The 115,343-nt window shown below is 73.4% G+C and carries 96 protein-coding genes, 2 pseudogenes and 1 riboswitch (2 of these 99 only partly in view); of the genes and pseudogenes, 44 read left to right on the forward strand and 54 right to left on the reverse strand.

All coding sequences use genetic code 11. The features are described 5' to 3' along the window. Window positions 1-691, forward strand: the 3' portion of a protein-coding gene (locus tag J7W19_RS04305; protein WP_004955462.1) for a 5-oxoprolinase subunit C family protein. Its footprint begins 173 nt before the window's first position; 691 of the gene's 864 nt are visible here — the last part of the coding sequence; its start codon lies beyond the left edge, outside the window; its stop codon occupies window positions 689-691. Between the two features lie 189 nt (window positions 692-880). Here J7W19_RS04305 and J7W19_RS04310 read toward each other — a convergent pair whose 3' ends face one another. Both J7W19_RS04310 and J7W19_RS04315 read right to left on the reverse strand, forming a co-directional pair. Then, window positions 881-2,035, reverse strand: coding sequence for a glycosyltransferase (locus J7W19_RS04310; protein ID WP_004955460.1), 1,155 nt, complete (start codon window positions 2,033-2,035; stop codon window positions 881-883). A 196-nt stretch (window positions 2,036-2,231) separates the two neighbouring features. After that, window positions 2,232-2,408 carry a hypothetical protein gene (locus J7W19_RS04315; protein WP_158688837.1) on the reverse strand — a complete coding sequence of 59 codons (177 nt, stop codon included), beginning with the start codon at window positions 2,406-2,408 and terminating at the stop codon, window positions 2,232-2,234. A gap of 233 nt (window positions 2,409-2,641) precedes the next feature. Between J7W19_RS04315 and J7W19_RS04320 the strand changes: the two genes are divergently transcribed. Beyond that, entirely contained in the window at window positions 2,642-3,079 is a 438-nt protein-coding gene (locus J7W19_RS04320; RefSeq protein WP_004955458.1) for an SPW repeat protein, read from the forward strand. 205 nt (window positions 3,080-3,284) lie between these two features. Here J7W19_RS04320 and J7W19_RS04325 read toward each other — a convergent pair whose 3' ends face one another. Further along, a complete protein-coding gene (locus J7W19_RS04325; protein ID WP_004955456.1) occupies window positions 3,285-3,506 on the reverse strand; it encodes a hypothetical protein in 222 nt (73 codons plus the stop codon). Window positions 3,507-3,609: 103 nt separating this feature from the next. Further along, entirely contained in the window at window positions 3,610-4,227 is a 618-nt protein-coding gene (locus tag J7W19_RS04330) for a hypothetical protein (RefSeq protein WP_004955454.1), read from the reverse strand. Window positions 4,228-4,568: 341 nt separating this feature from the next. On the opposite strand from J7W19_RS04330, the gene J7W19_RS04335 reads away from it, so the two are divergent. The 4 genes from J7W19_RS04335 to J7W19_RS04350 all read left to right on the forward strand — a co-directional run bounded on the left by J7W19_RS04335 (window position 4,569) and on the right by J7W19_RS04350 (window position 10,463). Then, on the forward strand, window positions 4,569-5,981 hold the full coding sequence (locus J7W19_RS04335; protein ID WP_040890981.1) for an FtsW/RodA/SpoVE family cell cycle protein: 1,413 nt from the start codon (window positions 4,569-4,571) through the stop codon (window positions 5,979-5,981). A gap of 140 nt (window positions 5,982-6,121) precedes the next feature. Then, the gene (locus tag J7W19_RS04340) at window positions 6,122-7,792 is read left to right on the forward strand and encodes a carboxylesterase/lipase family protein (protein ID WP_004948827.1); all 1,671 of its coding nucleotides are present in this window, start codon (window positions 6,122-6,124) and stop codon (window positions 7,790-7,792) included. Window positions 7,793-7,834: 42 nt separating this feature from the next. Continuing rightward, window positions 7,835-9,538, forward strand: a complete 1,704-nt coding sequence (locus J7W19_RS04345; RefSeq protein ID WP_004948830.1) for an ATP-dependent DNA ligase — start codon at window positions 7,835-7,837, stop codon at window positions 9,536-9,538. Window positions 9,539-9,587: 49 nt separating this feature from the next. Continuing rightward, the gene (locus tag J7W19_RS04350) at window positions 9,588-10,463 is read left to right on the forward strand and encodes an alpha/beta fold hydrolase (protein WP_201768237.1); all 876 of its coding nucleotides are present in this window, start codon (window positions 9,588-9,590) and stop codon (window positions 10,461-10,463) included. Window positions 10,464-10,504: 41 nt separating this feature from the next. Here the strand turns inward: J7W19_RS04350 and J7W19_RS04355 are convergent, their stop codons facing one another. Continuing rightward, window positions 10,505-12,514, reverse strand: coding sequence for a glycoside hydrolase (locus J7W19_RS04355; protein WP_051072661.1), 2,010 nt, complete (start codon window positions 12,512-12,514; stop codon window positions 10,505-10,507). Window positions 12,515-12,624: 110 nt separating this feature from the next. Between J7W19_RS04355 and J7W19_RS04360 the strand changes: the two genes are divergently transcribed. Then, a complete protein-coding gene (locus J7W19_RS04360) occupies window positions 12,625-13,794 on the forward strand; it encodes an FUSC family protein (RefSeq protein ID WP_210455275.1) in 1,170 nt (389 codons plus the stop codon). 151 nt (window positions 13,795-13,945) lie between these two features. On the opposite strand, the gene proP is transcribed toward J7W19_RS04360, so the two are convergent. Beyond that, window positions 13,946-15,496, reverse strand: a complete 1,551-nt coding sequence (gene proP / locus J7W19_RS04365) for a glycine betaine/L-proline transporter ProP (protein WP_201768240.1) — start codon at window positions 15,494-15,496, stop codon at window positions 13,946-13,948. Window positions 15,497-15,749: 253 nt separating this feature from the next. After that, on the reverse strand, window positions 15,750-16,193 hold the full coding sequence (locus tag J7W19_RS04370; protein WP_004948845.1) for an ankyrin repeat domain-containing protein: 444 nt from the start codon (window positions 16,191-16,193) through the stop codon (window positions 15,750-15,752). A gap of 313 nt (window positions 16,194-16,506) precedes the next feature. Here J7W19_RS04370 and J7W19_RS04375 point away from each other — a divergent pair, with 313 nt between their 5' ends. Both J7W19_RS04375 and J7W19_RS32710 read left to right on the forward strand, forming a co-directional pair. Further along, window positions 16,507-16,701 carry a hypothetical protein gene (locus J7W19_RS04375; RefSeq protein ID WP_004948848.1) on the forward strand — a complete coding sequence of 65 codons (195 nt, stop codon included), beginning with the start codon at window positions 16,507-16,509 and terminating at the stop codon, window positions 16,699-16,701. A gap of 91 nt (window positions 16,702-16,792) precedes the next feature. Continuing rightward, window positions 16,793-18,550, forward strand: a pseudogene (locus tag J7W19_RS32710) (hypothetical protein); the annotation flags it as partial. Between the two features lie 1,218 nt (window positions 18,551-19,768). On the opposite strand, the gene J7W19_RS04385 reads toward J7W19_RS32710, so the two are convergent. Then, a complete protein-coding gene (locus tag J7W19_RS04385; RefSeq protein ID WP_078588125.1) occupies window positions 19,769-21,286 on the reverse strand; it encodes an SCO1417 family PLP biosynthesis transcription factor in 1,518 nt (505 codons plus the stop codon). Between the two features lie 121 nt (window positions 21,287-21,407). On the opposite strand from J7W19_RS04385, the gene yczE reads away from it, so the two are divergent. Continuing rightward, a complete protein-coding gene (gene yczE / locus J7W19_RS04390) occupies window positions 21,408-22,103 on the forward strand; it encodes a membrane protein YczE (RefSeq protein WP_004948857.1) in 696 nt (231 codons plus the stop codon). A gap of 300 nt (window positions 22,104-22,403) precedes the next feature. Continuing rightward, entirely contained in the window at window positions 22,404-22,778 is a 375-nt protein-coding gene (locus J7W19_RS04395; protein ID WP_004948858.1) for an RNA polymerase-binding protein RbpA, read from the forward strand. 77 nt (window positions 22,779-22,855) lie between these two features. Here the strand turns inward: J7W19_RS04395 and fxsA are convergent, their stop codons facing one another. The 5 genes from fxsA to J7W19_RS04420 form a co-directional block, all read right to left on the reverse strand. Next, window positions 22,856-23,446, reverse strand: coding sequence for an FxsA family membrane protein (fxsA, locus tag J7W19_RS04400; protein ID WP_411848823.1), 591 nt, complete (start codon window positions 23,444-23,446; stop codon window positions 22,856-22,858). Between the two features lie 188 nt (window positions 23,447-23,634). Further along, window positions 23,635-24,396 carry a polyprenol monophosphomannose synthase gene (locus J7W19_RS04405; protein ID WP_004948865.1) on the reverse strand — a complete coding sequence of 254 codons (762 nt, stop codon included), beginning with the start codon at window positions 24,394-24,396 and terminating at the stop codon, window positions 23,635-23,637. After that, on the reverse strand, window positions 24,393-26,108 hold the full coding sequence (lnt, locus tag J7W19_RS04410; RefSeq protein ID WP_004948867.1) for an apolipoprotein N-acyltransferase: 1,716 nt from the start codon (window positions 26,106-26,108) through the stop codon (window positions 24,393-24,395). Before lnt ends, J7W19_RS04405 begins: the two co-directional genes overlap by 4 nt. Window positions 26,109-26,633: 525 nt before the next feature. Then, window positions 26,634-28,250, reverse strand: a complete 1,617-nt coding sequence (locus tag J7W19_RS04415) for an amidohydrolase (RefSeq protein WP_004948872.1) — start codon at window positions 28,248-28,250, stop codon at window positions 26,634-26,636. A 149-nt stretch (window positions 28,251-28,399) separates the two neighbouring features. After that, window positions 28,400-28,843 (reverse strand): Lrp/AsnC family transcriptional regulator, encoded by a 444-nt coding sequence (locus J7W19_RS04420; RefSeq protein ID WP_004948875.1) that lies wholly within the window; start codon window positions 28,841-28,843, stop codon window positions 28,400-28,402. Window positions 28,844-29,044: 201 nt separating this feature from the next. Between J7W19_RS04420 and J7W19_RS04425 the strand changes: the two genes are divergently transcribed. Then, window positions 29,045-29,428 (forward strand): hypothetical protein, encoded by a 384-nt coding sequence (locus J7W19_RS04425; protein ID WP_004948878.1) that lies wholly within the window; start codon window positions 29,045-29,047, stop codon window positions 29,426-29,428. 100 nt (window positions 29,429-29,528) lie between these two features. On the opposite strand, the gene J7W19_RS04430 is transcribed toward J7W19_RS04425, so the two are convergent. Both J7W19_RS04430 and J7W19_RS04435 read right to left on the reverse strand, forming a co-directional pair. After that, on the reverse strand, window positions 29,529-30,701 hold the full coding sequence (locus tag J7W19_RS04430) for an acyl-CoA dehydrogenase family protein (protein ID WP_004948879.1): 1,173 nt from the start codon (window positions 30,699-30,701) through the stop codon (window positions 29,529-29,531). Window positions 30,702-31,041: 340 nt separating this feature from the next. Beyond that, on the reverse strand, window positions 31,042-31,671 hold the full coding sequence (locus tag J7W19_RS04435) for a TetR/AcrR family transcriptional regulator (protein WP_004948881.1): 630 nt from the start codon (window positions 31,669-31,671) through the stop codon (window positions 31,042-31,044). Between the two features lie 89 nt (window positions 31,672-31,760). Here J7W19_RS04435 and J7W19_RS04440 point away from each other — a divergent pair, with 89 nt between their 5' ends. The 6 genes and pseudogenes from J7W19_RS04440 (at window position 31,761) to J7W19_RS32720 (ending at window position 35,883) form a co-directional block, all read left to right on the forward strand. Then, entirely contained in the window at window positions 31,761-32,375 is a 615-nt protein-coding gene (locus J7W19_RS04440) for a DUF6230 family protein (protein ID WP_004948883.1), read from the forward strand. Further along, window positions 32,366-33,283: a DUF6114 domain-containing protein gene (locus tag J7W19_RS04445; protein WP_004948886.1), complete on the forward strand. Its 918-nt coding sequence runs from the start codon at window positions 32,366-32,368 to the stop codon at window positions 33,281-33,283. Before J7W19_RS04440 ends, J7W19_RS04445 begins: the two co-directional genes overlap by 10 nt. Before the next feature lie 106 nt (window positions 33,284-33,389). Then, window positions 33,390-33,989, forward strand: coding sequence for a DUF3995 domain-containing protein (locus J7W19_RS04450; RefSeq protein ID WP_004948888.1), 600 nt, complete (start codon window positions 33,390-33,392; stop codon window positions 33,987-33,989). 130 nt (window positions 33,990-34,119) lie between these two features. Next, complete coding sequence (locus J7W19_RS04455; protein WP_004948891.1) at window positions 34,120-34,692, forward strand: dihydrofolate reductase family protein; 573 nt, start codon at window positions 34,120-34,122, stop codon at window positions 34,690-34,692. Window positions 34,693-34,758: 66 nt separating this feature from the next. Continuing rightward, window positions 34,759-35,388: pseudogene (gene dhaL / locus J7W19_RS32715) on the forward strand (dihydroxyacetone kinase subunit DhaL); the annotation flags it as partial. A gap of 123 nt (window positions 35,389-35,511) precedes the next feature. Next, entirely contained in the window at window positions 35,512-35,883 is a 372-nt protein-coding gene (locus J7W19_RS32720; protein WP_233478226.1) for a PTS-dependent dihydroxyacetone kinase phosphotransferase subunit DhaM, read from the forward strand. A gap of 10 nt (window positions 35,884-35,893) precedes the next feature. On the opposite strand, the gene J7W19_RS04465 is transcribed toward J7W19_RS32720, so the two are convergent. Next, window positions 35,894-36,640 (reverse strand): PIG-L deacetylase family protein, encoded by a 747-nt coding sequence (locus J7W19_RS04465; RefSeq protein ID WP_004948896.1) that lies wholly within the window; start codon window positions 36,638-36,640, stop codon window positions 35,894-35,896. Between the two features lie 145 nt (window positions 36,641-36,785). Here J7W19_RS04465 and J7W19_RS04470 point away from each other — a divergent pair, with 145 nt between their 5' ends. The 3 genes from J7W19_RS04470 to J7W19_RS04480 are packed head-to-tail and all read left to right on the forward strand — an operon-like array spanning window position 36,786 to window position 39,754. Beyond that, a complete protein-coding gene (locus J7W19_RS04470; protein ID WP_051072663.1) occupies window positions 36,786-37,856 on the forward strand; it encodes an ABC transporter substrate-binding protein in 1,071 nt (356 codons plus the stop codon). Further along, complete coding sequence (locus tag J7W19_RS04475; protein ID WP_004948900.1) at window positions 37,857-38,927, forward strand: FecCD family ABC transporter permease; 1,071 nt, start codon at window positions 37,857-37,859, stop codon at window positions 38,925-38,927. 5 nt (window positions 38,928-38,932) lie between these two features. Continuing rightward, entirely contained in the window at window positions 38,933-39,754 is an 822-nt protein-coding gene (locus tag J7W19_RS04480; protein WP_004948902.1) for an ABC transporter ATP-binding protein, read from the forward strand. Between the two features lie 207 nt (window positions 39,755-39,961). Here J7W19_RS04480 and J7W19_RS04485 read toward each other — a convergent pair whose 3' ends face one another. Next, window positions 39,962-40,882 carry an L-tyrosine/L-tryptophan isonitrile synthase family protein gene (locus tag J7W19_RS04485; RefSeq protein ID WP_004952205.1) on the reverse strand — a complete coding sequence of 307 codons (921 nt, stop codon included), beginning with the start codon at window positions 40,880-40,882 and terminating at the stop codon, window positions 39,962-39,964. Next, entirely contained in the window at window positions 40,879-42,147 is a 1,269-nt protein-coding gene (locus tag J7W19_RS04490; RefSeq protein WP_004952203.1) for a cytochrome P450 family protein, read from the reverse strand. Before J7W19_RS04490 ends, J7W19_RS04485 begins: the two co-directional genes overlap by 4 nt. A 231-nt stretch (window positions 42,148-42,378) precedes the next feature. Here J7W19_RS04490 and J7W19_RS04495 point away from each other — a divergent pair, with 231 nt between their 5' ends. The 3 genes from J7W19_RS04495 to J7W19_RS04505 are packed head-to-tail and all read left to right on the forward strand — an operon-like array spanning window position 42,379 to window position 45,424. After that, the gene (locus tag J7W19_RS04495; protein ID WP_004952201.1) at window positions 42,379-42,612 is read left to right on the forward strand and encodes a hypothetical protein; all 234 of its coding nucleotides are present in this window, start codon (window positions 42,379-42,381) and stop codon (window positions 42,610-42,612) included. Next, window positions 42,612-44,933 carry a heavy metal translocating P-type ATPase gene (locus tag J7W19_RS04500; RefSeq protein WP_004952198.1) on the forward strand — a complete coding sequence of 774 codons (2,322 nt, stop codon included), beginning with the start codon at window positions 42,612-42,614 and terminating at the stop codon, window positions 44,931-44,933. The genes J7W19_RS04495 and J7W19_RS04500 overlap by 1 nt, the downstream gene beginning before the upstream one ends. Then, a complete protein-coding gene (locus J7W19_RS04505) occupies window positions 44,930-45,424 on the forward strand; it encodes a copper chaperone PCu(A)C (RefSeq protein ID WP_004952196.1) in 495 nt (164 codons plus the stop codon). The genes J7W19_RS04500 and J7W19_RS04505 overlap by 4 nt, the downstream gene beginning before the upstream one ends. A gap of 96 nt (window positions 45,425-45,520) precedes the next feature. On the opposite strand, the gene J7W19_RS04510 is transcribed toward J7W19_RS04505, so the two are convergent. Next, the gene (locus J7W19_RS04510; RefSeq protein WP_004952195.1) at window positions 45,521-46,114 is read right to left on the reverse strand and encodes a sigma-70 family RNA polymerase sigma factor; all 594 of its coding nucleotides are present in this window, start codon (window positions 46,112-46,114) and stop codon (window positions 45,521-45,523) included. Window positions 46,115-46,175: 61 nt separating this feature from the next. On the opposite strand from J7W19_RS04510, the gene J7W19_RS04515 reads away from it, so the two are divergent. Then, a complete protein-coding gene (locus J7W19_RS04515) occupies window positions 46,176-46,352 on the forward strand; it encodes a zf-HC2 domain-containing protein (protein ID WP_004952194.1) in 177 nt (58 codons plus the stop codon). 234 nt (window positions 46,353-46,586) lie between these two features. On the opposite strand, the gene J7W19_RS04520 is transcribed toward J7W19_RS04515, so the two are convergent. Further along, window positions 46,587-47,447, reverse strand: a complete 861-nt coding sequence (locus J7W19_RS04520; protein WP_233478067.1) for a hypothetical protein — start codon at window positions 47,445-47,447, stop codon at window positions 46,587-46,589. A gap of 549 nt (window positions 47,448-47,996) precedes the next feature. Here J7W19_RS04520 and aceE point away from each other — a divergent pair. Then, entirely contained in the window at window positions 47,997-50,651 is a 2,655-nt protein-coding gene (gene aceE, locus J7W19_RS04525) for a pyruvate dehydrogenase (acetyl-transferring), homodimeric type (RefSeq protein ID WP_004952191.1), read from the forward strand. 30 nt (window positions 50,652-50,681) lie between these two features. Here aceE and J7W19_RS04530 read toward each other — a convergent pair whose 3' ends face one another. Further along, on the reverse strand, window positions 50,682-51,086 hold the full coding sequence (locus tag J7W19_RS04530) for an N-acetylmuramoyl-L-alanine amidase (protein ID WP_004952189.1): 405 nt from the start codon (window positions 51,084-51,086) through the stop codon (window positions 50,682-50,684). A gap of 150 nt (window positions 51,087-51,236) precedes the next feature. On the opposite strand from J7W19_RS04530, the gene exaC reads away from it, so the two are divergent. After that, the gene (gene exaC / locus J7W19_RS04535; protein ID WP_004952188.1) at window positions 51,237-52,760 is read left to right on the forward strand and encodes an acetaldehyde dehydrogenase ExaC; all 1,524 of its coding nucleotides are present in this window, start codon (window positions 51,237-51,239) and stop codon (window positions 52,758-52,760) included. A 164-nt stretch (window positions 52,761-52,924) separates the two neighbouring features. Here exaC and J7W19_RS04540 read toward each other — a convergent pair whose 3' ends face one another. Beyond that, complete coding sequence (locus J7W19_RS04540; protein ID WP_004952186.1) at window positions 52,925-54,313, reverse strand: tyrosine-type recombinase/integrase; 1,389 nt, start codon at window positions 54,311-54,313, stop codon at window positions 52,925-52,927. Then, entirely contained in the window at window positions 54,310-54,507 is a 198-nt protein-coding gene (locus J7W19_RS32725) for a helix-turn-helix transcriptional regulator (protein ID WP_004952185.1), read from the reverse strand. Before J7W19_RS32725 ends, J7W19_RS04540 begins: the two co-directional genes overlap by 4 nt. Window positions 54,508-55,683: 1,176 nt before the next feature. Here J7W19_RS32725 and J7W19_RS04545 point away from each other — a divergent pair. Further along, entirely contained in the window at window positions 55,684-56,961 is a 1,278-nt protein-coding gene (locus J7W19_RS04545) for an IS256 family transposase (protein ID WP_411848855.1), read from the forward strand. Window positions 56,962-57,056: 95 nt separating this feature from the next. On the opposite strand, the gene J7W19_RS04550 is transcribed toward J7W19_RS04545, so the two are convergent. Together J7W19_RS04550 and J7W19_RS04555 are read right to left on the reverse strand one after the other, a co-directional pair. Further along, the gene (locus J7W19_RS04550; RefSeq protein ID WP_158688826.1) at window positions 57,057-58,316 is read right to left on the reverse strand and encodes a prenyltransferase/squalene oxidase repeat-containing protein; all 1,260 of its coding nucleotides are present in this window, start codon (window positions 58,314-58,316) and stop codon (window positions 57,057-57,059) included. Window positions 58,317-58,892: 576 nt separating this feature from the next. Then, a complete protein-coding gene (locus tag J7W19_RS04555) occupies window positions 58,893-59,978 on the reverse strand; it encodes a terpene synthase family protein (protein ID WP_004952180.1) in 1,086 nt (361 codons plus the stop codon). Between the two features lie 261 nt (window positions 59,979-60,239). Here J7W19_RS04555 and J7W19_RS33380 point away from each other — a divergent pair, with 261 nt between their 5' ends. Together J7W19_RS33380 and J7W19_RS04560 are read left to right on the forward strand one after the other, a co-directional pair. After that, window positions 60,240-60,371 carry a hypothetical protein gene (locus J7W19_RS33380; RefSeq protein WP_267939117.1) on the forward strand — a complete coding sequence of 44 codons (132 nt, stop codon included), beginning with the start codon at window positions 60,240-60,242 and terminating at the stop codon, window positions 60,369-60,371. Between the two features lie 383 nt (window positions 60,372-60,754). Continuing rightward, window positions 60,755-61,969 (forward strand): IS110 family RNA-guided transposase, encoded by a 1,215-nt coding sequence (locus tag J7W19_RS04560; protein ID WP_004956465.1) that lies wholly within the window; start codon window positions 60,755-60,757, stop codon window positions 61,967-61,969. A gap of 950 nt (window positions 61,970-62,919) precedes the next feature. Here the strand turns inward: J7W19_RS04560 and J7W19_RS04565 are convergent. Continuing rightward, window positions 62,920-63,066 (reverse strand): hypothetical protein, encoded by a 147-nt coding sequence (locus tag J7W19_RS04565; RefSeq protein WP_158688805.1) that lies wholly within the window; start codon window positions 63,064-63,066, stop codon window positions 62,920-62,922. A gap of 2,577 nt (window positions 63,067-65,643) precedes the next feature. Here J7W19_RS04565 and J7W19_RS04570 point away from each other — a divergent pair. Then, window positions 65,644-66,345, forward strand: a complete 702-nt coding sequence (locus tag J7W19_RS04570; protein WP_152265501.1) for a hypothetical protein — start codon at window positions 65,644-65,646, stop codon at window positions 66,343-66,345. Window positions 66,346-66,372: 27 nt separating this feature from the next. Continuing rightward, on the forward strand, window positions 66,373-67,008 hold the full coding sequence (locus J7W19_RS04575; protein ID WP_004949678.1) for a hypothetical protein: 636 nt from the start codon (window positions 66,373-66,375) through the stop codon (window positions 67,006-67,008). A 339-nt stretch (window positions 67,009-67,347) separates the two neighbouring features. Here the strand turns inward: J7W19_RS04575 and J7W19_RS04580 are convergent, their stop codons facing one another. The 4 genes from J7W19_RS04580 to J7W19_RS04595 all read right to left on the reverse strand — a co-directional run bounded on the left by J7W19_RS04580 (window position 67,348) and on the right by J7W19_RS04595 (window position 72,703). Beyond that, window positions 67,348-68,727: a DEAD/DEAH box helicase gene (locus J7W19_RS04580; RefSeq protein ID WP_051072677.1), complete on the reverse strand. Its 1,380-nt coding sequence runs from the start codon at window positions 68,725-68,727 to the stop codon at window positions 67,348-67,350. A 252-nt stretch (window positions 68,728-68,979) separates the two neighbouring features. Continuing rightward, the gene (locus J7W19_RS04585) at window positions 68,980-70,035 is read right to left on the reverse strand and encodes a beta family protein (RefSeq protein WP_004949674.1); all 1,056 of its coding nucleotides are present in this window, start codon (window positions 70,033-70,035) and stop codon (window positions 68,980-68,982) included. A 386-nt stretch (window positions 70,036-70,421) separates the two neighbouring features. Further along, entirely contained in the window at window positions 70,422-70,892 is a 471-nt protein-coding gene (locus J7W19_RS04590; RefSeq protein ID WP_004949670.1) for an MSMEG_6728 family protein, read from the reverse strand. Window positions 70,893-71,398: 506 nt separating this feature from the next. After that, window positions 71,399-72,703, reverse strand: coding sequence for a PAS domain S-box protein (locus J7W19_RS04595; protein ID WP_004949668.1), 1,305 nt, complete (start codon window positions 72,701-72,703; stop codon window positions 71,399-71,401). A 339-nt stretch (window positions 72,704-73,042) separates the two neighbouring features. Between J7W19_RS04595 and J7W19_RS04600 the strand changes: the two genes are divergently transcribed. Genes J7W19_RS04600 through J7W19_RS04610 form a run of 3 tightly spaced genes read left to right on the forward strand, consistent with a single transcriptional unit; the run spans window position 73,043 to window position 77,762 of the window. After that, a complete protein-coding gene (locus tag J7W19_RS04600) occupies window positions 73,043-74,407 on the forward strand; it encodes an ATP-grasp domain-containing protein (RefSeq protein ID WP_411848824.1) in 1,365 nt (454 codons plus the stop codon). Then, the gene (locus tag J7W19_RS04605) at window positions 74,404-76,416 is read left to right on the forward strand and encodes a PEP/pyruvate-binding domain-containing protein (RefSeq protein WP_004949661.1); all 2,013 of its coding nucleotides are present in this window, start codon (window positions 74,404-74,406) and stop codon (window positions 76,414-76,416) included. Before J7W19_RS04600 ends, J7W19_RS04605 begins: the two co-directional genes overlap by 4 nt. Next, window positions 76,413-77,762, forward strand: a complete 1,350-nt coding sequence (locus J7W19_RS04610) for an MFS transporter (RefSeq protein WP_004949657.1) — start codon at window positions 76,413-76,415, stop codon at window positions 77,760-77,762. The genes J7W19_RS04605 and J7W19_RS04610 overlap by 4 nt, the downstream gene beginning before the upstream one ends. On the opposite strand, the gene J7W19_RS04615 is transcribed toward J7W19_RS04610, so the two are convergent. From J7W19_RS04615 to rph, 5 genes are all read right to left on the reverse strand, one after another. Beyond that, a complete protein-coding gene (locus tag J7W19_RS04615; protein ID WP_004949654.1) occupies window positions 77,650-78,282 on the reverse strand; it encodes an HAD family hydrolase in 633 nt (210 codons plus the stop codon). The two genes, J7W19_RS04610 and J7W19_RS04615, sit on opposite strands and share 113 nt — an antisense overlap. 61 nt (window positions 78,283-78,343) lie before the next feature. Continuing rightward, window positions 78,344-78,817, reverse strand: coding sequence for an SDR family NAD(P)-dependent oxidoreductase (locus tag J7W19_RS04620; RefSeq protein ID WP_004949651.1), 474 nt, complete (start codon window positions 78,815-78,817; stop codon window positions 78,344-78,346). Window positions 78,818-78,844: 27 nt separating this feature from the next. After that, window positions 78,845-81,196, reverse strand: a complete 2,352-nt coding sequence (locus J7W19_RS04625) for an MMPL family transporter (protein ID WP_004949648.1) — start codon at window positions 81,194-81,196, stop codon at window positions 78,845-78,847. A 220-nt stretch (window positions 81,197-81,416) separates the two neighbouring features. After that, window positions 81,417-82,700 (reverse strand): glycosyltransferase, encoded by a 1,284-nt coding sequence (locus tag J7W19_RS04630; protein ID WP_004949646.1) that lies wholly within the window; start codon window positions 82,698-82,700, stop codon window positions 81,417-81,419. Window positions 82,701-82,807: 107 nt separating this feature from the next. Beyond that, on the reverse strand, window positions 82,808-85,429 hold the full coding sequence (rph, locus tag J7W19_RS04635) for a rifamycin-inactivating phosphotransferase (RefSeq protein ID WP_004949643.1): 2,622 nt from the start codon (window positions 85,427-85,429) through the stop codon (window positions 82,808-82,810). A gap of 563 nt (window positions 85,430-85,992) precedes the next feature. Between rph and J7W19_RS04640 the strand changes: the two genes are divergently transcribed. The 5 genes from J7W19_RS04640 to J7W19_RS04660 all read left to right on the forward strand — a co-directional run bounded on the left by J7W19_RS04640 (window position 85,993) and on the right by J7W19_RS04660 (window position 89,726). Beyond that, window positions 85,993-86,433, forward strand: coding sequence for a hypothetical protein (locus J7W19_RS04640; protein WP_210455277.1), 441 nt, complete (start codon window positions 85,993-85,995; stop codon window positions 86,431-86,433). Window positions 86,434-86,626: 193 nt separating this feature from the next. Then, window positions 86,627-87,028 carry a hypothetical protein gene (locus J7W19_RS04645; RefSeq protein WP_004949637.1) on the forward strand — a complete coding sequence of 134 codons (402 nt, stop codon included), beginning with the start codon at window positions 86,627-86,629 and terminating at the stop codon, window positions 87,026-87,028. A 146-nt stretch (window positions 87,029-87,174) separates the two neighbouring features. Continuing rightward, on the forward strand, window positions 87,175-88,071 hold the full coding sequence (locus J7W19_RS04650; protein ID WP_004949635.1) for an aminoglycoside phosphotransferase family protein: 897 nt from the start codon (window positions 87,175-87,177) through the stop codon (window positions 88,069-88,071). Between the two features lie 235 nt (window positions 88,072-88,306). Then, window positions 88,307-88,945, forward strand: a complete 639-nt coding sequence (locus J7W19_RS04655; protein WP_004949632.1) for a hypothetical protein — start codon at window positions 88,307-88,309, stop codon at window positions 88,943-88,945. Between the two features lie 19 nt (window positions 88,946-88,964). Further along, window positions 88,965-89,726, forward strand: a complete 762-nt coding sequence (locus J7W19_RS04660) for a class F sortase (protein ID WP_106429692.1) — start codon at window positions 88,965-88,967, stop codon at window positions 89,724-89,726. Between the two features lie 30 nt (window positions 89,727-89,756). On the opposite strand, the gene J7W19_RS04665 is transcribed toward J7W19_RS04660, so the two are convergent. From J7W19_RS04665 to J7W19_RS04675, 3 genes are read right to left on the reverse strand one after another with little or no spacing between them, the layout of a single operon-like run. Further along, window positions 89,757-90,629 carry a class I SAM-dependent methyltransferase gene (locus J7W19_RS04665; RefSeq protein ID WP_004949627.1) on the reverse strand — a complete coding sequence of 291 codons (873 nt, stop codon included), beginning with the start codon at window positions 90,627-90,629 and terminating at the stop codon, window positions 89,757-89,759. Between the two features lie 32 nt (window positions 90,630-90,661). Then, window positions 90,662-91,507, reverse strand: coding sequence for a polyphosphate polymerase domain-containing protein (locus J7W19_RS04670; RefSeq protein WP_004949624.1), 846 nt, complete (start codon window positions 91,505-91,507; stop codon window positions 90,662-90,664). After that, entirely contained in the window at window positions 91,504-92,133 is a 630-nt protein-coding gene (locus J7W19_RS04675; RefSeq protein ID WP_004949622.1) for a DUF4956 domain-containing protein, read from the reverse strand. Before J7W19_RS04675 ends, J7W19_RS04670 begins: the two co-directional genes overlap by 4 nt. A 329-nt stretch (window positions 92,134-92,462) precedes the next feature. Here J7W19_RS04675 and J7W19_RS04680 point away from each other — a divergent pair, with 329 nt between their 5' ends. Continuing rightward, complete coding sequence (locus tag J7W19_RS04680) at window positions 92,463-92,921, forward strand: DUF779 domain-containing protein (RefSeq protein ID WP_004949620.1); 459 nt, start codon at window positions 92,463-92,465, stop codon at window positions 92,919-92,921. A 9-nt stretch (window positions 92,922-92,930) separates the two neighbouring features. On the opposite strand, the gene J7W19_RS04685 is transcribed toward J7W19_RS04680, so the two are convergent. The 5 genes from J7W19_RS04685 to J7W19_RS04705 all read right to left on the reverse strand — a co-directional run bounded on the left by J7W19_RS04685 (window position 92,931) and on the right by J7W19_RS04705 (window position 100,900). Beyond that, window positions 92,931-95,153 (reverse strand): putative bifunctional diguanylate cyclase/phosphodiesterase, encoded by a 2,223-nt coding sequence (locus J7W19_RS04685; protein WP_004949617.1) that lies wholly within the window; start codon window positions 95,151-95,153, stop codon window positions 92,931-92,933. Continuing rightward, the gene (locus J7W19_RS04690; RefSeq protein ID WP_004953593.1) at window positions 95,150-96,034 is read right to left on the reverse strand and encodes an SAM-dependent methyltransferase; all 885 of its coding nucleotides are present in this window, start codon (window positions 96,032-96,034) and stop codon (window positions 95,150-95,152) included. Before J7W19_RS04690 ends, J7W19_RS04685 begins: the two co-directional genes overlap by 4 nt. A 493-nt stretch (window positions 96,035-96,527) precedes the next feature. Then, window positions 96,528-98,093: an amino acid permease gene (locus J7W19_RS04695; protein ID WP_004953596.1), complete on the reverse strand. Its 1,566-nt coding sequence runs from the start codon at window positions 98,091-98,093 to the stop codon at window positions 96,528-96,530. Between the two features lie 94 nt (window positions 98,094-98,187). Then, complete coding sequence (locus J7W19_RS04700) at window positions 98,188-99,183, reverse strand: hypothetical protein (protein ID WP_004953598.1); 996 nt, start codon at window positions 99,181-99,183, stop codon at window positions 98,188-98,190. A 319-nt stretch (window positions 99,184-99,502) separates the two neighbouring features. Beyond that, a complete protein-coding gene (locus J7W19_RS04705) occupies window positions 99,503-100,900 on the reverse strand; it encodes a C39 family peptidase (protein WP_004953600.1) in 1,398 nt (465 codons plus the stop codon). Between the two features lie 196 nt (window positions 100,901-101,096). Between J7W19_RS04705 and J7W19_RS04710 the strand changes: the two genes are divergently transcribed. Together J7W19_RS04710 and J7W19_RS04715 are read left to right on the forward strand one after the other, a co-directional pair. Then, window positions 101,097-101,705 carry a uridine kinase family protein gene (locus tag J7W19_RS04710; protein ID WP_004953602.1) on the forward strand — a complete coding sequence of 203 codons (609 nt, stop codon included), beginning with the start codon at window positions 101,097-101,099 and terminating at the stop codon, window positions 101,703-101,705. Between the two features lie 497 nt (window positions 101,706-102,202). Then, on the forward strand, window positions 102,203-104,044 hold the full coding sequence (locus J7W19_RS04715) for an AAA family ATPase (RefSeq protein WP_004953604.1): 1,842 nt from the start codon (window positions 102,203-102,205) through the stop codon (window positions 104,042-104,044). Window positions 104,045-104,219: 175 nt separating this feature from the next. Here J7W19_RS04715 and J7W19_RS04720 read toward each other — a convergent pair whose 3' ends face one another. The 10 genes from J7W19_RS04720 to ribD all read right to left on the reverse strand — a co-directional run bounded on the left by J7W19_RS04720 (window position 104,220) and on the right by ribD (window position 112,807). Then, window positions 104,220-105,305: a hemolysin family protein gene (locus tag J7W19_RS04720; protein WP_004952242.1), complete on the reverse strand. Its 1,086-nt coding sequence runs from the start codon at window positions 105,303-105,305 to the stop codon at window positions 104,220-104,222. Continuing rightward, complete coding sequence (locus J7W19_RS04725) at window positions 105,302-106,636, reverse strand: hemolysin family protein (RefSeq protein ID WP_040892032.1); 1,335 nt, start codon at window positions 106,634-106,636, stop codon at window positions 105,302-105,304. Before J7W19_RS04725 ends, J7W19_RS04720 begins: the two co-directional genes overlap by 4 nt. 196 nt (window positions 106,637-106,832) lie before the next feature. Then, entirely contained in the window at window positions 106,833-107,300 is a 468-nt protein-coding gene (locus tag J7W19_RS04730; protein ID WP_004952245.1) for a PH domain-containing protein, read from the reverse strand. A 59-nt stretch (window positions 107,301-107,359) separates the two neighbouring features. Further along, window positions 107,360-108,208, reverse strand: coding sequence for an ATP phosphoribosyltransferase (gene hisG, locus J7W19_RS04735; protein WP_004952247.1), 849 nt, complete (start codon window positions 108,206-108,208; stop codon window positions 107,360-107,362). Window positions 108,209-108,257: 49 nt separating this feature from the next. Beyond that, entirely contained in the window at window positions 108,258-108,527 is a 270-nt protein-coding gene (locus J7W19_RS04740) for a phosphoribosyl-ATP diphosphatase (protein WP_004952249.1), read from the reverse strand. A gap of 34 nt (window positions 108,528-108,561) precedes the next feature. Next, on the reverse strand, window positions 108,562-109,047 hold the full coding sequence (gene ribH, locus J7W19_RS04745; RefSeq protein WP_004952252.1) for a 6,7-dimethyl-8-ribityllumazine synthase: 486 nt from the start codon (window positions 109,045-109,047) through the stop codon (window positions 108,562-108,564). 46 nt (window positions 109,048-109,093) lie between these two features. Then, window positions 109,094-110,368 (reverse strand): bifunctional 3,4-dihydroxy-2-butanone-4-phosphate synthase/GTP cyclohydrolase II, encoded by a 1,275-nt coding sequence (locus J7W19_RS04750; RefSeq protein WP_004952254.1) that lies wholly within the window; start codon window positions 110,366-110,368, stop codon window positions 109,094-109,096. Between the two features lie 49 nt (window positions 110,369-110,417). Beyond that, entirely contained in the window at window positions 110,418-111,083 is a 666-nt protein-coding gene (locus J7W19_RS04755) for a nicotinamide mononucleotide transporter family protein (RefSeq protein WP_004952256.1), read from the reverse strand. Beyond that, window positions 111,080-111,691 carry a riboflavin synthase gene (locus J7W19_RS04760; protein ID WP_004952257.1) on the reverse strand — a complete coding sequence of 204 codons (612 nt, stop codon included), beginning with the start codon at window positions 111,689-111,691 and terminating at the stop codon, window positions 111,080-111,082. The genes J7W19_RS04755 and J7W19_RS04760 overlap by 4 nt, the downstream gene beginning before the upstream one ends. Window positions 111,692-111,694: 3 nt before the next feature. Further along, on the reverse strand, window positions 111,695-112,807 hold the full coding sequence (gene ribD, locus J7W19_RS04765; protein ID WP_004952259.1) for a bifunctional diaminohydroxyphosphoribosylaminopyrimidine deaminase/5-amino-6-(5-phosphoribosylamino)uracil reductase RibD: 1,113 nt from the start codon (window positions 112,805-112,807) through the stop codon (window positions 111,695-111,697). A 155-nt stretch (window positions 112,808-112,962) separates the two neighbouring features. Then, window positions 112,963-113,093: riboswitch (FMN riboswitch) on the reverse strand. 191 nt (window positions 113,094-113,284) lie between these two features. On the opposite strand from ribD, the gene J7W19_RS04770 reads away from it, so the two are divergent. Then, complete coding sequence (locus tag J7W19_RS04770; protein ID WP_004952261.1) at window positions 113,285-114,538, forward strand: MFS transporter; 1,254 nt, start codon at window positions 113,285-113,287, stop codon at window positions 114,536-114,538. Window positions 114,539-114,686: 148 nt separating this feature from the next. Here the strand turns inward: J7W19_RS04770 and J7W19_RS04775 are convergent, their stop codons facing one another. Next, window positions 114,687-115,343: the 3' portion of a hypothetical protein gene (locus tag J7W19_RS04775; RefSeq protein WP_004952262.1), read on the reverse strand. 111 nt of this gene lie beyond the right edge of the window; the window shows 657 of its 768 coding nt (coding positions 112-768); its start codon lies beyond the right edge, outside the window; the stop codon is at window positions 114,687-114,689.

Genomic DNA, 115,343 nt, shown 5'->3' on the forward strand with positions numbered 1-115,343 from the left:
GGTCGACGGCTGTGCCGTGCGCGTCGACGCGGCCGTCACGTTCGCGGTCACCGGGGCGCCCTGCGCGGTACGGGCGGACGGCCGGCCGGTCGCCTGGGGCGCGCCCGTACGCGTCCCGGCGGGCACGGTCGTCGACGTGGGCCGGGCCCGCGCCGGCCTGCGCTCGTACGTCGCCTTCGCCGGCGGCGTGGCCGTCGCCCCGGTCCTCGGCAGCCGCTCCCGTGACCTGCTCTCCGGCCTCGGCCCGGATCCGCTGACCGCCGGCGCGGTCCTCCCGCTGGGCGCCCCCTGCGGCCCGCCCGCCGCCGTGGACGCGGCCCCCTGCCCGGCGCCCCCGTCGGACGCGCTGGTGCTGCCCCTCGTCCCCGGCCCGCGCGCCGACTGGTTCGCCCCGACGGCCCTGGACGCCCTGGACCGCGGCGCCTACCGGGTGTCGTCCGCGAGCAACCGCATCGGCCTGCGCACCGAGGGCCCCGCCCTGGAACGCGCGCGCCCCGGCGAACTCCCCTCCGAGGGCATGGTCCTGGGCGCCGTCCAGGTTCCCCCGGACGGCCGCCCGGTCGTCTTCCTCGCCGATCATCCGACGACGGGCGGCTACCCGGTCATCGGCGTCGTCCCCGAACCCGCCCTGCCGGCGGCGGCCCAGGCGGCACCGGGCACACCGGTCCGCTTCGCGGTGACGCGAGCGTGACCGGGTCTTGCGCGGGCATGATCCAGCCCGTCCGGCGTTTGAGGACCTCGCGGCGCAACCGCGATGCGGGGTCGGGGGCGCGGCCCCGGAGGAAACGGTGAGAGGGAAACGGTGAGAGGGAGGGACCGGGGCACGACACCCACCACCCACGGCCGGCCGCCGCCCACCGAACCGGATCCCGACGGCCCCTCACCCACCCGCCCGCACCCGCGGCCCCCGCACCACCACCTCCCCGTAATGCCCGAGGAGTTCGTCGACGGCCGCCGCCCACGTGCGGGTGAGCGCGGAGGCACGGGCCGCGAGACCGTAGTCGGCGCGTTGCCGCCGACGGGTCTGCAGCGTGACCACCGCTTCGGCGAGGGCGCGCGCGTCGTCGGGACGGACGAGGAGGCCGGTACGGGCGTGCCGGACGAGGTCCGCCGGACCGCCGACGGCGGGGGCGATGACGGGAACTCCGCTGGCCAGCGCCTCCTGGACGGTGTGGCAGAAGGACTCCCGGCGGCCGGGGTGGACGAAGACGTCCAGGGAGGCCAGGATCCGGGCCAGGTCGCCGCCCCGGCGGCAGCCGAGGAAGCGGGCGCCGGGCAGGGCCGTCCGCAGGGCGGCGGCGGACGGCCCGTCACCGGCCAGCACCAGCCGCACGCCGGGCAGCGCGCACACCGGGGCCAGTAGATCCAGCCGCTTGGCGGGCACCAGCCGCCCGGCGTAGCCGACGAGCAACTCCCCGCCGGGCGCCAGCGCGTGGCGCAGTTCCAGGTCGCGGCGGTCGGGATGGAAGCGCTCGGTGTCGACGCCGGGCGGCCAGAGGAGGGCGCCGGGCACCCCGTGGTCGGCCAGGGCGCGGACGGCCTCCGTGGAGGGCGCGAGGGTGCGGGCGGCGGCGCGGTGCAGGGCGCGGGCGCGCCGCCAGGCGGCGGCCTCGGCGGCGGCAGGCCGGAGCGCGTTCCGGTCGGGGGCGCCGGCCAGGTGGAGGGCGACCGCGGGAACGCCGAGCCGGGCGGCGGCGGCGAGGCCGCGCGCGCCCAGCCGGCCGGACGCGGCCAGGTGGACGACGTGCGGCCGGTGGGCGGCGAGCGCCCGGGCCAGCCGTCCGCCGGGCAGCGGCGGGCGCCGGGCGGGGTGTCCCGGCAGCGGCGACGGCAGGGTGGGCAGCCGGATCACGGGCGCGCGGCATCCGTCGAACGCCTCGGGGGCCTCCCCGGCGCACCGGGCGGGCGGCCGGGCGGGGGCGACGACCAGCGGCTCGTGGCCGCTGAGCGCCAGCTGCCGGGCGGTCTCCCAGGTCTGGTGGGCGATGCCGTTGACGTCCGGGGGAAACGACGCGGTGACGATGGCGACGCGCATACCGCTGTTGTCGGTGGCCGGGGCGTGCCGCGGGTCACGGGGACCTTTCCTGCCGGGGAACGTCCCGTGAGCGTTGTCCTCGCGCGGGCCCCGCGGGTTCCTCGCGGTCCTCGGGCGGTCCCGGGGGCTCGCGGGGTGGCGGGGTGCGGGCGGTGCGCCCGCGCCGGCGGGCCCGTGGCCGGGTCCGCCGGTGGTGTCAGTCCGTGCCGCGGATGATGTGCGGCTCGGGATCCTCCTCTTCGCCCGCCGCGTCGTACTCGCCGCGCGGTGCGGCGCGCCGGGCGGGCGGGCCGGTGGGCTTGGGGCCCGTCGGCGTGTCGAGGACCGGTATGCGCGGCTGGACCCGCTCTTCCTGCCCTGTGGGGTTGTCCATGGGTGGTACCTCCCCCTGAGGTGCCGTGCGGTGGGCCGGGGGCACCGGCCCCGGAAGGCAATGCCTTCCCCGCACATCCGTCCGGTACGCGCCGCCGGGATCCCGTCACCGGAACGGACCATTCACCGCTTTTCGACAAACATCCCCAAACAATCTTTTCGGGTGAACTTCCCCACAATCCGGTTAAACTACTAGCAGGTCCGAATCCTCGTTTGGGAAGGAAGGTGGCTGACGTGACCGCCCCTACGTCACCCCGGATCGACCAGCACCCGGACATCTTGGCGCTCCGCGCCCACTCCGAGGAGACGACGGCGATGCCCGCCGCCCAGGCCGTGGAGGCCCTCGCCCTGCTGTGCGGCGTCTACCTGGCCGCCTCACCCTGGATCGTCGGCTTCAACGGCTTCTCCACCCTCACCGCCAACAACCTGATCACTGGTGTCGCCTTCGCCCTCCTGGTCGGCGGCTTCGGATCCGCCTACGAACGCACCCACGGCATGAGCTGGGCCGCCCTGGCCATCGGCGCCTGGACGATCATCTCGCCCTGGGTCGTGTCCGGACACGCGTTCACCACCGGTGCCAACATCAGCAACGTCATCGTGGGCGCCGTCTGCTGCGTGGTCGCCCTCGCCCTGGCGGGCATGGGCGTGAGCAAGGCCCGCGCCCGGCGCTGACCGGCCGGCGGGCAGGCACGCCGCGACGCTTCTCACCATGGCGCCCGCCCGGCACCGACGGCCCCCCACCCGCCCGCGGCGGCACGGACGGGACGACCGGGCCCGCGCGACCGTCACCTCGACGGCCGCGCGGGCCCGTACGACATGCGCACGACGCCCGGGCGACGTCCGTCTACGGACAGCTCCGTCGGACGCCGCCCGGGGGTCAGTGCGTCAACACCTCCGCCGGGCCCGCGCCCTCGCCGGAGACCCGCCCTTCCGCGCCCCCGGCCGCCGGGGGCGCCGCCACGTGCCGCGAGGGCGGGTCGGCCGCCGCGGACCACCCGGCCCGGTCCACCCCCTCGCCGAGCGCCCAGCGCGCACGCTTCCGCAGTTGTGTGTCCATGTCACGGCGGATCCGTCCCATGATCTCATCCATGTCGGGCATGCGGGCGACAGTAGATCATCAGACCTCAACACCGCATGGGTTCACGGGTATTCACCCGGGCGGATGAACGAATCCCCCGGTCGGCGACCACCGGCGGCCGCGTTCAACCGCCCTGCGCGCCCGCCAGGGCGTCCTCGGCGGCCACGGCGTCTCCGCCGGTCAGCGCGTACCAGCGGTCCCCGCGCCGCTCCGCCAGTCCCTGGCCGGCCAGCCCGGCGACATGTTTGAGGATGGTGCGCGGCTGATAGCCGACGGCCGCGCAGAGGTCCTCGACGGACGCGCCGTCCGCGCCGCGCGAGCGCAGCCCGTCCCAGGTGCGCGCCTCGTGCCGCCCCAGCCCGGGGACGACCGCCGGGCCCGCCGCCGGACGGGCCGACGGGCCGGCGGGCGAGGGGACGTCCGCCCCGGCTTCGGCACGGACTCCGGAGGGGGCGACGACGCGACCCCGCGCAGGGGCCCCGTCCGGAACCTCCGCCCGGCCTCCGGACGCGGCCTCCGTCCGGCCCCCGGGCACCGCCTCCGTCCGGACCCGGGACCGGGGCTCCACCACGGCCTCCACCCGAGCGTCCGCCCGCACCTCCGCCCGACTTTCCGCCCGCACCTCCGCCCGGCCCTCCTGCCGAGCCCCCCAGCGGGCCTCCGGGCGCGACGAGCCGCCGCCGACCGGCCTCGGGGTCCGGTTGACCCGGCGGTGCCTGCGGCCCTTCTGGCGCTTGCTCATGAACCACTCTCCGTCCTGTCACGAGGGGCCCGCCGCGCGGGCCCGGGGGTGGGGCGGCGGCCCGCGGGGCCGCGTGCCGCCGAGGGGTCAACCAGTGCCGCACCGGGCCGGTTACGCCACCGGAGCGAAGCCCGTCCGGGGGCGGACCCCCGGGCCGGAGCCACGCCGAGCGACCCGATCATGACGCAGGGCTACCACGGAGCGCCGGAGAGCAGTCCTCCTTGTCGGATATGTGACGCTGGTGGCGTGCACATAACGAATGTCGAGGATGGGACGGGAGTCACCGGATTGCGAAGGAACCGTGAGCCCCTCGGGGTTTCCCGCGACCGGGGCCGATCATCATGACGGGTGTGAGCGTGGAACCGGTACGCGTGGCGGACGGCGGCGACGAGGTTCCCGCCACGGCGCCCGCCCCGCGCGGGCGGCGGCGCCGGCACGAGGCCGTCCTGCTCTCCCTCGCCGTCGCGATCAGCGTCCTCGGCTACCTCTACGCGGGGGTGGCCACCACCGGAGACGTCCCGGACGGCCTGCCGGGCTTCGCCGGCGCGATGGTCTGCCTGGCCCTGGTGCCGCACCTGGTGCTGCGCCGCTGGGCCCGCCACGCGGACCCACTGATCCTGCCGCTCGCCACGCTGCTCTCCGGCCTCGGCCTGGTGCTGCTGTTCCGGCTCGACCACGCCTACGCGGCGCGCTACCACTCCCCCGGCACGGCCCCCGGCCAGTTGCTCTGGACGGTCATCGGCGTCGCCGTCTGCGTCGGCGTCCTCGTGGTGCTGCGCGACCACCGGTGGCTCCAGCGGTACATCTACCTGACCATGGTCGTGGCGCTGGTGCTGCTGATGGCGCCGGCCGCGTTCCCCGGCGACACCTACGGCGCCAAGCGGTGGATCTTCCTGGGGCCGCTGTCGTTCCAGCCCGGCGAGTTCGTGAAGACCATGATCGCGATCTTCTTCGCGGGCTATCTGGTCGCCCACCGCGACGCCCTGGCGCTCACCGGCCGCAAGGTCCTCGGCTTCCGCCTGCCGCCCGGCCGGCAGCTCGCCCCCATCCTCGCCGTGTGGGTGCTGAGCCTGCTGGTCCTGGTGCTCGAACGGGACCTCGGCACCTCCCTGATCTTCTTCGGGCTGTTCGTGGTGATGCTCTACGCGGCCACCGAGCGCACCAGCTGGGTGCTGTGCGGGCTGCTGATGGCCGTGGTCGGGGCCGCCGCCGTCGGCTCCACCGAGCAGCACGTCAAGGGCCGCATCGTCGCCTGGCTGCACCCCTTCGACATCTACCTGCCCAAGGCGCAGCGGCCCCCGGGGCTGATCTCGGACCAGGCCGCGCAGGCCCTGTTCTCGTTCGGCAGCGGCGGCCTCTCCGGGACCGGGCTGGGCCGGGGCCACCCGGAGCTCATCGGGTTCGCCGGCCGGAGCGACTTCATCCTCACCACGGTCGGGGAGGAGCTGGGCCTGGCCGGGCTGATGGCGGTGCTGCTCGTCTACGCGCTGCTGGTGGAGCGCGGGCTGAGCACGGCGCTGCGCTCCCGCGACCCGTTCGGCAAGCTGCTGGCCGTGGGGCTGGCGGCGGCGCTGGCGCTCCAGGTGTTCGTGGTGGCCGGAGGTGTCATGGGACTGATCCCGCTGACGGGCAAGGCCCTGCCGTTCCTGGCCAAGGGAGGTTCCTCGCTGGTCGCCAACTGGCTGCTGATCGCGCTGCTGCTGCGGATCAGCGACGCGGCCGGACGGGAGCGCGAGGCGGCGCGGCCGGGGTAGCGTGCTCGGCCGTTCGCGCCGTCCGGCGGCGCGTTCGCGTGCCGTAGGGGACACGGTGGACGGGCAGTATCCCGGGGAGCACGCGCGTACCTGCCGCGACGCGCGTCACCGGGTGCCGCCTCCACCGAAGGAGCGTCAGCATGCCCCACCCTCTCCCCGTCCGCCGGTCCCTCGCCATCGGCCCCACCGGCCCTACCGGCCCCACCGGCCACCGCCGCGCCGCCGTGCGCACCGGTCTGGCCGCCGCCCTCCTCGCCTGCGCGACCGCCCTCGCCCCCGCCCTCGTCCCCGCGCCGGCCGCCGCCGCGCCCGACCGCGCCGACCCCGTCGTCCACACCGCGCAGGGGGCCCTCCGGGGGCGCGCGCACGGGGCGTACGAGACGTTCCGGGGCGTCCCGTACGCCCAGCCGCCCCTCGGCGACCTGCGCTGGCGCGCCCCCGTGCCCGTCCGCCCCTGGCACGGCGTACGGGACGCGGGGGCGTCCGGGCCGCGGTGCGCGCAGGCGGACCTGAGGACCGGCGCGCCCGTCGGCTCCGAGGACTGCCTCCGGCTCGACGTCACCCGGCCCGCCGGCCGGGCACCGGCCCGGGGCCGGCCGGTCATGGTCTGGCTGCACGGCGGCGCCTTCGTCAGCGGCTCGGCCGCCGACTACCCGGCCGGGCGGCTCGCGGCGCGCGGGGACGCGGTGGTGGTGGCCGTCGAGTACCGGCTGGGCGTCTTCGGCCTGTTCGGCCACCCGGGGCTGGGCGGAGCGCCGGACTTCACGCTCGCCGACCAGCGGGCCGCCCTGCGCTGGGTCCGGGACAACGCCCGCCGCTTCGGCGGCGACCCCGGGCGGGTGACGCTCTTCGGCGAGTCGGCGGGCGCGCTGAGCGCCTGCGCCCACCTCGTCGCGCCGGAGTCCGCCGGGCTGTTCCACCGGGCGGTGCTGCAGAGCGGGTCGTGTCTGACGAGCATGCCGAAGGGGGCCGTGATGCCGGGGGCGCCCGCGTGGTCCCCGTGGGCGCGGGAGCGCGACACCCGCGCGGCCGGCGAGGCGGCGGCGCGCCGGCTGGGCTGCGGGCGCGCGGCGGACGCGCTGCGCTGCCTGCGGGCGCTGCCGGCCGCCAGACTGGCGACGCCCGAGCTGATGCGGGCGTTCTCCTCCGTCTCCTACGGCAACCGGCCGCTGCCGGAGGAACCGGGCCGGGCCCTGCGGGCGGGCCGCTTCCGGCGGGTGCCGGTGGTCCAGGGCACCAACCGCGACGAGATGCGGTACTTCGTGGCCGACTCCTTCGCCGCGTACCCCGTCCGCGACGAGCGGGACTACAGGGCCCGGCTGCGTGACGCCTTCGGGGACGCGGCGGCCGCCGTCGAGCGGCGCTACCCGGCCCGCGGCTTCCCCACCCCCGCCCTCGCCTGGGCCGCCGTCCTCACCGACCGCTCCTGGACGTGCACCACGCTGCGGGCGGACCGGCTGCTGGCGGCGCGGGTGCCGGTGTACGGGTACGAGTTCGCCGACCGGTCGGCGCCCAATCTCTTCGGCCTGCCCACCGTCCCCGAGGTGCCGTACGGGGCGGCGCACGGCTTCGAGCTGCCGTACCTGTTCGATGCCCGGGCGCCGTTCACCGCCGGGCAGCGGGCGCTGTCGGCGCGGATGACCGACGCGTGGACGCGGTTCGCCCGGACGTCCGTCCCCGGCCCCGAGTGGCCCGGGTTCGGCGGCCCGGCGCCGCGGGTGCTGTCGCTGGCCCCCGGGGCGGGCGGGATCCGGCCGGTGGACGCGGCGGCGGTCCACCGGTGCGCGTTCTGGGAGCGGCACGGCGCCTGACCCCGGCCTGCGGCCCGGCCGGTCCCGGTGCACGATGGGGGCATGCTGCTGGCCGAGCTCGCCCGGGTGTCCGCCGAGGTGGCGGCGGTCCGCGCGCGGTCCGCGAAGGTCGCGCTGCTCGCCGGGCTGTTCCGGGACGCGGAGCCGGGCGAGGGCCCGCTCGTGGTCCCGTACCTGGCGGGCCGGCTGCCGCAGCGGAGGACCGGCCTGGGCTGGAGCACCCTGCGCGACCCGCCGGCCCCGGCGGGCACGCCCTCCCTGACCGTCGCCGAGGTGGACGCCGCGCTCACCGCCATCGCGGCCGTGGCCGGCAAGGGGGCGCAGGCCGAACGGAAGCGGCGGGTGGACGCCCTGCTGGCCCGGGCCACCGAGGAGGAACAGCGCTTCCTGCTCCGCCTGATCGGCGGCGAGCTGCGGCAGGGCGCCCTGGACGCGCTGGCCGCCGAGGGCCTGGCGGCGGCGACGGGCGCGACGCCGGACGCGGTGCGGCGGGCGGTGATGCTCGGCGGTTCGCTGGGCGCGGTGGCCCGGGCCCTGCTGGCGGACGGCCCGGCGGCGCTGGAGGCGTTCCGGCTCCACGTGGGGCGCCCGGTGCAGCCGATGCTCGCGCAGACGGCCAAGGACGTCGACGACGGGCTGGACCGGCTCGGGCCGTGCGCGGTGGAGGAGAAGCTGGACGGCATCCGCGTCCAGGTGCACCGGGACGGCGCCGAGGTGCGCGTCTGGACCCGCACCCTGGACGACATCACCGACCGGTTGCCCGAACTGACCGCCGTCGCACGTGAGTTGCCGGTGACGTCGGCGGTCCTGGACGGCGAGGTGATCGCCCTGGACGCGGCCGGCCGGCCGCACCCCTTCCAGGACGTCGCCGGGCGGGTCGGCACCCGGTCCGGCGCGCAGGGCGGCCTGCCCCTGTCACCGGTCTTCTTCGACGCGCTCGCCGTGGACGGCCGCGACCTGCTGGGGCTGTCCACCGCGGACCGGCACGCCGAACTGGCCCGGGTGGTGCCCGAGCCGCTGCGGGTCCGCCGGCTGGTGGCCGCCGACCCGGCCGACGCCGAAACCCGCGCGGCGGCCCGGGCGTTCGCGGCGGACGTGCTGCGGCGCGGCCACGAGGGCGTCGTCCTCAAGGCCCTCGACGCGCCCTACACGGCGGGCCGCCGGGGCGCCTCCTGGCTGAAGGTGAAGCCCGTGCACACCCTGGACCTGGTGGTGCTCGCCGCCGAACGCGGCCACGGCCGGCGCACCGGCAGGCTCTCCAACCTGCACCTGGGCGCGCGGCGGCCGGACGGCTCGTTCGCCATGCTGGGCAAGACGTTCAAGGGCCTGACGGACGCGATGCTGGAGTGGCAGACGCGGCGCCTGGGCGAGTTGGCGGTGCACGACGACGGGTGGGTGGTGACGGTCCGCCCCGAACTGGTCGTCGAGATCGCCTACGACGGGCTCCAGCGCTCCACCCGCTACCCGGCGGGCGTGGCCCTGCGCTTCGCCCGCGTCGTCCGCTACCGCGAGGACAAGCGGGCGGAGGACGCGGACACGGTGGAGACGGTCCTGACGTCGGCGGCGGGCGCCCGCATCCGCCCGGTTGGGGAGGGCCCGGTTGGGGAGGAGCCGGTTGGGGAGGAGCCGGTTGGGGAAGGCCCGGCGGCGGAGAACCCGACCCCGCCAGACCCGGCCGCGGAGGGTCCGACCCCGCAGAACCCGGCCGCGGGGAACCCAGCCGCGGAGAGGGAACCGCCCGCCTGAGCGGCCCCCCGCGCCCCCCGCCCCGGCCGGCCTGTGCATGATGTGGATCATGACGATCTCGGTGACGCCCCCGGCCAGGACCGGGGAGCAGCGGTTGTCCGACGGCAGGGTGCTGGGCTGGGCGGAGTGGGGTCCGCCGGACGGTACGCCGGTGCTGTTCTCCCCCGGCGCGGGCACGAGCCGGCGGCTCGGTTTCGCGGCCGGGGCGGTGGCGGGCGAGGGCGTCCGGCTGATCGCCCTGGACCGGCCCGGACTGGGCGCCTCCTCCCCCGCGCCAGGGCGGACGTTCGCGGAGTTCGCCGCGGACGTCCGCGAGTTCGCCGACCGCCGGGGCCTCGGCCGGCCCGCCATGGCCGGCCACTCCCAGGGGGCGCCCTTCGCCCTCGCCTGCGCCGCCGCCGGGGTGACGCGGGCGCTGGCCGTGGTCGCGGGGGCGGACGAGGTGGCGGAACCCCGCTTCGCGGACGCCCTGCCGCCGGAACTCCGCTCCCTGGTGGACCTCTCGGTGCGCGAACCGGACGCGGCGGAGCGGGTCTTCGCCGACTTCGGCCCGGACCGCCTGTGGGACCTGGTCATGCGGTCCAGCCCCGCCTGCGACCTGAAGGTCTATCAGGAACCGGGCTTCGCCGCCGCGTACCGCGAGGCGCTGGACGAAGGCTTCCGGCAGGGCGCCGCGGGCTACGCCCGGGACACCGTCCTCGCGATGGGGCACTGGGGGATCGACCTCTCGTCCGTCACCGTCCCCGTGGACGTCTGGTACGGGGCGGAGGACACCGGCCACTCCCCCGACCTCGGACGCGGCCTGGCCGCGCGGATCCCCGGGGCCGTCCGGCACGTCGTACCGGGCACCGGCGGCGCCGTCCTGTGGACGGCGGCCCGGGAGATCCTCCGGACCCTGACGGCACACGCGGACCGGCCGGCCTGACGGGCGGGGGTGCCGGGCGCCCGGCGCCCCCGCGCGCTCCGCTACCGGTTGACGTCCGCCGGGCAGAGCCGCCGCGGCTTCGCGTCGCCCTTCAGCTTCGCGTCCACGCAGCCGCCCGGCAGGCCCTGGTACGCCTTCGTGCCGAAGTTGGCCGTCACGGTGAGGACGCCGTCGCCGAAGACCGTCCGCTGGACCGCGCGGTCGCCGGTGAGCGTGCGGAAGTCGGTCATCGCCTCCGTCCCCGCCGCCTGGTGCAGGGGCGAGAAGTACCGCTGGAGGGCGGCGAGTTCCGGTCCCCGCTCCTTGATGGACGGGCCGTCGAGGACGAAGTTGAGCGGGGTGTTGTAGAGCATGGCGAGCAGGGCCCGCGTCGTCTTCTGCTTCGGGAGCTTGTCGTACGGGAGTTCCCAGCGCTCGGTGTTGACGAGCGAGTCGTGCAGCGCGGTCTCGTACAGGGGGACGCGGTAGGCGGGGTCGTACATCGCCTTGGCGACGTCGGCGGGGAGTTCGGCGGGCTTGAAGAAGATCCCGGGGGCCTTGGCGGGGGTGTAGCCGCCCCACTTCTCCTTGTCGCGTTCGGCCTTCCACAGCCCGTCGGCCACCGGGGTGCCGGAGCCGTGGTCGAAGGCGAGGACGCCGTTGGCCCAGGCGCCGGCGGACTCGGAGCCGAGGACGAGGCGGTCCTTCTTCGTCAGCCGTTCCATCCGGGCCAGCCGGTTGGCGCGGTCGCGGTCCTTGGTCATCGGGTGGGCCGGGCTGTGGTCGCGGAACAGCTCGCCGGCCGCGTCCACGTCGAGGAAGTAGCTGTCGGCGCCGTTCCGCGTCATGGCGCGGGTGCGGTCGGCGAGGTAGTGCTTGCCCGCCTCGGCCTTCTCGAACGCCTCGGAGCTGAGGTAGCAGCCGCGGTCGTGGAAGCCCGGCTCCGGCTTGCCGTCCGCGCGCCGGACGCAGAAGTCGGGGTAGACCGTGCCGGGCCAGACGGAGGTGGGGGCGTCGGAGGTCTTCGGGTCCTGGCCGTTGGCGAACGAGTCGTAGGGGCCGACGAGGTAGCCCGCCTCCTTCGCCGCGGCGACCGCCTTGGCGTCCATCGGCGTGTCGTCGGCGTCGTAGCCGAGCCACATCCGGTCCACGCCGAGCGCGCGCAGCGCGCGGACGCCGTCCGCGGTGCGGGCCTGCCCCCAGGTGTAGGCGTGGAAGGCGCCCAGCAGCTTCTTGGTGGCGGGCAGGGCCTCGGCCTTGCGGCGGAGGCTGCCGAGCCGACCGTGTTCGGCGAGCCAGGCGCGGTACTCGCGGGCGGGGGCGACCGGGGATCCGTCGGTGAGGGCGAAGGCGACGGTGTACTCGGTGGTGCCCTCGCCGCGCGAGAAGCGGTGGGCGGCGGCGGTCCGCAGCCGGCCGCCCTCGGAGGTGACGCGCAGGGTGGTGCCGATGTCGGTGGGCACCAGGTAGCCGACGCCGCGGCCCGGGCCCAGCCCGTACCCCCACAGCGGCAGCGACAGGCCGGAGTCCACGGGCGTCTCGCCGTCCACGAGGCCGGCGCGCGGGGAGTTCCAGAAGGGGTCGGCGACGGGCAGCGAGAGCCCCTCGCCGCGGGCCAGCTGGAGGCTGGACGCGGCCCGGTCGGCGCCGGTGACCGGCCAGTTCAGCGTGGTGTCGGCGGTGCCGCCGGCCTTGACCGAGACGAGCAGCCGGCCGTGGTCGGCGCGGGCGGTGACGGACAGTCCGGCACGCGGGTAGTCCCAGCGCGCTCCGTCGGCGGTGGCGCTGACGCGGCCGGGGGCCCCGAGCGCGCCCGCGGCGGGGGCGGAGAGCTCGGCGGTGCCGCCGCCGGCGGCGCGGGCGGTCACCCGCAGGGTGGCGGTGTCGACGGTCGCGGTGCCGCCGCGTACGGGGATGTCGACGAGGCCGCCGTGGATCCGGGGCCCGGCCGTCGCGGCCCGGGAGGGCGCGGGGGCGGCGTCGGCGGAGCCGGCGAGGGAGACGCACGGGAGGGTCGCCGCGAGGGCGACCGCCACGGCGCGGGCAGCGTGACGTGAGGTCGTGATGCGCATGGGGAGTTGATAGTGAACGGACCTAAGAAAGCGTTCTCACAATTCCGCCCGCCGCCTCGCCGGACCGATGGCCCGGACATGGATCCGGCCGGACGTGGCACACACAAGAGGTGTGGCGAGAGAGAACGATGTGGCGCAGGACGGTGGAAGAGGTCGCGGCGGCGGGGCGGGCGCTGCGGGGGGCCTGGCAGGGGCCGGGCCGGGAACGGGAGCTGGTGGTCCTGGCCTTCAAGGCGACCCTGGCGGCGGTGGCCGCCTGGGCGCTCGCCGCCTGGCTGCTGACGAACACCCTGGCGCTGATGGCTCCCTGGGTGGCGCTGCTGCTGGTCCGGACGACGGTCTACCGGTCGCTCGCGCAGGCGGCCCAGCAGACGCTGGCCATCGCCCTGGGGACGGTCATGGCGACCGCCGGCGGCATGCTGCTGGGCGGGACGCTGACGGCCATGGCCGTGGTGCTGCCGGTGGCCCTGCTGGCCGGGAACTGGCAGCACTTCGGCGACCAGGGGCTGGCGGGCGCCACGTCGGCGCTGTTCACCCTCGCCGGGGGCGAGTGGTCGGTGGACATCGCCGTCGACCGGGTGCTGGCCGCGCTGCTCGGCGCGGTGGTGGGGGTGGCGGTGAACGCGTTCGTCCTGCCGCCGGTCTCGCTGCGCAGCGCCCGGGAGTCCATCGGCGAGGTGGTCACCGAGTGCCGGACGATCCTGGAGGCGATGGCGGAGGGCGTCTCCGAGGGCTGTGACCACGGCCGCGCGGTGGGCTGGCAGGAGCGGGTCAGGCGGCTGCCCCGGCTGCTGGCCGGGGTGCGGTCGGCGATCGGCTGGGCCGAGGAGAGCGCGCGGTTCAACCCGCACCGCCGCCGGAGCGAGCTGCTGTGGCGGGCGAAGCCGTCGTACGAGGAGACCGCGCACACCCTGGAGCACGTCGTCGACCACCTGGAGGGGCTGTCCCGCACCCTGGTCGAGGCCACGGACCCGCACCACCCGCGCCGGCTGCCCGGCCCGGACGCCGCCCGCCCGTACGGCGACTTCCTGCACCGGGTGGCGCGGGCCCTGTGCGCGTACGGCCGCTCGGTGACCGGCGGCGATCCGGCCGCCGCCCGGGAGGAGTTGCTGCGGGAGCTGCGCGGGGTGGAGGAGGCGCACGGGACGCTGCGCGCCCGGCTGGCCGGGCAGGCGTCGGACGATCCCGAGGCCATCGAGCTGATCGGCTCCCTGCTGGCGGAGGCCCGGCGGCTGACGCAGCGGCTGCGGGTGCCGGACGACGCGGAGGAGGCCGCCTGAGCGGGCCCGCCCGGCCGGACCGCCCGAGCGAACCGCCGACCGACGCGTACGGCCGCGCCGCCCGTCCCCGGTTCCCCGGGAGGGCGGCGCGGCCGTACGGTGCGGTCCCGAGCCGGTTCGGGAAAGGTCCGGAAACGGCTCGGAAGAAGGTTCAGGAGCGGCCGTCCCCCGGCCCGTCGGGCGGCCCGGACTCCTCGTGCGCGCGCCCCGGATGGCGCAGGTGGAGCCAGACGTCCCTGGCCCGGCGGCCGGCCTCGGTACGGCTGCGGGCGACCAGGCGGCGGGCCTGCTCCGGCGACTCCACCATCGGGCCCGAGCCGCGCAGCGGCTTGCCCGCCGTCTCGTGCAGGAAGAACGCGGAGACGAAGCCGACGACACCCGCGCCCATCAGGTAATAGGCGGGGATCATGCGGTCCCCCGACTGCTCCAGCAGCGCGGAGACCACCAGCGGGGTGGTGCCGCCGAAGAGCGAGACGGAGATGTTGAAGGAGACCGAGAGCGCGCCGTAGCGCATCCGGGTGGGGAAGAGGGCGGGGAGCGTGGAGGCGGCGGTGCCGGCGAAGACGACGAGCAGCAGCCCCAGCATCAGGCAGCCGAGCGCCGGCAGCAGCACTCCCCCGGCCCGGACGAGGAGGATCGCCGGGATCGCCAGGGCGACCATCGCCGCGCTGCCGACCATGAACATCGGCCGGCGCCCCCACTGGTCGGAGGAGCGGCCTACGGTGGTGATGGTCAGCGCCACCACGATCATCGTGCCGAGGATCAGCAGCTGGGCCGTGGTGGGGTCCTTGCCGAGGGTCTCGGTCATGTAGGTGGGCAGGTAGGACGTCACCAGGTAGTTGGTGACGTTGTAGACGATCACCAGGCCCATGCAGATCAGTACCGCGTGCCAGTGCTTGGTGAAGATCTCGCGCAGCCGGCCGTGGCCGGACTGGCGGGCCTCCTCGGCGCCCTCGGCCACCGCCTCCTCGTCCCGGGCGGCGGGGGCGACGCCGGCCTCGGCCGCCGCGCGGAAGGCGGGGGTCTCCTCCAGCCTCATCCGCATGTAGAGGCCGATCAGACCGAGCGGGCCGGCGAGCAGGAAGGGCAGCCGCCAGCCCCAGTCCGTCATCCCGTCGTCGCCGAGGACGGCGGTGAGCACGGTGACCAGGCCGGAGCCGAGCGCGTAACCCACGAAGGTGCCGAAGTCGAGCCAGCTGCCCAGGAAGCCGCGGCGCTTGTCGGGGGCGTACTCGGCGATGTACGTGGTGGCGCCGGCGTACTCGCCGCCGGTCGAGAAGCCCTGCACCAGGCGGCAGAGCAGCAGCAGGACGGGCGCGGCGACGCCGATCGTCCCGTAGGTGGGGAGCAGTCCGACGGCGAAGGTGCTGACCGCCATCATGATCATCGTGGCGGCGAGGACGCGCTGCCGGCCGACGCGGTCGCCGAGCGGCCCGAACACCAGCCCGCCCAGCGGGCGGACGAGGAAGGCGGCGGCGAAGGTGGCGAAGGCGGAGATGACCTGGGCCCCGGGGGAGCTGGAGGGGAAGAAGACCTTGCCGAGGGTGGCCGCCACATAGGCGTACACGCCGAAGTCGAACCACTCCATCATGTTCCCGAGCGCCGCGGCGGACACGGCACGGCGGACCTCCGGGCGGTCCGCGACCGTGACCTCCTCGATGCTCAGGGACGACTTGCTCCGCCGCAGCAGCGTGCGGAGCAGCCGGTCGGTGGACGAGGTGCCGCCCCGTGCGGGGGCACCCCGTACGGTCTTCGGGGTTCGTCTGCGCTCGGCACCCATGATCACCTGTCGGAGAGTCCGGGGGGACACGTGGTCCCGTTGGTCCCTTCCCGTACGGGTATGCACTTTGGCGCTGTTTATTCGCTTATGGCTCACGCGGGTGCGTCTTGCCCGGACGTCACACGTAAAACCTGCCGCCCCGGGGCCGGGCGCGTCGCGCGCCCCCGCCCCGCCGCTAGGCGCCCCGGAACAGCTCCAGCAGGTCCTGCCGGCCGAACATGCCGGCCGTCTCCACCGCCGACGGCACCCCGGCCGCCGGATCGGCGCCGTGCTCGACGAGCAGCCGGACGACCTCGTCCTCGGACTTGAAGACCGCGCCGGCCAGCGGCGTCTGCCCGCGGTCGTTGGCCCGGTTGGGGTCGGCGCCGCGGTCCAGCAGGGCGGCGACGGTCCGGGGGTGCCCGTGGTAGGCGGCGAGCATCACGAGGGTGTCGCCCCGGTCGTTGGTCAGGTTCGGCGGCACCCCGGCGTCCACGTAGGCGGCGAGGGTGTCGGTGTCCCCGTGCCGGGCCAGGTCGAAGACCTTGGCCGCGAGCTGGAGCACCTCGGGGTCGTGCGCGGGTTCGGCGGGGCCGGGGGCGGGCGCGGCGGGCTCGGGGCCGGACGTCGGCTCGGGCATGGTCGTCGGTCCTCGGGGTCGGGGCCCACGGGCGGGGCCGGTCGGTCCGGGCCGCTCGCGGGCCCGGCGCGGGTCGCGGACCGTGATACGCGGTCCGGTTCCCGATCTTTCCCAGGACCCACCCTACGTACGCCCCGCCGGCCCCGAACCCCGGACGGCCCGGCCGCGGCCGAGCGGGTGAACCGGCCGCGCGCCGCTCGTGCGCCTCCTCCCCGGCGCGTCACTCGTGTGCCTCTTCCCGGATGTCCGGACGCCTGCTTGCTGTGACGCTGGGAGGACTCATGGTGACCGCCCCACCAACAGGAGACCTCCCATGATCCTCTCCATCTCCGGCGTCGTGCTGCTGGGCATCGTCGTGTTCCTGTTCTTCCGCAAGGACGGTCTCAAGGCCAGCCACGCCCTCGTCTGCGCCCTGTTCGGCTTCTACCTCGCCGGCACCGCCATCGCCCCCAGCATCAAGGCGGGCGGCGCCAGCCTCGCCGGGCTGCTGGGCGGGCTGCGGTTCTGACCGCCGGCCGCGCGCGGTGCCGGTCCGTCCCGCCGCGCGCGGCGCCCGTCCACCCCCGAGTCCCACCCCGCCCCGACGTCAGGAGGCCGCCATGGGCCGGCGCGGAGTCCCCCGCACCCTGACCGACCGAGCCCCGCTCACCCCCGGCCGGGAGCTCGCCCACAGCGTCACCGACAGCGCCCGCGACGTGCTGCACCCGGTCATCACCATCGGCCGCGGCCTGCGCTCGCTGGCGGCGGCCGGCCGGCGCGGCTGGGCCCGCACCCCCCGGGACCGGCGCGGCGCCGCGCTGCTGCTGGCCGCCTCCTGCATGCTCATCGTCGCCCTCATCCCCTACGGGCCCCCGCTGGCCGCCGCCGCGCTGCTGGCCGCCGGCGCGTGGCGCGGCCGGGACCGCGCCACCGCCCCGACGGCCCGTCAGGATCCGGTGGAGGGCCGACTCCAGGCCCTGTACGAGGCCCTCGTCCCGTACTTCTCCTCGCCGCTCGACCCGACGCCGCTCTACTCCCACGGCGGCGTCTGGCGGCAGGCGTTCGACGACCACGCCTTCGACGACGAGGGCCGGCTGGTCGCCCTGCGGCTGCGCTACCCGGCGTACTTCACCGACGGGGAGAGCGAGGCCCGCGCCCGCATCGAGCACCTGCTGCAGACCAAGGCGGGCCGGGGCCGGGAGTACCGCTTCGTCTGGGACGAGGAGGAGGGCGTCCTCGACCTGTCCGTGCTGCCCGCCCTCCCCGTCGGCATCCGCGCGCAGCGCTTCGTGACCGCCCCCGGCGAGGTCCTGCTGGGCTTCACCGACCCGGAGGCCGTCCAGCGGACGCTGCCGGTGACCGACGGGAACGGCACGCGCGACGTGCCGCCGGTCATCTGGCGCACCGGCCAGCGGTCGTCCGAACCCCACCTGCTGGCCCTCGGCCGGCCCGCGAGCGGCGTCACCACGCTGCTCCGCTCGGTGCTGCTGCAGGCCCTGCACCACGGGGACGTGGTGATCGTCGACGGGGGCGGGGCGGGCGAGTACGCGTGCCTCGCCGGCCGGGAGGGCGTACTGGCCGTGGAGTCCGCGCCGCCGGGCGCGACGGCCGCCCTGGAGTGGGCCGCGCAGGAGACCCAGCGGCGGCTGGTGGCCACCAACACGGCGCGGCAGCAGGGCCGTCCGGCCCCCGAGGACGTCCGCCGCCCGCTGTGGATCGTCGTCGACCGCCCCGCGGCGCTCAGCGCCCTCGCCGCCGGTGAGGGCCGCCCCGACCCGCAGGAACTGCTCCAAGTCCCGCTCCGGCACGGCCGGGCCGCCAATGTGACGGTCGCCCTCGGCGAGCAGCTGGAGAGCGAACGGCTGCTCACCGAGGCGGTGCTCGCCCACACCCGGGCCCGGGTGGTGCTGGGCCCGGTCCCCGCCGGCCAGGTGCGCGGCACGCTCGGCGAGCTGCCGCAGACCACGCCCGTCAACGAGCTGCCCCCCGGCCGGGGTTACGCCCGCCTGGGCACCGGCCCGGTGCACCGCCTCCAGGTCCCGGCCACCCCCGACCCGTACGACGAGGGCGCCCCCGAACCCCACCGCCGCGCCGTCGCGGACCTCCTCCCGCCATGGCCCCCGACGGAACGACTCGCCGCCCCGGCGGCACACCCGCCCTCCCGACCGCCGGAGCCCTACGCCGAGGGCACGGGCGCCGACCCGGCGGCCGACGCGGGCCGCCCACCGACGGACGGCACCGGGGCACATCCGGGCGGCTGGGTCCACGCCTCCGCGCCGCGGAACGCGTCGGCCCACTACCCGGCGAACGCCCCGGGCCCACTCTTCACGAACGGCCCGGCGCCCGGCGCGGAAGCGCCCTCAGGGAACGACGCCGCGGCCTACCTGCCACCGGACGCATCAGGCCACCACCCGGCGAACGGCCCATGCACACACTTCACGAACGACCCGCCGCCCGGCGCGGAAGCGCCCCCACGGAACGACGCCGGGGCCTACCTGCCACCGGACACGTCGGGCCACCAACCGGTGAACGCCCAGGGCGCACACTTCACGGACTGCCCAGCGCCCGGCGCGGAAGCGCCCTCACGGAACAACGCCGCGGCCTACCTGCCACCGGACGGCCGGGGCCACGCGCCCGCGACCGGCGGCGCGCCGCCGCAGGCAGCGGGAGGCCACCCGGTGGGCGGGCCGGACCCCGAAGGCCCACGGTTCGCCGGCACCCGCGCGGAAGCGCCACCGCGCGCCTCGGCCTACCCACCGGCGGACGGCCCGTACGACCGGAGCCGGGCATTCGGCTCCGCAGCCTCCTACGCGCCGCCCGAAGCGGCCGGCCGCTACCCGGCGGACGCCCCGGGCACACGCCTCACCGACGACCCGACGCCCGGCGCGGGAGCGTCGCAGACCTCCGCCTATCCGGCGGCCGACGGCACGGCGGCCGGTCCGGACGGCTGGGGCCGTGCACCCGCGAACGGCGCTTACCCCGCGGCGCCCGACGCGTCCGGCCGCTACCCGGCCGACGGCTCGGGCCGCTACGCGATGGATCCCTCGTCTCCTGAGTACGCGATGGATCCCCCGTCTCCTGAGAGCGCACGGCACGCCGGCCACCCGCCGGTGGACGGCTTCGGCCCCTACGCCGCGAGCCCCCCGGTCCACGACGGCGCCCGGCGCGCCGACGGCCACGCGGGTTCCCCGGGGCACCGGCGGGCGGACGGCATGGGCCACGCGCCGACGGCGGACGCCTCCGCCGGCTTCCCGCCGGCCGGTTCGGGTGGCGACGGCGCGTGGGACGCCGGCCATCGGCAGGACGCCCCGGGCGGGCCGCGGGCGGACCGCCCGGGCCACTTCCCGGTGGACCCGTCGCTCCACGGGGGCTCCCGGCGGGCCGGCCACCGGCAGGAGGCCACGAGCACCGGCGGCGGCCGGCACACCGCGGACCCCTCGGTCCGTACGAGCACCGGCCGTCACGCGAGCCCCGCCGCCCCCACCGCCTACGCACCGGCGCACGTCTACCCGGTCGGCGGTCAGGACCCCTACCGGGCAGGCGCCCAGGGCGACTTCACGGCGGACCCCGCCAACCCCGCGGACCCCGCCGCCCCCTCAGGCCACGAACGTGCGCGGCGCGTCGGCCGCCACGGGAGCGCCGCTGGCCACCAGGCGGGCGGCCTCGGCGAGCCGGGACACCGCCTCGTCGGCGACCGGCCCGGCGACGGTGAACGGCAGCCGTACGTACCCTTCGAAGGCGCCGTCCACCCCGAACCGCGGACCGGACGGCACGCGTACCCCCAGCCGTTCGCCGACCTGGGCGATCCGCGAGCCGGACAGTCCCCCGGTGCGTACCCACAGGGTGAGGCCGCCCTTCGGGACGGTGAACTCCCAGTCGGGCAGCCGCGCTTCGAGCGCCGCGACGACCGCGTTCCGGCTGTCGAGCACTTCGGCGCGGCGGGCGGCGACGGCCTCCTCCCAACCGCCGGTGTCCAGCAGCCGGGTGACGGCGAGCTGTTCCAGTACGGGGGTGCCCAGGTCGGCATAGGCGCGGGCCGCGACCAGGCTGCGGATCACTTCGGGGGCGGCGCGTACCCAGCCGATCCGCAGCCCGGCCCAGAACGACTTGCTGGCGGAGCCCACGGTGACCACCGTGCTGCCGGCCGGGTCGAAGGCGCAGACGGGGCGGGGCATGGCCAGCCCGGGTTCCAGGGCGAGGTCGGTCATGGTCTCGTCGGCGACCAGTACGGTGCCGGCGGACCGCGCCGCCTCGACGAGTTCGCGCCGCTGGGCCTCGGGGGCGAGGGCGCCGGTGGGGTTGTGGAAGTCGGCGATCACGTAGGCCAGCCGGGGGGCGGCGTCCCGCAGGACCTGGCGCCAGGCGGGCAGGTCCCAGCCGCCGAGCCGGTCGGCCATGCCGACGGGTACGAGCCGGGCCCCGGCCTCACGCAGCAGCTGAAGGACATTGGCGTACGACGGTGACTCGACGGCCACCCGCTCACCGCGCCCGGCCAGCAGCCGGCCGATGGCGGCGACGGCGCCCATCGCCCCGGTGGTCACCATGATCTGCTCGGGCATGGTGGGGATGCCGCGCGCGGTGTAGCGGTCGGCGAGGGCCCGGCGCAGGGCGGGAAGGCCGGCGGGGTAGTCGCCGTGGGTGTGCGCGTAGGGCGGCAGTTCCTCCAGCGCTCCCTGGAACGCCTGGGTCAGCCAGGGCTCGGGCGCGGTCAGCGCGGCGCAGCCCAGATCGATCATCGACCCGGCGGTCTCCGGCGGCAGCGGGTCCAGCGCCCGGGTGGGCAGCGGGCTCCCGGCGGGCACGGCGGTCCAGCTGCCGGCCCCGCGCCGGGATTCCAGGAACCCCTCGCCGCGCAGCGCCTCGTAGGCCGCGGCGACGGTGGTCCGGCTGACGGACAGGGCCGTGGCGAGCTCCCGTTCGGCGGGCAGCCGGGCGGCCACCGGCACCCGGCCCTCCAGGACGAGCAGCCGGACGCGGTCGGCGAGCGAACGGTAGGCGGGGGTGCGGCGGCCGTTGAGGGGCGTCACCCCGCCGCGCGCTTCGGGGCCGCCGCCCTGGGCGTCCAGAAGACGCGCGAGCTGCTGCGCCCCCACTGAGGCGGTCCACTGACTCACCTTTGCGGTCCACCTTTCCGGAATTGGCCATGGATCGTTCTCGCTTACAGTCCACAGACTGCCATGCAACAGGCCACCCGCACCACTGCCGGGGCACGGCCACGACTATTGGGGAGGGGCTGTGCCCACACCGACACGGGCCGCTGCGACGGCCGTCGCCGGCCGTCTCGTCCGGCTCTACGCGGGTCTGGCGCTCTACGGGGCGAGCGCGGGGCTGCAACTGCGGGCGGGGCTCGGCCTGCCGCCCTGGGACGTGCTCAACCAGGGCGTGGCCCGGCACGCCGGGATATCGATCGGCACGGCGTCGATCCTCATCGGCGTGCTGGTGCTGCTGCTGTGGATCCCGCTGCGGCAGCGCCCGGGGCTGGGCACGGTGTCCAACGTGCTGGTGATCGGCCTGACGCTGGACACGACCCTGGGCCTGGTCCCCGTACAGCACTCGCTCTGGACGCGGATCCCGCTGCTGGCCTTCGCCGTGGTGCTGTGCGGCGCGGCCACCGGGCTGTACATATCGGCCCGCTTCGGGGCGGGCCCGCGCGACGGGCTGATGACCGGGCTGCACCGCAGGACGGGCCGCTCGGTGCGGCTGGTGCGCACCTGCATCGAGGTGGCGGTGCTGGCGACGGGCTTCGCGCTGGGCGGTTCGGTGGGCGCCGGGACGGTACTCTTCGCGGTGACGATCGGCCCGCTCGCCCAGTTCTTCCTGCGCCTCTTCGCGCCGGCTTCCGGCACACCGGCCGTCGGCGCACCGGCTCCCGGCGCTCCGGCGGCGGGCGGGGAGACCGCTCCGACGGCCGTCGGGACGGCCGGAGCCTGACCTTCCGGAAGACGACGGTCCGGTCCGCGCCGGACCCGGTGCGCCAGGGAAAGCCGCGAGCCGGTAGTGTACGCCTTTGACCCACCGGATGAACCGTTACTGCGCGCTCAAGCGCCGGGAACACTGGGTGACATCTGTTGTCAGATGTGACAAACCGGGCGCTGGTGGGTACAACAAGGGGCGGCACGACGGGCGACGCATGTCCCTCTACGGGAATCTTCACCGCCGACCGGACGTTGACCGGATGACGACGACAGCGACACCTGTCCTGTGGGCGACAAGCCCGGGAGGCACGAATTCATGAGTGAGCGAGCTCTCCGCGGCACGCGACTTGTGGTGACCAGCTACGAGACCGACCGCGGCATCGATCTGGCCCCGCGCCAGGCGGTGGAGTACGCATGCCCGAACGGCCATCGATTCGAGATGCCGTTCTCTGTAGAGGCGGAGATTCCGCCGGAGTGGGAGTGCAAGGCGTGCGGCGCCGTCGCACTTCTGGTGGACGGCGACGGACCCGAGGAGAAGAAGGGCAAGCCCGCGCGTACGCACTGGGACATGCTCATGGAGCGGCGCACCCGCGAGGAGTTGGAGGAGGTGCTGGCCGAGAGGCTGGCGGTCCTGCGCTCCGGCGCCATGAACATCGCCGTGCATCCGCGGGACACCCGCAAGTCGGCCTGACCGGCCGCACCGCGCACCACAAGGGCCCGGCCACCGCGAAGAAGCGGTGGCCGGGCCCTTGTGTGCCCGCGGCCGTCTCAGCGCGGCAGCTGCGGGTCGTCCGCGCGGGGGGCCGGCGGCTGGTCCTCCCGTATGACCTCGCCCTGGACGACCTTGCCGTCGGGCTGACGCATCCGGGCCTGTCGCATGGCGTCCCCCAGCGGGTTCGCCGCGCCCGCGGCGCGCTCGATCCGGCGGGCGGCCTCCTTCCGGATCAGTGCCCGGGTGGGCGGGAACAGGCACAGCAGCCCGGCCGCGTCCGAGAGCAGGCCCGGCACCATCAGCAGCAGGCCGCCGAGCATGGTGAGGCCGTTGCCCCCGCCTTCCGCCTCCGGCGCGGCCCCCTGCGCGCCCGCGGCCTGCATCGACCGCGTCAGCCGCTGCCAGGCGCGGCGCCCGGCCCGCTTGATCACGTACCCGCCGAGGACGACTCCTCCGGCCAGCAGGCCGAACACGGCGAGGCCGCCGGCGGCGTCGGCGACCAGGATCAGGAGCCAGATCTCCAGGACGGCCCAGGCGGCGATGGCGAGGGGGAGGAGTTTTCGCGTCATGCGTCCAGTGTGCCTGGGCGGTGGGGGTTGCCCCTGACCCGCCCTTTCTCCGTTTCTGCGGGGGCGAGCCCCCGGCACCCCCGAAACCGCGCTCCGCGCGGTTGTCCTCAAGCGCCGGACGGGCTGATTCCAGCCCGTTGGGGGTGCCCCCTCTGGGGGAGTTTGAGGACGAGCGGCGAAGCCGCGACAAGCGGGGTCTGGGGCGGCAGCCCCAGGAAACGGCGAAGGGGCGGGACCGGGGCACAGCCCGCCGCAGGCGCGGGGCGCTAGCCCCGCCCGAGCGCCTTGCCCACCCGCGAGCCGACGCCCCACGACGTCACCCGCCACAGCGCCTCCGCCACGATGTCGCGGCTCATCTTGGAGTCGCCCCGCTCCCGCTCCACGAACGTGATCGGCACCTCCACCACGTGGAATCCCGCCTTCACCGCCCGCCACGCCAGGTCGACCTGGAAGCAGTAGCCCTGGGAGGCCACCTCCTCCATCCCGAGCCCCTCCAGCGTCTCGCGCCGGAAGGCGCGGTAACCGCCGGTGATGTCGCGCAGGCGGACGTCGAGCATCAGCCGGGAGTAGGTGGAGCCGCCGCGGGAGAGGAACTCGCGGGACTTGGGCCAGTTCACGACGCGGCCGCCGGGGACCCAGCGGGAGCCGAGCGCCAGGTCGGCGTTCTTGAGGGCGGTGAGCAGCCGGGGCAGTTCCTCGGGCTGGTGGGAGCCGTCCGCGTCCATCTCCACCAGGACGCCGTAGCCCTGGTCCAGGCCCCAGCGGAAGCCCGCCAGGTAGGCGGCGCCCAGCCCCTCCTTGCCCTCGCGGTGCAGGACGTGGACGTGGTCGTCGTCCTCCGCCAGTTCGTCCGCGAGCTTGCCGGTGCCGTCCGGGCTGTTGTCGTCGGCGACGAGCACGTGCGCCTCCGGGACGGCGGCCCGCACCCGGCCGACGATGGGCTTGATGTTCTCCGCCTCGTTGTAGGTCGGGATGATCACCAAGGTCGTGCCGAGCGGACCGTACCTCCGCTGACCGCCGTCGTTCACTGCTGGCCCTTCTTGTCCGACTTGTCCGGGGACTCCACCACTCGTCCCCGACGACCGATCAGCAAAGCGGCCGCCCAGGAGAGAAGGCCCACCATAGCGAGCGTCCATTCGGGCGCCGCACCCGCACGGTCCGCGAGCGTCCTGCCGTCCCGGAGCGGGATCGACGTGGTGATGACCTCGCGGGTGAACTCGGGCGCGCGCCGCAGCACCGAGCCGTCCGGGCCGACGACCGCGCTGATGCCGCTGGTGGCGGCGGTCACCACGGCCCGGCCGTGTTCGACGGCACGCAGCCGGCTCATGGCGAGCTGCTGCTCGGGCTGGTCGGAGTGGCCGAAGGTGGCGTTGTTGGTCTGCACCACCAGGGCGCGGGCCCCGGCGTTCACGGTCTTCCGGACGATCTCGTCGTAGGCGATCTCGAAGCAGATGACGTCGCCCAGCCGGGCCGGGCCGACTTTCATGACCCCGGTGTGGTCGCCGGGGTAGAAGTCGCGGGGCACCCGCTGCAGCCGGGTGATGACCTTGCTGAGCTGCTCGCGGAACGGCACGTACTCGCCGAACGGCACCGGGTGCTGCTTGGTGTACGAGGCGCCGGGGCCGGACGTCGGGTCCCAGACGATGCCCTCGTTGAAGACGTAGCCCGGCTTGGTCGGGTGGTCGACCAGCGCGCCGACGAGCACCGGCACCCCGATCGCCTTGACCGCCTGGTCGATGCGGTCGTACGCCTCCTTGACCCGGAACGGGTCGAGGTCGGAGGAGTTCTCCGGCCAGATGACGAGGTCGGGCTTCCTCGCCCGCCCCTCCTTCACGTCCTTCGCCAGTTGCAGGGTGGCGCTGACGTGGTTGTTGAGGATCAGCATCGGGCGGCCGAGGAAGTCCATGCCGGGCTTCTGGACGTCGCCCTGGACGACGGCGATGTTCACCGTGTCGTCGGCCTTGGTCGGGACCGGCACCGCGTACCCGGCGAGGATCACCACCCCGGCCAGCGCCGCCGCCTCCACCGCAGGCAGCAGCGCCTTCACCGCGAGCGGGCCGCCGGCGCCGCGCCGCCGCCACACGGTGAGCCCCGCGAAGGCGAACAGTCCGCCGGCGAGGGCCACCGCGAAGCTCACCAGCGGGGCGCCGCCCAGCGCGGCGAGCGGGGTGAACGGCGAGTGGGTGTTGGCGAAGGCCAGCCGGCCCCAGGGGAAGCCGCCGAACGGCACCCGGTCGCGCGCCCACTCCTCGGCCACCCACAGGCAGGCCCCCCACACCGGCCACCCGCGCAGCCGGGAGGTGCGGGCCAGCCCGGCGCCGAGCGCGGCCACGAACAGCGCCTCCGCCACGGACAGGCCGACGACGGCGTCGTACCCGACGACGTCCAGCCAGCGCAGCAGCAGCACGAAGAACGGCAGGGCGAGGACGAAGCCGGTCCACGCGCCCTGGCGGCCGGTCCGGCCGTGGGTCATCAGGGCCAGCGCGGCGACCCCGAGGACGGACAGCGGCCACACGTCGTACGGCGGGAAGGCGAAGGCCAGCGCCACGCCGGTCACGGCGGCCAGGCCGGTGCGGGCGGCCTCGCGGCGGGCCAGCGCGGCCAGCCGGGCGCGGCGGCCCGGGCGGGGCGCTGCGGGCGCCGGGACGGCGTCCGGGCGGCTCGCGGCCGGGTCGCCGGCGGTCTCGGCGGTGGTGTCGGAACCCGAGGGCACGGTCGCGCCTTCCTGCAGCTCGTTCAAGGGTCACGTGACCGTACCTCGCGGCGGGTACGGTCCGTGTCCAGGGTGCGGGAAAGCGGCGCGGAGGCCGAGAGGCGAAAGGCCCGGCCGCGGCACGGCGGGCGGGCGGGGACGGCGGGTGGGGCTCGGTGTCCTTCGGGCCGGCCGGGGAACCGCTGGCTGCGGGTCGCCCTGGAACCGTTGTCTACTGAACGTCCGGGCCCCACCCGGGTCACACCTGCCGACCCGGCGGAACGTCCCCCGCCCCCGTGCGCTGGACCTGGCTCCCAGTGGCGGCGCGCCCGTGTAGCGCGCCACCCCATGGCCCAGCGGCGTTCGACGACTGCGTGGAGTTCTCCGGTCGGGCGTCCTGTGGTGGACCCGGCCGAACCTACCCGCCCCGGACCGCACCCTGTCAACAGCCGCTTGACCTGCGTCGTTGTGCCAAATCAGCAGGTCAGTGCGGAGGGGGTGACGCAGCGCGACAGGCCGACCGCACGTCGTTCGGCGGTACGCGCCGCGCGGACGTCACCCGTTCGGCCGGTCTCAGGCGGCGTACACGGTGCGTCCGGCGACCACCGTGCGGACGCAGCGGGGCAGTTGACCGCCGGGGACCAGCTCCGGCAGGCCCGGGGTGCCCGAGCGTGGATCGGTGGACCAGTTGGCGACGCGTGCGTCCGGCACCTGCACCACCAGGTCGCCGGCCTCCCACACCGCGTAGTCGGCGGGCGCCCCCGGCACCAGCACGCCCGCGTCGTCCCGGCCGATCGCCCGCCAGCCGCCGCGGGTGTGCGCGGTGAAGGCCGCACGCACCGAGACGCGGTGCTCGGGGGTGCGGTGGAAGGCGGCGGCGCGGATCGTGCCCCAGGGGTCGAGCGGGGTGACCGGGCTGTCGGAGCCGAGCGCCAGCGGGACGCCGGCGCGCAGCATCGCCGCGTACGGGTTGAGGGTGCGGGCCCGCTCCCGGCCCAGCCGCGCGGCGTACATGCCGTCGTCACCTCCCCAGGCGGCGTCGAAGGCGGGCTGGACGGAGGCCGTGAGCGCCGACTCGGCGAACGCGGCGATGTGCTCGGGCGTGAGCATCTCGGCGTGCTCGACCCGGTGCCGGGCGGCGCGGACCCGGTCCAGTCCGACCTTCTCGGCCGCCGCCCGGACGCCGGTGACGACGGTGGTGAGCGCGGCGTCGCCGATGGCGTGGAAACCGGCCTGGACGCCGGCCTCGGTGCAGGCGGCGACGTGCGCGGCGACGGTGTCGGCGTCGAGGTGCGCGGTGCCGGTGGCTCCGGGGGCGTCGGCGTACGGCTCGTGCAGGCAGGCCGTGTGGGAGCCGAGCGAGCCGTCCACGAAGAGGTCGCCGGCCGCGCCGTGCGCACCCAGCTCCCTGATCTTCGCCAGCTGGTTCACGGAGGTGAACGCCTCGGCCCAGTAGCCGACGACGCGGGGGCCCGGCTCCTCGGCGGCCAGCCGCAGCAGCCCGGTCAGGTCGTCCTCGCCGGAGATCAGCGGACCGGCGCACTCGTGCACCGAGCCGATGCCCAGCGAGACCGCCCGGGCCAGCGCGGCGCGCTGCGCCTCGGTGCGCTGGGCGGGGGTGACGGCGGCGTGCGCGGTGCTGCGGACGGCGTGGTGGGCGTCGTCCGTCAGGGGCCCGTCGGGGGTGAATCCGCGCAGGTCACGGGCGTTGGGGACGAGGTCGAGGAGGGCGGTGGTGACCACCGCCGAGTGCACGTCGACCCGGGTGAGGTAGAGCGGCCGGCCGTCGGCGGCGGCGTCGAGTTCCGCCCGGGACGGCGGCCGCCCCTCGGGCCACCGGGCGGCGTCCCACCCGTGCCCCAGCAGGATCCGGTCACCCGGCCGGGCGGCGGCGTACGCCCGCACCCGCTCCAGCGCCTCCCCGAGCGTGGCCGCGCCGGAGAGGTCGAGGCCGGTCAGCGCCAGGCCGGTGGCAGTGGTGTGCACATGTGCGTCTGTGAACGCGGGGGTCACGAGGGCGCCCTGGAGGTCGATCACCTCGTCGACGCCGTCGGCGAAGGAGTCGGCGGCCCCTTCCGAGCCGACCCAGGCGATGTGGCCGCCTTCGACGACCATGGCGGTGGCGAAGGGGTCGGCGGGGCTGTGCACGTCGCCGTTGCGGAGGAGGGTGGTTCGGGGGCGCTCGCTCATGGGAACAGTGTGGCGTGGGCGGGGGTACGCCGGGTGCGCGGGGGTGGTTGATCCAGCCCGTGCGGCGCTTGAGGACGATCGGCGAAGCCGCGACAAGGGGGGTCTGGGGGCGCAGCCCCCGGGAAACGGTGAAAGGGAGGGGCCGGGGCTCACCCCACCCGCGGCGGACGCGCCTCGTACGGCGTCGACAGGACGATCGTCGTCCGCGTCGACACCCCCGCCAACGACCGGATCCGCGCGAGCAGATGCTCCAGCTCCAGCGGCGTGGCCACCCGCACCTTGAGGATGTAGTTCTCGTCCCCCGCGACACTGTGGCACGCCTCGATCTCGGGGATCTCCGCCAGCCGGTCCGCGATGTCGTCCGGCGCGCTCGGATCGAACGGCTTCACCGAGATGAAGGCGGTCAGCGGCAGCCCCACCGCCTCCGGGTCGACCACCGCGGCGTAGCCGCGGATGACCCCGCGCTGTTCGAGCCGGCGCACACGCTGGTGCACCGCCGAGGTGGACAGGCCGGTGGCCTTGCCCAGGTCGGTGTAGCTCATCCGCCCGTCCTTGACGAGCAGTTCCACGATCTCTTTGTCCAGCTCCTCCACACCGGCCAACCTACTGCGTCGCACGGCGCCCGGCACAGTCGGCGCCCCCCGCGGGCGCGCGGGACGCGTGACGAACGCCACAGGCCCGCGCCCGTGTCCCCCCGGCCGGGGCGATTACCCCGGACCGCCGACGGGAAGTGCTTGCTGTGGCCGGGGCCGAGACGCCCCTGCCAGGCCCAGCAAGAGGGGGAAACGAAGATCATGCCGAGCCTGGAACGCCTGGAGAACGACGGCGACAGCAGCCCGTACGGCCCCGACGAGCCGGCGGACTTCACCACGATGTTCCGGGTGACCTGCCCGGACTGCGCCCGTCCGATCGCCCTGCTCGCGGACGAGGACGAGCTCCCCGAGCACGCCCTCTGCCCGTCCCCGTGGAACCCGTTCGGCCTCACGGTCTGCCCGGGCTCCGGGCGCGCGGTGGAGGACGCCGAGCCGGCCGGGGAGGACGAGGGCGCCCTGGAGCTGGACACGGCCCTGCTGCTCACCCTGCCGGAGAGCCTGGACTGGCGGACGCAGCCGTTCTCGCACATCGGCGGGCCGGGCTCGCGCCCGGTGCGGGTGCCGGAGACGCGCCACAGGCCCTGACGCGACACCGAGGACGGACCGGCCCGGATCGGGCCGCCCCGGATCGGCCGCCGTCACCCGCCCCGACGGCGGCCGGTCCGCTCACCGCGGACCCGGCCGGTTACCGCGACTCGGGCCCCGCCAGGTGACGGGCGATCACCATCCGCTGGATCTGGTTGGTGCCCTCCACGATCTGGAGGACCTTCGCCTCGCGCATGTACCGCTCCGCCGGGAAGTCCGCCGTGTAGCCGTACCCGCCCATGAGCTGGACGGCGTCGGTGGTGACCCGCATCGCCGCGTCGGTGCAGAACAGCTTGGCCATGGCCGCCTGCCGGGAGAACGGCAGCCCCTGGTCGCGCAGCCGGGCGGCGGCGAGGTAGAGGGCCCGGCCTGCCTCGATCTGCGTGGCCATGTCGGCCAGCAGGAAGCGCAGCCCCTGGAAGTCCGCGAGGGGCCGGCCGAACTGCCGCCGCCCGGTGACGAAGGCCAGCGCCTCGTCCAGGGCCGCCTGGGCGACGCCGACGGCGCAGGCGGCGATGCCGAGCCGGCCGGAGTCGAGGGCCGACAGGGCGATGGGGAAGCCCTGGCCCTCCTCACCGATGCGGCGCGCGTCCGGGACGCGTACGCCGTCGAAGTGCAGCTGCGCGGTCGGCGACCCCTTCATGCCCATCTTGCGCTCGGGCGCGGCGGGCGTCAGCCCCGGGGCGTCGCCGGGCACCAGGAACGCGGTGATGCCGTGCGCGCCCTCGCCGCCCGTCCGGGCCAGGACGGTGTAGAAGTCGGCGATCCCGCCGTGCGTGATCCACGCCTTGGTGCCGGTGAGGACCCAGTCGTCGCCGTCGCGGACGGCGCGGGTGCGCAGGGACGCGGCGTCGGAGCCGGACTGCGGCTCGGAGAGGCAGTACGCGCCGAGGAGCCCGCCGCCGAGCATCGCGGGCAGGTGCTCCGCCTTCTGCTCCTTGCCGCCGTAACCGGCGAGGCCGTGGCAGGCGAGCGAGTGGACGCTGACGCCGAGGCCCACCGTCAGCCGCGCGGCGGCCAGTTCCTCCAGGACCTGGAGGTAGACCTCGTACGGCTGGCCTCCGCCCCCGAACTCCTCCGGGTAGGGCAGACCGAGCAGCCCGGACGAGGACAGCAGCCGGAAGAGGTCCCGGGGGAAGTGCCCCGCCTCCTCCTCGGCCGCCGCCCGCGGGGCGATCTCCCGCTGCACCAGGTCGCGCACCAGCGCGAGCAGGTCCTTGGCTTCCTCGGTGGGCAGCTGGCGCTCCACCGGCTGCGGGCCGTGGTCGGTCATGCGACGGCTCTCCTCCCTGTCGGGCGCTGAGGCGGCGGGGGCCTGGGTGTCGGCCGGACCGCCGGTGATGCCCAGTCGACAGTCCCGTGCCGGGTCGCGGAATGGGGATGACCTGCGGCTGTGGCGCTTGGAGTATGCCTGATCGCGGGGTCCTCGTCACGGCTTGACAGATCATGGTCGGACTGCAACTGGAGGGTGCGGCCGTGGCTTTCACGACGTTGTCCCGCATATACCCTTTTCGGCCGTGCGCTTCACCGGCGAGCGGCGTGAATAGCCCGTCCGGCGTTCGAGGGGGGCGGAGGCTGTGCCCCCGCCCGCTCTCCGTCGTGCCCGGGGAGACTCACCACCGCGTCCGCTCCGGCGCCGGGCACGTCGGCTCGTACTCCTCGACCATCCGCAGCGCGTCCCCCAACGCCCGCACCAGCACCCCGCACACCAGCTCCCGGGGCAACTCTCGGCGGGCGAGCCAGTCCAGCGTCACCCCTTCCACCGCCGACAGCCAGCCGACGAGGGCGGTGCGGGCGACGGGCGGAAGGTCGGTGCGCCCCCAGGCGGCCCGGGCCATCGCGGTCAGGAGCTGTTCGCGGACGCGGTCGCGGATCGCGAGGACGTCGGCGTCGAAGCCGACGCCGCCGGTGACGATGGCGCGGTACGCGGCCTGGTGGTGCTGGGCGTAGCGGAGGTAGCCGTCGACGGTGTGGTGGACGCGCTCGACGGGCGGCAGGTCGTGGGTGGAGCCGGCGCGCTGGACGAGTTCGGCGACGGCGTCCTCGATGATGGCGAGGTAGTAGCCGCGCTTGCTGCTGAAGTAGTAGTAGATCAGCCCTTTGGCGACGCCCGCGTGCCGCGCTATGTCGTCCATGGACAGGGCGTCGTAGGACGTGTCGGCGAACAGCTTCCGCCCGACGGCGATGAGTTCGGCCCGGCGCGCCTGCGCCCGCTCGCTTCCGCGCTGTTGACTATCGTTCAAAATCGGCCCTAGTCTCCAACTCCACGGGAACATCCGCAGTATGGCACCACCTGCACACCACGCACTTCCCTGAGTCGCGGGAGGAAGCAGTGAGCGGATCAGACCGAAATCTTCCGGAGGGCCGTACCGCCTGGAAGCGGACCGCCCTGATCGCCCTGCCGGCGGTGCTCGCGGTGGGCGCGATGGCCACGGGGATGGCGCAGGGCGCGCTCGCGGCCTCGTTCGCCGTCTCCGGCACGCACTTCCAGGTGTCGTCGGGCAGGCTGACCAGCGACGGGCTGGCCTCGTACGTGCAGACCGACCGGTCCGTCGACGGCAAGGGGCATCCGGTGGCCCTGCTGGGCATCGGCAACGCCCGGCTGAGCGACATCTGCCAGGCCGCCTCCGTGCCCACGCCGTTGGGCAAGGTCACGTTCAAGCTCACGGCCGGCGGGCGGGCCGGCGAGGTGACGGCGAGCGATCTGGTGATCGACGGCGAGGACCTCGTCGGGGACGCGGAGTTCGGGACGGCGCAGATCGGCCGGGACGCGTCGACGCTCGACCGGGTGCCGGGGGTGAAGGGCGACGCCGGCGCGTTCGGGCTCCAGGCGGGGAAGGTGACGGTGGCGGGCGTGCGGTCGCACGCCTGGTCGGCCACGGGCGGCAACTTCCGGTTGAAGGGCCTGAAGCTCCAGGTGAACCTGGACGGCGACCAGTGCTTCTGAGGCCACCGGCGCTTCCGCGGCTCCCGGACGGCCCGGCCCGCCGCCGCTTCCGCTCCTGGCGGCGGACCCGGCCCTTCTGGGCCGGCACCCTCCTCGTCCTGGGCGGTACGGAGTTGCTGGTGGTGCCGCTGTCACCGGTGACCGTGCTGGTGAGCCTGGGGCTGGGCGGGCTGGCCGCGCTGGGTATCGGGCTGGCGCTGATCGCGGCGGGGCTGTTCCTGTGGTTCCTGCCGTCGGCACGGCACTACGTCAGCGTCAACGCCCTCATCCTGTCGGTGCTGTCGTTCGCGGCCACCAACCTGGGCGGGTTCCTGGTGGGCATGGCCCTCGGCATCGCGGGCAGCGCGATGGGCTTCGGCTGGACCCCGAGGGGCGACCGCACGCTCGCCGTCGCGCTGCCGGCCGTCCTGCTGACGGCCCTGGCCGGGCCGTCGGCGGACCGGGCGGAGGCGGCGGAGGGGCCCCCGGGACGGCCGGGGCCGCCGGTCACCGCGTCCGCCACTCCCCCGTCCGTCACCGCCTCCCGCTTCTCGCCGCACGGCTTCACCCTCGCCGGGGTGAGCCGACTCCCCACTGCCGAGGGCCGTTTGAAGGTCATCGTCCTCAAGATGCGGGCCGCGTCGCTGAGCGACTACCGACTGCGGACGCGCGACGGCCGGGCGGCCGGGCAACTCGGCCTGAGCGCACGCTCCTTGGAGCTACGCGGAGAGGTGACGCTCCACCTCACCCGGTTCCACGGCTGCCTGGAGGGCCTCCTCTGCCTCACCTTCTCCCCCGACACCCTCCCCGCACCCCCCGTGATCCCGCCCTTCGTCTTCATGACGGACGTCACGGCCGAACAGGCCCTCGTCACCGCTGACACGATCACGGCGGCCGGGCTGGAGCTGCGCGCCCTGCCGGGAATGTGAACGGCGTACGCCCGCACATGGACGCTCCGCCGGTCCCCCGCGCGGCGGAGGCCGCCCGTCCGGACGGATGACGTCCCGCCGTCGCCCGGTGCGCCACGCTGGAGTCGTGATCGAGCGATACCCGCGAACCGTCCCGTACCGCCTCTCCCGTCGGGGATCCGGCGCGGGGCCGGGCCTCGCCGCCGCGGTGTGGGGGGCCGTCTTCGCCGTGCCGAGCTTCGTCTGGGCGACGGGCCGCACCTTCGGCGCGCGGACGACGGTGTCGCCGTCCCTGGTGGAGCTCGCCCGCGACCGGGTGACGTGGTTCGTAGCCGTCCTGTGGGTGACGGGATTCCTGAAGCTCCTCGGGGCGCTGCTGGGGATCGGCCTGACGCGTCGGCGCGGCCCGGGGCTCAGCCGTCTCATGGTGTTCTGCGGCGGCGGCGCGGCGGTCCTGCTCGTCTGGCACGGCGGCCTCTTCGTCCTGGACGGGGTGCTGGTGGAGACCGGGGCGCTGTCGGCCGCGCCGGAGATCGTGGACCTGACGCTCTGGTACCTCTGCCTGTGGGGGCCGTGGTTCATCGCCGGCGGCCTGGCCTTCGGCGCCGCCACCGCGCGGTACGCCCGCCACCGGGACACCCCGCGCGAGGTGCGCCGCCTCGGCGCCGCGGGGGCGCTGGGCGCGCTGCTGCTGTCACTGGCGTCGGCGGTCACCGGGATCGGCTGATACCGGGCGGTATCCGGTCCGCCTGTGTCGGGGACCGCCGCGCCTTCCGTGAGCGATCATGTCTGGTGCACCCTGCGGGCGCGGCCGTGGCCGCGGCTCCTCCTTTCCCGTGATTCCCGAGGAACTCATCATGCGCACTCTGATCAGCACCGCCTTCGTCTCGCTCGACGGCGTCGTGGAAGCCCCGGGCGGCGAGCCCGGATACCGGAATTCCGGGTGGACCTTCAAGGACGTGGAGTTCCTTCCCGAGGCGTTCGAGATCAAGGGGCGTGAGCAGGAGGAGGCCACCGCGATGCTGCTCGGCCGGAGGAGTTACGAGGCGTTCGCCGCGGTGTGGCCGGACATGGAGGACTTCGCCGGTTACCGGGTGATGCCGAAGTACGTCGTCTCCACGACGCTCGCCGAGAGCGACCTGGTGACGAACTGGGGCGAGACCACGATCCTGCGCTCCCTCGACGAGGTCGCCGCGCTGAAGGAGAGCGAGGGCGGCCCGATCATCGTCCACGGCAGTGCCGCGCTGAACCGGAGCCTTTCCGACGCCGGTCTGATCGACCGCTACCACCTGCTCGTCTTCCCGCTGCTGCTGGGCGCGGGCAAGCGCCTCTTCAGCACCACGGACAAGGACACCCAGAAGCTGCGGCTGGTGGAGCACGAGGCGTACGCCAACGGCCTGCAGAAGAACGTGTTCGAGGTCGTCCGCTGACCCGTCGCCGCCCGCGCCTACGCTGGGCCGGAACGCAGCCGTTCGTCAGGGGCAAGGAGCCGCGCCATGACCACCGTTCCGCTTGACATCGCTTTCTTCCGCCGTTTCCTCGACCGCGCCGTCGAGGTGGTCGTCGCCTCCGCCGACCACCTCACCGAGCTGGACGCCGCCATCGGGGACGCGGACCACGGCGCCAACCTCAAGCGGGGCTTCACCTCCGCCGCCGGGGCGGAGGCGGTGGCGGCGGCCGGGACGCCGGGGGCGCTGCTGACCGCCGTGGGCGCGCATCTGACGAACACGGTGGGCGGGGCGTCCGGCCCGCTGTTCGGCACGGTGTTCCGGCGGATGGGCAAGGTGCTGGGCGAAGAGGCCGAGGTGACGCCCGAGGCGCTGGGGCAGGGGCTGGCCGCCGCCGTCCGCAGCGTGCGCCGGCTGGGCGACTCCGCCCCCGGGGACGCGACCATGGTCGACGCCCTCCAGCCCGCCGCCGACGCCCTCGCCGCCTCCCTCGCGGACGGCGACGACGTGCCGGCCGCGCTGCGGGCGGCGGCACGCGCCGCCGTCGAGGGCGCGGAGGCGACCGTACCGCTCAGGGCCCGCCGGGGCCGGGCCAGTTACCTGGGCGAGCGGAGCGTCGGCCACGAGGATCCGGGCGCGGCGTCCTCCGCGCTGCTCGTCACGGCGCTGTACGAGGCCACGGACCCGGAGCTCGCCCCGCGGCGGCAAGAGGAGCCGGGCCGGCAGGAGGAACCGCGGGCCGCCGAGGTCACCCCGGATGCCTCGCCCGCCCCCGCCCCCGGCCGCGTCGGTGTCGTCCTCGTGTCGCACAGCCGTGAACTGGCCGCCGCCACGGCCGGGCTGGCCGCCGCGCTGGTCGGGACCGGTGACCCGGCGCCCGTCGCGCTCGCGGGCGGGCTGCCCGACGGGGGCGTCGGGACCAGCGCCGAGCTGGTCCGGACGGCGGTCGCGGAGGCCGGCGAGGGAGCCGGCGTGGTGGTCCTGTGCGACATGGGCAGCGCGGTGCTCACGGTGAAGTCCCTGCTCGGTACCGGGGAACTGGCGGACGCCCGGCTGGTGGACGCCCCGTTCGTCGAGGGCGCCGTCGCCGCCGTGGTGACGGCCTCGGCGGGCGGCGACCTGGCCGCCGTTCTGGCGGCGGCCGAGGACGCCCGTACCTACCGCAAGCTCTAGAAGCCGCCGGTCACCTGCTGAAGAGCTCGAACGCGACCGCCGGCCGGCCGCCGAACCGCTCCCCCGCCGCCTTCATGTTGCCCTCCAGGAAGGTCCGGCAGTAGCGCTCCGGTTCCTCGTCCGTCAGTGCCTCGATGTACGTGCGGTGGCAGAGCAGCGACGCCACCGCGCGGTCGAGGCCGGCGCTCGCGTCCACCGCGTGGGTGGGCCGCGGCGAGCCGGCGACGGCCACGTAGCGCACGCCGTTCCACGGGGTCAGGCCGTCGTCGACGAGCTCGGGGAAGATCCAGCGGTTCCCGGCGTCGGCGACGGCGTCCAGGGTGGCCCGGCCGACGGCCCGGTGGTCGGGGGTGTTCCAGGCGACCCCGCCCCAGGTGTCGTGGTGGTTGAGGGTGAGGACGAGTTCGGGGCGGTGACGGCGGACGGCGGCGGCGATGTCGCGGCGCAGCGCGGTGCCGTACTCGATGACGCCGTCCGCGTGGTCGAGGAACTCGACGGTGTCCACGCCCACGGCGGCGGCGCTCTCCCGCTGCTCGCGTTCGCGCAGCGGTCCGGCCTCGGCGGGGCTCAGGGTGTCGATGCCCGCCTCGCCGCGCGTCGCCAGGACGTAGGCGCAGGTGCGTCCCTCGTCCAGCCAGGCGGCGATGGCGGCGGACGCCCCGTACTCGAGGTCGTCGGGGTGGGCGACGACGGCGAGGGCGCGCCGCCAGTCGGTGGGCATGGGCTGGAGCTGCTGGGGGGTGGTGTGGTCCGGCATGGTCGGTCCTCCGCGGTAGTCGATCTTCCGCAGCCTATGCCGCACATCTCGCCGCCCGCCGGGAACCCGATCGGCGCGCGGTCCGACTACAGGTCAGGGCCCGCACGAAGCGGTCCCTATGGAACGACCCCCTGGAGTGTTTCTCATGCGCCCTCGTGCGTGGTGCGGTGTGCTGGCCGCGGTGGCCCTGACGGCGACGGCTTGTGGCGGTGGCGGCGGTAACGACGGGGAGGCCGGGAAGGAGGGCGCTTCGGGGGGCTCGGGCGGCAAGGGCTTCCCGGTGAGCGTCCAGGACTGCTCGGGTGCGAAGACGACGTTCGACGGACCGCCGAAGAAGATCGTGACGAGCAACGCCGCGGCCCTGGAGCTGCTGCTGTGGCTGGGCGCGGGCGACCGGATCGCCGGTACGGGCTTCCCGCCCGGGAAGGGCGCGGTGCCGCGGCAGTTCGCGGACCAGGCGGCGAAGGTGCCGGTCCTGGGCAAGACGGTGATCCCCAAGGAGAAGCTGCTGGGCTCGGGCGCGGACGTCTACATCGACTCGTTCTCGTCCATGAAGAACATGCGCGGCGCCGGTGACGCGCCCACGCCGGAGGAGTTCAAGGCGGCCGGCATCAAGCACATCTTCCTCAAGTCGACGGCGTGCGCGGCCATGAACAAGTCGCCGCGCACCGACCTGTCGGGCATCGAGTCGGACATCGAGGAGCTGGGCCGCGTCACCGGCACCTCGGCGCGGGCCGCCGAGCTGGTGGCGGACATGCGGAAGAAGACGGACGGCGTCCGGGACGCGCTCAAGGACGTGCCGGAGGACAAGCGGCCGTCGTACTTCCTCTTCGACTTCGACGCGGGCACCAAGCAGCCCATGGCGGTGTGCAACCGGCAGGTCGCCAACGCCGTCATCACCCAGGGCGGGGGCCGCAACGTCTTCGCCGACTGCGACGGCGACTTCAAGCCCGTCGGCTGGGAGGACGTGGTGGCGAAGAATCCGGACTTCATCCAGCTCGCCGTGCGCAACCGGGGCGGCGAGGAGGCGAACCGCAAGGCGTTCGCCGAGGCGGAGGACTTCCTCAAGTCCTTCCCCGCGACGAAGGACCTGAAGGCCGTCAAGGAGGGCCGTTTCCTGCGCATCGGATCCGAGCGGACGACGATCGCCGGTGTGCGCAGCGCGGACACCGTACGGGAGATCGCGCACGTCCTGCACCCGGACAAGGTCAAGTAGATGGCGACGCTCGCGGTGGCCGCGGAGAAGGAGGAACGGGAGGACGGGCGCGAGCCCCGGACGTTCCTCGTGGCCGGGGTGCTGGTCGTCGCGCTGGTCGTCGCGCTGGTCGCCTCGGTGTGCCTGGGGTCGACCCGGGTGCCGGTGGGCGACGTGTGGTCGGCGGTGGTCCGGGGGGTGACGGGCGACGATCTGGCGCCCGGCACCCACGACCTGATCGTGTGGCGGCTGCGGGTGCCGCGGGCGTTGCTGGCGGCGCTGGTCGGCGCGGGTCTGGGGCTGGTCGGCACGGCCACCCAGGCGCTGGTCCGCAATCCGCTCGCCGACCCGTACCTGCTGGGCATCTCCAGCGGCGCGTCCCTGGGGGCGGTCGCCGCGATCGTTCTCGGGGTCGGCGCCGGCGGGGCGTTCGGCCTGGGCCTGTCGGCCGCCGCGTTCGCCGGGGCCCTGGCGTCGTTCGCCCTGGTGTGGGCGATGGCCCGGCGCGGCGGCGGCTTCTCCCCGCTGCGGCTGGTGCTGGCGGGGGTGGGCATCGGGCAGTTCCTGTCCGGGTTCACCCACTACCTGGTGCTCCAGGCAGGCGACGACCAGCAGACGCACGGGGTGCTGTTCTGGCTGATGGGGTCGCTGGGCGGGGCCCAGTGGTCGACGCTGACGGCGCCCCTGGTGGCCGTCGGCCTGGGGCTGGCCGCGCTGCTGGCCCGGGCGCGGGCACTGGACGCGCTGCTGATGGGCGACGAGACGGCGGCCGGCCTGGGCGTCGATGTGGGCCGTCTGCGCCGTGAGTTGTTCGTGGTGACCAGTGTGCTGACGGGTGTGCTGGTGTCGGTGTCGGGGGCGATCGGCTTCGTGGGGCTGATGGTTCCGCACGTGTGCCGGATGGTCGTCGGCGGCGCCCACCGCCGGCTGCTGCCGATCGCCGCCCTGTTCGGGGCCGTGCTGCTGGTGGTGGTCGACCTGGTGGCCCGGACGGCCCTGCCGGACCAGGAGCTTCCGGTGGGCGTCGTCACCGCCCTGATCGGCGCCCCGACCCTGCTCTACCTGCTCGACCGCCGCCTGGAGAGGGGATAGCCGGCATGCGCATCGCCATCGAGGAGCTGGAGGTCGCCCTCTCCGGGCGGACGATCGTCTCCGGCGTCCACCTGCTGGCCGAGGACGGCGAGATCGCGGGCCTGGTCGGCCCGAACGGCAGCGGCAAGTCCACGGTCCTGCGCACGGTCTACCGCTACCTCAAGCCGCACGCCGGACGGGTGCTGGTGGGGGGTACGGACATCCGCTCGCTGTCCGCCCCCGAGGCCGCGCGGCGGGTGGCGGCGCTGCCGCAGGAGCGCGGCAGCGACTTCGAACTCTCCGTCCGCGCGGTGGTGGCCATGGGGCGTACGCCCTACAAGCGGGCCTTCGCGGGCGAGGACCGGACGGACGCGGAGGCGGTCGCCTCGGCACTGGAACGGGTCGGGCTGGCCGGGGCGGGGGGCCGCTCCTTCTCCGCCCTCTCGGGCGGCGAACGGCAGCGGGTGCTCCTGGCCCGTGCCCTGGCCCAGGACCCCAAGGTGCTCGTTCTTGACGAGCCGACCAACCATCTCGACGTCCGTCACCAGGTCGAGTTGCTGGCTCTGCTGCGGGCTCAGCGGCGGACGACGTTGCTGTCACTGCATGATCTGAACGCGGCGGCTTCGCTGTGTGATCGGTTGCATGTGCTGCATGAGGGGGCTGTGGTGGCTTCCGGGGCGCCGCGGGAGGTTTTGACGCCGGAGTTGCTGGCGGAGGTGTTCGGGGTGCGGGCGGTGGTGGTGGAGCATCCGTTGACCGGGGATCCGTTGATCGCTTTCGATCACCGGGAGGTGGCGGATGCCGGCGGGGGCGGCGATGTGGCGGCGGTCGCCGCTGCCGCGGGGTGAGTTGCCCCAGCCCCGCCCTTTCACCGTTTCCTGGGGGCTGCGCCCCCAGACCCCCCTTTCGCGGCTCCGCCGCTCGTCCTCAAACGCCGGACGGGCTGAAATCAGCCCGTCCGGCGTTTGAGGACAACCGCGCGGAGCGCGGTTGCGGGGGTGCGGGGGTGGGGGGGCTCGCCCCCGCAAGAAACGGTGAAAGGGCGGGACCGGGGCTCACCCCACGAAGTGGCTCGGCCTGCCGTCCCGCATCACCAGCCGCCCCACCCGCTCAGCCTCCTCCCGCCGCACAAGCCGGGCAACGCTTCCCTGGAGCAGAAGCACCGTATGCCACGGCGTAGCCCACGCATCCCCCGTCTCCAGCAGCCGGATCCCGAACTTCTCGGCCCCCGCCGGCTGCGGATGGATGGACAGCCGCACCTGCCGCGGGAAGTGCTCCGCGATGAGCTCGCCCCAGGCCCGGCTCCGGGCGATCACCTCGTAGGCGCGGGACCGGCAGTCGCGCTGCAGAGCGGACCGGCTGCCGGGGAAGTCCGCCGTGTCCTCGAAGAGGAAGCGGGTGATGCCCCGGTAGAGCCGGGCGGTCTCCTCGTCCGTGCGGACCAGCGCCCGCAGGTCGTCCACGGACGGCGCGTACGCCTCGGTCACCAGACGCCGCTTGGTGTCGTGGTCGGCGTCCCCGTGCACCGCCCGCAGGTCGAAGGTGTCGAGGTGCCGCAGCCCCTCGGCGTCGATCATGGCGCGCAGGGCGTCGCCGTACGCGTCGATGTGCGCGTCGGGGACGTGGATGACGTCGCCGAAGATGTGCCCGTCGGAGCAGATGACGATCCGCGCGCCGGGCTCGTACGCCTCGCCGATCCGCGCGCAGAGCCGGTCGAGGAAGGCCAGGGAGAGCCGCTCCCCTTCGTCGGGGAGGTGTCCCAGCACCTTGGCCGGGTTGGGCGACTTGCAGGGGAAGCCGGGGAGGGTGAGGACGACGGGGTCGCCGGCGTCCGTGAAGTCGCGGATCTGCCGCAGCGTCCCGGGGTGGTCGGCGGGGTCCCGGGACACCGGTCCGGTCGTCCGGTGGTACGGCAGGAGGAGGCGCAGGACCTCGGTGGCGGTGTCGGTGGCCGCCGGTGCGATGCCGGTCGTCACGGCGCCGTCACCTCCCGCCCGTACGGGCAGCGCGGCGCGTCGTACGCCACCGGGAGCGCGGCCGTGCCGCGGCCGAGGACGGCCGGGATCCAGCGCAGTTCCCCGTCGGGGACGGCCAGGCGCAGGCCGGGCAGGCGGGCGAGCAAGGTGCCCAGGGCGACCTGGAGTTCGATCCGGGCGAGGGCGGCGCCGGGGCAGAAGTGGATGCCGTGTCCGAAGGCGAGGTGGGAGCCCTGGGCGCGGTCGAGGTCGAGGGTGTCCGGGTCGGGGAAGCGCTCGGGGTCGCGGTTGGCGGCGCAGAGGGAGACGATCACGGAGTCGCCGGCCGGAACGCGGGTGCCGTGCAACTCGGCGTCCTCGGCGAGGAAGCGCCAGGTGGTGAGCTCGAACGCGCCGTCCAGGCGGAGCAGTTCCTCGACCGCGGCGGGCATGAGGGAAGGTTCGGCACGTAGCCGTTCCAGGGCCTCGGGGTGGCGGAAGAGGGCGACGAGGGCGGTGGTGATCTGGTTGGTCACCGGTTCCTGGCCGGCCACCAGGAGCTGGAAGATCATGGAGTCCAGCTCCTCGGCCGTGAGTTCGCCGGCGTCGCGGGCGGCGACCAGCCGGCCGAGCAGCCCGTCGTCGGGGGCGGCCCGCCGGTCGGCGACCACCTCGGCGATGTAGTCCTCCAGGCCGCGCAGCAGCGCCTCATAGGCGGGACGGCCGGGGTCGGTGGGGCCGACGGGGGCCACGACGCCGCCCCACTCGCGCCGGAAGCGGGCGGCGAGGTGCGGGGGCAGGCCGATGGTCTCGGCCAGGACCTGGAAGGGGAAGCGGGCGGCGAACATCTCGACCAGGTCGACCGCGTCGTGCGGGCCGGTGGGCGCCGGGAGCGCGTCGACGAGCGCGTCCGCCAGCTCCTGGAAGCGTGGGCGCAGCGCTTCGACGCGGCGGGGGGCGAAGGTGTCGGTGATCAGGCGGCGCATACCGGTGTGCTTCGGGGGGTCCTGGTGGAGGAGGTGCACCTGGAGGCGGGAGTGCTGGGGCTCCGGCATGATCGAGGCGCGGGCGCGCCAGCGGTCGTTGCCCAGGGCGTGGTTCTTGCCCAGCCGGGGGTCGGCGAGGGTGCGCTGGGCGGCGGCGTACCCGGTGACCAGCCAGGCCGTCACGCCGCTGGGGAAGACGACGCGGTGGATCGGGCCGGCTTCGCGCAGGCGCGCGTAGAGGGGGTAGGGGTCGCGCTTGTAGGCGGGGCCGGAGAGGGGTATGGGTTCCGGGGTCGGCACGTGCGGGCTCCTCGCTGAATCTTGATCGCTGAGGAAGTCGGCTGCGAGGAGTGGCGAGTTCCCGTACGTTCGTGCGGATTTCCGCCCACGGGTGAAGGCCGGACGGGCTGTATCTCCAGGTAGTCGGCCGGCCGGCCGACGGGGTTCCCCGAAGCGGAAGGGACAATCCTCACGTGCCGTCTCGGCGCCTTCCGCTGCGGCGGGCGGCCCCCGGCATGTCACGATGCGGCGATGACCGCACGTCATTCCCTCAGTCCGTACAGTCTCCTGTCCGGCTTCGTCCTGCTGCTCGCGGCCCTGTTCGGGGTCGCCTACGCCGTCGGTTCGGCGGCCGGCCCCGTCTCCCCCGGCATGCACCGCACCGGCGGCGGGAGCGCCTCCGAACCGGGGTCCGGCCACAACGGCGGGGGCGGCGGGGGCAACGGGGGCGGCGGCATGGACGGCATGCCCGGGATGGGGCACTGATGAGCACGCCGACCGCCACCGCGTCCTCCGCGTCCTCCACGTCCGCCGCTTCGACCGCCGAGACAGAGATCATCGTCGGCGGCATGACCTGCGCCGCGTGCGTCAACCGCGTCGAGAAGAAGCTCGGCAAGCTGGACGGCGTGACCGCCAGCGTCAACCTCGCCACCGGCCGGGCCCGGGTGAGCCACCCGGAGGACGTGACCGCCGACGAGCTGATGGCGGTCGTCGAGGGCCTCGGCTTCACCGCCGCGCTGCCCCGGCCGAAGACGGAGGAAGCCCCGGAAGAGGAGTCCGGCGCCGGGTCGTCACCCCTCGTCCGGCTGCTGATCACCGCCGTGCTGTCGGTGCCCGTGCTGGTGCTGTCGATGGCCCCGGGGCTGCAGTTCCGCAACTGGCAGTGGCTGTGCTTCGCCCTCGCCACGCCCGTCGCGGCGTGGGGCGCCTGGCCGTTCCACTCCAAGGCGCTGCGCGGCCTGCGGGGCGCGGCGGCGACGATGGACACCCTGGTCTCCCTCGGCGTCCTCGCCTCCTACGCCTGGTCCGTCTACGCCCTGTTCTTCGGCGGCGCCGGGGACCCGGACATGCGGATGCCCTTCACGCTGTGGCCCGACGCCATGCCGGGCACGGCGGACGTCTACCTCGAAGCGGTCGTCGCCGTCCCGCTGTTCGTGCTGACCGGGCGGCTGCTGGAGTCCCGGGCCCGGGCCGGCACCGGTTCGGCGCTGCGGGCGCTCGCCTCCCTCGCCGCCAAGGACGTCGCCGTGCGGACGGCGGACGGCGAGGAGCGCCGGATCCCCGTCGCCGAACTGCGCGTCGGCGACCGCTTCCTCGTCCGCCCGGGCGAGCGCGTCGCCACCGACGGGACGGTGGTGGCGGGCACGTCGGCCCTGGACCTGTCGCTGGTGACGGGCGAGAGCGCGCCCGTCGACGTCGCGCCCGGCACGGCCGTGATCGGCGGTGCCGTCAACTCCGGCGGCCTGCTGGAGGTACGGGCGGAGGCCGTCGGCGCGGACACCCAACTGGCCCGGATCACCCGGCTGGTGGAGGACGCGCAGGCGGGCAAGGCCCGGGTGCAGCGCCTCGCCGACGCCATCGCCGGGGTCTTCGTCCCGGCCGTGCTGTCGGTCGCCGTCACGGTCCTCGGGTTCTGGCTGGGCGCCGGCGCGACCCCGCAGGCCGCGATCACCGCGGCCGTCGCCGTGCTCGTCGTCGCCTGCCCGTGCGCCCTCGGCCTGGCCACCCCGACCGCCCTGCTCGCCGCGACCGGCCGGGGCGCCGGGCTCGGCATCCTGGTCAGCGGGCCGCAGGCGCTGGAGGGGCTGCGCCGGGTGGACACGGTCGTCCTCGACAAGACCGGCACCCTGACCACCGGTTCGATGACGGTGACCGAGGTGGCGGCCCGCGAGGGCGGCTGCGGGCCGGAGGCCGCGCTGCGGTACGCGGCGGCGGCCGAGGCGGGATCGGAGCACCCGGTGGGCCGGGCCGTGCACGCCCACGGGCTGGCGGAGGCGGACGGTCCGCTGCCGGCCGCCGAGGAGTTCACGGCCACGGCCGGCGTGGGCGTCCGGGCCGTGGTGGACGGCAAGCGCGTCGAGGTCGTCCGGGCGGAGGCCGACGGGCTCCCCGACGCGCTCGCCGAGGCCGTCCGGAGCGCCGGGCGGGACGGCCGGACGGTCGTGGCCGTCCGCGTCGAGGACACCGTCGAGGCCGTCATCGCCCTGGGCGACACGGTCCGCGCCGGCAGCTACCGGGCCGTCGACCACCTCAAGCGGCTCGGCCTGCGGCCGGTGCTCGCCACCGGCGACGGCGAGGCCGCCGCCCGGGCCGTCGCCGCCGAACTGGGCATCGCGGAAGTGCATTCCCAGGTCACCCCGGAAGGCAAGGCGGACCTCGTCCGCGCGCTGCGCGAGCAGGGCCACCGGGTCGCCGTCATCGGCGACGGCGTCAACGACACCGCCGCCCTGGCCGGCGCCGACCTCGGCATCGCCATGGGCAGCGGCACCGACGCGGCCATCGGCGCCGCCGACGTGACGCTGGTCCGCGAGGACATGGGCGCCCTGGCCGACGCCGTCCGGCTGGCCCGCCGCACCTCCCTGACCGTGCGGGCCAACCTCGCCTGGGCCTTCGGCTACAACCTGGTGACCGTGCCGCTCGCCGCGGTGGGGCTGCTCAGCCCGATGGTCGCGGCGGCGGCGATGTCGGTCAGCTCCCTCCTCGTCGTCGGCAACAGCCTGCGGCTGCGCGGCTGGCAGCCGGCCCCCGCCCGTACGACCGCCCCCGCCCGCAAGGGTGCTCCCCGTCCTCGGAAGGCCGTCGCATGAACAACCCCGTGACGCAGGCCGCCAAGGCCGCGCTCGTCCCCGTCGCCGCCTGTCTGGTGACCCTCGGCGGTCTCGGCGCCTGGACGGCGTCCGGCGCGGCCGGGCGGCCCGCCGAGGTCGTCGCGGAGGACGCCCGGGTGCTGCTGCCCTTCGACCGCGACGACACGGCCGCGTTCGTACGGCTCACCAACAAGGGCGACGCGGACGACGAACTCCTGTCGGTCTCCGCGCCGTCGGCGGGCGGCGCCATGTTCGCCCGGACCGTCGTCAAGGACGGCGCGGGGAGCATGCGGATGCTCCGCTCGGTGACCGTGCCCGCCCGGGACGTCGTCGCGATGTCCCCGCACGGCACCGACATCATGATCAGCCGCCCGCCGCGGCTCGCGGTCGGCGACCGGCTGCCGCTGGAGCTGCGGTTCCGCGAGAGCGGGACGGTCCGGGTGGAGGCGGAGGTGGTGCGGGCGGGGAGCGAGGCGGTGCCGCGGGGGTGACGCGCCCCTTCTCCGTTTCCCGCGGGGGCAGCGTCCCCCGCGGGCTCCGAGCGCCGGGCGGGCTGAGGATTCGGTCCGCCCGGCGCTCGCGTCGTCTCAGGCGGCTCCCGCACCCGCCAGCACCGGCATCCTCGCCGTGCTCTCCCGTTCCGCCGTCTCCAGCTGGTCGATCAGCGCTTCCCGCGCCCGCGCCACCCGGGACCGGACGGTGCCGATCGGGCAGCCCGCGACCAGTGCCGCCTCCGCGTACGGCAGGCCGAGGAGCTGGGTCAGGACGAACGCCTCCCGGCGCTCGTAAGGCAGCCGGTCGAGCAGTTGCGACAGCGCGACGCCCTCGTCGAAGCCGGGCAGGACGGCGGACTGGGTGCGTTCCGCCGCCGACTGCCAGTCGTCCGTGTCCGACAGCCGCGGCCGGGCCGCGAGGAAACGGAGCCGGTCCACGACCGTGCGCCGGGCGATCGAGAGCAGCCAGGTGCGGGCGGAGGAGCGCCCCTCGAAGCGCGGCAGCGAGCGCAGGGCGCGCAGGTACGTCTCCTGCACCAGGTCGTCCGCGCCCTGCGGGTCGTTGCTCAGCCGGGCCACGTACCGACGGACGTCGGTCTGCGTGGCACGGATGAACCGTTCCACCGCGTCGGCGTCACCGCCCCGGGCGGCCAGCGCCCAGGCCGTCACCGTCTCGTCGTCACGCACGGCGGCCTCCCGCGCGGGGGGCGGTGGAGCGGCGCGGGCCGGCGCCGGGGACGATGGCCGGGTGCATTGCAGCGAGGTACGTACCGCCCTGTCCGCCCGCATCGACGGCGAGGCGCCCCCGCCGGGCGTCACCGGCGTGGCGCTGGAGGCGCATGTGCGGGGCTGTGCGGACTGCCACCGGTGGGGCGAACGCGCCCGCCGGCTGAAGGTGCTGGCCGCGCGGCTCGGCGTCGGCTGAGCGGGTCCCGTCCGGCGCGGCGGCCGAGGGAGGGACGTGCCGGCGCGGCGCGTCCTGGTTGCGGGCAGGGGTCATTGCCCGGGGTCCTTCCTGGAATCCGGGCGTCCGGCCGCGGGGGCGGCGGACGGCCCGGGAACGTGTCACGGCCTGTCCTGCGGCCGTCGGCGGAAGCACCCGAGAAGCACTCCGAGGGGTCCGCGCGGGACTACCGGGCGGACACGAGTGGTCGGGGGTTCAGCGGCCGACGGCGAGGGCGGCGGGTGGACCCCTGGTGATCAGGGCGTACGCGTAGAGCAGGCGGCGCAGCCGCTGGGCGGCGCGGCCCAGGCCGGCGCGGACCCGCGGGGGGCGCGGGCCGGGGGCCGGGTCGCGGAAGAGGAGGAGCAGCGGCGCGAAGAGGCGGGCGCCCACGGCCCGTCCGAGCCGGAAGGCGGCCTGTTCGCCGCCGGACAGCCAGAGGCCGCAGATCAGGGCGACGAGCAGGTGCGCGGACCACATGCCGACGGGTCCGTGGAGACCGTGGATGCCCAGCATGTCCATGTGCGTGCCGTGCATGCCGTCCATGCCGTGCATGCCGGTCATACCGCTGATGCCGCTGATCCCGTCCACGCCGTCCGTGCCGTGCACGCCCGACGGCGGTGTGCCGCCCATGGACATGCCGGAGGTGCCGGACATGCCGGCCATCCCCGTGCCGTCCGCCGCCCCGCCGACCCCGTCGAGGGCTGCCGTCGGGACGGGTCCGCAGGTCAGCCGGGAGAGGAAGCTCGGGGACGGCGGCACGCCGGAGCCATGGCCCGCGCCGCCACCCGCGCGGCTCGCCGCCTCGGAGACATGCTGGGCCAGGGTGAAGAAGAAGTGCAGGGCCGTCTGCGCGCCGACGGTGGCGAGGGTGATCAGCAGCGGTCCGCGCTCGCGTCCGGCGAGGAACCAGGCGCAGCCGCCCGTGCCGGAGAGCGCGGCGGCGATCGCCCACCACGGGACGTCGGTCCCGGACATGAGCGCGTGGCCGAGCGCGGCGAGCAGCACGCAGACCGCCGCGAACATCGCGGCCCGCAGTGCGCGCGGTGCCTGCCCCGCCTGCTGTGCTGCACTCATGACGTGCACATCGTTGCACCCGCGCCGCGCGGCGCGACGGCGGGGTGCGCATGTTCGCGCGTCCGGCCCCTTCTTCCGTCTCCCCTGCCGTGCTCCCGTCGCGTCCGTCCCCCTGCCCCCACCGGGGCGCGGCTCCGCCCCGTACCGTCCGCCCGGCGGTACGGGGCGGCGGGCCGCCGGCTCGGGGGGAAGACCGGCAGTCCGGTCCCGTCGCGCCAGTGGGACTCGCACGCACAGTGTCGCCCGGCGGGCGGACGGCACGGAACGTGTGCGGGGGCCGGCTTCGGGTGCGCGGATCACACCCCGTGTGAAGGGCGGCCTTCCGCTTGCCGGCCGGGCAGGTCGGGATTTTCGAAAAATGATCGATCATCGATCATTACTCGCCAGTAACCGTTGACCACCCGCATGCCACCCGCCTAGCGTCGAATAGACGACGGAAAGAACATTCCGCACACCGGAACGCGACCGGACGCTTTCCGAACGCAACGGAACCTGGCCACACGCCCTCCCGGCCGCAGCGCACCGGGAAACGCGAAGGGGGGATCACCCATGTCCCAGCTCGACCAGCTGCCCGACCACGACCCGGCCGAGGTCGCCGAATGGCTGGAGTCCCTGGACTCCGCCGTCCGGGCCGGCGGGCCGCACCGGGCCGCGTACCTGTTGCGGCGGATGACCGAGCACGCCGCACGCACCGGCGTGGACCTCCCCCCGCTCACCGGGACCCCGTACGTCAACACCATCCCGACCGCCGAGGAGCCGGAGCACCCCGGTGACGAGGACGTGGAACGCCGCATCACCGCCTGGAACCGGTGGAACGCCGCCGCCATGGTCAGCCGCGGCAACCACCGCGCCGGGCTCGGCGGCCACATCGCGACCTACGCCTCGGCCGCCTGGCTGTACGAGACGGGCTTCCAGCACTTCTTCCGCGGCAAGGAGGCCGACGGCAGCGGGGACCAGCTGTTCCTCCAGGGCCACGCCTCCCCCGGCGTCTACGCCCGCGCCTTCCTGGAGGGCCGGATCGGCGCGGACCGGCTCGACCGGTTCCGCCAGGAGGCGGGCGGCGACGGACTGCCGTCGTATCCGCACCCGCGCCGACTGCCGTGGTTCTGGGAGTTCCCCACGGTGTCGATGGGGCTGGGGCCGCTCTCCGCGGTCTACCAGGCGCGCTTCAACCGCTACCTGGAGCACCGGGGCATCAAGGACACCTCACGGTCCCGGGTGTGGGCGTTCCTCGGCGACGGCGAGATGGACGAGCCCGAGTCGACCGCCGCCCTCACCCTCGCCGCGCGCGAACGCCTGGACAACCTCACCTTCGTCGTCAACTGCAACCTCCAGCGCCTCGACGGTCCCGTCCGCCCCAATTTCAAGATCGTGCAGGAGCTGGAGGCACAGTTCCGGGCGGCCGGCTGGAACGTCGTCAAGGCGCTGTGGGGGACCGCGTGGGACGGCGTCCTCGCCCGGGACACCACCGGCGCGCTCGTCCGGAGGCTGGGCGAGGTCCCGGACGCCCAGTTCCAGACCTACGCCACCCGGGACGCCGGCTACGTCCGCGACCACTTCTTCGGCACCGACCCGGCGCTGCGCGCGCTCGGCGCCGGGCTGGGCGACGCGGAGCTGCTGGAGCTGTTCGGCGCGTCCCGCGCGGGGCACGAGCCGCGCAAGGTGTACGCCGCCTACCGGGCCGCGGTCGACCACCGGGGCGCTCCCAGCGTCGTCCTGGTCCAGACGGTCAAGGGGCACACGCTCGGCCCCGGTTTCGCGTCCCGGAACGCCAACCACCAGATGAAGAAGCTGACGGGTGGCGAGTTCCGCGCCCTGCGGGACCTGCTCGACCTGCCCATCCCCGACCGGGAGCTGGACGGCGAGGTGCCGCCCTACGGCCACCCGGGCGAGGACTCCCCCGAGGTCCGGTACCTGCGCGAGCGCCGCGCGGCGCTGGGCGGCCCGGCCCCGGCCCGCCGGGTGACCGCCGTGGCGCTGCCGCGGCCGGGGTCCCGGCCGTTCGAGAACCTGGCCAAGGGCTCCGGGACCCAGGAGATCGCCACCACCATGGCGTTCGTCCGGCTGGTCAAGGACCTGATGCGGGACGAGGAGACCGGACGGCGCTGGGTCCCGGTGGTCCCGGACGAGGCCCGTACGTTCGGCATGGAGTCCCTGTTCCCGTCGGCGGGCCTCTACTCGCCGTCCGGGCAGACCTACGACCCCGTCGACCGCGACCAGCTCCTCTACTACCGGGAGGCGCGGGACGGGCAGATCCTCAACGAGGGGATCACGGAGGCGGGTTCGCTGGCCTCCTTCACGGCCGCCGCCACCTCGTACGCGACGCACGGCGAGCCGATGATCCCGTTCTACATCTTCTACTCGATGTTCGGCTGGCAGCGCACGGCCGACCAGTTCTGGTCGCTGGCCGACCAGTTGGGGCGCGGTTTCGTCATCGGAGCGACCGCCGGGCGCACCACGATGACCGGCGAGGGCCTCCAGCACGCCGACGGGCACTCGCACCTGATCGCCTCCACCAACCCGGCGGCCGTCGCCTACGACCCGGCGTTCGCCTACGAGGTGGCGGTGATCGTGCGCGAGGGCCTGCGGCGGATGTTCGGACCGGAGGCGGAGGACGTCTTCTACTACCTGACCGTCTACAACGAGCCCAAGGTCCAGCCGCCGATGCCGCCCGGAGTGGAGGAGGGCGTCCTCAAGGGCCTCTACCGCTACCGGGAGGCGGACGGCCTGCCCGCCGACGCGCCCCGGCTGCAACTGCTGTCCTCCGGCACGGCCGTCCACTGGGCCCTGGACGCCCAGCGGCTGCTCGCCGACGCGTGGGGCGTGGCCGCCGACGTCTGGTCCGCGCCGTCCTGGACGGAGCTGCGCCGCGACGCCCTGGCGTGCGACGCGGCCCGGCTGCGGGGCGAGGAACGGGTCCCGTACGTCACGCGGGCGCTGCGAGGCGCCCCGGGACCGGTGTTGGCGGTCAGCGACTGGATGCGAGCGGTTCCGGACCAGATCGCGCCGTGGGTCGAGCAGGACTGGACGTCCCTGGGCACGGACGGGTTCGGCCTCTCCGACACCCGGGAAGCGGCCCGCCGGCACTTCGGCGTCGATCCGGGGGCGATCGCGGTGGCGGCGCTGGACGCGCTGGCGCGCCGGGGCGAGGTGAAGCCGGAGACGGTACGGGAGGCGGCGGCGCGGTACGGGACGGGAGGCTGAGCCCGGGCGCCAACCGCCGCGCGGCGCGGGCTACTTGGCGGGCGGGCCGGCCGGCTCTCCGGCCGCGCCGCCCTTCCCCGCCTTCTTCCCGGCCTTCTCTGCCTTCTCTGCCTTCTCTGCCGTTCCGGCCGTCCCTGCCTTCCCCGTCGTCCCCGCCATCCCCGCCGTCCCCGCCGTCCCCGGCTTCCCGTTGGCGGCGGCCCGCTTGCGGCGCCGCCGGGACGGCAGCCACGCCACACTGTCGTCGTCACCGACGAACCGCCCGAGCGCGCCCTTGACCACCGAGAGGGCGGCGGGCAGGGCCGCGATGGCGGCGGCCTTGAGCGCGGAGACGTCGGTCAGGTCGAACCCGTCGGCGATGAGCAGGCCCAGGAAGGTGGTCAGGTAGGCGGCGATGGTCCGTTCGGCTATGTCGGCGAGCACCTTCTTGTTCATGGGTCCGTCCGTCTCTTTCCGTCTCGTTCGGTGGGGGTCTGATGATGTGTACACCACACCATCGGGGCCTACGGCAAGCCGTCCGTGGGTAGCGATCCGGCGTCGCCGCCCGTGACGGCACGGGCGGCCGTGCCCGAGGAGGTGGGCCGCATGGCCCGTTACGCGTCCCCCGGCTCCCCCGACGCCGTGGTCTCGTACCGTCCGCGGTACGACCACTGGATCGGTGGCGAGTACCGTCCGCCCGCGCGGGGCGGCTACTTCGAGAACCCGACGCCGGTGAACGGCGAGCCGTTCACCGAGGTCGCGCGGGGCACCGCCGAGGACGTCGAGCGCGCCCTGGATGCCGCCCACGCCGCGGCCCCCGCCTGGGGCCGCACGGCGCCGGCCGAGCGCGCGGCGGTCCTGCTCCGCGTCGCGGACCGCATGGAGGAACACCTGGAGGCGCTCGCCGTCGCCGAGTCCTGGGAGAACGGCAAGCCCGTCCGCGAGACGCTGGCCGCCGACATACCGCTGGCCGTCGACCACTTCCGGTACTTCGCGGGGGCGTTACGCGCCCAGGAGGGCGGCCTGTCCGAGCTGGACGAGGACACCGTCGCGTACCACTTCCACGAACCGCTCGGCGTGGTCGCCCAGATCATCCCCTGGAACTTCCCCCTGCTGATGGCGGCCTGGAAACTGGCCCCGGCCCTCGCCGCCGGCAACGCGGTCGTCCTCAAACCGGCCGAGCAGACGCCGGCGTCGATCCACGTCTGGCTGGACCTGGTGGCCGATCTCCTCCCCCCGGGCGTGGTGAACGTCGTCAACGGCTTCGGGGTGGAAGCCGGCAAGCCGCTGGCGGCCAGCCCGCGCGTCGCCAAGATCGCGTTCACGGGCGAGACCACGACCGGCCGCCTGATCATGCAGTACGCGGCCGAGAACCTGCGCCCGGTCACCCTCGAACTGGGCGGCAAGAGCCCCAACATCTTCTTCGACGACGTCTCCGCCGCGGACGACGACTTCCGCGACAAGGCCCTCGAGGGCTTCACCATGTTCGCCCTCAACCAGGGCGAGGTCTGCACCTGCCCGTCCCGCGCCCTGATCCAGCGCGGCCACTACGCGGACTTCCTCACCGCCGGCATCGCCCGCACCGAGGCGATCGTCCCGGGCCACCCCCTGGACACGGACACCATGATCGGCGCCCAGGCGTCCAACGACCAACTGGAGAAGATCCTCTCCTACTTCGACATCGGCAGACAGGAGGGCGCCCGCGTCCTCACCGGCGGCCGACGCGCCGACCCCGGCGGCGAGTTGAAGGGCGGCTACTACGTGGAGCCCACGATCCTCGAGGGCACCAACCGCATGCGCGTCTTCCAGGAGGAGATCTTCGGCCCCGTCGTCGCCGTCACCCCCTTCACCGACTTCGACGACGCCATGGCCCTCGCCAACGACACCCTCTACGGCCTCGGCGCCGGCGTCTGGACCCGCGACGGCACCACCGCCTACCGCGCCGGCCGCACCCTCCAGGCCGGCCGCGTCTGGACCAACTGCTACCACCAATACCCGGCCGCGGCCGCCTTCGGCGGCTACAAACAATCGGGCATCGGCCGCGAGGGCCACCGCATGACGCTGGAGCACTACCAACAGACGAAGAATCTTCTGGTCTCGTACTCCCCGAAGAAGCTCGGCTTCTTCTAGGGGCACCAAAAAAGGCGCCTGACCTGGGCTTTCGCCCGTCAGGCGCCTTTGTTGAGGCTCCAATCCGGCAGGGACCGGATTGCGTGTCATCTCCCAGTTTCTCCCACAGCCATCCCACTCCCGACCAGCTGTTCCGGTCTATTTCCGGTCCAAACCCGGTCCGCTCATCCCGCTGCCGCCGAGCCCCCGCTGACGCGGTCCCATTCCTGCATGGACTGCTCGATGAGGCGGTTGGCGTGGTCCCGGACGCCGTCGAGGAACTTGGCGTAGTAGCGGAAGAGGACCTCGATGCTCTGCCCCGCTCGCCGGGCGCATTCCGCCGGGTCCACACCCGAGTGCAGCCAGAAGGAGATGCCGGCGTGCCGCAGGTCGTAAGGCCGCTTGGCGAGACCAGCGGCGAGTTCGGTCCGCGTCAGGACGTAGTCTCGTGCGCGCGACCAGGTGGTCCCGTACGCGGCGGCGTCCACGTAGTTGCCGGCCTCGTTGCGGAACAGCCGGCCGTCCGGCGTCACGCCGTAGCGTTCGATGTGTGCAAGCAGCATGCGCACGAACTGTGGAGGAATCGGCACCAGTCGCGTGGCTGTGGCCGCACGGCGCTTGAGCGAGTGCACTTCGTGCACCGCGCCGTCGTCCGTCCAGTCCTTCCCGGCGATGACAACCCCGCCCGACAGGTTAAGCATCCCCCATCCCGTCTCGGGCAGATGACACTGCTCAAGCCGGAGATGAATGACCTCCGCCGGGCGCATGGCCGCGTAGTACATACAACCGAAGAACGCCTCGAGATGGGGCCCTCGGCCCGGCTGCTGGGCGACCGACGAAAGCAGTCTGCCGACCTGCGCCGGGTTGGGGACAGAAGCCGGGTCTACCTCCTCGTTGACCCCCGGAGGGTTCCATCGCAGCCCCTTGAGGGGGTTCTCAGTGAAGTAACCTTTCTCCAGCGCCGTGTTGAGGGCTTCGCTGAACGCGGCACGCTTCCGACGAGCCGTCTTTGCCGCTGCGGGCTTCCCGTCAAGCTTGCGGCACAGCGCGTCGAGCGCCCGACGCAGCACGTCGGCTTCGGCCAATGCGCTCAGGGGCAGGGAGTTGCGCTTCATCCAGTTCAGCGCCTTCTGCCACTCCTCGTCAGGTTCCCGCGCCCACGCGTTCTTGTTGAACGCCCACGAGTAAAGTGCGCGTCGTAGCACTCGTGGCTCCGGATAGCTGACCCCGGGACGGACGAGAGCAGGCGTAATCGTGGCGAAGGCATCGGCCAGAGTGCGGCGCGTATTGCCCGGTGTGCGATCCCAACGCTGGTCGATGTATTCGTGCGCGAGGTCGTACCACGTCGTACGCTGCTTGATCGCTCGCAGTTCGGACGCGGGAAGGCCGGTCTCCTGGTCGAACGGCTCACCTTCGCGCGCTGCGGTCATGAGCTTGGCGCGTCGGCTCTCAGCAAGACCGGAAGTGCTGAACGATTCGGAACGTTCGCGCCCGTCGACCGCCCACCGAACCTGGAACGCGTTACGGCGGCCGGCGCGCTCGCGCGTCTCCCAGAACCGGACGTTGTAGCTCATGCCCAATTTATGGAGTCCCTCTCACACGCCTCCCACCAGGCGTCCAGGTCGCTGCGACGACATCGCAGCTCACCGTTCGGCAGTTTGACCATGCGCGGTGCCAGCCCCCGGGCACGCAGCCGGTAAAAAGCGGACGGACTCATGCGGATTTCCGCAAGTACTTCTGTAAGTTTCAGGGCAGGCGGACGTGCCACTGACTGCCACCTTTCGGCTGAGCGGTTGCGAAGAATGGGGAGGCAAGCGGCCATACGAGAGGTTTCGACAGGCTGCCACGCGCAGGATTCGGCCAGCAGCGATAAACAGCCAGGAGACATCGTTGGGCACGTCACAAACTCCCAGGGGCTCACTTGAGCTTCACCGACGACGGGAAAGCGCAGCCATTGGCCAACCAGCAAAAGCCGACCGACCCCAAACCTCCTTATCGATGCCCGGCGGCTAACCCGCTGTTCGCGCGACTCCACCGCCAAGCACAGCCGGTTGCGAACGACACCAATGGTCCGGAGGATCCCCGGTTTGGCTAACAGGGGATCGTCGGCTATATAACGCCCAGCACGCCTCGGGCCGGGCAGGTCAGTCCGGTTATCAGGAAGCCAAGCGGTACGAGCGCAGGGTCGGCCCCCATGGGACGCCTCGGGAACGAGGAGACCGCCATCGGCGAGACAGGCAAGACTGCGGGCAACCGCCGTTTCCCGGACCCCTAAGGCACTGGCGATGCGCCTCGCGTTCACCCCGGAACGCCTGGCGACGTAAGCAAGAACCGTTCCATCAGAGCGGACATCTCGTTAGAGAAGATCGTCCGCCAAGAACCCGGCCAGGCAGACGCACAAACACAGAGCTGTGGCGAGAGCGTCGAATTCGTCAGCCTGCTGGGCTACGAAAGCGATCAGCGTACCGAGGGCGAACAGGACCGGGGCAACGGACCGCAGGGTGTGTGGTTTTTCCGCTAGACAGTGGAACTCCTGATGCAGTTTAGGGACACGGCGGCACTAAAGAGCTACCGCCGGCGCGGTATTTCCGCGGGGGTGTTGTACGTTGACATGGCTCGCCGCACGGTTCCAGCCCTTAAGGGTTCTTTCTCGTCTGCCATGAGCGAATGCGCCGGTCCACCGGCCGACGCGTCTCGACGTCGACCGGCACCATGCCGTTGTTGCGCCCTTGCGCATGGCGTACTCGTCGACGTCGACCACCCGCGGGGCTGGGAACTCCGGCTCGGGCAGGGACGCGACCAGCCACGGAACCGTGCTCCGGCTGACGAGCACCCCGAAGACGCGGGCCAAGCGAGCCCCGGCGCGGCCGGCCAGCGCCAGGCCGACGTGGGTCTGTACGGTCAACGATGGATCTTCGAACAGGAGTGACACCTGATGACAGACGTGATTGTCGCGGCTGAGGCCGTCGAGGAAGTGAAGCCCGCCGGTGCGCCCGGTGCTCTGGACGACCAGCTGATCGGCCAGCTGGTGGACCGTGCGAAGGCGGACGGGATCAGGCTGACCGGCGAGGGCGGGCTGCTGCAGCAGTTGACGAAGCGGATCCTCGAGTCCGCCCTCGAGGGCGAGATCACGGACCATCTCGGGCATGAGAAGCACGAGAAGGCCGACAGCGGCAACGTCCGTAACGGCACGAGAGCCAAGACCGTGCTGACGGACGTGGGGCCGGTCGAGATCGATGTGCCCCGGGACCGGTCGGGTTCGTTCAAGCCGCAGATCGTCCGCAAGCGGCAGCGCCGGCTGTCCGGCGTCGACGAGATGGTGCTCTCGCTGTCCGCCCGCGGCCTCATACACGGGGAGATATCGGCTCACCTCGCGGAGGTCTACGGCGCCGAGGTGTCCAAGACCATCATCTCCACGATCACCGACAAGGTGATCGACGGCATGAACGAGTGGCAGAACCGGCCGCTCGATTCGGTCTACCCGGTGCTGTTCATCGACTGCGTGCACGTGAAGCTGCGGGACGGCCAGGTCGCCAACCGGCCGATATATGTGGTCCTCGCGGTCACGGTCGAGGGCACCCGCGAGATCCTCGGCCTGTGGGCCGGCGACGGCGGCGAGGGCGCGAAGTACTGGCTCCAGGTCCTGACCGAGATCAAGAACAGAGGCACTGAAGACGTCTGCATGGTCGTCTGCGACGGCCTGAAGGGGCTGCCCGATGCGATCGGGACGGTCTGGCCCCAGGCCATTACCCAGACGTGCGTGGTTCACCTGCTGCGGGCGTCGTTCCGTTACGCGGCCCGTCAGGACTGGGACAAGATCTCGAAGGCACTCAAGCCCGTCTACACCGCCCCGACCCAGGATGTCGCGGAGGAGCGGTTCCTGGAGTTCTGCGAGACGTGGGGCAGGAAATACCCGGCGATCGTAAAGCTGTGGGAGAACGCCTGGGCCGAGTTCGTGCCCTTCCTCCAGTTCGACACCGAGATACGGCGAGTCGTCTGCACCACGAACGCTATCGAGTCGGTGAACGCGCGGATCCGCAAGGCCGTCCGAGCCCGCGGGCACTTCCCGAACGAGCAAGCCGCCCTCAAATGCGTCTACATGGCCATCATGAGCCTCGACCCCACCGGCCAGGGACGCAAACGCTGGACCCAGCGATGGAAGGCCGCCCTCAACGCCTTCGACATCACCTTCGACGGACGGCTCGCCGCCGCCCGTCGCTAAACCACAACAACCCCAGAAACACCGTCTACTGGACAGACCCCCGCCTCGACATAGGACACGCTCTTACTACTCAGGGTGCCTGTAAGTAGATCAGTTCACATAGACCCGAACTGGTTCGTGGCGTGAGAACAGAGGGCCCTTATCGCATAGATGGTGGGGAGGATCTTGATGTCAAGGAGAAGGGGCCTCGGGGAGTAGGTGTCGGGTGGTGCGTTGAATGCTCCATTGGGTTGTTGCACATCGCACAAGTACCCGGCTGCGGCGGTCGCGGCGTTCTTGCCCTCGCTAGTGAAGGCGATGCTGGTAAGGGCGTAGGCGGTGCTGGTGGCGTCGCTGGGCCGATCGGGCTGTTGCCCCCATCCGCCGTCAAGGTTCTGGTGGCTCAGCAGGTAACGCGTGCTGTTGATGATGGTGTGGCGCGCCCGGTCCCGTTGTTCGGGGACGAGGGCGGAAGTCGCCAGGGCTGTATGTAGTCCGTGGCAGACGCGGAGGATGACGTTGCCTGTGCTGGCGGACCAGTTGAGATCGAACCCTCCGTCTTGGCGCTGGTGGCTGGTAATGAAACGCGTCGCGCGATTTATCTGCGCGGTGTAGCGGGACGGGTGGTGGGCGGCCCAGATAGTGAGGGACTGGGCCGTGTGGGAGGTCTCCGATATGCCCCCGGCGGCGTAGTTGTTGAGCCCTCCGTCGGGGTTTTGCATGTCGCTCAGGTAGTCGCATCCCCGCCGGAGATGGTCGGCGTAGCGGGCTGGGTCGGTCAGGTGCAGGGCTTCCAGGGCGAAGAACGTCGTCTCCACGTCGGTCTGGTCGGCTGGGAGGCTGAAGGTCCAAGCCCCGGAGGAATGCTGGATGTCAGCGAGTGCGTCAGCAGAACGGCGCTGAAGTGACCGGTTGGTGGCCGCCACGGCAAGGGCGGCCGTGGCCATACCGGTGATGGTGGTGTTCATGTCTCGGGTGAGTGAGAAGCCGCCGTCGGGGCGTTGGGTTCGCGCCAGTGCGGTGACACCGGCATTCAGGGTGCCGCGGTGCTGCGGGTAGTTTTGCAGTGCCGTCAGCGCCAACAGGTGAACCAGGATATTGGCGTGGCAGATCTCCCCGGGGCCGTGGCTGGGGAGCAGCGCGGCCAGGTCGGTGTCGCTGACGCGGTCGGGGGTGCCTAGGGCATGGGCGATGATTACCTTGCAGGCGGTCATCTCAGTCCGCTTCCAGCCCTGCAGTGCCGTCGAGTCGAACAGTTCGTCTTGCGGCCACTGGGTGACGCTCGCGGCTCCGAGAGCGTGCAGAACCGCCTGGAGAAGGATCTTTTTCCGGCCGGTGGTGAAGTGAGGGAAGTGCCCGATGATCTGGTCGGTCATGCTCGCAGCGTCTGAAGAGGCGGGAAGTGAGGTGTGCAGGGGGGGACGTAAGGCCGCCGCAGCAATGACGTCATCGATCCCGCTGGCCCGACTGTTGGGATTGTCAAGGAAGGACCGCACTTTCGTGAGGGATCGAGGGAAGAGCTCGGTGTACCTGAGCAGTTGCAGTGCGAGAGCCGACTCCAGGACCCGGCTCTCGCAGGGGGCATCGACCGTGCCATCCGGCCCGACCTGCGCTGCCAGGTACCCGGCAGCACCCTGAACCGCCTCCCGGGCCGCACTGCCGACATGGGCAGAGATCGGTCCGGCGCCCGTCACCTGGGCGCGGCCTGGCCCCTGCGGATACGTGGACGCCGCTGCCGCAGGATGCGGGTGACCCTTGTCCGTCATTGTGAACCTCCCAGGGACAGCCACAGGCCGCAGGCCGGGCCGGGCCGTTGATCCCGTGGTCTGTGTCTCGGCCACACGCCCGAGACGCGGGTTGCCATCGGATGTTTTGGCTGGGCGTCAGTACCGGGCATTCGCTCACCCGGTGCACGAATGAGTGATGCGATGGCCGCGGCCATCGGCCACCCGTCAGTCGAGCAGGCCGAACAGGTGGGCCAATGCCGGGCACGGGGCGCTGGTGAGTGCCGGCGGTGCCAGTGGCGTCGGCTGTTCCTCGGGCAGAAACGGGCGCATCGGGTTGTTGTCGCTGGCGTAGCGAGTGGTGTAAAGGCCCCAGTCCAGATTGCCGCGCACCATCCAGTCCAGGTCATCCAGGAGGGTGCGGGAGGCCTCGCCGACTTCACGCTTGAGCTGTTCTCGCAGGCGCAGGAAGAGTTCCATGATGCGGTTGGTGAGCTCCAGCGCTGGAGCTCCGGCCTCGTAAGGCGGAATACCCAGGTCTTGGGCGACGGCGTTGATGATGTTGTATGCCTCTGTGGGGCCGTCATTGGCCCAGCAGAAGAAGTCGAGGTGCAGGTGACACAGGGTTCCCGTGAGGTAGCGCAGGCCCTGCATGATGGGGTGCTGTCCTTCGTGCTCCGGGATGGTCGCCCGGGTGCAGATCTCCGGCAGGATGGCGAATTGCCCGGAGTATTTCGCGCCGCTCATCAAGCGCCGAATGTATTCGTCTGCCCCGCACAGCTCGGACCGGACCGCGTAGCCGATTTCGGTCTCTGTTTCGCGTAGGGCACGGTCGATTGCGTCCATGAGCATACGGACGGGCGGCAGTGGTGCGTGCTCCTCGCCGTATGTGCGGAGCGCCCAGATGTAATCGGCCAGGGGGTGCAGCCGGCCGGGCTCGGGGATGGCCAGGGGGGTGCTAAGCGCATGCAGTTCCTGCGGCGCGATCTCGGCGTAACGCTGCTGCCGCTGCTGGAGGGTTCCTCGGTCGAAGCTGTCGTCGGAGAGGAGAGTCCATGCGGAGACGCAGCTGAACCAGACACGCAAGTCATGCGGGACACGCGGGGGAATACATGTGTACGCCGAGTAGGCACAGCTATCAAGGATGTCTTGATCCCTGTCACTGCTGTACGAGATGTACGGGCGAGACCATTCCTGCGTGGCTTCTACAAGCCCCTTGTGGTCAGGGTATTCATGCCTGGGGAGGGGGCAGTACAGGCGCAGCGCATCAGTGGGTTGATGGTCGCGCATACGCTGCGGTTCGAGAAGTGTCATGCCGCCTATCCCTTCTAGGGCATATATGGCTACTGGTGTCTTTTATTCCTTGCGTCCAGTTGTACTAGCTCAGATCGACGCGCACGATCTCCCGCTGTCCGGGCAGGGCGGCGAAGAACGCCACGGCCTTGCGGGCATGCAGGGGCAGATGTCCCATCCCCTGGCCGGCCCCCTGTGCGGCAGGTACCTCACTGAGACGCATCGCGGCCGTGTCCCCGCACCCCTGGTATGGCAGCACGCCCGTAGCCGGGATGCAGCGCCTTGGACAGGGCGAACTACTGGTGTTCCTCGGTGGCGGTGACGGTCTCGATGTCGTCGTGGCCGCGCTGGCTCCACCACAAAGCTGCGGATCTCCCCGCCCACGCCACCCAGGTCGCCCACGCCCCGGCGTGAACCGCGTACGGGATCTCCACCCCGCAACGGACCGGGACCGTCTGGGATGTCCATGGAGAACCTGCCAGCAGCAGAGAGGACCAAAAGCAGAGTGTGAAGCTAAGTGGGTACCCCGTTACCTTTTCCGTGGCCCCGCAACGGGGCGCCTGGCCCCCGGGCTCGGTATGGCTGTGTGCCCCCTGTCGAAGTACATGACCTGGGGGGTGTTGCCGCCGGGCTTCGGGGCACCGCTTGACCGCTGATGAGGGGCCTGACGACCACTCTGGTTCGGCGCAATGCCGGACCGCTTCACGGGTGGCATGTCTGCGTAACGTGGTTGCCGGCGTGTGGTGCCGCAGGGACGGCCGGGAGTTGGGGAGACGAGTGGCGAGGGGCACGCGCACATGGTCGACACGACCGCGACAGATCTCTTCCTCGGCCTGGACCTGGGCAAGGAGTTCCACCACGCCCACGGCCGGACCGGGGACGGCAGGACCGTGCACGACAAGCGGCTGCCCAACACCGAGCCGAAACTGCTGGAGCTGTTCACCAAGCTGGTGGCGAAGTTCGGTACCGTCCTGGTGATCGTGGACCAGGTCGCCAACATCGGCGCGCTGCCGCTGACGGTGGCCCGCGCGAGCGGGTGCCGGGTGGCCTACCTGCCGGGACTGTCGATGCGGCGGGCCGCCGACCTGCATCCCGGTGAGGCCAAGACAGACGCCCGCGACGCGTTCGTGATCGCCGAGACCGCCCGGACCATGCCGCACACCTTGCGCGCGGTGGACCGTGACGACGAGGTACTGGCCGAGCTGACCATGCTCACCGGCTACGACAACGACCTGGCCGGCGAGGTGAACCGCACCACCAACCGGCTGCGCGGCCTGCTCTCCCAGATCCACCCCTCCCTGGAACGCGTGCTCGGCCCGCGCCTGGCCTACCCCTACGTCCAAGCCCTCCTGGCCCGGCACGGCTCCCCGGCGAAGCTGAAGAGACTCGGCCGGGCCCGCTGCGAGGCCCTGCTCAAAGCGCACGGCTCGCGCAAGGCGAAGCAGCTGGCCGGGGAGATCTCCGACGCGCTGGCCGAGCAGACTCTCGTCGTTCCCGGCACCGAGGCGTCCGCGCTGATCGTTCCGGGCCTGGCCGCTCAGCTCGCCGCCGCCCACACCCAGCGACAGGCCACCGAGCAGGAGATCGCCGCCCTGCTGGAGGCCCTCCCTCTTTTCCACCTCCTGACGTCCCTGCCCGGCATGGGCGTCAGGACCACCGCCGCGGTGATCGTCGCGATCGGTGACGGCACCGGCTTCCCCACCGCCGGACACCTCGCCTCCTACGCCGGACTCGCCCCCGCAACGAAGTCCTCGGGCACCTCCATCCGCGGCGAGCACGCTCCCCACCGCGGCAACCGGCTCCTCAAACGCGCCCTGTTCCAGGCCGCGTTCGCCGCGACCGGCTGCAAGAGCGACCCGTCCTCGCGGATCTACTACGACCGCCAGCGAACCCGCGGCAAGACTCACACCCAGGCGATCCTCCGCCTGGCCCGGCAACGCGTGAACGTCATCCACGCGATGATCCGCAACGGCACCCTCTACGAACCCCGCGCCCTCGACCTCGCTGCCTGACACCCACCCCACCCCCTGCCTCTTCCAGCCCGCTCCATCCCGTCACCGGCACGGCCACCCCCGCCACGCCGGCCACCGCCCTGCCCGCACCGCACCCGAGCCGCCGGGAACATCCCGCTTCGCGGGACGTTCCCGAAAACCAGCACGAACCCCTACGAACCAGCCCCGCCAGGGTTGACGAAACAGATAGGGGCACCCCCCTTCCGACTCGAACACTGAACCAATGGGCGCATATCCGCAAGAAGCGCGAGGAGCACACAGCGCACTTTGATTCCGCTGCATAGACCTACGGCATAGGACGCATACTCGGGCGCCCACCGTGCTCTCTCGCGCACTCCGTGCCCTTCAGGGACCTACTCGGCCGTACTGCCCGTTGCCCGCCGGGTCGGGCGGCCCGGCCGAAGCCTTCGGTGTCGACGTCCAGCTTCGTCTCGTACGCCTTGGGCTGGATGCCGAGTTCATGCGTTCTGTACTCGCCGAACCGGTTGATGTGCTCGGTCGGTACGGCGAGATGTGAGCCAGGCTTTCCAGCTCGATCGCCTGGCCCGGACCGCGACAAGGCCGTCGCCGGGCTGAAGGCCCGTTACGAGAACGGTGTCACTATCCGGTCGGAGCGGACGGCGCGCTTCCCCCGTACGACACGGACCGCTTCGAGGAGTTCGCAGGGACGCTGCGCAGCTCCCACCCCCGGGACATGATCAAATCCTGCACGCCCCTCGGCAGGACCTACCAGTACGGCGGTCCTCACCATCACTGGCACCGCTATCACCGGATCCGTCACTGGCGGGACGGACTGATCGCGCTCGGCGACTCCGTGGCCGCCCTCTACCCGATCTACGGACACTCCAGCTGGTGCTTGCTGAACAGGATGCGCTGCCACATCTCCGAGGCGAACTCCGCCGACACGGTCTTCGTCGACTTAGTGCCGTCCTCGGTGGTGACCGTGTACGTCAGCGGCACCCACTTGGCGCGCGGTTGCGCATCGCCTGGCAGAACTCCACCGCCCCCAGAACGCTGCTGTCGGCCGAGGTGGACACCACTTCGAGCGCTTCGGTGAGGTCGAGCAGCACCTTGCGGTGGCTCTGAAGTGCTTCCACAGCAGCGGCACGTAGTTGTCGCCGTGGCGGACGGAGACCAACTCATGGTCCTCCGACCTTTCCCGGCGGTACCCCCTCCAGCCACCTCGCCGTCGACCCCAGCAGTCCCAGCTTGTCCAAGTGGAGCAAGTGCTCGCGCAGGTGCGACACCGACGGAGCCTTCGCCGGCCTCTTCAGCTCGTCGCACCGGCTGCGCGAACCGGCAACAGCCCCAGGACGCGGACCCTGTCCACGTCTTCGATCTGGTAGGCGACCATCTCGAAGGACTTCGTGCTGATGCGGACAGCAGGCGGGACCGGCCTGATCGCCGCGCTCCTGCCCAACCGCTTCGAGACCGCCCCGTTTCGCGCTCGCCTGCATCCAGATCGTCCTCATGGCCACCCCCTTCGCCCTCGTCGACGCCGCTTAACCAAGGAGGCGCCGACTATGGCCAGCCCCGCGGTCGTGACACCCGGCCAAGGTCGGCGGAGCCTGGCGCCACTACGTCCCCGGCGAATACGCACAGTGACCGCGAGTCTCCCAACAGTCGAGGAATACGCGACTCCCGATTACGCGAGGTCACCAGTTTTACACCCCTCCACCCTCCGATCTCCCGACCGGCAGCGAACGCAGCTTCAACGCGCCAGGACGTTCGCCGCCCTTCGGCCCACGCACGAGACGCAACAGGCATAAGTCAAGATCCGGACCAGTTCCGGTCCAACCCACCCTTCTTTCTCACCAAATCGACTGTTTCCGCAGGTCAAAGGCCATGTGCCCGACGTACCACCAGTAGACGAAGAACCTGTTGGTGAGCTACTCCCCGAAGAAGCTCGGGTTCTTCTAGAGCTCAAGTCGGCTGCCTGGAGGCTTCATCGAGCTCCAGGCAACCCGACACCTGAGTAGCGCGGATTCACCCGCTGACCCGCTTGTCTGCCAATGAACCTGGCCCCGAGGCCGGCTGACGTTTCCGTCACACGTCTAAGCGGTGCACAGGAGTGCCCCCGGGACGTTCTCAGTTACTTTGTGAGGACTTGACGTCACGACGCCTCAAACAACGACCGCTGAGCGGCCATCAAAAATACACGAGAATGGAAGTGAAAGTCTCGCACATCCCGGGCCAGTTAAGGTTTTGGTGCAGTGTGCTCTGGAAGCCACCGCGCTCGCTTACTCGCACGAGAGCATCACGCCATGTTGACCGAGCCGCACAACTCAATGGTAGCGATGCACCGGTCTGACATGGCCGCTATCAGCCCTCACCACGTCTTTCACCCTGAATAGCCGTAGGCGAGAAGGGGATCAGCGTCCCGTCAACGACGAGGGACCCTGCCGCGTCACCACCATCCCTGACCAGCCCTTCCATCCTTCAGAGGGCCGAAATCGTGCTACTCCAGATTCCCGAGAGCCCCCTGTGACCTCCACCACGATGGCGCGGGAAGCGTCGACCATAGCCGCCACTCCACCCTTGGGCACGATCACGAGATCAGAACATTGGAAGAAAGCTCCACCGCCATACTCGCCGGTCTTCCTCCATCGATTCATCACCGTTTCAATCGCACCGAGGGTCATGAAACTTGCACTCCACCGGCTGCCGTCAGGGAGCCGTAACTCGGCATCAACGTCCTCTACCGTTTCCGCCCGGTCATCAGCGCCGAGCACGAAGAGTGCAGTGAACTCGGGCTCCCTGACGCATGATAGATATCTTCTTCTACGGGTTCGACATGATCAATTTCCATAAATCTGCTTCAATCTCGCTATCACCTTGGACTCGTTGCCCTTGTCCGCCTTGCCGACGATCTGTACGCCGCCGTCGACATTCCTGAAGAATAGTCGGCCACCCTTTCGGCCTCGCGCGTACGTCACGTCTGTGCCGTCCAGCGCCCTACTCCCCTTCCCAGGATTCTTGTTTCCGCGGGGAAGTTGCTCAAACTGTGGAGGTCATCGACGGTGAGGTTGTAGGTACGCGCGTGGCGGTCGTAGCCGCGGAAGAGGACCTCAACGCTCTGGCCCACGTGGCGAGCGGATCCGGCCGGGTCCATACCGGAGTACAGCCAGAAGGAGGTCCCGGCGTGCCGGAGATCGTAGGGCCGCTCGATCGGCTTGGGAGCGAGCTCCGTCCGGGGGCAGTACGTACACTCCTGTGCCCGCGACCACGTCGTACCGTACGCGGCCGCGTCCACGCAGTCGGCCGTCCGCAGCCACGCCGAACCGATTGATGTGCGCTTGGAGCATGCGCACGAACCGCGGCGAGACGGGTACGGGCCGGGTTGCGGTCTCCGTACGGCGCTTCAGCCCCGGGGGTGCCCGTAAGTCGGCGGGGCTCCCAGGTGTCCGAAACTTTTCGGTCACATTGCGGGCCTCGGGCTGCTGAAAACGGAGCCCGCCCTCGACCTGCGGCTCCCGGCGCGTGAGCTGGACCGCGTGCAACTCGCTTGTGGGAAATGGCGATTGATGTCAGCCACGACTACGGCTGGCCGATTCGGCCCCACAGGGGTCGACGCGTCAAACGTGGCCTCCCTAGCTTGCTGAAGGCCGGATCGCACCGTGAGAGTCCGGCAACGGAAGTGCACGGCAGTCACCTCAAGGGGGACCATGCGTAAGGTGAATGCACGTCGGTGCGCCGTCGCCTCGGCGGCCCTCGGCCTCGCGGCCGGGCTGTTCGCGGCGGCGCCGGCGTCCGCGACGGCAGCAGCACCCTCGGCTCAGCGCTCGTCCGGAGACGTGGAGTTCTCCGTCTTCGACAACGGATCCGGAATACCGAGAGGCTCCTCGTTCCGGCTGGCCGACCTCGGCCGACACGGGATTCCGGACTCCGCGGTGAAGCAGCTCGGCGAGGGGAAGGCACCCCGTACCGCCGCGACGAAGAGCGCCACCACACTCAGCGGCCCCGACACCATCGTGGGGCAGTGGAAGGACCGCGACGGCTGGACCGTCTACATGCGGCAGGGGTACTACGACCCGGTCCGGGACAAGGGCTTCGGGCTCACCAAGATCGAACAGAAGCACAACCTCACCATGAAGGCCGTCCGGGCCACCACGCAGTACCCGCGCCCGGGAGCCGCGGGGAAACAGAAGTTCGCCGGCTATCCGGACACCTGGAACTACTTCACCGACGTACTGCACGTGAAGTGCAGCGGCTGGTGGATCTTCCGGACCTGCCGCGTCGACAAGGTCCAGGCCGTCCGCGCGGGCGTAGACTTCAACGCCAAAATCCCGATGCTGCCCAAGGGCGTCATCACCGCCTACTGCGAGGGCGTGCAGGGGCGTTGCCCCGACTGGGTCAAGAACGCCATCAACATCTGATCCACCCGCACCAGGAGGGCCCTCCCGATGAGCCGACACCCCGTCCGGCCGTCCCGCACCCTACCCGCGGCCGAATGGTGGGCGCCGCTCCTCGTCGATCTGGGCGCCGTACAGCGCGGGAGTGCCGGACACGGCCTGTGCGTGGAGAGTGTCGATCTCACCACCGGCTGCGCCCGAGTCACGGTGCGGTGGCCCGGCACCCCCGCCACCGCCCTCCTGCCCGACCCCGAGGCCGGCCGTGACGCGCTCCTGCGGTCGATCGCCGCGGCCGGCCCCGCCCGGCTCGCCGAGGACGACGATCCGACGGAATCAACACCCTCACCGCTCGCCGGCCACGGCTGGCTGCTCGACGAGCTCGGACGGCGGAGCGATGCCTGGTACGCGTACCTCGCCGAACCGGTCGAGCTCCTCCGGGTGTGGACCGACGGCCACCGGACCACACACGTCGCCGTGGGGCGCACCTCGCGCGGCGACGTGGTGGAGGTCCGTGTCCCCGTGGCCGGCCTGGGGGCCGACGGCATGGACGCCGGTCTCGCCTACACCATCGTGGAGCGCGCCGTGACCGTAGCGGAGCGGGACCTCCGCCCGGCGGCCCGGCTAAAGGACCGGCCCGCCTTCTCGACGGGGCTTCCGGGGGAGGACGCGGGGCCAGGCCGTTGGTGAGCTGCTCCCCGAAGAATCTCGGCTTCTTCTAGAGCTCGAAGTCGGCTGCCTGCAGGCTTCAGTCGGGCTCCAGGCAACCCGAAACCCTGGTCACCGCCGCATATGCTGGACCGACCGACAACTGCTCCCAGCAGGGGCACGACGGTCGGGCGGTCCTGTTCCAACTTCGCCCGGTCATCGCGGAGTCCATGGCGGTGGTATGGCGTCGGCCCGCGTGCTCGCGGACTGGCCTGGCTGCCGTGCGTGTTGCTGATCAGGGCCCCGGGGCCGGTGGAGTCGGGCCGGTGGCCGGCGAGGAGTGGAGCCGCGGGGCGGCGGTGATGCTCGCGGAGCCCGGGTTCAGCCGCCGCGGCGCACTCGGGCGGCCTTGCGGGCCTCCGCGAGCTTGCGGGCCTCGGTGGTCTTGCGGGACGGCTTGCCGCCGGAGCCGTTCTTCGTGTCCTTGGTGCTGCCCAGGCCGCGGAACGGGGTGTTGTGGTTCTTGGGGCGTGACACGGTCGGCCCACCGTCGAGAGGCTCGCCGGAGGGGGCCCTGGCGCCGGTGATACGGCTCAGCTCCGCCTCGCCGGACCGCACCTTGGTGACCTTGGGAGCGACGTCGGCGTCCGCCATGACCTGGCTCGTTTCGCGGCGCTGTCCCGACAGGACGAGTGTCACGACGGTCCCGGAGCGGCCGGCCCGGGCCGTGCGGCCCGCGCGGTGCAGGTAGTCCTTCGGGTCGGTGGCCGGGTCGACGTTGACCACGAGGTCGAGGTCGTCGACGTGGAGGCCGCGTGCGGCGACGTTCGTCGCCACGAGCGCCGTGATCTGTCCGTTCTTGAACTGGGCCAGGGTGCGGGTGCGCTGCGGCTGGGACTTCCCGCTGTGCAGGGCGGCGGCGGACACGCCGCTGGCCCGCAGATGCCGCGTGAGCTGGTCGACGCCGTGCTTGGAGTCCAGGAACAGGAGGACGCGGCCGTCCCGGGCGGCGATCTCGGTGGTCACGGCGTACCGGTCGGGGCCGTGCACGACGAAGACGTGGTGCTCGATCGCGGAGACCGCGCTGGACGAGGGGTCCACGGAGTGGACGGCGGCGTCGCGCAGGTAGCCCTGGACCAGTTCGTCGACGTCTCGGTCGAGAGTGGCGGAGAACAGCATCCGCTGCCCGTCGGGACGCACCTGGTCCAGGATCTCGCTGACCTGTGGCAGGAATCCCATGTCGCACATCTGGTCCGCCTCGTCCAGGACCGTGATGCGCACGCGTCCCAGTCGGCAGTCCTTGCGCTCGATGAGGTCGTGCAGTCTGCCGGGGGTGGCGACGACGATCTCGGCGCCGTCCCGCAGCGCGGCGGCCTGTCGTCCGATGGACACTCCGCCCACCACGGTCGCGAGCCGCAGCCGCAGCGCCTCGGCGTACGGGGTGAGCGCCTCGCCGACCTGCTGCGCCAGCTCCCGGGTGGGCACCAGCACGAGTGCCAGCGGCTCCTTGGACTGCGCGCGCCGTCCGGCCGTCCGGGCGAGCATCCCGAGGCCGAAAGCGAGGGTCTTGCCGGATCCCGTGCGGCCCCGGCCCAGGACGTCCCGCCCCGCCAGAACGTTCGGCAGCACCGCCGCCTGGATGGGGAAGGGCTTGGTCACACCCTGCTCGCCGAGCACCCGCAGAACCTCGGCCGGCAGCCCCAGCTCCGCGAAGGAGGCCGCCGTGGGCCGCGCCGGAGTGGCGCCCGACGGCTCGGGCAGACAGTCCTGTCGTCGGACATCGGCACGTACTGATCCGCTGCTCACAGAAAGCCTTCCTCCGAAGAGACCGTACCGAGGAAGGCGCGGCCGAGTCGCGGCCACCAGCCTGGGACACCGCAGGGAGCACCGACACGGCGACGATGCAAACGGGAAAGGCTAGCACGGACCGGTGCCGTCCGGACTGCCGGAGTCCCCGGCCGACGTCGTGTCCGTGGAACAGACGGTGCGGGCGCCCGGCCGCCGGCACGGCGCTCACCCGCCGGGCAGGCTCCGTACGACGTACATCATGTGCTGGAGGTTTCCCGCCCGCAGCCACTCCCTGGGCCCACCCACACCCTCGCCCGTCGAGAGCGGACCGTTCGCGCAGTCACTCAGCCATGCCTCGCCCTCTCCGGCTCCCGCTCCCCGGAACTCGGGCAGTCGAGTTATCCGGCGAGCCGCACCACGGTTGACGGCGATCCTGTCGGGTCCTCGAGTCAGCGTCTTGAACAGCAGGTACGAGCTGGCGGTGGTGTACCGGAGCACACTCCAGGGCGGCCCGCCCTTCCTTCCCGGAGCCGGGTCCTGCCCGAGGGCACTCGGCGGCTGCACGCCGTAGTCGCCATAACGGAGCAGCGGAGCATAGGCCCTGCCCGTCGCACGCACCTCATGCCACATGCGCCACTCCGCCCGGGACCCCTCACACGACCCTCCTTCCAGCATCTCAGCGGTCGCCCGGGGGAAGGCCCCGCCGAGCAGGGCGGCGCTCCGCCAGACCGCCAAGGGCATCAGCGCGTCGAGGGCGCGGAGCGCCTCCTTGCCCGCGTCGGGCCGGTCGTCGAGCACCGCACCCATGTCAAGCAGCAGGTCCACGGGCACCTCCGGACCCGTCCGGGACAGCAGGCCCCGGACATCCTCTCGGTGACGGCCATCCCACTCTCCCGGGACCCGTACTCGGACGCCCAGTCCGCGCCGGCAGCGCCGCGCCGTCTCCACCGCCGCCATCTGCTGAAGCCCGGTCCTCCCCGGTCCGGTGACCGGCCGTAACCGACCCCACTCGCAGTACGCGGACAGCGCCTCGGCCAGGGCGGCGATCTGGGCGTCCTCACCGAAGGGTGCGTCGATCCATCCGCCGTGACGGCTGACGGCACTCACCGGATCAACGTACTTGCCGACGGCCATGGTGAGCGTCTGCGGGGCTGCTCCGGGCAACGGCGGCAGATTCCACAGCGGCCGGATCGCGGCCCGAACGTCCGGCCACAACCGCCCGAAGGCCCCGGTCGCATGCTGCCGAGCCGGCAGAACGGGAATATAGAGCGGTCCGGACATCGCGGCTCCCCCTCGGCACGGTCCGTGCGCATCCCTTCCTGTCAGGTTCGGTTCGCCGCCAAGCACGTGAAAAGAGCGCCATTTCGGCCCGCATGGCCGATGCGTGGGCACCCAGCCCGGCCCGTCAGGCGCCTTTGTCGGGGCTTCCATCCGGTAGAGGACGGGAGCGGTATCGGGTGGGCAGGATCGAGTAGCCGACGGGGCGTGACGTGTCTCGGTGGCGTGGCGGATGAACTGAGCTGCGGGGCTCTCGGGTCCCGGAGGTGCCGAGGGGCGGGTGGGGGGCATCGGGCCGGATCCGGCTCGGCGGCCGCTCCCCAGGGCGACGAAGTCGGGCTCGCCCTCCGCACGACCGGCCGCGTGAGTTCCGATTTCGTGCCCACCGGTCACGAGGGGGCGCGGTCGGAGGGGGGCCAGACGTAGGGCAGGTCGTCGGGGACGTCCGGGAAGAGGGGGGAGTAGATCTCTCGCGCCTTGCGTACCAGCGCCGACTGGTGACTGCGGTGGAAGGCCGGGTCTCCCAGCCAGGGCGGCAGCTCGCCGTCGTCGGCCAGTTCGTCCTGGGGGCGTACGGGGGCGCCGGGGCGGTGCCGGGAGAAGTCGGTGGCCAGGGTGGTGGCGCAGGTGTCGGCGTGTCCCTTCGCCACCCATACCGCGCACACGTCGAGGCCGTAGCGGACCAGGGCTTCCTCGTAGCCGGTCCACATGCGCACCGCGGGGTGGTGCCGCCATCCGTAGCCGGGCACGGTCAGGCCGCGCAGCACCTGGAGCGCCTCCACGCGCTGCTTGCCCAGGCGGGGCGGGTCCAGGACCTCGGCGGACCGGGTGAAGCCGGGGTACGGGAGGAAAGTCTGCACGCGGAATGCCTACCGCACGACGGGCCCGGCTCCGCCTCCTCCCCTTGGGCGCACTTCGTCCGGACCAGGGACACGCCGGGGCATCCGGCCGAGGCGGCCGGCGTGCGCCGGGCACGGAGGCGGCGTGCACGGTGGCGGCATGCACCGGGCACGGAGGCGGTGGGCGCCGGGCACGGAGGCGGTGGGCGGGGACGGCCCGCGCGGCGGCCGAGGGGCAGCCGCGCGGCGGAGCCGTCGAGCACGGCCCGGCGCACGCCTCAGCCGCATCGCCGCCCGCGCCGGGCCGGCGGCGGCCTCGCGGCCCGGCCGGGTGAGGCGCCGGGCACCTGGCGGGCCGGGGTGCCACCCCCGGCGCCAGGACCCGAGGGTCGCGGGCGCCGGGGTCGTCGGCCAGGAGGGCGCCGGGGCCGTCGGCCAGGAGCATTCGCCGCCGCACGGCCCCGCACCTCGGAAGGCCCGCGCCTCAGAAGACCCCCGCCCCGAAGAACTCGCCCCCGCCCCTCCCCTCACACCACGCTGAGCGGATACGCCGCCGTAGCCGAGCGAGGCGGCCAAGCGCACGGGGTCAGGATGCCGAGGACGTAGGCGCGGGCGACGAGGGATGGGCGGGTTGCCGCGCCCAGGAGGTGTCGCAGGCGGCTGAGGTGGTAGTCGACCGTCTGCCGGGACAACTGCAGCGACGTGGCGATGTCGCCGTTACTGCTGCCCTCCGCCAGGAGGGAGAGGATGCGGATCTGTGCGGCGGTGAGCGGCGTGTGTGCCTCGTGGGCGAGGCTCTGGTGGGTCACGACCGCCCAGACGCGCCGGGCCCGGGTGGCGGAGTGGCCGGTCGTCGTCAGGTGGAGCCGCGCGCGGCGCCGCAGCCCGTGGGCGTCCACGAGCACCACGGACGTCTCCACCCGCCTGGTGCGGCGCGCTATCAGGTCGTTCCAGCGCCGGAGCAGCCGGTCGAGGTCCGGTTCCGGTTCCGGGGCGAGCAGGGTGTGCGCGCGGAGGCCGACCAGGTCGTGCGGGCTGAGCCGGAGCAGTCCGGCCGCCGCCGCGCTCGCCTCGACCACGCGCCCGTTCGCCGAGAGCAGCGCGCAGGGCAGGCCGCTGTGGTCGCGCAGGGCCTGCAGGTTCTCCTCGGCCTCCCGCCACCGGGCCGTGGCGCGCAGGTGGTCGGTGACGTCCACGTAGATGCCGGCGACGCAGGTCTGCGCGTTCTCCCGGACGGGGAAGCGGTGGCCCACCGCCCGGCCCGTGGTGCCGTCCCGGCGCCGGTAGCCGAGGGTGTGGCGCACCGGTGTGCCCCGGCTGAGGATCTCCTGGTCGAGGGTGCGGAACCGGTCGGCGTCGGCGGGCTCGTCGAGGTCCTCTATGTACTTGCCGACGACCTCGTCCGGGACGGTGCCGTAGAGGTGCCCGTAGGCGTGGTTGGCCCACAGGTAGCGGCCGTCGCCGTCCCGTATGAAGGCGGCGGCGGGGGCGAGGTCCACCAGGTCCGCGAAGGCCGCGTCCTCGCGCGGGGCCTCGGCGCGGGGGGTGCCGGCCTCCACGGCGAGGCCGTGCGTACGGCCGTGGTCCGCGCTCTCGTCCGGGAGCCGGGTGACGTCGAAGGTGCGGCCCTCGAACCGGACGCGCCGGCGGCCGTCCCGCGGTGCGTGCGCCGGGTCGGGGAGTTCCCGGAGCAGCCGGTCCAGGAAGCGGTGTGCCGTGCCCGTGTCGGTGAAGGCGCCGCCTCCCTGGTCCAGCACCCGTCCTGTCTCGTCGGCTTCCCACCAGAACGCGGGAAGGTGCTCGAGCAGCGTTTTGAGCCGGGAATCGTCCACTGCGGTCTCCGTCCGTATATGACTGGCTGACGCTCAGTCACACAACGTCGGATGACCCGGCCCCGCTCCGCGCACGCCCGGTTCTCGGCCGGATACCGCTGTGGCGGGAGCGACGGAGGAAACCACAGGCGCCCCGGGACTCAGGCGAATGCCAGAGTTCCGGGGTTCCGCATGGGCGTCGCGGACGTCCGGAGCCTGGTCCCCTTGAGTGAGCGGGTGAACACGCCCCGCCACGCGCCCCGCCACGCGGGCCGCGGAGCCCTCGGAACCACCACGCGTTCCCCCGCGTACGGCGATCCGCCGAAACCGGACGATTGGAGACGAACTTCAGTGAGCAAGGTGCTGTTAGTGCATGCCAAGGGTGGTCCGCCGCTCGGCCACGTCCTCTCCCGGACGGCCGCGAGGGCGGAAGTGCACCTGCTGGCGCTCAGCGCTCTTCCTCCCGCCGTGGCGGGCTCCGCCCGCAGACTGTGCGCCTCGGTCGTGACACCGGCCGACGAGCACCGCCCCGACCTGGTGTCCCTGATCGTCGCGCGGGCCGAGGCCGTCGGCGCGGACGCGGTGCTCACCTTCTCCGAGTACGCGGTCGTGGCCGTCGCCGAGGCATGCGAGGCGCTCGGCCTCAAGGGGGCGGGCAGCGCCGCCGCGCTCGCTCGCGACAAGCGGCTGATGCGCCGCACCTGGCGGCAACACGGTTTGCCGCAGCCGGAGTTCCGTCCCGTGGACACCGAGGCCGACCTGCACGCGGCGGCGCGCGCCCTGCCGGGACCGCTGCTGCTGAAGGCGGCCTGGAGCGCCGGGTCCACCGCGCACCGGATCATCCGCTCCCCGCACGAGGTGCCGGCCGCCTGGGCCCGCTCCCGTGCCGTGATGGCCGAATCCGCCCAACTGGGCTACGCGGAGCTGCATGTGGCCGAGGCCGACGCGCACTACGTGGTCGAGCAGATCGTCACCGGCACCGCGTCGGGCTGGTTCGACGAGCCGGGCTGGGGCGACTACGTCAGCGTCGAGGGCGTCGTGACGGACGGCACCTTCCGCCCGGTGTGCCTCAGCGGGCGGATGCCCACGGTCGAGCCGTTCACCGAACGCGCGAGCATCACCCCCGCCCTGCTGCCCGAGGACGCCCAGGACCGGATCGTGGACCTGGCCCGCCGCGCGGTCGACGCCCTCGGCCTGCGCGACTGCGGGACCCACACCGAGATCAAGCTCGGCGCCGACGGCAGGATGTGGCTGATCGAGACGGCCGCCCGGTTCGGCGGCGCGATGACCGTGCCGCAGATCGAGGAGGTCTTCGGGCTCGACCTGGTCGGCATGCTCGTCGACCACCTCCTCGGGCGTCCGGCCGCGTGGCCCGAGCGGGCCCTCACCCCGGCGCGGGCGCGCGGCGCGGCGGGCTCCCTCGTCGTGCTCGCGGTCGACGGCCGCGGCCGGGCCTGGCCGGACCGCAGGCTCTGGGACTTCCGGGCCGTCTCGGCGGACGTCCCCCTCAGCCGGGGCAGCCGCCTGTCGGTGGTCGCGGAGAGTTCACTCGCCGACGGCGAGGTCGTGCCGGTGTACGACCCGGCCGCCGGCGCCAACACCATGGCGGCCCTGTGCCTGCTCTCCGCCACCGACGCGCGGACCGTGCTCCGCGACTTCGAGACCGTGGTGGACGCCCTGCCCCGGGTGCTGCCCGCCGCTCAGCCCCAGGAGGTTTCGGCATGACCCAGCTGCTCACCGGTGCCGCCGAACCGGCCACCGACCGCACGGTCGTCGGCGAGAACCTCTCCCTGCCGCTCTTCCGTACGCTCTCCGGCGTCCTGGCCGGACACCCGTACCTCAAGGTCGTCGTCGACCGCGCCGAGAACACCTGGCACCTGCTCGACACCGCCGCGCACCCCTTCCACGTGAACTACATCGCCACCCGCGTCCTGGGCATGGACCTGACCGCGCTCGACGCGGACCTCGACGCCTTCAACGCGTCCGTCTACACGGACCCCGGGCGCCGCTTCCTGCTCGGCGTGCTGTCCCTGCACACCGACGAGGACGCGGACGGCCGCGAACGCACGTTCCTGGTCCTGGAGACGACCGAGGCCGACACCATGCACGGCGAACTCCTCGCGCACTTCTACGAGTTCGTCCGCGCACGGGTCGACGGAAGGCTTCCGCTGCTCCTCAAGCCCGCCAACCACGGACAGGAGGAGGAGCTGGCGGCGATCAGCGAACAGCGCGTGCCGCGCATCCTCAGCCACGAGCTCTTCGGCTCCCGGACCCGCACACCGCTCAACCCCGGCGAGGCCACCGGACAGCTGCGGTACTTCCGCACCCACGACGAGTACACGGCGTACGCGACGGAGACCGGGCTCGGCTGGGCGGACATCGTGGCCATGCCGTGCCTGCCGGACGACGTCCCCCGGGTCGCCGGCTTCCTCAACACCGCACCGATCACCCCGCTCTCGCACACCAACGTCCTCGCCTCCGGCTGGGGCATACCCAACGCGATCGTGCGCGACCTGGAACAGCTCGTCGAGAAGGACGGCCTGGACGGCGCGTGGGTCCGCTACCGGGTCCGCGAGGACGGGATCACCCTCGAACGGCTCGGCCACGAACCCGACCTGCGGCCCCCGGCGTGGCACCGGCAGCGCATCCGCCTCGACCCGCCGCTGCTCGAAGACGTCCCCGTGCTGGCCCTGCACCGGCTGCGCGGCGCCGACCGCGACCGCTACGGCACCAAGGCGGCCAACCTCGGCGAGCTGCACCACGTGCTCGACAGCCGCACGGCCGACCTGACCGCCTTCTACGGGCGGCCCCGCCCGCCGCGCGAGGACCTCTACGGGCACCTCGCGGCCCGCCTCGGCCTGCACGCCCCCTCCCTCCCCGAACTGCGCTCCGCCGCCGCCGACTTCGTGGCCGCGACGGTCGGCGCCCCCGAGGGCGTCGCGCTGCCCTTCGCGCTCCAGCAGCACTTCCTGGCCTCCTCCCCCGCCATCCAGCAGGGCATCGGCAAGCTCAAGATGGCCCTCGAACTCGACGCCGGCGACGTCCTGGACTCGCTCTGCCTGCAGCTCCAGCACCTGATCCGGCACACGCCCGTCCCCGAGCCGGTCGCCCGGCAGATCGGCCAGGCCCTGCCCGCCACCGCCGGCTCCCGGGGCCGCCTGGTGGTGCGCTCCTCGTCCAACGCCGAGGACCTCCCGGGGTTCTCCGCGGCGGGCGTCTACGACTCCGTCACCACCGCCCGCGGAACCGGCGAACTCCTCGACGCCGTCCGCCAGGTGTGGGCCTCGCTGCTCTCGCCGCGCGGCGTGCGCCTCCGCCACCAGGTCGGCATCTCCCTCGACGACACCTACATGGGCGTCATCGTCCAGGAGTACGTCCCCGCCTCGCTCGGCGGCGTCCTGGTGACCTGCGATCCGACCCGCCGCCAGGACTTCCGCAACGTCTACCTCAACTGCTTCCCCGGCTCCCCGGAGCAGGTGGTCGAGGGTTCGGTCCTGCCGCAGCAGTACCTGTACAACACCGTGGAGGGCGGCGGCCGTACCGTCTCCCTGGGCTCCCGGGGCGACGAGCTCTCCGCCGCCACCCGCGCCCGGCTCGCCGACCTGAGCCTGGCCGGGCGGCTCCTGCAGTCCCACTTCAGCGCGTCCGACGTGGACCGGCCGCTGGACATCGAGTGGCTGATGACCGACCGGGGCGACTTCCGGCTGGTCCAGATCCGCCCGTACGCGCTGTGAGGGCGGGTACCGGCCGACGGGCGGCGGGCACCGGCCTCACCGCCACCGCCCGTCGGATCATCCGGCTCAACTACGGCTTCCAGCTGCTGTTCAACCTGCTGTGGTGGATGCCGGTGTTCTACGCCTACCAGAAGGCGGCCGGGCTCTCGGACGGGCAGATCTTCGGCATCCAGAGCGTCTACTACGTGGCCTTCTGCCTGTTCGAGATCCCGACGGGCCTGATCGCCGACCGGATCGGCACCCGCAACTGTCTGCTCGCCGGCGCGGTGGTGATGACCGCGGCGAACCTGGCTCCGGTCGTCAGCGCCTCCTACACCGGCTTCCTCGTCCACTTCCTGGCCATCGCCGCGGGCCGTTCCCTCACCTCGGGGGCGGCCAGCGCCTACCTGTACGACGGTCTGCGCGCCGAGAAGTGCGACGAGCACTACCTGAGGGCGGAGGGCACCGCGCGGGCGCTGGGCCTCGTGGCGAAGGTCGTGTGCTGGCCGCTGGTCGGGCCCCTGATGGCCGTGGCGCATCCGGCCCCGTACGTGCTCAGCGCCGCGAGCGCGGCGGGCTCCCTCGCCTGCGCCGTCGCCCTGCCCCGGCTCGCCGGGACAGGCGGCGGTACGGGGAGGGCGGGCGCGGGGAGCGGGGGCGGCGCGTTCCTGCGGGACGCGGGCGCCGCGCTGCGCTGTGTCGCCTCCTCGCCGTGGCTGGCCCTGCTGATGGTGCAGGGCGTGGCGGTCTTCACGCTGTCCCGGATCTGCCAGGTCAACCTCTTCCAGCCGATCCTGCTGGACCACGGCATCGCGGAGGCCTCGCACGGCAGTGTGATGGCGGCGATGACGGTGGCGGAGGCGGTGGCGTCGGCCCGTCCGCAGTGGCTGAGCCGCCGCCTGTCACCGGTCGGCTGGGTCTCGGTCCTCAGTCTCGCGCTGGCGGGCAGCCTGGCGGGCATGACGCTCGGCGGGCCGTGGGCCGTCGTCGCGCTGCTCTGCCTGTTCGCCGCCGCGACCGGCTTCGCGTATCCCGTGCAGCGCAAGCTGGTGAACGACGCGGTGCCCGCGGACGCCCCGCGCGCCACGCTGCTCTCGGTCGAGAGCATCGTGGACCGCGCGGTGTGCGCCCTGGCCGCGATCGCCGTGGGCGCCTATCTCGCCGCCGGACGCCTGGACGCCCTGCTGTGGCACAGCGCGCTCGCCACGGCGGTGCTGCTCGGGGTCCTCCAGCTGCTGCTGCGCGGCGGGGCGGTCAGGAGGGAGCGGGCCGGCCGAGGCGTTCGACCAGCCGGACCGGAAGGAACTCCGGCCGGTGCGGCCGGCCCACCTGGTACGGCACGAAGCCGAGCGAGGAGGCCGCTCTGACCTCCTCGGCCGTCTCCGCCTGGTAGACGACGCGGCAGCGGCCCGAGCCGGCCTTCGCCCGTCGCCAAAGGGCGGGGGCCGGTTTGCGTTCCGCCTCGGTACGCGGAGTGAGGACGCGGTCGCCGAAGTCCTTCCAGGCGAAGGGCGTGGGCCCCCGCCACGTGGCGTCGACCTCCTTCCGCAGCCGGGCGGCGCGCTCGGCGTCGGTCGTGCCCCAGGAGGGCGGCACATTGGTGATCAGGCCGACGGGGACGCGGCGTTCGCGCAGGGCGCGCAGGTAGGAGGCCGCGCCGGGTCGGTAGCCGGTGCTGCCGTCGGCGGCGGTGTGCACGAGGGTCTCGCCCAGGTCGAAGTACACGACGGGGCAGGCCCGTTCCCGCGCGGCGGCGGCCGTTCCCGGTTCGCCGCTCGCGTCCCGGGGCAGCGCCGCGCTCGCCGTGGCGCCGAGCACGGCCCACACCAGAGCCGCGCCCAGCGCGAGGCCCGTCCGCGCGGAGCCCTTGGAGGCGGATCCGTTCATCCGTCGTCGTCCTTCCCTCGTGCGCACCGGTTCACCGCGCTCTACCCGCGCGCGCCGCGTGTCACCCCCATTTCGCCGGGTCTTCCTCGGAGAGCACCGCGTCGGCGGGCGCGGACGCGAGGGGCCGGCGCCTTCCCTCGTCCTCCAACTGCCGTAGCGGACGCCGGAGTCGGGCTTGGCGGGACAGGGCGCGGTCGACGATGTGCTCGAACAGCGCCGCGTCGATCGTCGCCGGCGTGGCCTGGCGGGCGGGGGCGGTGCCCGCGGTGGCGAAGACGACGTCGAGTCCTCCGAAGCGGTGCACGGCGCGGGCCACCGCCTCGTCCAGGGCCGCCTGTTCGGTGACGTCCGCCGTCAGCGGCAGTGCTCGTTCCGGTCCGAGCCGTCGCGCCGGCGCCGACAGGGAGGAGGTGGCGCGGCCCAGCAGGACGGCGTCGGCTCCGCGCGCGTGCGGCGCGTGGGCGCAGGCGGCCCCGATGCCGCCGGTCGCGCCGGTGACGAGGACCGTTCTGCCGGTGAGGCGGTACCTGGCCATGTCCCGCTTTCCTGTGAAGGGGGTCGCCTACTCGGGGACCGGCGATCCGTCGGCCGCGGGTGCCGTGCGCCGGCGCGGCGCCGGTGACCACCAGTTCGCGCGGCCCGCCAGCCGCATCACCGCCGGGACGAGCAGGCTCCGCACGACGGTGGCGTCGAGGAGGACGATCGCGGCGATCGTCGCGCCGAGGATCACCAGGAGGCTGACCCGGGCCGCGATCAGCGCCCCCATGCTCACGGCGACCACCAGGGCGGCGGCAGTGAACAGCCGGCCGGTGTGCTCGATGCCGAACACGATGGAGGCGGTGTTCCGCCGGGTGCGCCGCCACTCCTCCGCCATGCGCGCGACGAGGAAGACCTCGTAGTCCACGCAGAGGCCGAAGGCCAGGGCGGCGGCCAGCAGCGGCATGGTGATCTCCAGCGTGTCCCCGCCCCCGCCGGCCGGGGGGCCGAGGAGGTGCGTCCGCTGGAAGAGCAGCACCATCAGCCCGACCGCCGCCCCGATGCTGAGGCCGCCCAGGACCGCGGCCTTCACCGCGACGAGGGGGCTGCGGGTGAGGAGCAGGAGCATGACGAAGACACCGCTGAGCATCAGTGCCGCCCACCAGCCGAGGGCTCCCGTCACGGCCCGCTCGGTGTCGGCGAGGTGCACGGCGGCGCCCGCGACCTCGGCCGGTCCCGGTGCGGAGGTGCCGCGGACGGCCTCGACCAGGGCGGCGGTGCGCGGTGATTGAGGGGCGTCCGCGGCGAACACCACGACCAGCGTGCCGTGCCGCCCGCCCGCGTCGACCTGCCGTGGGGCGGTGAGCCGCCCGCCGGCGTAGTCCCCGGCCTCGGTGCTCACCCGGGCCGCGCCGGGCAGCGCCGCCAGGCGCCGGGCGTAGGCGTCCAGCCGGGCCGCGCCGGTCACCGGGTCCGTCCGCGGCAGCACCACCGTCAACTGCCGTTCGGGGACGTGGGCGAAGTCCGCCCGGACGGCTTCCGCGGTGGACCGGGCCTCGGCGTGCCGAGGCAGGATGGTCTCGTCCATCAGCGCGGGCCGCAGCCCGACGACGGGTGCCGCCAGCCCCAGCAACAGGGCGGCCCCGGCCAGCGCCCACGGCAGGGGCCGCCTGGTCACCGTCACGGCGACCCGCCGCCAGAAGGGGCTGCCCGACGGGTCGGCGGCGCGGGGGCGCCAGGGCAGGCGGAAGGGCGGCCTCGCGTCGTCGAGCCGGCTCCCCAGGGCCGCCACCAGGGCGGGGATCAGGAACAGGGTGCCGGCCGCGCAGAACCCCACGACGACGAGCGAGGCGATCGCCAGCGACCGGATCAGCCCCAGCGGGAAGACGAGGAGCGACGCCATGCACCACGCCATCGTCAGGGCGCAGAAGGCCACGGCGCGGCCGGTGGTGGACATCGCCCGCCCGATGGCCGCCTCCGCGTCCAGCCCCCGGGCGCGCTCCTCCCGGTACCGGGCGAGAGTGAACAGGGCGTAGTCGACGGCCAGTCCGAAGCCGAGGGCGCAGCTGAGGTTGACGGCGAAGACCGAGACCGGCGTCAGCCGGGTCACCGCCGCCAGCAGGGCCAGGGCCCCCGACGCCGCGGTCAGGCCGATGCCCAGGGGGACGAGCGTGGCGGTCAGGGAACCGAAGGCCAGCGCCAGGACGGCGAACGCCGCCGGCAGGGCGAACAGCTCCGACCGCAGCAGGTCCCGCTTCGCCTGGTCGGTGGCGGACACGTTGACCCAGGCGGGACCGCTCACCGACAGTTCGAGCCCGGAGGCGGCGGCCCGCAGGGCCGGGACGAGAGTCCGGGCGGTACGGGCGGTCTCGGACTCACCCCCCTTGAGGTCGACGCGCAGCAGCGCGCCCCGGCCGTCGGTGGAACGGAGCGGTTCCTGCCCCGTGTTCCAGTACGACAGCGCGGACGCGACCCCCGGGGTCCGCGCGGCCAGTTCGGTCATCCGCCGGCCCCGCTCCGCCACCTCGGGCGCGTCGACCGGGCGCCCGGAACGGGCGTACACGACGAGGTCCGGTGTGCCCGCCCCCAGCCGTTCGGCGGCCCGCTCGGCCCGCTGCGCGGCCGTGCCGTCGGCGATGACGCCGCCGTTGGACCACCGGTCGCCCGCGCTCAGCCCCACGAGGGCGCAGAGCAGGAACAGGCAGGCCGCCGAGCCGAGTACGAGCCTGCAGTGCCGGTACGCCCACCGTGCCACCGCGCCCGGCACGTCGGTCCGCTCCTTGGCGGCGGTTGGGGGTGCCACCCGGCGGTGGCGGCCCGAGGGGACGGCGGGACCGAGGGGGTCGCGTCGGCGCAGCGCGAGGCGCGCGGCGAGGCGGCGCGCCGCGGGCGGCTCGTCCGCCGTGAGCGTGTCGCTTCCGGTCTTCTTGTCGGCCATTGACTGAACCATTCCTTTGAGCGGCCACAGGCCGGGTGCGTTCGGTTTCCGGGGGGACGTGTTCCGGCCGATCCGGCGAGCGGCGATTCCGCGGGGCGCGTCGGACAGGCACGGGGGAAGGCGGGCGACGCCGGACGGCACACCGCCGCGACCTCGCCGTGAACGAGGGAGCCCGTCCCGACGACGACCGTCTGGGAAGCGCTCACTGGTACGCCCCGCGTCAGCTGGTCAACGCGACCCGGCTGCCCGCCCGTTCAAGGGAGCGCTCCACGATGTCGCAGGCCGCCTCGACGCCGGACTCCGCTCGCAGCCGACGGCCGAACCACTCGGCCCTGCGGCGCATGTCCCGGTCGTTCACCGCCCGCACGATGGCTCCCGCCAGGTTGCGGGTCGTCAGTTCGGACGCCGGGATCGGGCTCGGCCCCACCCCCAGTCGGTGCACGAGCGACCCCCAGAACGGCTGGTCGAAGAAATGGGGGCAGACGACCGTGGGAATTCCCGCCGTCAGACCGGCGCCCACGGTGGCGGCTCCCCCGTGGTGGACGACCGCGGCCACCCGGGGAAAGAGCCAGGAATGCGGAACGCTCGGGACGACGTGGACCAGATCGTCGGAAGGCGTCACTTCCGGATCCCCGAGCAGCACACCCCGGGCACCGGCCTGGCGAAGGGCACCGCGCACCAGCTCGTGGCGGCCCCACTGGTCGTCGGTGAGCATGCTGCCGAATCCGGCGTAGACGACCGGCGGACCCGGGACGTCGAGGAACTCCGCCAGTTCACGAGGCGGCTCCCATCCGGAAGGCGTGTCCAGGAGCCAGTACCCGGTGACGTGTTCACTCGACGGCCAGTCGGGAGGGGCCGGGAGCACGGACGGGCTGTAGCAGTACAACGTGGGCCGCGATTCACGACGCCATTCCCCGAACGGCCCCGTCAAAGGCCACGGGGAAAGGCCCAGAACGCCCGTCCGCCAAGCGTTGACACGGCGGCGGAACACCTGCCAGATCACCTGCTCGGCGAGCCGGAGGCTCCACACGTTCCCCAACGGCCCCAGGGAACGGCCCAAACCGCTCGGGGAGAAATGACGGGTGGGGCGCAGCGGAACGGACGACGCCGCGAACGACGGCACGTCCCAGCGCTCAGCGAGACTCTGCGCGGGAACCGCCAGCGGCGAATAGACGACGCAGTCACTCGGCCGCGCCACCGTGGAGATCCCCCGGAACAGCCGGTCCGCGGCGGGCCCGCCCACCTGCCGCATCCACCGGGCGAAAGCCACGGGATTGTCCCCGCACACCAGCAACCGCTGCCCGCCCGGCGTCGCGAGCAGCTCGTCGGGATCCGGTTCCACGGCGCTGTACACCACCCCCGTACCGCGCACGGTGTCCGCATACCGCGCGGCCCCGATCAACTGCACCTCGAAACCCCTGTTTTTCAGGGCCACGCCCAGCGCGGCGAGCGACTGGACGTCTCCGCGAAGCCCTACGGAAACGATGGTAATTTTTTTCGACATCGATCTCCCTGCGCACGCGGATTACCCTGCCGAGAAAACACGTGGTGCGATTCAGGCTAGGGCCTGACCCGTGTAATTCCCGGCAGGGCGGCGCAGCGGAATTCCGCTCAATCCAGGATCTCGACGTACCCGTCGGTTCCGTGCACGCGGATGCGCTGCCCGTCCCGGATCAGGCGGGTGGCGCGTTCCACGCCCACGACGGCCGGCAGGCCGTACTCGCGGGCGACCACCGCGCCGTGGGTCATCAGGCCGCCCACCTCCGTCACCAGGCCCGCGATGCCGACGAACAGCGGTGACCAGCTGGGGTCGGTGAAGGCCGTGACGAGGATGTCGCCCGGTTCGAGATCGGCGTCCGCCATGTCGAGGATGACGCGGGCCCTCCCCTCGACGGTCCCGGCGGAGACCGGCAGGCCGATCAGGGCGCCGGCCGGCGCGTCGTCACGCCGGTAGGCCCCGGTCAGGGCCTCGCCGTCGGACGTGAGGACCCGGGGCGGGGTGAGCGCGTGGTACGAACGGAACGCTTCCTCGCGCCGCTCGATGAGCCGGCCGTCCACCCGGTGCGAGCGCACGGCGTCGCGGAATTCCCCGAAGGTGAGGTAGAAGGCGTCCTCCTTCGCGGCCAGCACGCCGTCCCGCGCGAGACGCCCGGCCTCCTCCAGCAGGGCCCGCTTGTACACGAAGTAGCGGCTGATGATGTCGTACTTCGGGTACTCCCGGTACCCGATGAAGGTCCTGACGCGGTCGATCATCCGCTTGGTCTCGGCGGCCTTCCGGTCGCCGTCCGGCAGGGCCCGCAGCCGCGACAGGACGTCCCGCTCCTTCTCCTCCGCCTTCCGCCGCCCCTCCTCGAAGCGCCGCCCGGCGGCGCCCGGTTCGAAGTTCCCTACGCTGTCGAGGATGACGGGCACGAGCGTGGCGGGGCGTTCGCGCCAGCGCGGCCTCGTGATGTCGATCTCGCCGACGCAGCGCATGCCGTACCGGTCGAGATAGGCCACGATCGCGTCACGCGCCTCGGTGCCGCCCGGGAGTTTCGGCAACTCGTCGAGGAAGTCCCCGTCCTCCGCGTCCTGCGCCTTCACGCCCCGGAGGAACGCCACCACCTCCGGCCGCGGGCGGATCACATCCGCGACGTCGAGCAGCGCCAGCCCCATCTCCGACGTGACGTTGCCGGGGGCGGACAGGGTGAGCGTGTCGGCGGCGCTCTTCTCCCCCAGCCACTCCCTCAGCTTGTCGTTGAGCCACCAGGTGGCCTCCATCCCCGCCATGATCACCCGCATGCTCAGCGGATCGGTGAGGACCCGCTTGTGCTCCTCGAACGCCTCCAGCAGGAAGTCGAACAGCGCCGGCCCGGTCTTCGTCCGGATGTCGCCCTCCAGGGCGGCGATGGACTCCCGGCTCCGCCGGACCAGCTCGGTGACGACGGCCGGGTCGTTCTCGAGCGGGGCGGGCGGTTCGCCGGCCCCGCTCAAGGACGACCCGGCCGGGGCCTCGTCCGGAAGCGGCGCGACGAAGTCGGCACGGTCGAGGACGGTCTCCAGAGCGTCCCTGGTCAGCGGGTCGCCCCTGCCGATCACGTCCAGGAGGGCGGCGCGGCTCGCGGGCGCGGCCAGGCGCCGGGTGACGTCGACGAACAGCCTGCCCCCGGCCTCGTGCATGGGCACCATGGCCGTCAGCCGCCACATGGAGAGGCCCAGGGGCTTCATGGGATCCGTCATCATCTGCCCGTGACCGACGGAGACATAGACGTGGTTCTCCTCGTCGCCGGCCTCGGGGACGGGGAACAACGTGGTGATCGGCCGGCTCTGGACGATGCGGAAACCGTCGTCGGCCAGGCACCACTCGATGTCCTGCGGACGGCCGAAGTGCGCTTCGATCCGCCGCCCGAGCCGCACCAGCCGCACGGCCTCCTCGTCCGTCAGCGCCGGCTGTTCCCGCCGCCCTGCGTCGATCGCCACCTCCCGCGTACCGCCGCCGGGCGAGGCGTGCAGGGCCCGCCGTTTCACGGCGATCGTCCTGGCGACGACCTCGTCCTCCCGCACCGTGAAGACGTCCGGGTTCACCAGGCCGGAGACCAGGGCTTCGCCCAGGCCGAAACCGGCGTCCACGGTGGCGACCTTCCGGTTCCCCGTGACGGGGTCGGCCGTGAACAGGACGCCGGACGAGCGCGGGACGACCATCCGCTGCACGACCACGGCCATGTGGACCGCGCGGTGGTCGATGCCGTTCCGGCGGCGGTAGGTCACGGCCCGCTCGGTGAACAGCGAGGCCCAGCATCGGCTGACGTGCCGGAGGACGGCCGTCGGTCCCACGACGTTCAGGTATGTGTCCTGCTGGCCGGCGAAGGAGGCCGTCGGCAGGTCCTCCGCCGTGGCGCTGGACCGGACGGCGCAGGCGGTCCCCTCGCCGAGCCCGGCGAGCGCCCGCGTGATCGCCGATGCGACGTCGTCCGGGACGGCGACCCCTTCGAGGATCCGGCGGATCTCCGCGCTGAGCGTGCGGACCGCCTCCCGGTCGTCCGGGTCCACCCGCGACAGCCGGTCGAGCGGTTCGTCGATCGACGGCGCTTCCGCCATGATCCGCCGGAAGGCGTCCGTCGTCACACAGAACCCGTCCGGCACACGGACGCCGTCGAGCCGCGCCAGCGCGCCCAGGTGCGCGCCCTTGCCGCCGACGACCGCGGTCCGCGTCTCGTCGACCTCCCCGAGGTCCAGCACGTACCGCTCGCTCATCGCGCCACCTCCGAGGCGGCCGTGCTCCGCCGTACCGCGGCGGCCCGCCGGTTCACCGGTGTTTCCGGCGCTGTCGCGGCCTTTTGCGTCGACAACAGCACATGCATGTCTTGCGCCTCATTTCCGCAGCTTGTGGCATCGGCCGACGATTCTGCGCCACCACCGGGGCCTTGCGGCAAGCCCCCCGGCGCGCTATATGTTGAGAGTGGCAAGGAGAGGATTCTCCTTGCCTTTCCTTTTGCCGTTCCGCGGGGCCGCCTCAGGTCAACAGGTGGTACGGGGCCGCCCTGTTGGGCCCGCGTCCGCCGCTTTGCCGCCGCCCTGGGAACCGGGTTCCGCCGTCAGCCGGGCGCCGGCCCGCCCCGACTCCGTGTGGCAGCACACCGTGTACGCCGGGATCTTCGCCGTCGACAAGGTGCGCGACGTCCTGCCGGAGGCGTTCCGCGTACCGGAGGCCGAGCAGGACCTCGACGGGCGGACCGGCGACGGCGCCGTGCTTCACCGTCGACGAGGAAGGCCGTCTGATCAAGGACAGCGCCACGTCGTCCTCCTGCGCCTGGGCGGTGAGGCAGACCCTGGCCCCCGGGCCGCACGACGACCGGTGGCTGACCGGGTGCGAGGAACAGAGCGCGGAGCTGCCGCGGACCCTGCCGGACCTGGCGGACGGGAAGATCGACGTCGAGCGCCGGCCGTCGCCCGGCGCGGGGCCCTCGGCCGGCTGTTCGTGGACGAGGCGGGCCAGGCCGCGCCGCAGGAGGCGGTCGGCGCGCTGGGGCGGTCGCGGCGCGCCGTGGTCGTCGGCGATCCGCTCCGGCTCGAACCCGTGGTCACCCCGCCGTGGACCGGGCGGCGGCTCGGGTCCGCCGGCGCGGCGGAGCGTCTGGATGGACGCGCGCCGCCGGCTCATCGTCGTCGGGGACTTCGACGCCTGGTCGCGGCACCGCTCCTTCCGGGACCCGGCCGGGCACGAGCGGATCGGCGGGTGGACTCCGTCCGGGCGCTGAGCCCGCGGCCCCGCCCCGCCGGGTTCCGGTGCCCCGGTTCCCGGCGATTCGGACCCTCCCGTACGAAAACGGCTCCCGTACGAAATCGCCCCGCCCGCCACGGACGACGGAACACCCTTAACTGAATTGGCGTCAACTGCCCCGGCTCCTCTAGAATTTGAGCGCATACCGGCAAAAAGGAAAGGCGCCGTCCATGGGCACCAAATTCATCGAGGTCGACGAAACCCACAAGGGTCAGCCCAACGTGGAGGAAGGGGTGAAGACGATCGAGGTCGGCGGGCAGACGATCACGACGCCGATTTACGTGCAGCGCATCGATTTCGACGACCTCGCCCCCGAGGTCACCGACAACCTGACCACGGTCAAGTTCGCGGTGACGGTTCCCGAGGAAATGGAGGACCTCACGGGCGAGGTGGACGAGGACGGTTCGCCGGTGACGGAAATCAAGGAAATCCAGGTGCCCAAGTGGCTCGAAGTCGACCTGGGTCCCGAATCCCTGAAGAAGTACGAAGAAGCGATGGCCCCCTTCTTCGCCGCGGCCCGCGAGACCGAGGCCCCGCTCATCCCCGCGCCCCGCAAGCGCCGGAAGAAGTGACCCACCCGCCCCTCTCCCCGCACGCCGGGAGGGGGGCTTCGTCGATCCCGAGCGGCCCGAGCCCGTCCCGAAGGGACCCCGCCTGCCCCGCGCCGCCCCGGAAAAACGGTTGACCTCCACCCGCGCCCCCGGTCGGATGACTCCCCATGAACATCGACCACGACCTCGTCCGCCGGCTGGTCGCCGGGCGGTTCCCGCGCTGGGCCGACCTGCCGGTGGAGCGCCTGCCGTCCGGGGGGACGGTCAACGCCGTGTTCCGGCTCGGCGACGACCTGCTGGTCCGGCTGCCGCTGGCCGAGGGCGGCGTCGCGGACATCCTGCGGGAACGCGAGTGGCTGCCGCTCCTGGCGCCCCGGCTGCCCGTCGCCGTGCCCGAGGTGCTCGGGGCCGGTGAGCCCGCCGAGGGATATCCGTGGCCGTGGTCGGTGTACCGGTGGCTGCCGGGGCACGTCCCCGAAGAGGGGGCGCTCGACGATCCGGTGCGGCTCGCCGCGGACCTGGCCGCGTTCGTGGCGGCGATGCGGGACGTCGATCCGCCCGGGACGCCGCCCCGGGCGTACCGCGGCGGCCCGCTCGCCACGCTCGACGCGGCCACCCGGGCGGCCCTCGACGCGCTGCGCCGGATCCCCGAGGAGGACGTCGACCACGACGCCGCGCTCGCCGTCTGGGAGGACGCGCTGGGCGCCCCCGGCCCGGACGGCCCGCCGGTGTGGCTGCACGCCGATCTGATGCCGGGCAACCTCCTGGTGGCCGGAGGCCGGCTCGCGGCCGTCATCGACTTCGGGTGCGCGGGCACGGGTGACCCGGCCTGCGACCTGTTCCCGGCGTGGAACCTGCTCCCGTCCGGCGCCCGCGAGGTCTTCCGCGACGCGCTCGGCGTGGACGACGCGGCCTGGCGCCGCGGCCGGGGCCGGACCCTCTCCCAGGCGCTGATCTCCCTGCCCTTCCACCGGGCGGCCAATCCGTCGATGGCACGGAACGCCCGGCACGTGCTCCGCGCGGTCTTGACGGAGGACCGGGTCGACGGCCGTCAAGTCGTCTGACTTCCGCCGGAGTTGGCGGCGAGGATCCCGTATTCCCCCGCGCCCGCCGACACGCCCGACACGCCCGGCCCCCCGCCGGCGCCCCGGGAACCCCCGAAGGCCCGGTATTCAGCCCCTTTCCGGCGTGTCCCTCCCCCGCTCGGACCAGCTCCGTCACCGAATGGAGCAATACGGCTACCCTCCGGATGCCGCCGGGAGGGTGCCGGGTGAACCTCGGATCAAGGAGGTACACCCAATGAAGTCAATCCGTACCGCTCTCTGCGGCACTCTGACGGCAGTCGCCGTCTGCGCGGCACCCGCCGCCGCCTACGCCCTCGAAGCCCCCTCGGCCCCCTCGGCCGGTCAGGTCGTCAAGCACGGCGACCACGACCGCGACCACGGTGACCGCGACCATGGGGACCGCGACCACGGTCGTGACAACGACCGTGGCCGGGACAACGACCGTGACCACGGCGGTTGGAACGAGGACCACGGCCGTGACCACGACGGCCGGGACGACGACCACGGTCGCGACCACGAAGGCCGGGACGACGACCACGGCCGGGACGACCACGGCCGGGACGACGACCACGGTCGCGAGGACCACGGCCGCGAGGACCACGGCCGCGACCACGAGGGCCGTGACCACGAGGGCCGGGGCCACCACGAGGACCACGGCCGTGACCACGGCCGCCACCACGGCGACCACAACCGCAAGGACCACGGCCGCCCGCACGGCTGGTCGCACGCGGGCGGCGGCGCCACCGCGCCGGTGGCCGCCGCGGAGTCCTCGTCCGTCGACACCCCCGTGCTCATCCTCGCGGGTGCCACGGCCGGTATCGCGGGTGGTCTGATCTGGTCCCGTCGCCGGGCCGCCAACACGGTCAAGCGGTGACAGGAAGCGGACCGGAATCATGTCAGAAAAGCGCACAGGTGGTTTCGGCCGCCTGCTGACAGGGGCGGCCTGGGTAGCACTTCTGCTGGCCCTCTGGCTATGGGGCCATGACATCGCCGAGGAGCCGATATCCACGGCTCCGGTCACCGGTGACGTCAAGCCCTCGGGCCGCCCTCCCGCGCATGGCCTGCTCCCGGCGCACTCACCGCTGCCGGTAGCGGCCCCGCAGACCCTGGCCATCAGGGCCATGGGTCTGCGGGCCCCCATCGAAGGGCACGGCCTCGACCCCCAGGGCGGGGTCGAGGCCCCCTCGTACGACCGGCCCAACACCGTCGCCTGGTACAAGGACGGGCCGGCGCCCGGCGCCGTCGGCGCCGCCGTACTCGTCGGGCACGTCGACACCAAGACCTCGCGGGGCGTCTTCTACGAACTGAGCACCGCGAAGCCGGGCCTGAAGGTGAACGTCGTCCGCAAGGACGGCAGCACCGCCGAGTTCACCGTCGAGGACGTCGCCGTCGTCCCCCGGGACCACTTCGACGCCGACAAGGCGTACGGCCCCAAGGACCCCAAGCGCGCCGAGCTGCGCCTCGTCACCTGCGGCGGCGAGTACGACCGCGAGCGGCACGAGTACACCGCCAACGTGGTGGTGTCCGCCTACCTCACCGGGACGGCCGGCGCCCCCGCCGCCCCGCCGCCGGCCGGGAACCGGCCCGGGAAGCCGGCCGAGCCGGCGCAGCCCCCGGAGCAGACCGACGAGGGCGACGACCCCGACGCGCCATGACGTCCGGCGGGCGGCGGGCGGCCCGCGGCGTCAGCCCGCCCGCCGCCGCGCCCGCAGCGCGAACATATGCGGCACCCGGGGCTCCGCGTCCGGCAGCCGCCACCAGCCGTCCGGGTCCCGGACCATGCCGGGCAGCCGCGGCCAGGGCAACAGCTCGGTCTCGCGCAGCACTTCGAGCTCCAGCCCGGCCCCGAGGACGGCCCCGACGGTCTCCCCGAGCCCGTGCCGCCACTCGTAGCTGGTCACGGCCTCCCGGAGCGGGGGGCCGTCGGTGTACGTCCGGGGGTTGTCGCCCCGGATCGGCCCCCGGCCCTCCAGGTAGTCGTGGCGCAGCAGCAGCCCTTCCTCGCCGGGCGCCGGGACCGGGCCCAGCGCGTTGAGCAGCGGGTGGAACTCCACCAGGTACAGCACGCCGCCGGGCCGGAGCAGCCGGGCGACCACGTCCGCCCAGGCCGGCAGGTCGGGGAGGTAGCAGAGCGCCCCCTTGCCGGTGTAGACGACGTCGAACCGCCGTCCGCCGAGCGCCTCGACGGCCCGGTGGACGTCGGCCCGGACGTACTCGACGTCCCGGCCGCGCTCGGCGGCGAGCCGCCGGGCCTCCTCCACGGCGGCCGAGGAGAAGTCCAGGCCGACGGCGCGGGCGCCCCGCTCGGCGAAGGCGTGGGTCTCGGTGCCGAGGTGGCACTGGAGGTGGAGGACGTCGCGGCCGGCCAGGTCGCCGAGGTCGGTCCATTCGAAGGGGGCGAACCAGTCGTCGGCGGTCCGGGAGCCGTCCAGGCCGTAGAAGTCGCTGGCGACGTGGACGGGGGTGCGGGCGTCCCAGTTGCGTTCGTTGGCGCGCAGCATCTCCTCGATGCCGGGCGGCCGTTCGCCGGACGCGGTCGTGCGGTCGTCTGCCGTCATGGGGCCTTTCCTACCACCGCCGGGCACCGCGCTCACCCCGTCGCCCGGCGAGGAGGAGCCGCCGGGAAGGCCAGGGCGGCGGCGCGGCGCCAGCGGTTGCCGGGGAGGGCGGGGCGGAGCGCGGCGAGGGCGCCGCAGTACTTGGTGAAGACGGCGGGCCGGACGCCGTGGGCGTGCAGCAGCCGGTCGGCGTCGGTCAGCCGGCCGGTGCCCTTGGTCTCGACGAGGACGAGGCCGGGGGCGCAGCGCACGGTGGCGCCGGTCCGGCGGTCGACGCAGACGAGTCCGGCGTCGCAGGTGACGCGTTCGCCGTCGGCCACCAGGGTGGCGCGCAGGTAGTCGGTGGTGACCGAGGGGGTGAGTTCGGTGGGGGCGGTGATGCCGTAGGCCGTGCGCAGGGTGGTGTCCAGCCAGGCGCGGTAGGCCGGGTCGAGCGGGGCGGCGTCGCCGGTGAGCGGGAGCCGGTGTTTGACGGTGTCGCCCCGGCCGCCCTTGAGCTTGAGCTCGAACTGCCGCTCCCCGCTGTCCCGGTAGACCCGTTCGCGGATCTTGAAGCGCTGCCGGCGGCCTTGCCGGTGCTCGTGGAAGGAACGCAGGCCGGGGGTGTCGTAGTAGACGGAGTGGTAGTGGAAGGCCCGTCTGCCGTCGATGGTGAGGACGCGGTAGGCGCCGCCGGGCCGGTGCGGGGCGGTGAGGAGGGCGACGAGGTCGGTGAGCAGCCGGGCGGGTACCAGGTAGCTGCGGTCGAAGCGGGTGAGCAGGCACGAGCGCGCGTTGACCTCGGCGAGGGTGATGGGCCGGGCGGCGCCGACGGCGCGTTCCAGGGGGTGCGGCGTGCGCGGGCCCGGGACGGCGGGGGCCGGGGCGGCGGTGCTCACGCGGCCTCCCAGGCGTGCGTGTCGCGCACCGCCGGGCGGGCGGCCGGGGCCTGCCGGGCGGCGCCGGGCGGGAACTCGCGGTAGCGGACGTCGACGACCATGAGGTCGCGGACGTAGTCGATCTCGGTGACGGTCCAGTGCAGCGGTTCGCCGAGGCGGTGGGCGAGTTCGGCGCGGAGCGCGGCGGGATCGGTGAGGACGACGTCGAGGGTGACGACGCTGCGGCGGGCGCGGGTGAGCAGCCGCGGGTGGTCGGCGACGTACACGACCAGCAGCAGGACGCCGCTCAGGGTGGCCGCGTAGCCCAGCCCGAGGTGCGGCAGCCCGCAGAGCAGGCCGAGGACGAGGGTGCTGAAGTAGTAGGCGACCTCTTCGTGCTGCACGGCGTCGGAGCGCAGCCGGATGATGGAGAGCACGCCGAAGAGGCCGAAGCCCAGCGCGGTCCCGCCCTTGGCGCCCACCTCGGCGAGTGCCGCCACGACGGAGAACAGGGCCACGTTCAGGGCGAGATAGGCGGGGACCAGGTCGCGCCGCCGGTGTCGCGGATGGTAGATCGCGAAGGTCAGCAGGCCGACCGCGAGCAGGTCAAGACCCAGGTGGGCGGCGAGGTCACGCACGGGTTCCACGGCTTCTTCCTCCCTATACGGCTGCGCCGGTCGCACAACGCCGGTCACACAACTCCAGGGAAACGATGGGTGAACGGAAGGGATCCTCCGGGTCCATTCGAGCGAACCGTGCGGGTCCTTGACGGCGGAGCGGCGGAGCTGGCCGGATCCGGTGGATTCCCGTCGTGTTCGGCGCACTTGCGGCGCGGGGTGCGGCTGTGCCGGGCGGGTCGCGAGACCCCTCCCGGTACGGCCGACGGGCCTCTGGCGATCAGCGCCGGGCCGGGGCAGGCTGGGCCTCCGTGGAACGGATACGCGTCCCGCGCGACGGACGTTCGAGGAGGGCACCCGTGACCCCGACCCGACCGCACCCGGCCTCCCCCGGGAGCGTCGCCCTCGCCCCGGCGGCGGCCCGGCTGCTCCGGCGGCTGCGCCGCAAGCACGGGCCGCTGATGTTCCACCAGTCCGGCGGCTGCTGCGACGGCAGTTCGCCGATGTGCTACCCGCGCGGCGAGTTCCGCACCGGCGGCGGCGATGTGCTCCTCGCCGAACTGGCCGTCGAGGGAGTGGCCGAACCCATCGGCTTCTGGATGGCCGCGGACCAGTTCGAGCGCTGGCGGCACACCCACCTCACCGTGGACGTGGTGCCGGGGCGCGGCAGCGGCTTCTCCCTGGAGGCCCCGGAGGGCGTCCGCTTCCTGATCCGCTCCCGGCTGCTGACGGACGCGGAGGCGCGGCTGCTCGGGCCGGCCGCCGACGGCCGCCGGGACGCCGGCGGCCCCGGGGACGACCGTACGGAGGCGGGCTGACCGGCCGGGTCAGGACGCGGCGTCCGCCAGCGACAGCGTGTGCAGCCGCTCCGGCGGGCCGGGCCGGGCGTAGTACCAGCCCTGCGCCGTCTCGCAGCCCAGTATCCGCAGGTGGTCCGCCTGGGTGCCGGTCTCCACGCCCTCCACCGTCACCGACAGGTCCAGGGTGTGGGCGAGCGAGACGATCCCTTCGACGATCTTCACATCGACGGGGTCGGCGGGCGCGCGCTGCATGCCGCGGGTGAACGAGCGGTCGAGCTTGAGGGTGCTGACCGGCAGCCGGCGCAGGTAGGAGAGGTTGGAGTAGCCGGTGCCGAAGTCGTCGAGGGCGATGTCCACGCCCAGGTCGGCGAGTTGCCGCAGCGGGCGGAGCTGCTCCTCGTCGGCCCCGATGAGGGCGTTCTCGGTGACCTCCAGGCAGAGCGCCGACGGGTCGAGGCCGGCGTCGTCGAGGACGGCGACGATGTCGGAGACCAGGGCCGGGTAGCGCAGCTGCGAGGGCGAGAGGTTGACGTTGACGCGGAGCGGCACCCGGCAGCGGCCGTCGCTGCGCCAGGCGCGGGCCTGGCGGGCCGCCTCCTCCAGGACCCAGCGGCCGAGCGGGACGATCAGCCCGGTGCTCTCGGCGAGCGGGATGAACTGGTCCGGGCCGAGCACCCCGTGCACCGGGTGCAGCCAGCGGACGAGCGCCTCGGCGCCGCGCACGGTGCCGTCGGAGAGCCGGACCAGCGGCTGGTACTCGATGAAGAACTCGCCGTTCTCCAGGGCGCCGGGCAGGCAGTTGGTGAGGTCGTGCCGGGCGATGGCGCGGGCGTCGGAGTCGGCGTCGGCGATCTCGTAGCGGTTGCCGCCGGCGGCCTTGGCCCGGTACATGGTGATGTCGGCGCTGCGCAGCACCTCGGCGGCGTCCGCCTCGCCGGGCCGGCCGTCGACGATGCCGATGCTGGCGCGGACGGACAGGTGGCGGCCGTCGAGGTGGACGGGGTCGGCGAGGGCGGCGAGCATCCGGCGGGCGAGGGCGGTGACGTCGCGCTGGGCGGTGGGGCCGGTGGTGAGGGCGACGAACTCGTCGCCGCCGAGCCGGGCCACCAGTTCGTCGGGCCCGGTGGCGCAGGCGCGCAGCCGCTCGGCGACGGCGACGAGGAGCTGGTCGCCGACGGCGTGGCCGAGGCTGTCGTTGACGGCCTTGAAGCCGTCGAGATCGAGGTAGCAGAGACCGAAGTGGCTGTCGGGGCCCAAGGGCCCGCCGGGGTCCAGGGTGCGGCCGAGGCGTTCGAAGAAGAGGGTGCGGTTGGGGAGGCCGGTGAGGTCGTCGTGGGTGGCCTGGTGGCGGAGGCGCTCGTGCAGCTCGCGGCGCTCGGTGATGTCCTCCATCAGCGCGAGCTGGTATTGGGGGCGGCCGGTGGCGTCGCGCAGCAGGGAGACCGTCAGATCGGTCCACAGGACGCTGCCGTCGCCGCGGTAGTACGGCTTCTCGACGCGGTAGTGGTCGCGGTCGCCGCGGACCAGCTCGGCGTAGAGGCCCCAGACCTCGGGCGAGTCGTCGGGGTGGACGAGTTCGCCGACGTTGCGGCCGGCCACGGGACGGTCGATGCTGCCGAACATCCGGCAGAGCGCCTCGTTGACGTCGGTGATGTGCCCGTCGACGTCGGCGATGCCCACCCCGATGGCGGCGCCCTCGAAGACCGCGCGGAACCGCTCCTCGCTGGTGTGCAGGGCCTGTTCGGTCTCGGCCCGGGCGGCGAGGGCGGCCCGGGAGATGGCCTCCTGCTCGGCGAGCGCGCGTTCGCGGAGCTCGGCGGCGAAGCCGGCGGCGACGGCGTGCTGGAGCCGGGTGCAGCGGGCGCGGCACTCGTCGGCGGGAACGGCGTCGTCCGGCGGGCAGTAGAGCAGCAGGTAGGCGTCGACGGCACCGAGGACCGGCGGGAGGATGGCGGGGTCGGTGCAGTGGCCGCGGACCAGGGCGGCGCCGACCTCGGCGCCGGGCGCGGGATCGAACGTACGGGCGTGCAGCGCGTCGCGGAGCCGGGCGGCCAGCGGGACCAGGAAGCGCTCGAACTCGGCGCGGGTCAGCGGGGTGGACGCGACCGGGTGGACGGCCCGGCTCCACAGCGCGGCGAACCGCCGCAGCCGCTCGTCCTGCACCGCGCTGTCGCCGGTGGGGTACGGGGCGGGGTACGGGCGCGGCTCCGCGGTGCCGGGCAGGGTGCGGCCGTTCGAGGTGCCGGTCACGGCTTGCGCCCCACACCGGCCACTCCGGCGAACCCCGCCGTGAAGACGGGATCGGCGGCGCGGTCCGGCTCCGCGGCGGCCCCGGCCTCCCCGGCCCCGCGCGCCTCCGGCTCGGCGTCGGGGTCCTCCCGGGGCTCGGGACGCCAGGTGGGCATCGGCACCAGCCCGGGCTCGACCAGGGTGAAGCCCTCGAAGAACCGGGCCACGTCACGGCGCGAACGGGTGCACAGCGGTGAGCCGATGGTGCGGTAGACGCTCGCCACCTTCTCGCCCTCCTCGGGTTTCATCGGCCCGCCCTCCGTCGCGGCGTGGGTCAGGATCAGCAGGCTGCCCGGCGGGAGCGCGTCGCGCAGCCGGGCCACCGCCGCCCAGGGATCGTCCTCGTCCGGTACGAAGTGGAGCACGGCGACGAGGAGCAGGGCGACGGGCCGGCCCGGGGTGAGGAGGTGGGTGACCTCGGGGCTGCGCAGGATGGCCTCGGGCGAGCGCAGGTCGGCGGCGACGACCCCGGCCCGGTCGTTCCCCTTCAGCACCGTGCGGCTGTGCGCGACGGCGACCGGGTCGTGGTCCACGTAGACGACGCGGGCCTCGGGGTCGGCGGCCTGGGCGGTCTCGTGGACGCCGCCGAAGGTGGGGATGCCGGAGCCGACGTCCAGGAACCGGGTGACGCCCCGCTCGACCGCGTGGCGGACGGCGCGCCGCATGAACGCGCGGTTGGCCTGCATGATCTTCGGCATGTCCGGAAACGCCTCGATAGCGCGCCGCCCGGCCTCCCGGTCGACCTCGAAGTTGTGCGAGCCGCCCAGGTAGTAGTCGTAGATGCGGGACACGCTCGGCACGGACAGGTCGATGCCCGAAGGGGCCCGGCAAGGACGCTCCATCACTCTGTCTCTCCAGCTCATCGCAGGGGGTGTTGAGGGGCCTGAGCAGAGGCTACTGATCGTTCGTTCGAATGGTAGAAGCAAGCGGAAAAGCACGATCCGGATGAGTTCACCGCTCCCCCTTCGACTCCAGCAGGTCTGCGGTTCATCGCGGTTCAAAACCACTCGTTCGCGTGAGATGCGTCTCTGTCCGCCGTCATGGGTGCCCTCGCGTCCACGGCGGTCCGTGCCGCCGGTCGGTGCCTCCCCTTCCCTCCCCCGGTCCGTACGGATCGGTACCAGCTCTCGCATTATTGATCACATCATTGCCGACTACAGCAAATGATCATGGACCGCCGCTCCCCGCGCAAGGGGCGCGTCCCGGTTCGGGAGGGCGCGCGGACGTGCGACAGGGACCGCCCCGGGCGTCGGCCGCCGGGGGTGCGGCCCCTGTCGTACGTCTGGTGCCAACGGGAGGTTTGCCCGGCCGGGAGCCGGGGTCCGCCGCCGCCTCCTAAGGCCGCAGCGCGCCCGGCTCCGCCAGCGGCGCCGCGTGCGCCACGGCGTTCTTGGGGTGGTGGGGGTCCAGGAACCACCGGCGGGCCGAGACCAGCCACCACACCCCGGCGAAGCCGAGCACCGCGGCCACCGCCACGGGCGCGTAGTTGAAGGTCTCCAGGGTCACCGGGTGCACCTGCGGCAGCATGAACAGCACGGTGATCAGCGCCACCCACCCGACGGCCACCACCCCGACCGGCCGCGACCAGCGGCCCAGGTGCCAGGGGCCGCGCTCGAAGCGGTCGCCGAGGCGCAGCCGCAGGAAGGTGGGGATGACGTAGGCGATGTACAGCCCGATGGTGGCGATGCTGGTCACGGCCGCGTAGGCGGTCTCGTTGATCAGGTACGGCAGGCCGAGGACGAGCGCTCCCCCGGCCGCGAGCCACACCGCGTTGGTGGGCGTGCGGGTCGACGGGTTGATCCGGTGCCAGACGCGGGAGAAGGGCAGCGCCCCGTCGCGCGAGAAGGCGTAGATCATCCGGGAGTTGGCGGTGACGGAGGCCATCCCGCAGAACAGCTGGGCGGCGATGATGACCAGCAGCAGCGCCTTGCCGCCGCTCGCCCCGAGCGCGTCCATCAGGATCTGGGCCGGCGGCACCCCGGTCGTCGACTCCAGCGAGCCGTCGTAGCTCTGGATGGCGAACGTCATGCCGACGAGCAGCACGAAACCGGCGATCCAGGAGAGCCAGATGGAGCGGACGATGCCGCGCGGACCGGCCGTGGACGCGTCGTTGGTCTCCTCGGTCATATGGGCGGACGCGTCATAGCCGGTGAAGGTGTACTGGGCCATCAGCAGCGACAGCAGCCCCACGTAGAAGCCCGAGTCCCAGCCGGTGCGGTTGACGAACTCGCCGAAGACGACGGAGGACGACTGGTGGTGGTCCGGGACGAACGCCAGGGCACCGACGATGACCAGCACACCGATCACGTGCCACCACACGCTGACACTGTTGAGCACGGCGACGATGCGCACGCCGAAGGTGTTCAGGACGGCGTGCAGCAGCAGGATGATCCCGAACAGGGCGATGGTGTGGCCCGGGGTCGCCGCGAAGTCGAACTGGAGGTCGAGGTAGGCGTTGAGGAAGGAGGCCGCGCCGAAGTCGACGCCCGCGGTCACCGCGATCTGGCCGAGGACGTTGAACCAGCCGGTGAACCAGGCCCACGCCGCCCGGCTGCGCTCCGGGGCCATCCGGTGGGCCCAGAAGTACAGCCCGGCGCTGGTCGGGTACGAGGAGCACACCTCGGCCATGGCCAGCCCCACGATCAGGGTCATCAGGCCGACCCCGACCCAGCCCCAGGTGATCATGGCGGGGCCGCCGGTCGTCATGCCGTAGCCGTACATGGTCATACAGCCGGACAGCACGGAGATGATGGTGAACGAGACGGCGAAGTTGGCGAACCCGCTCATGCTGCGGGCGAGGGTCTGGCGGTAGCCGAGCTGGGCGAGGCGCTCTTCGTCGGAAACTCCGGAAGCGCCGGAGGCGCCGGGGACGCCTGAGACGCCGGGGACTTCGAGTGGCACGGAAACCTCTTCCTCGGTTCGTCGGTCCAGGGGGCGGTGGGGGAAACCGTGGTGCGGTCGTGCGATGGTGCTGCTGCGTCCCGGGGCCCGGGGCTCAGCCCGGCCGGGGCGGCCGGGGCGGGCGGCCGGCGGCGGCGCGGGCCGCCCAGCCGCGGTACCGCAGGAACAGCTCACGCGGTTCGCCGCAGTACGACCAGGGCGCGTCGCAGGCGTACGGCCCGATCGCGGTGAACACCTCGTGCGCCTCGGCGTGCCGGCCGGCGAAACCGAGGGCGTGCGCGAGGTAGTTGGCGTCGTCCGCGAAGTGGGCGTGCGGCCGGGGCGACCGGTGCCGCCACCAGCCGTCGAGGACCCGGTCGATGTGCGGACAGTCGTTCCAGGGGTGCACCGTCAGCCCGTACGCGCCGCCGCTCTCCGCCCTGCGCTGCCGGTAGGACTCGGCGAGGGCGACCAGCGGGAGGACGGCCAGCGGGAGCCCGGCGGGGGCGGTCTGGGCCCGTTCGAGCGCCCAGTGGAACATCTCGCCGCCGGAGCCGTGGTTCCGGTCGAACAGGAAGGTGAGCACCTCGTGGTGCGCCTCCCGGTTGTACGGGTCCCGGGCGGTCGCCTCGTTCCAGATCCGCCCCAGCAGCTCCCGGTCCGGGGCGTGGACGCGCACCAGGGCCAGCAGCACCACCCAGGGCGAGGGGTCCGCCGGGGCCGCCTCGGCGGTGGCCAGGCAGGTCTCCCACGCCTGCTCCATCAGCTCGCGGCCCGCCTCCCGGCCGGCGACCAGCGACCGCAGCGCCTGGACGTGGGCCAGCACGGCGAGGGCGTCCGGGGAGCCGGGTTCGGCCCGGGTCCAGGTCTCGGCGAAGCGGAGGTTCACCCCGGCCCGGGCGAGGACCTGGAGCCGGAAGATCCGCCGGTCCCAGTCGTGGCCGGTGGCCGCGAGCAGGTCGCGGGGGCCTTCCCAGCGGCCCATGGCGGCGTCGTCCACGGCGGCGCGCAGCGGGCGGTCGTCCCGCGCGGGATGGGGATCGAGCTCCACTTCCACGGGGTCGGCCGGCCCGGCCCGCCGCCCGGACCGGCCGAATCGTCGGCGCTGCATCGGGTGCGCCCCTCCCTGCCTCGCGGTCGTCTGCCGGACGGTTCACGTGCGGTGTCGCAGCGCCCGCGGATTATTGGCATTGTCATGACAAGCTGCCACGACGGGCCACGCGGGCGGGAAAGGTGCACACCGGAACCGGATCGACGGCCGTCGGGCGGCGGGACGGGCGGGAACCCGCCCCGGACACACCGGTGGGCGCACGCCCGACGGAACCACCGCGACCGGAGACGATCGGTCCAGGGCCTCGGTGCGGCCTCAGCTTATACACACAGCCGTGCGAACGGGCCGTGGTCCCGGAGATTCACTGGGTGAACTTCTCTCACTCCACTCCCACTTGGCGCAGGGCCCGCCGCTGGGCGGCCGACAGCTCCAGCGGGAAGTAGAGGTAACACACCCCTCCCGAGCCGCTCTTGACCCGCCCCTGCGCGTCATGCCGCTTGGTCCGCAGCCAGACGTTCTCGAACTGGCGCCGCTTGTACACCCGTTGGACGGCGGCGTCGGAGGGGGCGGCCGGATCGTGGACGACCACGTCCCCGCTCTTGGTGAAGCCGGTGACGCACATCAGGTGCCCCGCCGTGCCGTACCCGGCCCCGTCCAGCTCGGCGGCGAGGAAGGACTGCGAGGTGATGACGGGGACGCCGGCCCGGACCAGCCGCTCGGCGTCGTTCAGCGACCGCAGCCGGGTGACCGTGCTCTGCAGGTCGCGGTAGGTCGCCGCGTAGGCGGCGTTGAACGGCCAGTTGCCGCACCCCTTGTACTGGTGGTCGTAGGTGAACCGGGCCGCGTGGCAGACCTGCGGGTCGGCGTAGGACGGGTCCACCCAGGCCAGGTCGGCGGCGGACGGCCGGCGCCCCCAGTACTCCACCGCCATCTGCGAGGAGGTCGGACTGCACCACGCCTCGCCGCCGTTGTCGTACTCCGGGTACTGCCCCTTGTGGATCTCCTGCGAGTAGCGCGGGACGGACAGCCGGTGCCCCGCCCCCTCCCCCGGCTTCGAGGCGGGCACCGTGAACCGGTCCGGGATCTCGGACCCCATCGCCCCCACCCGCCACACCGTGGGGGTGCGCCCGCCGCCCGGCCGCCGGAAGAGGGTCAGGCGCAGGGCGTACGAGACGAACCGCGCGCCGCTCGCCGGAACGACCGCGAGGGTGTCGGTGGAGACGGAACTGCGGCCGTCCTTCTGCCCGTCGACGGAGGTGCGCCGGATGTCGCCGGCCGCGTCGCCCGACGTCCAGCGGCCCATCACGTACCAGGGTGTCTGCGTACGGTCCGCGTACGCGGCGCGCACCTCGGTCTGGATCCAGGTGCCGGGCGGGGTGTGGGCGTTCCAGGACGCGATGATCTCGGTCGCCGGGGCGGACAGGGTGCGCACCGGGGAGGTCCAGGTGGCGTACTCCCAGCGGGCGGTGGTGCCGGTGTGCGGGTCGGTGTACTCCAGGGTGCCCGCGGGCCGGTCGAGGACCACGCCCGGCCGCCGGCCGTCGCGGACCGCCGTTCCCGCGCGGGTGCCGGCGCGCCAGTCGGCGAGGGTGGACCAGGAGTGGTGGTCGACCGTCCCGGACGACCGCCGGGCCGCGCCCTCGGGGACGGCGGCCAGGGCGGTGCCCGCCCGGGAGAGCGAAGCGGCCGCCGTGACGGCGAGGGCGGCGGTCAGGAGGGAACGGCGGGGCGGACGGGGCGAGGGGGACGAGGGAGAGGGGATCGGTCTGCTGCACATGGCGTGGTCTCCCGGTTCGGCTGTCGGTTTCGGTGTCGATGACCGTGCGGGGGCCGCCACGCGGTCCCCTTCGGGCCGCGCGGTCCGGACGGCCCACTATCCCGGGCGAGAGGGCCGGGAGCCAGTGACGCGACGTACGGCGCGTCAGGCGGACCGCGCGGAAGCCGCGTACGACCCCGCCGCCTAAGGTGACCCCGTGCACGACCCCACCTCCTCCCTCTCCTCCCTCTCCGCTCTCGCCCGCCGGCTCCGCGCCCTCCCCCCGTCCCTCGGCCCGGTCCGGCTGGTCGCCGTCGACGGGCACGCGGGCTCGGGGAAGACGACCTTCTCGGCGCGGCTCGCCGAGGCGCTGGGCGGCGGCACACCGGTGCTGCACCTGGACGACCTGGCGACGCACGACGAGCTGTTCGAGTGGACGGACCGGCTCCGCACCCAGGTCCTCGCCCCGCTCGCCCGGGGCGCGACCGCCCGCTACCGGGCCTACGACTGGACGGCGCGCCGCTTCACCGGCCCCGAACACGCCCTGCCCGCCGCACCGGTGGTCCTGCTGGAGGGGGTGGGCGCGGGGCGCCGCGCCCTGCGCCCCCACCTCGCCTGCCTGCTGTGGATGGACCTGGACCGCAGTGACTCCTGGGACAGGGGTCAACTCCGCGACGGAGAGGAGCAGGCGGAATTCTGGGCCGGATGGATGCGGGAGGAGCGCGCGCATTTCGCGGCGGACCCCACGCGCCCCTATGCAGAACTCCTGGTGCGGCAGAGCCCCTTGGGGTACGAGGTGCTGCCGGGACCTCACGGGACCGACTGAACCCCGCCCTTCCCTACGCTGAGTAGCCGACCCGCCCCGGACCCCGACACCCCGGCGCCGTTCGCGTCCACGGACCGCCCCAACTCGGCTTGACCCCGGGCCCATACAGGACTTACGTTCAGAAGGAGCGGCCCGACGCGGTCGCCGAAGAACGCGAAGCCCCCGGTTGTTCCCCCGTGACCGGGGGCTTCGTACTCCCCGCGAAACCCCCTTACACCCCTTTTGTCCAGCTGCCCGGACGAAGGGCCGTTACCCACGGTGACAGGCCGCCGCGACACCTCCCGGACGCCCCGTAAACCACCCCCGGCGGCCACGAAGGAAGCCCCCGCACCCTACGGGCGACGCCGATCGCGCAGGTACGATGCCAAGCGGCGCACCCGTCGTCGGCGGGCGCCGGCAACACTGGTCAACTCCCGCCCACAGAACAATGGTTCGAACGACGCGGCCGGGCACCCGCCCGGCGGCGCGGCACGGGGGCAGGGTTTGTGGGGGATGCGATGGACTTCGGCACACAGGGCCCGCCCGCCCCGGCAGATCTCGCCTGGCTGCGCGGTGTCGACGCCTGCACGATGGGCGCCTACGCCCAGGCGGAGGAGGAGTTCCGGACGGCGGTGCGCATCGACCCCGGGATGGCGGACGCCTGGCTGGGCCTGCACGCCCTGCGGGCCGAGACCTCCACGGCGCTGCTGCGCATGTACCGCCACCGCGACCGGTTCGGCCAGCAGCGCGCCCGCCACCGGCGCCCGCTCAACTCCTGGTACTGGCTGGGCTGGTGGGTCCAGCCGGTACTGGAGACCGGCCGCGACCTGCTGCTCGCCCACGCCTCCCACTGGCTGGACGGCCGGCACGTCCCCGAGCTGGACCGGGCGCTCGCCGAGTGCCCGCCCGTCGACACCGACCCCCAGGTCCGCTTCCTGCACGCCTGCCGCGCCTACCTGGTCAAGGACTGGGAACAGCTCGTCTGCCACACCGAACCCTTACTCGACGACGCGCTGCTGGGCATCGAGGCCGGGCTGTTCGGCGGCATGGCCCGGGTCCGCCTGGAGATGTACGGCCAGGCGGAACCGCTGCTCTCCACGGCGCTGATGCGGTGCCGCAGCGAGCAGCCGCAGCGCAAGGAGCTCCGCTACTGGCTGGCCCGCGCCCACGAGGGCACCGGGCGCAGTGCGGCGGCGCTCCCCCTCTACCGTGCCGTGCACCGGGTGGACCCCACCTTCATGGACACCTCCGCCCGGCTGACCGCCATCTCGGCCGGCGACGGGCTCGACGAGCACACGGACCTCTCCCCGCCGTTCCCCTTCGGCGGCCCCGGACAGGACCCGCCGGACGCCGCGGACACCGCCGGGGACCCGGAGGCGCGGGCCGGCGACGTCCTCACCGGGACGGTCCCGGCGCCCGCCCCCGTCGGCGGGGTACGGGAGGTGGCCCGGGTCCCCCCGCAGCCGTCCGCCCCGCCCCTGCCCGGCCCCTCCGACCCCGTCCTGCTCGCCAAGGCGCTCGCCGAGCTGGAGCGCATGGTGGGTCTGGAGCCGGTCAAACGGCAGGTCAGAGCCTTGTCCGCACAGCTTCACATGGCCCGCCTGCGAGCCGGCCAGGGCCTCCCCGTCCAGCCTCCCAAACGCCACTTCGTCTTCTCCGGCCCCTCCGGCACCGGCAAGACCACGGTGGCCCGGATCCTCGGCCGGGTCTTCTACGCCCTCGGACTGCTCGGCGGCGACCACCTCGTGGAAGCCCAGCGGGCCGACCTGGTCGGCGAGTTCCTCGGCCAGACGGCGGTCAAGGCCAACGAGCTGATCGACTCCGCGCTCGGCGGCGTCCTCTTCGTCGACGAGGCGTACAGCCTCGCCAACTCGGGCTACAGCAAGGGCGACGCCTACGGCGACGAGGCCCTCCAGGTGCTCCTCAAACGCGCCGAGGACAACCGCGACCGCCTCGTCGTCATCCTGGCCGGCTACCCCGAGGGCATGGACCGCCTCCTCGCCACCAACCCCGGCCTGAGCTCCCGCTTCACCACCCGCGTCGACTTCCCCAGCTACCGCCCGGCCGAACTCACCTCCATCGGCGAGGTCCTGGCCGGCGAGAACGGCGACGCCTGGGACGAAGAGGCCCTGGAGGAACTGCGCTCCATCAGCACCCACGTCGTCTCCCAGGGCTGGATCGACGAACTGGGGAACGGGCGCTTTCTGCGGACGCTGTACGAGAAGAGCTGCGCGTACCGGGATCTGCGGCTGTCCGGCTACGCGGGTGCGCTGTCGCGCGACGATCTGGCGACCTTGCGGTTGCCGGACCTCATGCAGGCATACGGCGAGGTGCTCTCCGGCCGGAGCCCGGAGAGGTAGGCCCCTGTCCCGCCCTTTCACCGTTTCTCGCGGGGGCAAGCCCCCGCACCCCCGAAACCGCGCTCCGCGGACGAGCGGCGAAGCCGCGACAAGGGGGGTCTGGGGGCTTGCCCCCAGGAAACTGGGGGCACCTCCCAGCGGTAGCTGGGGGAGAAAGGGCGGGACCGGGGCACCCTCACCCCGTGACAACCTCCCGCACCCGCGGATCCGGAACCACCGGCGTCACAGACGCAACCCGATGCGAAGGATCCCGCACCTCCCCCACCAACATCTCCAACACATCCTCCAACGCCACCAACCCGAGCACCTTCCCCGACGCATCGGCGACCGCGGCCAGATGAGCCGCAGCCCGCCGCATCACCGTCAGCGCGTCGTCGAGCGGCAGCTCGGCCCGCAGCGTCTCGACCCGCCGCCACACGTGCTGCGGCACGGGCCGGTCCCGTTCCTCCAGGTCCAGAACATCCTTCACATGGATGTACCCCATGAAGGCACCACCCGGGGCACGCACCGGGAAGCGGGAGTACCCGGTCCGAACGGTCAGCTCCTCGATCTCGCGCGGGGTGACGGACGGCGTCACCGTGACCAGCCCGCCCGGATCCAGCAGCACATCGGTCACCGGCCGGCTGCCCAGCTCCAGCGCGTCCTCCAGCCGCTCCTGCTCGGCGGAGTCGAGGAGCCCCGCCTGCCGGGAGTCCTCCACCAGATGGGTCAGCTGCTCACTGGTGAAGACCGCCTCGACCTCGTCCTTGGGCTCGACCCGGAACAGCCGCAGCACCCCGTGCGCGCACGCGCCGAGCAGCCGGGTGACCGGCCGGCAGAGCCGGGCGAAGGCGACCAGGCCGGGCCCCAGCCAGAGGGCCGCCCGGTCGGGGGCGGACATGGCGAGGTTCTTCGGCACCATCTCGCCGATGACGAGGTGCAGGAAGACGACCAGCGCCAGCGCGATGACGTACCCGAGCGGATGGATCAGCCCGTCGGGCAGCCCCACCGCGTGGAAGACCGGCTCCAGCAGCTTCGCCACGGTCGGCTCGGCGACCGCGCCGAGCGTCAGCGAGCAGACGGTGATGCCGAACTGGGCCGCCGCCATCATCTGCGGCAGGTTCTCCAGTCCGGTCAGGACGGTCCGGGCCTGCTTGGACCCTTCCGCCGCCCGCGGCTCGATCTGGCTCCGGCGCACGGAGACGAGGGCGAACTCGGCGCCCACGAAGAACCCGTTGGCCAGCACCAGCACCAGGGCGAAGAGGAGTTGCAGCACGCTCATCGCACCTCTCCCCCCACCATCGCCGCACGGATGAACCGCACCCGCTCGGCCCGGTGGTGCCCGACCCGCCGCACCGACAGCCGCCAGCCGTCGGGCAGTTCCGCGGTGTCCCCGGGCACGGGGATCCGGCCCAGCAGGTCGGCGACGAGCCCGGCCACGGTCTCGTACGGCCCCTCCGGCGCGTCGAGCCCGATGCGGAGCAGGGCGTCGACGCGGCAGCTCCCCTCCGCGTCCCACGCCTGGCGCCCGTCCTCGCAGGGGACGGGCGCCAGGTCGGGCCGGGCGGCGTCGGCGTGGTCGTGCTCGTCGCGGACCTCGCCGACGAGCTCCTCGACGATGTCCTCCAGGGTGACGACACCGGCCGTACCGCCGTACTCGTCGACGACGACGGCCATGGGCTGCTCGCTGCGCAGCCGCTCCAGCAGCGGCTGCACCGGCAGGCTCTGCGGGACGAGCAGCGGGGCGACGGCGATCCGGGTGAGCGGCGTGCGCAGCCGCTCCTCGGCGGGGACGGCCAGGGCGTCCTTGAGGTGGACCACACCGACGACCTCGTCCAGCCGCTCCCGGTAGACGGGGAAGCGGGACAGGCCGGTGGCCCGCGTCAGGTTGAGGACGTCCTCGGCGGTGGCGCCCGCCTGGAGGGCGCTGACCTTGACCCGGGGCGTCATCACGTGCTGGGCGGTGAGTTCGCCCAGGGAGAGGGTCCGCACGAACAGGTCGGCGGTGTCCTGCTCCAGCGCGCCGGCGAGCGCCGAGTGCCGGGCGAGCGAGACCAGCTCGCCGGGCGTACGGGCGGAGGCCAGCTCCTCGGCCGGCTCCACGCCCAGCGCCCGCACCATCCGGTTGGCGACCGTGTTCAGCAGGGTGATCACGGGCCGGAAGAAGTGGGAGAACGCGCTCTGCGGGCGGGCGACGAAGCGGGCGACCTGGAGCGGCCGGGAGACCGCCCAGTTCTTGGGCACCAGCTCGCCGACGACCATCTGCACGGCGGAGGCCACCAGCATGCCGGTGACCACCGCCACGCCGGGCGCGGCGCCGGCGGGCAGCCCGGCCGCGTCGAAGACCCCGGTGAGCAGCCGCCCGAGGGCGGGCTCGGCGAGCATGCCGACCACCAAGGAGGTGATCGTGATGCCCAGTTGGGTGCCGGAGAGCTGGAAGGAGAGTTCGCGCAGGGACTCGACGACGGTGCGGGCCCGCTGGTCGCCGTCCGCCGCGGCCCGCTCGGCCGCGGGCTTCTCGACGGTCACGAGGCCGAACTCGGCGGCGACGAAGAAGCCGTTCGCGAGGATCAGGAGCAGGGCCGCCGCCAGGAGCAGCAGCGAGACGGTGATACTCATGGCGCCGCCTCACGATGGGGGGCGGCGCAGGTACTACAGGACGGTCCGTCCATCCCGGAGGGGATCACTCCTCGGTTCGCAGGTGTCCCGCGGGCCGCCGGGAGGCGGCCGGGTGGGCGGGACGGGGCAGGTGGGTGCCCGTGAACACCAGAGTAATCAAGGAACCGGGAACGGGGGCGTCCGACCGCTCTCAGGTCGCGGAACGGCCGGTGCCGAACTCGGTGACGAGCGCGCTCAGGGTACGGGCCTGGGCGATGGCCTTCTCCTTGGCCATACCGGGCTGAATGCCCATGGCGGGCAGCGTCGTTCCGTCGGCGAGGTCGAGGTGGACCCAGGAGTCGCCGGGCCGCAGGTTGACGCGGACGATCTCGGCCCAGGCCAGCCGCCGCACGGTCGTGAGGTTCACCACGGTGACGCCCTCGGGCGTGGCGACCACCTTGGGGCGGGCGAGCAGGGCGAGGACGCCCAGGCCCAGCAGCCCGGTGCCGATGAAGGTGGCCCGGTCCCCCGCGGTGAACGACTCCAGCAGGAACGACATCACCGCCATCACCACGACGAGGGCGCCGCCGATGCCCAGCAGCACCACCCGGGTGAGGGTCGGGCGGAAGACGGCCGGGAGGGCCGTCTTGGCGCTTCCGGGCGCTGCTGGGCTGGTCACGTCGGTGCGTTCCTTCGTCGGGCGGTGCGCGGCGTCACAAGGGCCGGGGTCGGCCGGGGTCAGAGGCGGCAGGCGTGGATGCCGGTGGTGAGGATGGCGCGCGCGCCGAGGTCGTACAGCTCGTCCATGACGCGCTGCGCGTCCTTGGCCGGGACCATCGAGCGGACGGCGACCCAGCCCTCGTGGTGCAGCGGCGAGACGGTCGGCGACTCCAGGCCGGGGGTGAGCGCGACGGCGCGCTCGACGTGCTCGACGCGGATGTCGTAGTCCATCATCACGTAGCGCCGGGCGACGAGGACGCCCTGCATCCGGCGGAGGAACTGCTGGACCTTGGGGTCGTCCGCGGGGGCGCCCGCGCGGCGGATGACGACGGCCTCGGACTCCAGGATCGGCTCGCCGATGATCTCCAGCCCGGCGTTGCGCAGGGTGGTGCCGGTCTCGACGACGTCGGCGATGACCTGGGCGACGCCGAGTTGGATGGCGGTCTCGACGGCGCCGTCCAGGTGGACGACGTCGGCGTCGACGCCGTGGTCGGCGAGGTGCTTGGTGACCAGGCCGGCGAAGGAGGTGGCGATGGTCATGCCGCCGAACTCGGAGACGTCCTGGGCCGTGCCCGGCCGGGTGGCGTAGCGGAACGTCGAGCCGGCGAAGCCGAGCTGCATGATCTCCTCGGCCCGGGAGCCGGAGTCCAGCAGCAGGTCGCGGCCGGTGATGCCGATGTCGAGCTTGCCGGAGCCCACGTAGACGGCGATGTCGCGGGGGCGGAGGAAGAAGAACTCGACCTCGTTGGCGGCGTCGACGAGGACGAGCTCCCTGCGGTCCTTGCGCTGCCGGTAACCGGCCTCATGGAGCATCTCCGACGCAGGCTCGGAGAGAGAACCCTTGTTGGGGACGGCGATGCGCAGCATGAGGGCGGTTCCTTAGTGCAGGGGGATGGGAGGGGAGAGCGGGGACGGATCAGAGGTGGGCGTACACGTCGTCGAGCGAGATGCCGCGGGCGACCATCATCACCTGGAGGTGGTAGAGGAGCTGGGAGATCTCCTCGGCGGTCGCCTCGGCGCCCTCGTACTCGGCGGCCATCCACACCTCGGCCGCCTCTTCGACGACCTTCTTGCCGATGGCATGGACGCCCTTGCCCACCAGTTCCGCGGTGCGGGAGGTGGCGGGGTCGCCGGCGGCCTTCTGCTGGAGCTCGGCGAAGAGCTCCTCGAACGTCTTCCTGTCCATGGTGGTCCCTACCCTACGGGGTCCGCCCCGGGTGTCAGTGCCAGGGCTCCGACACCGAGCGGAGGGTGACCGCCGTGGCGACGGCCGCGGTGACCGCCTCGTGGCCCTTGTCCTCCGACGAGCCCTCCAGTCCGGCGCGGTCCAGGGCCTGTTCGTCGGTGTCACAGGTGAGGACGCCGAAGCCGACCGGGACGCCGGTGTCGGTGGAGACCTGGGTGAGGCCCTGGGTGACGCCCTGGCACACGTAGTCGAAGTGGGGCGTACCGCCCCGGATGACGACGCCGAGGGCGACGATCGCGTCGTAGCCGCGGCCGGCGAGCACCTTGGCGGCGACGGGCAGCTCCCAGCTGCCGGGGACGCGCAGCAGCGTCGGCTCGTCGATGCCGAGGTCGTGCAGGGCGCGCAGGGCGCCGTCGACCAGGCCGTCCATGACCTTCTCGTGCCACTGGGCGGCGATCACGGCCACCCGCAGGTCACGACAGTTCTTCACACTCAGCTGGGGGGCGCCCTTGCCGCTCACGTCACTCCTCGGTAGTTCGTCGTCGGGTGGTGCTGCTGGTTCGGTGCTACTGGTTGTCGCAGGGGGAGACCTGGTGGTCGTCCAGCCAGGGCAGGTCGTGCCCCATCCGGTCGCGCTTGGTGCGCAGGTACCGGAGATTGTGCTCGCCCGCCGCCACGGGCATCGGCTCCCGGCCGGAGATCTTGATGCCGTGTTGTTCCAGGGCGATGGTCTTGTCGGGGTTGTTGGTCATCAGCCGGATGGAGCGGACGCCCAGGTCGGTGAGCATCCGGGCGCCGGCCGCGTAGTCCCGGGCGTCGGCGGGGAGGCCGAGTTCGAGGTTGGCGTCCAGCGTGTCGTGGCCGGCCTCCTGGAGCTCGTAGGCCCGCAGCTTGGACAGCAGCCCGATGCCGCGCCCCTCGTGGCCGCGCAGGTAGACGACGACGCCGCGGCCCTCGGTGGCCACCCGTTCGAGGGACGCCTCCAGCTGGGGGCCGCAGTCGCAGCGCAGGGAGCCGAAGACGTCGCCGGTCAGGCACTCGGAGTGGACCCGGACCAGGACGTCCTCGCCGTCGCCGAGGTCGCCGGCGACGAGGGCGATGTGCTCGACGCCGTCGCGGACGGAGCGGTAGCCGTGCGCCCGGAACTGGCCGAAGGCGGTGGGCAGCCGGGTGGTGGCCTCGCGCTTGACGGTGGGTTCGGCGGACTTCAGGTACGCGATCAGGTCCTCGATGGAGATGATCGCCAGGCCGTGCTTCCGCGCGAACGGGATCAGTTGGGGCAGCCGCAGCATCCGGCCGTCCTCGCCGGCGATCTCCACGATGGCGGCGGCGGGCCGCAGCCCGGCCAGCCGGGCCAGGTCGCAGCCGGCCTCGGTGTGGCCGGGGCGGGCGAGGACGCCGCCGGACCGGGCGCGCAGCGGGAAGACGTGGCCGGGCCGGACGAAGTCCTCGGAGCGGCTGTCGGGGGAGGCCAGCAGCCGGATGGTGGTGGCCCGGTCGGCGGCCGAGATGCCGGTGCCGACGCCGTGCGCGGCGCTCGCGTCCACGCTGACGGTGAAGGCGGTGCGCATGGTCTCGGTGTTCCTCTCGACCATCTGCGGGAGGTCGAGCCGGTCGACGTCCTCCGCCTCCATCGGCACGCAGATCAGGCCGCGGCACTCGCTCATCATGAAGGCGAGGGTCTCGGCGGTGGCGAGTTCGGCCGCGACGACGAGGTCTCCCTCGTTCTCCCGGCTCTCGTCGTCCACCACCACGACGGGCCGGCCGGCCGCGATGTCGGCGATGGCGCGCTCGACCGGGTCGAGTGCTGAGGCCGCGGGGGCCTCGTGCGGGGCGGTCATGGGTCACTCCGTGGGGGTCGTGAGCGGGCTGTGCGGAACGGCCGGCCGGTCAGGCGGCCCGGGTGAGGACCGGCTCGGCGGCCGGGGCGCGGCGGGCGGCGGCGCGGGAGCGCAGCCACCAGTCGCGCATGCCCCACAGGACGAGGCCGAGGTAGACGACGTAGACGACGCCGGCGAAGGCCAGTCCGCTGGAGAACGCGAGCGGCACGCCCACGAAGTCGACCAGCAGCCAGGCGAACCAGAACTCGACGAGCCCGCGGGCCTGGGCGACCATCGCGGCGAGCGTGCCGACGAAGATGTAGGCGTCCGGCCAGGGGTTCCAGGAGAGCTCGGGCACGGCGGTGAACAGGCCGCCGACGGCGAGCGTGCCCGCGGCCGTCCCGGCGAGCAGCACGGCCCGCTCGCGCCAGGTCGCGAACCGCACGGTGAGGCCGTCCTGGGTGGCGCGCCGCCCGAGGTGCCACTGCCGCCAGCCCCACAGCGAGACGCCGATGACGAGGAGCTGCTTGCCCACCCCGCCGCCGAGGTGGGCGGTGGCGTAGGCGGTGACGAGGATCAGGCCCGCGAGGAACTGGACGGGCCAGGTCCATATGGACCGCTTCCAGCCGAGGGCCAGGGCGATCAGTCCGGCCGTGTTGCCGATCAGGTCGGACCATATGACGTGCTGGCCGAAGGCGGCGAACGCCTCGTCGCCGAGCCACGAGATCGCGCTCATGCCCGTCCCTCCGCGGTGATCCGGTCACCGAGCAGCCGCTCGGTGTACTTCGCCAGCACGTCGACCTCCAGGTTGACCGGGTCACCGGTCTTCTTGACGCCGAGGGTGGTCATCTCCAGCGTGGTGGGGATGAGGCTGACGGTGAACCAGTCGCCCCCGGCCTCGACGACGGTCAGGCTGACGCCGTCCACGGTGATCGAGCCCTTGTCGACGACGTACCGGGAGAGCCGCGCGGGGAGCGAGATCCGTACGGTCTCCCAGTGCTCCCCGGGAGTCCGCTCGGTGATGGTCCCGGTGCCGTCCACATGCCCCTGGACCAGGTGGCCGCCGAGCCGTCCGCCGAGCTTCATCGGGCGTTCGAGGTTGACGCGCGCGCCGGCGTCGAGGGCGCCCAGGCTGGAGCGGTCGAGGGTCTCGGCCATGACGTCGGCGGTGAACTCGCCGTCCGCGGTGGTGACGACCGTCAGGCAGACGCCGTTGACCGCGATCGAGTCGCCGTGCCCGGCGTCCTCGGTGACGAGCGGGCCGCGCAGCCGGAACCGGGCCGAGTCGCCCTGGCGTTCCACGGCGACGACCTCGCCCAGTTCTTCGACGATTCCGGTGAACACTTCTCAGTTCTCCTCTGGGGCGGTGGCGAGGGGGGCGGCGGTGACCCGCAGGTCGGGGCCGATGCGGACGACGTCGGTCACGTCCAGGCGCAGCGCCCGGTCGATGGTGCCGATGCCGGCGTCCCCGAGGGCGGCGGGTCCCGCGCCCAGGAGGGCCGGGGCGAGGTAGGCGACGACGCGGTCCACGGCGCCGGCGGCCAGGAAGGCGCCGGCGAGCCGGGGGCCGCCCTCCAGCAGGACGGAGCGCACCCCGCGGTCGTACAACTCGGCGAGCAGGGCGGGGATGTCGATCCCGGTGCCGTCGGCGGGCAGCCGGGCGACGTCCACCCCGGGCAGGTGAGCGGTGTCGGCGTCCTTGCCGACGGCGATCAGGGTGGGCGCCGCGTCGTCCAGGACCCGGGCGCCGGGGCGGATCGAGGCGTGGGTGTCGACGACGACGCGCAGCGGCTGGGTGACGGCGCGGCCGTCGGGGAGGCCGCGGACGGCGAGGTGCGGGTCGTCGGCGCGCAGGGTGCCGGAGCCGACGACGACGGCGTCGGCCTCGGCGCGCAGCCGGTGGACGTCGGCGCGGGAGCCGGCCGAGGTGATCCAGCGGCTGGTGCCGTCGGCGGCGGCGCTGCGGCCGTCCAGGGTGGCGGCGTACTTCCAGAGCACGAAGGGCCGGCCGCGCAGCACGGCGGTGAGCCAGGCGGTGTTGCCGGCCGCGGCCTCGTCGGCGAGCAGGCCGCCCTCGGTGTCCACGCCGGCCGCGGCCAGGGTGGCCGCGCCCCCGGTGGCGGCCGGGGTGGGGTCGGCGACGGCGTAGACGACGCGGGCGACACCGGCGGCGATCAGCGCCTGGGCGCAGGGGCCGGTGCGTCCGGTGTGGTTGCAGGGTTCGAGGGTGACGACGGCGGTGCCGCCCCGGACGTCGCGACCGGCCGCGGCGGCGGCGCGCAGCGCCTCCACCTCGGCGTGCGCGGCTCCGGCGCGCCGGTGCCAGCCCTCGCCGGCGACCCGCCCGGCGGCGTCGAGCAGGACGCAGCCGACGACGGGGTTGGGGCTCGTGGAACCGAGGGCGCGCGCGGCGAGCGCGATGGCGCGTCGCATCGCGTCTGCTTCGGTCGCGGTGGCCACCGGGGTCCTCCTGCCTCTTCGGGCATGGACTCCGGGGCTGTCGTGAGAACGACGGAAAAGCGGGGACGACGGCGCCGGGAACGCCGCGTGCCCCGTGCGGAACGCGCCTGGAAAGACGGCCGCACGGCCACGGCTCGGTCGCCGGTGCCTGCCCGCCGCGCACTGCCTCCCATCCGGACTTTAACCGTCGGTCCAGGAATTTCACCTGGTCAACCGGCCGCTGGCTGCGGCCGGGTCGCGGACTGTAACCGCCGGTTCGGAATTTCACCGACCCCGGAGTGCGCTGCGTGATGATCTGTTCTGGTACATGGTGCCCGAGCCGCTGTCCAGGGGACTTCCGGCTCCGACGCTCCGAGCGTACGCCGAGCCGCCGCGCGGTGTCCACGGGACTTGACAGAGCGTGTGGCAGGTCACGCGCGGGCCCGCGTACGGTGCCGAGGGGGCCGGTGGCGGCGAGGGGACTGGGGGTCCGACGGCATGGAGGTCCAGGGCGGCGACCGCGGGGAGGGCAGGGAGGCGACCGGCGACCGGGCGGCCGGTTCTCGGGAGGGGGCCGCGGAGCCGCGCCTGCGCCGGGCCCGGCTGGCCGTCGCGGCCGTGTTCGCGGTGCACGGCGCGGTCACCGGGAACTTCGCCACCCGCGTCCCGTGGATCAGGGACCACCTGCGGCTGGACGCGGGCGAGTTGGGCCTGGCACTGGCCTTCCCGGCGATCGGCGCGGCGCTGGCGATGCCGCTCGCGGGACGGGTCGCCCACCGCTTCGGGACCCGGGCCGCGCTGCGCGGGCTGCTCGCCCTGTGGTGCGCGTCCCTCGCCCTGCCCGCCCTCTCCCCCGGCCTGCCGGTGCTCTGCGCGGCGCTCGCCGTGTACGGCGCGGCGTCCGGGACGGCGGACGTCGCCATGAACGCGCTGGGCGTGGAGACGGAGGAGCGGCTGGGCCGGTCGATCATGTCCGGGCTGCACGGGATGTGGAGCGCGGGGGCGCTCGCCGGCTCGGCGGCGGGCACGGTGGCGGCCCACGCGGGCACGGACGCGCGGTGGCACCTCGGCGCGGCGGCCGTCGTCCTGACGCTGCTGGGCGCGGTGGTGTGCGGTCCGGTGCTGGACGTACGGCCGCGGGCGGCGGAGCACGCGCCGCCGAGGTTCGCGCTGCCGCCGAGGTCGGCGCTGGTCATCGGGGCGGTCGGGTTCTGCGCGGTGTTCGCCGAGGGGGCGAGCCTGGAGTGGTCGGCGGTCTATCTGCGGGACGTCGTCGGCTCCGGGGCGGGGCTGGCGGCCGCCTGCACCACGGCCTTCTCCTGCGCCATGGCCGCGGCCCGGTTCGCGGGGGACGCGGCGGTCCGCCGGTTCGGGCCGGTGCGCACGGTCCGGGCGGGCGGGGTGCTGGCGGCGTGCGGCGGTGCGCTGGTGGTCGGGGCGCCGGGGGCGGGGCCGGCGATCGCCGGGTTCGCCTTGGTGGGGCTGGGCATCGCGGTGGTCGTACCGCTCGCCTTCGCGGCGGCCGCACGCAGCGGGCCGGAGCCGAGCCAGGCCATCGCGGGGGTGGCGACGATCACGTACACGTCCGGTCTGGTCGCCCCGTCGGCCATCGGGCAACTCGCGGACGCCACCTCACTGACGGTCTCGTTCGGGCTGGTGACGGTGCTGGCGGCGCTGCTGGCGGTGACGGCGGGGGCGCTGCGGCCGGGGATCGGCGGCGCTGCGCGGGGAGCGGCGGCGGAGGGCGGCTGAGCGTCACTCCTTCGAGGGACGCCGCTCCTTCGAGGGACGGAGCGCCTTCGAGAGACGGAACGCCTCCGCGGGCCGCGCGGCCGGGGCTTCCGGTCGCACGGCCCGCGGTGGAAGGGGACCTCAGAGGGTGAACGTCGGCTCAGGATCCTCAGAGGCTGATGCCCAGGATGTTGACGGTGTTGCGGACGTACTTGCCGCCGTGACCGCCCTTGTGACCCCAGCCGTCGTTCCAGTCGCAGTCGCGGTCGCGACCGCGGTGCTTCCAGCCGTTGTCGCAGTCGTCACCGCGACCCCAGCCCCAGCCGCTGTGGTGGCCCCAGCCACCGCCACGGCCCCAGTCGCCGCGGTCGCAGTCGCGGTCCCAGCCGCCACCGCGGTGACCCCAGCCACCGTTGTGACCCCAGCCACCTTCGTGGCCCCAGCCACCGTTGTGGCCCCAGCCACCCCGGTCGCAGTCACGGTCCCAGCCGCCCTTGTGGTGGCCGCCACCCCAGTTGCCCCAGCCACCCCAGATGTTGATGTTGCCCCAGCCGTTACCCCAGCCGCCGTGGTGACGGCCGCGGTCGCAGTCGTCGTCGTGGTGACGGCCCCAGCGGCCGTGGTCGCAGTCACGGTCCCGGTCCCAACGACCGCGGTCGCAGTCGCGGTCCCGGTCGCGGTGGTGACGGCCCCGGTCGCAGTCACGGTCCCGGTCGCGGTCGCGGCGGTCGCGGTCGCGGTGCTTGTCGCGGCCCTTGTCACGGTCGCGGTCGCGGTCCCGGTCCCGGCCGTGGTCCCGGCCGTGGTCGTCGTCCCAGCTCGCCAC

Source organism: Streptomyces mobaraensis NBRC 13819 = DSM 40847, from assembly GCF_017916255.1.
Classification (GTDB): Bacteria; Actinomycetota; Actinomycetes; order Streptomycetales; family Streptomycetaceae; genus Streptomyces; species Streptomyces mobaraensis.

Coding starts and splice junctions, on each gene's coding strand:
- J7W19_RS04310 (WP_004955460.1), bottom strand. CDS start 2,035: ATGCGCGTCGCCATCGTCACCGCGTCGTTTCCCCCGGACGTCAACGGC.
- J7W19_RS04315 (WP_158688837.1), bottom strand. CDS start 2,408: ATGGACAACCCCACAGGGCAGGAAGAGCGGGTCCAGCCGCGCATACCG.
- J7W19_RS04325 (WP_004955456.1), bottom strand. CDS start 3,506: ATGCCCGACATGGATGAGATCATGGGACGGATCCGCCGTGACATGGAC.
- J7W19_RS04330 (WP_004955454.1), bottom strand. CDS start 4,227: ATGAGCAAGCGCCAGAAGGGCCGCAGGCACCGCCGGGTCAACCGGACC.
- J7W19_RS04335 (WP_040890981.1), top strand. CDS start 4,569: ATGACGGGTGTGAGCGTGGAACCGGTACGCGTGGCGGACGGCGGCGAC.
- J7W19_RS04340 (WP_004948827.1), top strand. CDS start 6,122: ATGCCCCACCCTCTCCCCGTCCGCCGGTCCCTCGCCATCGGCCCCACC.
- J7W19_RS04345 (WP_004948830.1), top strand. CDS start 7,835: ATGCTGCTGGCCGAGCTCGCCCGGGTGTCCGCCGAGGTGGCGGCGGTC.
- J7W19_RS04350 (WP_201768237.1), top strand. CDS start 9,588: ATGACGATCTCGGTGACGCCCCCGGCCAGGACCGGGGAGCAGCGGTTG.
- J7W19_RS04355 (WP_051072661.1), bottom strand. CDS start 12,514: ATGCGCATCACGACCTCACGTCACGCTGCCCGCGCCGTGGCGGTCGCC.
- J7W19_RS04370 (WP_004948845.1), bottom strand. CDS start 16,193: ATGCCCGAGCCGACGTCCGGCCCCGAGCCCGCCGCGCCCGCCCCCGGC.
- J7W19_RS04375 (WP_004948848.1), top strand. CDS start 16,507: ATGATCCTCTCCATCTCCGGCGTCGTGCTGCTGGGCATCGTCGTGTTC.
- J7W19_RS04395 (WP_004948858.1), top strand. CDS start 22,404: ATGAGTGAGCGAGCTCTCCGCGGCACGCGACTTGTGGTGACCAGCTAC.
- J7W19_RS04415 (WP_004948872.1), bottom strand. CDS start 28,250: ATGAGCGAGCGCCCCCGAACCACCCTCCTCCGCAACGGCGACGTGCAC.
- J7W19_RS04425 (WP_004948878.1), top strand. CDS start 29,045: ATGCCGAGCCTGGAACGCCTGGAGAACGACGGCGACAGCAGCCCGTAC.
- J7W19_RS04430 (WP_004948879.1), bottom strand. CDS start 30,701: ATGACCGACCACGGCCCGCAGCCGGTGGAGCGCCAGCTGCCCACCGAG.
- J7W19_RS04455 (WP_004948891.1), top strand. CDS start 34,120: ATGCGCACTCTGATCAGCACCGCCTTCGTCTCGCTCGACGGCGTCGTG.
- J7W19_RS04465 (WP_004948896.1), bottom strand. CDS start 36,640: ATGCCGGACCACACCACCCCCCAGCAGCTCCAGCCCATGCCCACCGAC.
- J7W19_RS04470 (WP_051072663.1), top strand. CDS start 36,786: ATGCGCCCTCGTGCGTGGTGCGGTGTGCTGGCCGCGGTGGCCCTGACG.
- J7W19_RS04475 (WP_004948900.1), top strand. CDS start 37,857: ATGGCGACGCTCGCGGTGGCCGCGGAGAAGGAGGAACGGGAGGACGGG.
- J7W19_RS04480 (WP_004948902.1), top strand. CDS start 38,933: ATGCGCATCGCCATCGAGGAGCTGGAGGTCGCCCTCTCCGGGCGGACG.
- J7W19_RS04495 (WP_004952201.1), top strand. CDS start 42,379: ATGACCGCACGTCATTCCCTCAGTCCGTACAGTCTCCTGTCCGGCTTC.
- J7W19_RS04500 (WP_004952198.1), top strand. CDS start 42,612: ATGAGCACGCCGACCGCCACCGCGTCCTCCGCGTCCTCCACGTCCGCC.
- J7W19_RS04505 (WP_004952196.1), top strand. CDS start 44,930: ATGAACAACCCCGTGACGCAGGCCGCCAAGGCCGCGCTCGTCCCCGTC.
- J7W19_RS04520 (WP_233478067.1), bottom strand. CDS start 47,447: ATGAGTGCAGCACAGCAGGCGGGGCAGGCACCGCGCGCACTGCGGGCC.
- aceE (WP_004952191.1), top strand. CDS start 47,997: ATGTCCCAGCTCGACCAGCTGCCCGACCACGACCCGGCCGAGGTCGCC.
- J7W19_RS04530 (WP_004952189.1), bottom strand. CDS start 51,086: ATGAACAAGAAGGTGCTCGCCGACATAGCCGAACGGACCATCGCCGCC.
- exaC (WP_004952188.1), top strand. CDS start 51,237: ATGGCCCGTTACGCGTCCCCCGGCTCCCCCGACGCCGTGGTCTCGTAC.
- J7W19_RS04540 (WP_004952186.1), bottom strand. CDS start 54,313: ATGAGCTACAACGTCCGGTTCTGGGAGACGCGCGAGCGCGCCGGCCGC.
- J7W19_RS04550 (WP_158688826.1), bottom strand. CDS start 58,316: ATGACCGACCAGATCATCGGGCACTTCCCTCACTTCACCACCGGCCGG.
- J7W19_RS04555 (WP_004952180.1), bottom strand. CDS start 59,978: ATGACACTTCTCGAACCGCAGCGTATGCGCGACCATCAACCCACTGAT.
- J7W19_RS04560 (WP_004956465.1), top strand. CDS start 60,755: ATGGTCGACACGACCGCGACAGATCTCTTCCTCGGCCTGGACCTGGGC.
- J7W19_RS04575 (WP_004949678.1), top strand. CDS start 66,373: ATGAGCCGACACCCCGTCCGGCCGTCCCGCACCCTACCCGCGGCCGAA.
- J7W19_RS04585 (WP_004949674.1), bottom strand. CDS start 70,035: ATGTCCGGACCGCTCTATATTCCCGTTCTGCCGGCTCGGCAGCATGCG.
- J7W19_RS04605 (WP_004949661.1), top strand. CDS start 74,404: ATGACCCAGCTGCTCACCGGTGCCGCCGAACCGGCCACCGACCGCACG.
- J7W19_RS04615 (WP_004949654.1), bottom strand. CDS start 78,282: ATGAACGGATCCGCCTCCAAGGGCTCCGCGCGGACGGGCCTCGCGCTG.
- J7W19_RS04620 (WP_004949651.1), bottom strand. CDS start 78,817: ATGGCCAGGTACCGCCTCACCGGCAGAACGGTCCTCGTCACCGGCGCG.
- J7W19_RS04625 (WP_004949648.1), bottom strand. CDS start 81,196: ATGGCCGACAAGAAGACCGGAAGCGACACGCTCACGGCGGACGAGCCG.
- J7W19_RS04630 (WP_004949646.1), bottom strand. CDS start 82,700: ATGTCGAAAAAAATTACCATCGTTTCCGTAGGGCTTCGCGGAGACGTC.
- rph (WP_004949643.1), bottom strand. CDS start 85,429: ATGAGCGAGCGGTACGTGCTGGACCTCGGGGAGGTCGACGAGACGCGG.
- J7W19_RS04645 (WP_004949637.1), top strand. CDS start 86,627: ATGGGCACCAAATTCATCGAGGTCGACGAAACCCACAAGGGTCAGCCC.
- J7W19_RS04650 (WP_004949635.1), top strand. CDS start 87,175: ATGAACATCGACCACGACCTCGTCCGCCGGCTGGTCGCCGGGCGGTTC.
- J7W19_RS04655 (WP_004949632.1), top strand. CDS start 88,307: ATGAAGTCAATCCGTACCGCTCTCTGCGGCACTCTGACGGCAGTCGCC.
- J7W19_RS04660 (WP_106429692.1), top strand. CDS start 88,965: ATGTCAGAAAAGCGCACAGGTGGTTTCGGCCGCCTGCTGACAGGGGCG.
- J7W19_RS04665 (WP_004949627.1), bottom strand. CDS start 90,629: ATGACGGCAGACGACCGCACGACCGCGTCCGGCGAACGGCCGCCCGGC.
- J7W19_RS04690 (WP_004953593.1), bottom strand. CDS start 96,034: ATGGAGCGTCCTTGCCGGGCCCCTTCGGGCATCGACCTGTCCGTGCCG.
- J7W19_RS04700 (WP_004953598.1), bottom strand. CDS start 99,183: ATGCAGCGCCGACGATTCGGCCGGTCCGGGCGGCGGGCCGGGCCGGCC.
- J7W19_RS04705 (WP_004953600.1), bottom strand. CDS start 100,900: ATGTGCAGCAGACCGATCCCCTCTCCCTCGTCCCCCTCGCCCCGTCCG.
- J7W19_RS04715 (WP_004953604.1), top strand. CDS start 102,203: ATGGACTTCGGCACACAGGGCCCGCCCGCCCCGGCAGATCTCGCCTGG.
- J7W19_RS04720 (WP_004952242.1), bottom strand. CDS start 105,305: ATGAGCGTGCTGCAACTCCTCTTCGCCCTGGTGCTGGTGCTGGCCAAC.
- hisG (WP_004952247.1), bottom strand. CDS start 108,208: ATGCTGCGCATCGCCGTCCCCAACAAGGGTTCTCTCTCCGAGCCTGCG.
- J7W19_RS04740 (WP_004952249.1), bottom strand. CDS start 108,527: ATGGACAGGAAGACGTTCGAGGAGCTCTTCGCCGAGCTCCAGCAGAAG.
- J7W19_RS04750 (WP_004952254.1), bottom strand. CDS start 110,368: ATGACCGCCCCGCACGAGGCCCCCGCGGCCTCAGCACTCGACCCGGTC.
- J7W19_RS04755 (WP_004952256.1), bottom strand. CDS start 111,083: ATGAGCGCGATCTCGTGGCTCGGCGACGAGGCGTTCGCCGCCTTCGGC.
- J7W19_RS04770 (WP_004952261.1), top strand. CDS start 113,285: ATGGAGGTCCAGGGCGGCGACCGCGGGGAGGGCAGGGAGGCGACCGGC.